The following is an 84,663-nucleotide window of genomic DNA, read 5'->3' on the forward strand; positions in this document are numbered from 1 at the left end:
CCTGCAGGCCCGCCCACACGGTGCCGTCCTTGGCCATCGCGGCGTAGTACGGCATCAGCGTGTGGAAGCCGTCGTTGTCGCCGAGACCCCAGTGCGAGTTGTCGAGCTCGCCGTCCGGGTCGGTGTCGAAGCGGTAGCGGTAGGCGCCGCCGTCGTTGCCGACCACGAGCTGCACACCTCCCTTGACGGTGGGGTCCTCGACCCAGATCCCGTCCTGCTGGTCGGGGTGCGTCGTCAGGTTGTCGTCGGTCGGCTCCCGGTCGGTCGGGCACGCCGGAAGTCCGGTGGACAGCAGCTGGCACGACTGGCCGGCGAAGTACTTCGCCACGACGCGGAACTTGACCGGGACCGAACCGTCCAGCGGCAGGCCGAGGTTCGACACCTCGTTGGACCAGATCTCCTCCAGCCCGAACGCCATCCGGGTCGGCACCCCGGACGCCGTCTGCCGGGTCGGGTCGGGCTGGACCCAGAGGTTGTACCAGCCCTGCACGCCGGGCTGGTAGCCCGTCGCGGTGCCGTAGCCCGCCAGCGCGGAGCTGGTGGTCGGGTCGGCAGCGAGCTGCGTCCCGCTCGCGAGCATCGTCCAGGTGGAGCCGAAGTCCCTGGAGACGTAGAGCCCGTTGAGCACGGTCGTGCCGATCGGCGGCTTGGTGCCCTCCGGTACGTCGATGCCGGCCACGCCACCGTTGTTCAGGAGCTTGGCATCCTGGACGATGGCGTACAGCAGGTCGTGGTCCTGCGCGCTGCCCACGGCGTTGCCGAGCTCGACCCGGCCGATGTGGTCCTGGGCCGCGAACCCGGACGCTCCGAGCTTCGTGAAGGTGTTCGCGCCGCCTGACGGGGACCGGTAGACCCCGTTGTTCGGGGACTGCACCGTCCCGTTGGGGTTGGTCTTCGCCCCGCCGCGCCAGCCCACCGTGGCCACGACCGTGCTCGCCCTGGTGGTCGTGCCCACGCCACCGCCCTTGGACACGACGACGTCGGTGACGACGTTGGCGAGGGCGCACTCCGGACGGGTCTGGGTGTCGGTGACGCCCGAGCACTCCCCGGTCGGGAGGTTCGTGTTGGTGTAGGTCCTACCCCCGTCCACGGAGGAGAACAGACCCAGCTGGGTCGCCGCATACACCTTCAGCGGGTTCCCCGGGTCCACGGCGAGGGCGAAGCCGAGCCCGCCGTCCGGCACGCCCGCCGACTTGGTCCAGGTCCTCCCGAGATCGTTCGAGTAGTACGCCCCCAGGCCGGTGAAGGCAGAGGACCCGAACGTCGGCTCACCGGTCAGGGCCAGGAGGGTGCCCTTGTTCGCCGGGGACCACGCGACCGCCCCCGTGATCGAGGTCGGCAGGTTGCCGTTGGCGCTGGTCCAGCTCTTGGCCTTGTCGTCCGAACGCCAGATCCCGCCGTTGCCCACGGCGGCGAACAGCCGCCCGGCGGCCGGATCCCACGCGAAGGAGTCGATCCGCCCGGAGTTGTGCACCAGTCCGAGGCCGTTGACCTCGGGGTAGCGGGGGTCGTTGACGATGAGCGGCCCCGTGCCGTACGCCGCGCCGGCCCCGTCACTTCCAGGGACCGTGGCGGAGGCCATCGCCTGGCGCTGGGTGGCCGCTGAGGACGCTGCCCCGTCGGCCCACGCGCCGTACGGCGCCATGCGGGGGATGGCGCGGGCGCCGAACAGGGCGACGAGCTCCTTGAGCGACTCCGGCCGCTTGCTTCGAAGGCAGTAGCTGGACCACTGGTCCTGGTCGAGCCCGGCGAGCGGCGGCACCTCCGCGACCGCCTCCCGGGCGAGCTCCCTCCTCTCCTCCCCCGTCAGCTCGCGCACGGCCTGGCGGACCCAGCCCCCGTCCTTGTCGGCCTCCTCGGCCGCCATCTCGGCGCGGACCTCCTTGAGCACAGAGGTCACCGGGCTGAAGCCTGGGGCGCAGTCGGCCGCGACGGCCGCCCGCTCCTGACCCAGCTCGTGAACCGCTCCGGCTCCTGCGAGGGCCACCGCAAGGGCCGCCGTGACGACCATGGCCTTGGTGCGTGCTCGCATCTGTGCCTTCTCCTTCGAGCAGCGGCCGAGGTCCTCGGTCGCGAACAGCGCCGGCGTCGTCGCCGGCGTCGTGAGAACGACTGAATCTAGGTCGCGTTACGGCAAAGTGCGGGTAAAGGTTCGTGGCGGAGAACCGTCATTGTCGGGTATTCGCCGAGGTCAGGGGCGCACGGACCCGCGACGCATGGACCCGGGGACGCACGGAACCGGCCCACGACCGCCCCCAGCAGCGACCCTGCCCGACGAGCCTTAGGTTGCTGTCATGCGCGCCCTCCGCTCCCTGTCTCTTCCCGTGTCTCCCAGCCTGTCTCTCGGCGTCTCTCTCAGCGTGTCTCTCAAGGGCACCGTGTCGTGACCGCTGCGGTGCTGTTCGGGGCCGCCGCGGTGATCGTCGGCTTCTCGAAGACGTCCGTGGGTGGGCTCGGCAGCATCGCGATCGCGATCTTCGCCAGCCTCATGCCGGCGCGCGAGTCGACCGCCGCCATCCTCCTGCTCCTCATCACCGGCGATGTCGTGGCCGTCTGGCACTACCGGCACGACTGCGACTGGGGTCTGCTTCGCCGGCTCATCCCCGCGGTCCTGCCAGGGCTGGCCCTGGGGGCGATGTTCCTGGCGGTCATCGACGACGCGGTCCTGCGTCGCACCATCGGTGTCCTGCTCTTGGCCATGGCCGTCCTCCAGCTGGTGATGCGACGGGGCGCCGGGGACCGCCCTGCGACCCCGGTCGCGGCCGGCGACGGAGCACCGGAGGAGCGGCCCCCCGCGTCCCACCGGGTCGCGCTGCTCACCGGGCTGATGTCCGGGTTCGCCACGATGACGGCCAACGCGGCGGGCGGCGTGATGACGCTCTACCTGGTGGCCCAGGGCGTGGAGAAGCGACGGTTCCTCGGCACCAGCGCGTGCTTCTTCTTCGGCGTGAACCTGTGCAAGCTGCCGTTCAGCGCAGGCCTGAGGCTCTTCGGACCTGGCACCATGCAGCGGACTGCGCTGTTGGCTCCCCTGGTCCTGGCCGGCGCCTGGGCGGGTCTGCACACCGCTCGCCGACTCAGCCAGGCGCGGTTCGACCAGTCCGTGCTGGCGGCGACGGTGCTGGCGGCCGTCGCGCTGGTCGTGCGCTGACCCTCACGCGCTGACGCTCTATGCGCTGACGCTCGATCTGCTGCGCCTGGTAAGCGAGCTACGGCCTCGCCACGGCGCCGACGGGAACGGCCCGGCCGCCATGAGGCGAACCGGGCCGTGCCCGAACTGCAAGCGTCAGGTCAGCCCGCGACGACGTCGAGCGTCACCTTGGCCTGGACGTCGGGGTGCAGGCGCACGAGAGCCTCGTGGCTGCCCACCGACTTGATGGGGGTCGTGATCTCGATCTTGCGCTTGTCGAGCTCCGGGCCACCGGCAGCCTTGACGGCTGCAGCCACGTCCGCGGTCGACACGGCACCGAACAGCCGACCGGAGGAACCGGCGTGCGCCGGGACCGTCACGGTCTTGTTCTCGAGGTTGCCCTTGATCGACTTGGCCTCCTCCAAGGAGTTGATCGCCCGGACCTCACGGCCCTTCGCGATCGCGTCGACCTGCTTCTGGCCGCCCTTGGTCCACGCCGTGGCCAGGCCACGACGGAACAGGAAGTTGCGGGCGTAGCCGTCCTTGACGTCGACGACGTCGCCGGCTGTCCCGAGGCTGGAGACCTCGTGGGTCAGAATCACCTTCATGCTTCAGATCCTCCTAGCGTCCGAGCTCAGCGGGACGAGCTCGAGTAGGGCAGCAGCGCCATCTCGCGGGCGTTCTTGACCGCGGTGGCGATGAGCCGCTGCTCCTGGACGGACACCCCGGTCACCCGACGAGCGCGGATCTTGCCGCGGTCGGAGATGAACTTGCGCAACAGCGCGGTGTCCTTGTAGTCGATGTTCTCGACCTTCGCCGCCTTCAGCGGGTTGGCCTTCTTCTTGGGCTTGCGCACAACGGGCTTGGCCATCGTGGTGCTCTCCTTCTGCTGACGTGTCAGCGGATGAGCCCTGGTCTCCCAGGGATGGTGTTCTTACGTGGTTTCGGTATGCCCGGGGCTCGCCGCTCGCGGCGACGCCCGGACCCACCGGATGCTGCTAGAAGGGCGGCTCGTCGTAGGACGGCGCGCCGCCGCCCCAGCCGCCACCCTGCTGGCCGCCCTGCGGCGCTGACTGCGCGCCGCCCTGGCCGCCAGAGGGACCGGTCGCCCAGGGGTCGTCCTGCTGGCCGCCGCCGAAGCCGCCGCCCTGCTGGCCGCCCTGGCCACCCTGACCGCCGAAGCCACCACCGCCGGCCCGCTGGGTCCTGTTGACCTTGGCCGTGGCATACCGCAGCGACGGGCCGACCTCGTCGACCTCCATCTCCACGACGGTCCGCTTCTCGCCTTCCTTGGTCTCGTAGGAACGAGACTTGAGCCGGCCGGAGACGATGACCCGAGTGCCCCGCTGGAGCGACTCGGCCACGTTCTCCGCGGCGTCACGCCAGACCGAGCAGCGCATGAACAGCGTCTCGCCGTCCTTCCACTCGTTCGACTGCCGGTCGAACTGCCGCGGCGTCGACGCCACGGTGAAGTTCGCGACGGCAGCGCCCGAGGGAGTGAAACGCAGCTCGGGATCGCCGGTGATGTTGCCGATGACGGTGATGACGGTGTCGCCAGCCATGAAGCGTGTCCCCTGTTCGCAGTGGGTGAGGTAGGAGGGTCGGGCCCGGAGGAGGGCTCAGGCGCCGGGGCGCAGGAGCTTGGTGCGCATGACCGACTCGTTGAGACCGAGCTGGCGGTCCAGCTCCTTGGCCGTGGCCGGCTCAGCGGTGAAGTTGACGACGGCGTAGATGCCCTCGGACTTCTTCTTGATGTCGAAGGCCAGGCGACGACGGCCCCAGATGTCGACCTTGTCGACGGTGCCCTTGTCCTTGGTCACGACGGTGAGGAACTTGTCGAGCGACGGCTGAACCGTACGGTCGTCGAGCTCGGGGTCGAGGATGACCATGAGTTCGTACTGACGCATGCTGATAACCCGCCTCCTTTGGTCTATGGCGGTCACGGTCTCTCCGTGACAGGAGGGTTGCAGTGCGATCCGCCTCGGCCTGGCACTGGTGCAGGCTTCAGCGGAACTCGACAAGGGTACCGGGCCGAGCCTTCATCACCGAATTGTTCTCCACAGGGGCTCGGCGACGGCAGGGATCACGCCAGGCGGACCAGCAGGCGGTCGGGAGCGTCGCTGAAGTCGCCCGCCAGCTCGTCGCCGACGACGTCACTGTCCGGATCGCCGTCCGCCTCGCTTCCGGTGTCGCCGTCCGTGGCCTGACCCGTGACCTGACCCGTGACCTGGCCTGTCTCCCACTGCGGCCCCACCTCGTCCTCGGAAAGCCGCCCGCGCGCCTCCTCACGAGCCGACGCGGTCTGCCAGACGCGCCAGACCAGATAGCCCACGGCAACCAGCCGCAGCATGAGCGCCACGGCATACCAGCCGGCCGGCAGGCCACGGTCGGGCTTGGACAGGCCTGCGACGTAGAGCCAGACGCAGACGAAGTGCAGCGCCTCCGCGCCTGCCCACACCAGGTGGTCCCGCCATCGCGTTCCGGCCAGCGCCACGAGCGGCACCAGCCAGAGCGACGACTGCACGGGGAACGCCTTGCCGGTGAGCAGCGCCACCGCCACCACCACCAGCGCGACCTCGGCCACCGTGGGGCGGCGCGGGGTCCCGAGGGTGAAGAGCGCGCCGAGCCCCACCGCAGCCACGAGCCCGGCGGTCGCCAGCAGCGTGGTCGCGCCGGGCGGCAGTGGGTGTCCCAGCAGGGCAGGGAGCATCCATGGCGAGCCGAGGTTGGCAGGGCTGTCCCACCAGACGTGGTACGTCCGCAGGATGGCGCCCGGGTTGCCCACGAGGAACGGCACGAGCACCACAGCCACAGCCACAGCTGCCGCACCGACGGTACGACCGACCGACGCCAGCCGGCCGGTCCGCAGCCCCAGGAGCACCAGCGCGAGGAGCACGAGCACCGGGTACGTGCGCGCGGTGACGGCAAGGCCCAGCAGGGCCCCGGCCAGGACGGGCCGCCGTCGGGACCAGGCCCATACGCCCCCGCTGACCAGGGCCACACCGAACAGGTCGCTGGACAGCATCGCCGTCATCAGGAGGACCGGGCTCAGGGCCACCTGTGCCGCGTCCACGACGTGCCGCGGCCGGGAGGCCGCGGTCGCGTAGGCGGTGAACCCTGCCAGCGCGGTGCCGAGCAGGGCCCACAGCGCGAAGTACCAGCGCGTCTGGTCCAGGAACGCGCCGTCGGGCACGAGCCCGCCCACCAGTGCCATGACGGCGCCGGTCAGCACGGGGTGGTCGCTGCGGGCCCCACCGCCGCCGACGTACGCGGCGAGCCCGGCGTGCAGGTTCCCCAGCTGGTACAACGCCGGCAGGTCCGAGAAGCAGGCGTGCCAGAACTGGTCGGAGCCGACCCAGCCCTTGGCGACGCAGTGGGTTCGCTCTGCCACCGAGAGGGCCATCGTGGCCGACGTCGCGACGAGGAGCGGCACGACGGTGGCGGCCCATGACAGCGCCCGGGCGGAGGCGTGGCGACCGAGCGGCCCGCCGACCGCGGCCAGCGGCCCACCCGACAGCTCCTGCGGCGCCGGACGGCTCACTGCGTGGTGGGCGAGCTGGTCCGCGGCCTGTTCCCGAGCAGGGTGACCGTTGTGCTCGGCGGCTTCGGGCCTGGCTGCTTGGTCTTCGTCGCCGTGGTCGGTACGGGTGCGGTGGTGGTCGTCGGGACGGGTGCGGTCGTGGTGGTCGTCGTGGTGGTCGTGGTCGTCGACGTGGTGGACGACGTGCTGCTGGACGACGTCGTCGACGGTGGCGGGGGCGTGTAGACCTGGTCGTCGCCCACGCCGGCCCGCTGCGGGAAGTCCAGGACCTTCTGACCCTTGAGGGCCGCGCTCATGAAGTCCGTCCAGATGCGCACCGGTACGGTCCCACCGGTCAGCTCGCCGACGCCGTTGACGTTGTCCATGGAGAGCTCGGCGCCGTTCTTACCGCTGCTGTAGATCCCGACAGCGGTCTCCAGCTGCGGGGTGAAGCCGTTGAACCAGGCCGCCTTGTTGCCGGTCGTCGTACCCGTCTTGCCCGCGGCCGGGCGGCCCAGGTTCTGTGCGTACTGGGCGGTGCCGTCCTTGATCGGCCGCTGCATGGCATCGATCGTGTCCGCCATGACGTCCTTGTCGAAGACCGCCTTCTTCGCAACCTTGGCCTTGTAGCTCAGCCCGCCGGGGCCGCCCTTGACGGACTGGATGAAGTACGGCGTGACCCGCTGCCCCTGGGCGGCGATGGTGGCGTAGGCGTTGGCCATGTCCGTGACCGTGACATGGTCGGTGCCGAACACGTTCGAGTAGTTGCTGCCGAGCTTGCCCAGCTTGCGCGCGGCGGCCTGCTTGTCGTCGGGGAGGCCGGCGGCGATGGCTGCCGCCTTGGTCTTGTCCGGACCGACCTTGATATTGAGCTGCGCGAAGACCGTGTTCACCGAGTGGCCCGTGGCCGTCCGGAGGTCGATGTCGCCGAACTGCTCGTCCCCGAAGTTGCGCACGCCGCCCTGGCGCAGGAAGTCGGACTTGGCCGCCGAGTCCTTGAACTCCGGGAAGTACTGGGGCGACCGCCCGTTGAACCTCGTCTTGGTGCTGATGTCCTCGCGCAGGCCGGCGACCAGGGCGAAGATCTTGAAGGTCGAGCCACCCTGCATGGTGGCCTGCGTCGCCGTGTTGAACTGTTCCTTCTGGTAGTCCGCACCGCCGTACATCGCCACGACCGCCCCGTCGCCGGGCTTGATCGACGTCAGGCCGACGTGGAGGGTGCTCGCGTTCTTCCCGGTGGGCATCCGCGCCTTCACGGCGGCCACCGCCGCCTGCTGCGCCCGGGCGTCGATGGTCGTGACGACCCGGTAACCGCCCCTGTCGATGTCGGCGTCCGTGAGCTTGAGCTTCGTGCGCAGCTCGCGCTTGACCGCGTCGGTGATGTATCCGTTCGGCCCGGCGGCGCCACGCTTCGGCTTGTACGTCGTGACCGTGGGGAACTTCGCGGCCTCTCGCTGCGCCTGGGTGATCCAGCGCTTGGTCACCATCCCGTCCATCACGTAGCTCCAGCGCTGCTCCGCGTTGGCCTTCTGCTGCGCGCCCAGACCCGGGTCGTAGAAGGACGGCCCACGGATCACCGAGGCCAGCAGCGCGCCTTCGGAGACATCCAGCTGGGAGATGTCCTTGCCGAAGTACGCCTTGGCCGCGGTCTGGATGCCGTACGCCCCGCGGCCGTAGTAGATCGTGTTGAGGTAGTTCTCGAGGATCGTGTCCTTGGACTCCTGCTTGGCGATCTTGATGGAGATGATGATCTCGCGACCCTTGCGGGAGAGGGTCTGGTCCTGGGTCAGGAAGTAGTTCTTGACGTACTGCTGCGTGATGGTCGACCCGCCCTGCGTGGCGCCGCCCTTGAGGCCGACCCATACGGCACGCGCGATACCCGTCGGACTGATGCCGGAGTTCTGGTAGAAGTTGCGGTCCTCGGCGGCCAGGTGCGCCTCCTGCACCTTCTTGGGCACCTTCGACAAGGGCACTGACTCGCGGTTCACCTCGCTGATCCGGTCCAGCTCCGTCTTGCCGTCGCGGTAGTAGATGATCGAGGCCTGAGCGTTGGCGAGGTCGTTGGGCTCCGGCGTCTTGATCGTCGCGTAGGCGACGAAGAAGGCCGCCACCGCGAGGACGAAGCCGACCAGAGCGGCGATGCCGAGCCGCTTGGCCCAGCGCCTTCCGGCACCGCCGGAGCGCGCCGCACGCTGGGACGCCCGAGGCTTTCCCGGCTTAGCCTGGCCTCGCGTACTGGGACGTGGGGTGCTCATCTGACCTTCCCGATCGGCATACGACATGCCTGCAGGAGCCACCGGACGTGGCGGTGCAGGCACCGTGAACTACCCCTCAGTATGACGTCCGAAGCGTGCCGTCCACGAACGGACCACCGCTGCGGCCGGCCGCCGCACGGTGAACCGATGTATCGCAGCGATATATCTAGCTGTAGGCTGAGGTGACATTGTCAGGCTTTGTCACCTCGCACGTGTGCCCGGTGTCTGGGCTCAGCAGGTCCGCCCCGCACGGAAGGAGTCCCGAATGGCCACCCGCCGCAGTGAGCTGCTCGAGTTCGCCGTGCTGGGCCTCCTCCATGAGAGCCCCATGCACGGCTACGAGCTGCGCAAACGGCTCAATGCGGCCCTGGGCGCCTTCCGCGCACTGTCCTACGGCACGCTCTACCCCTGCCTCCGGGGGCTGCTGGACCGGCGGCTCGTCACGGAGTCCACCGGACCGCAGGCCGCCGCCCTGCTCGCGTCGGGCTCCAGGCGAGCCCGGATCGTCTACGAGCTGACTGCCGACGGCAAGGAGCTGTTCCAGCAGCTGCTGAAGGAGGCCGGTCCCACGGCCTGGGAGGACGACACCTTCGACGTCCACTTCGCCTTCTTCGCCCGGACCGAGGCAGAGGTGCGGCTGCGCATTCTCGAGGGCCGACGCAGCCGCCTCGAGGAGCGCCTCGACCACATCCGCGCGGTCGCCGCGAAGAACCGCGAGCGCGTCGACAGCTACACCCTGGCCCTGCAGCGGCATGGAGAGGACGCAGCGGAGCGCGAGGTCCGCTGGCTGAACGAGCTCATCACCGCCGAACGCAACCCTTCCGCCCCCGCGGCTCCGCCGCCTACCGCGGCCACCGAGGCGGGGCAGTCCGCATCACCCCAGTCCACCCCACCGCAGTAACACCACCGCAGTAACACCACAACTCAAGGAGAGTTCCATGGGATCCGTGCGCGTCGCCATCGTCGGCGTCGGCAACTGCGCCAGCTCGCTGGTGCAGGGAGTCGAGTACTACAAGGACGCTGACCCGTCGGGCACCGTCCCCGGCCTGATGCACGTCATGTTCGGCGACTACCACGTCAAGGACGTGGAGTTCGTCGCAGCGTTCGACGTCGACGACAAGAAGGTCGGCAAGGACCTCGCCGAGGCGATCAACTCCTCGGAGAACAACACCATCAAGATCGCCGACGTCCCGACCACCGGGGTAGAGGTCCTGCGCGGCCACACCCTCGACGGGCTCGGCAAGTACTACCGGCTGACCATCGAGGAGTCCGGCGCCGCCCCTGTCGACGTGGTGCAGGTGCTCAAGGACGCCAAGGTCGACGTCCTCGTCTCCTACCTGCCGGTCGGCTCGGAGGAAGCTGACAAGTTCTACGCCCAGTGCGCGATCGACGCCGGCGTGGCGTTCGTGAACGCCCTTCCGGTGTTCATCGCCTCAGACCCGGAGTGGGCCGCGAAGTTCGAGGCGGCTGGCGTGCCGATCATCGGCGACGACATCAAGTCGCAGGTCGGTGCGACGATCACCCACCGAGTCATGGCCAGGCTGTTCGAGGACCGAGGCGTGGTGCTGGACCGCACCTACCAGCTGAACGTCGGCGGCAACATGGACTTCAAGAACATGCTGGAGCGCGACCGCCTCGAGTCCAAGAAGATCTCCAAGACCCAGGCGGTGACCTCCAACCTGGGCCACGACCTCGGCGCCAAGAACGTTCACATCGGGCCTTCCGACTACGTCCAGTGGCTCGACGACCGCAAGTGGGCTTACGTCCGCCTCGAGGGTCGCGCGTTCGGCGACGTCCCGCTGAACCTCGAGTACAAGCTCGAGGTCTGGGACTCGCCGAACTCCGCCGGCATCATCATCGACGCCATCCGCGCCGCCAAGATCGCCAAGGACCGCGGCATCGGCGGAGCGCTCCTCAGCGCGTCGTCGTACCTCATGAAGTCCCCACCGGTGCAGCGCGAGGACACCGAGGGGCGTGCGAAGCTCGAGGCCTTCATCGCCGGTACCGAAGAGCGCTGACACCCCTCACCACTCTCGACCGAACTACAGAAGTTGTGCGTGTCGCGGCCCTGGAGGCCGCGACACGCACAACTTTGTGAGTTCGGTCGGGAAAGACGGGGGTTGGGCTGGTCGGTAGGGGTCGTCGCTAGGGCTGGACGTCGACTACGACGACGCTGACGTTGTCGCGGCCGCCCACGTCCACCGCCGCCTGCACCAGTGCCGCTGCTGCAGCGTCCGGGTCGTCGTGCCGGCGGAGCAGCTCGGCCAGCTCGTCGTCGCTGAGCTCTCCGTTCAGGCCGTCGGAGCACACCACGAACCGTTCCCCCGGCTCGGGGACTCGCAGCTCCACGTCGACCTCCGGCATGGTGTCCAGACCCAGGGAGCGGGTGACGACGTTGCGCAGCGGGTGCCGCAAGGCCTCCTGCGGCGTGATGAGGCCCGCGTCGACGAGGTGCTGGACCTCCGAGTGGTCGACCGTGAGGAGCGACAGGCGGTCGTCGGCGAACCGGTAGACCCGTGAGTCGCCCAGGTTGAACACGGCCCAGTGTTCCGAGCCGCTCTCGTCGACCACGGCGACGCCCGTGACGGTGGTGCCCATGCCCGCCTGCTCCGGATGCCGCCGCACCGACTCCAGGATGCGCCGGTTCGCAAGCGTGAGACCCTCGACGAGGTCCTGGCGCCGGAGTCGGGGCACGTGGGCCAGCTCGGCCAAGGTCTGGACCGCGATGTTGCTGGCCACCTCTCCCGCCGCGTGGCCGCCCATGCCGTCGGCGACGGCGAACACCCTGCGGTCGGCAAGGAGGCTGTCCTCGTTGTGGTCGCGAACACGGCCGACGTCTGTCGCCGCCCCGGCCCGTACGGTGAGACTTCCGGTACGTCCTGGTGCTTCGCCGCCGCTCATACGCGATCTCTCACCGTCTTCCCTTGCCCGCTCGCCTCGCCCACGGCCTGCTCGCCCCCGGCTCAGCCGAGGACGCGCGTCCGGCGAGACGTGCACTCCGGTAGGTCAAGGTCGTCATCAGCGCCCTCTCGCCGTTCTCTCCATCAGGTGCTCCGTCCATGGCTGAGCCCGCGACAGCCGCTCCTGCGCAACACTCCCACAAACGACCTCATGGAGAGGAACGAAGGCACACCGGCACCAGGTGGGGATGGACGACGTGCGGATGGCGCCCCGACCTATCTGAGAACCTAGGGTCCACACCCGGCGGCGGGACGTGCGATGCTCGCCACCCGCGAAGCTTGCTGGCAACGACCGGCACCGAGGAAAGGATCCACCGCATGGGTGTGCGCCGTGCCGTCGGGCAGCGCCTGGAAGGAACCATCGGGAAGCAGCGAACTGACCGGCTGCGACGTGCGGAGCGAACCGTGCGGCGCCGGCTCAGCCCACCACCGCCGCCGAAGCGCCCATCGCTCACCGACCTCGCGAAGGTCCACAAGACCGACAAGTGGGGCCTGCACCGATACACCCCACACTACGAGGAGCGCCTCAAGCATCTGCGCGACAAGGAGTTCACCCTGCTCGAGATCGGCATCGGCGGGTTCAAGAAGGAACGCTCCGGAGGCAAGTCCCTGCGGATGTGGCGTGACTACTTTCCGCGGGCGACCATCGTGGGCCTCGACATCATCGACAAGTCCTATGTCGCGAGTGAGCGCATCGAGGTCTACACCGGGAGCCAGACCGACCCTGAGCTCCTGCAGCGCATCGCCGACGAGCACCCCGACCTCAAGGTGGTCGTCGACGACGGCAGCCACGTGCCAGAGCACGTTCGCACCACCTTCGCTGTGCTGTTCCCCCTACTGCCCCCCGGCGGCATCTACGCCATCGAGGACACCCAGACCTCATACTGGCCGGACTGGGGCGGACAGGTCGACCCCAAAGCCCGAGGCACGAGCATGGACCTGGTCAAGGACCTCGTCGACGGCCTCAACTACGAAGAGTTCCTCCTCGAGGGCTACGAACCGACCTACACGGACCGCACCGTCCGCGCCGTTCACTGCTGGCACAACCTCGTCATCATCGAGAAGGGCCAGAACGCCGAGGGCAGCAACCGGGACCGCGTGCACGACCGGCCCTACCGAGTGTGAGCCCGAGCCGGCGAACCGGTCTTTGACGCAGGGCTCCTGGGTCAGCGCGGCGACTCCGGCTGCTCGCTCCACCACTGACGCAACGCCTCAGCCGCCGCCTCGCGGCCGATCGGGCCACGGTCGAGCCGGAGCTCCAGAAGGTAGGAGTACGCCCGTCCCAGGACCGGCCCCGGCGAGATCCCCAGCACCTCGGCGATCTCGTTGCCGTTGAGCTCCGGGCGCACCTTGGCGAGCTCCTCGGCCTCCATGAGCGCCTCGATGCGGCGTTCCAGCTCGTCGTAGCTGCGCGAGAGGCGCGCCGCCTTCCGCGCGTTGCGGGTGGTGGAGTCGGACCGCGTCAGCCGGTGCAGCCGCGGCAGCAGCGGCCCGGCGTCGGTGACATACCGGCGTACCGCCGAGTCGGTCCACTGTCCGTCCCCGTACCCGTGGAAGCGCAGGTGCAGCTCGGTCAGCCGGGCCACCGCCTTCACCGTGTCCTTGTCGAACCGCAGAGCCTTGAGCCGCCTGCTCACGAGCTTGGCGCCCACCACCTCGTGGTGGTGGAAGGAGACGCCGCCACCGGACTCGAAGCGCCTGGTCCCGGGCTTGCCGATGTCGTGCAGAAGTGCGGCAAGGCGAAGGACGAGGTCCGGTCCGGGTACGGAGGACTCCGGGCCGCCGGGCGGGCCTTCGAGCGCGATGGCCTGGTCCAGCACGGTGAGCGAGTGCTCGTACACGTCCTTGTGGCGGTGGTGCTCGTCGATCTCCAGGCGCAGTGCAGGCAGCTCGGGCAGCACGTGGGCAGCCAGCCCCGACTCCACCAGGAGCCGCAGGCCGGGGCGCGGGCGTGCGGACAGGAGCAGCTTCACCAGCTCGTCGCGCACGCGCTCGGCCGACACGATCTCGATCGACCCGGCCATGGCGGCCATCGCCTCGCGCACCTCGGGTCCGACCTCCAGACCGAGCTGCGCCACGAACCGGCAGGCACGCATCATCCGCAGCGGGTCGTCGCCGAAGGAGACCTCGGGAGGCCCGGGCGTGCGAACGAGCCTGGCGGCCAGGTCCGCCAACCCGCCGTAGGGGTCGACGAACTCCATGCTGGGCAGCCGCAGAGCCATGGCGTTGACGGTGAAGTCCCGCCGTACGAGGTCGTCCTCCAGGTTGTCGCCGAAGGCGACGACCGGCTTGCGGGTGAGACCGTCGTAGGCGTCGGCGCGGTAGCTCGTCACCTCCACCGTCGTCGCGCCGCGGCGCGCGCCGATGGTGCCGAAGTCGCGCCCCACGTCCCAGTGGGCATCCGCCCAGGGGCGCAGGATCCGCAGTGTGTCGTCCGGCGTGGCGCTCGTGGTGAAGTCCAGGTCAGGCGACACCCGGCCCAGGAACGCGTCCCGCACCGGCCCGCCGACGAGCGCCAGCTCGTGTCCCGCAGCGGCGAACAACCCCCCGAGCTCTGTCAGCAGTGGCACCACCGGCGCGAGATGGGCGGTCGCCCTGCGTAGCAGCTCCAGCTGCGGCTCGCGGGGATCGGCGGTGGACACGAGGGACAAGGGTAGGCGCTCGTTAGAGTGGCGTGGTGACCTCCCCTGCCCGCGACTCGGACCGGATGGTCCGCCGTCTGCCCGCAGTGGAAGAGCGGTCGGCCGGCGGCATCGTGGTCGACGTGCACGACGGCGAGGCACGCATCGCGGTCATCGCCCGCCGGAACCGCGCCGGTCGCATCGAGTGGTGCCTGCCCAAGGGCCACCTCGAGAACGACGAGACCCTTGCCGAGGCTGCCGCGCGCGAGGTCGCGGAGGAGACCGGGATCGAGGGCCGGGTGCTGACCGAGCTCGGCACCATCGACTACTGGTTCGCGACGAGCGACCGCCGGGTGCACAAGTTCGTGCACCACTACCTCCTGGAGGCGACCGGCGGGCAGCTGACCATCGAGAACGACCCCGACCATGAAGCGATCGACGTCGCCTGGCTGCCGCTGCGCGAGGCCCACGAGCACCTCACCTTCCCCAACGAGCGACGCATCGCGAGGCAGGCCTGGCAACGTCTGGCCGGCGAGGGCTGATGGTCCCCGCTGCTGTACGCCGCGTGCTCGCCGCGGCCTCGCTCGTGCTGCCCCTGGCCACGGTTGCTCCGCTGGCGGTCCCCGCCGCATCGGCGACAACGTCGGCGGGCTTCCGGACCACAGCCACGACGACAGCAGTATCGCGGCGCAGCCTGGCCGCCACCGCGACCGTGACAGCCGGGGAGGCGGCGGTCCCGGCGGCCCAGGCGCCGGTCGTGGAGCTGTCCTCGGTCAGTCCGGCGGTGCTGGCCTCAGGACAGGACCTCGTCATCTCGGGCCTTCTGCGCAACGAGGGGACGGCGGCGCTCGTCCGGCCCACCATCAGCGTCGTGGTGGGACGGGGGGCCAGGGACCGCGCGGCGGTGCGAGCCTGGGCCGCGGCGCGCGGGCCGGCCGCGGGGTCGGTGGTGGCCCAGCTCGTGGTGCCCGCCACGGTGCGCCCAGGGTCCTCGTCGCCGTTCCGGATCGCGGTGAAGGGCCTGGCCGACCGCGAGCAGAGCACGTATGGAGCCCTTCCGCTGAGCATCGAGTCCGGGGCCGCCAGCGTCCGCACCTTCGCGGGGTACCAGCGGCTGAAGCAGTACCAGCCCATGACGGTCGCCTGGGCGGTGCCGGTGACCCTCGACCCGGACCCCGACCTCTTCGGTGCCGCCGGCAACGCCCGCGAGGCTGCCTGGACGCGCGCGTTGGGCCCGGACTCACGCGTGACGAGAGTGCTCGACGCGACGCAGGCCACTCCCGTCACCTGGGCGGTCGACCCGACCCTCGCCCCCGGGCTCCTGGCGTCGCCGGTCGACGTCGGGACCAAGTCGTCCCCGGAGAACGCCCTGCGGACCGAGGTCCAGAACCGCATCCAGACCGAGGCGCCGGCCCATATCCCCTGGGTGCTGCCGGACACGGACGCCGACCTCGGAGCCGTGGCGGGGCTCGGCACCGGCCGCGGCCTCATGCAGACGCTCGTCGGGCGCGCAGGGCCCGTCGCCCAGAAGCTCGGTGGTCGCGGCGACCTGGCCTGGCCGGCCGACGGCGCCTACACCGCCAGCGGCGAGACCACTCTTCGCCAGGCGTTCCGCCGACCCTCGCTGGCCGGCCAGGTCGCCTCCGCCGGAGCGCTCGGCCTCGGTTCGGGGACGACTCCCTCGGCCGCCCAGCGGAGCACGACCGGTTTGGCGCTGCTCGCCTACGACGACTCTCTGAGCGGCCTGCTGGCCCGGACCACGTCCCCCTCGGAGGGCGTGCTGAGCACCCAGCAGTTCATGGCCGACTCGGCGGCCCTCCTCAACGAGCTGCCCGGGACGTCGGGGCGGACGGTGTTCGTCGCCGCCCCGCGCTCGTTCAACCCCGACCCGGAGACCGCCCGCCGGTTCCTGGCGGCGGCAGCCTCGCTGCCCTGGCTCACCCCGTCGAGCACCGAAGACCTGCTCGCGTCGGCCCGTCACGCCGCCCCGACCCCTGCCGCCCCGGTGACGCGGCCGTCTGACGCCTCCCCCAACGTCGCGAAGCCCGTGCTCACCCGAGGCCGGATCGCCCAGCTCGAGAGGACCGTCCGCACCGTGCGGGGCGTGGCGCTCATCCGGGACGACGGTGACGAGTTCGCCCGCACCTGGACCCGGGCCGCCGAACAGCTCGCGTCGGTGCGGTGGCGGGCGGCCCCCACGGCGTGGAACACCCTGAGCGGCAGGGTGCAGGCCGCCGCACGACAGACCACGACCGCGGTGAAGGTCTCCGCGGGCACGGTGAACTTTCTCGCCGACTCCGGTCGGCTGCAGATCACCGTGACCAACGACCTGGACGTGCCCGTGGAGGACGTGAAGCTCCGGGTCGAGGCCTCGAACCCGCGGTTGCGCATCGACAGCCAGCCACCGGTCCTGCGCATCGGTCCGAAGAGCCGCGCCACCGTCAACGTCAGTGTCACGGCGCTGGCGGCCGGCCTCGTCCCGCTGCGCACGACGCTGACCACCCCCGACGGCACCGTCGTCGGCCAGGGCGCGGACGTCCTCGTCCGGGTGACGCCCACCGGCGACTGGGTCTACTGGGGCCTTGGTGGGGTCGCCGGTGCGATCCTGCTCCTCGGCGTCGTGCGCTCGGTGCGCCGACGCCCCGCTCCAGCGGTCTCGGAGCCGTCCACACCGACCCGGGAGACCATCGGATGAACGAGACGTCGCAGAGCAGCGACCACAGCAGCGACGCCGGCGCCGACCACGGCATGGACGAGAGGATGGGTCCTGGGGTGACCCCGGCCGCAGACCGTGACCTGGACCAGGGGACGGATGCAGGCGCGGACAGCAGCCTGGCCCGCTCCAGCGCCGTCATGGCCGCTGGCACGGTCGTATCCCGGCTGCTGGGCTTCGCGCGTGCCTCGATGTTGGCCGCCGTCATCGGCATCGGCCTGTCCGGCGACGCCTTCCAGGTCGCGAACACCCTCCCGAACCAGTTCTACCTGCTGCTGGCCGGGGGGGTGCTCAACGCCGTCCTCGTCCCCCAGATCACGAAGGCGGCGAGCCACGACGACGGTGGGCACGAGTTCGTCAACCGCCTGCTGACCCTCTCGCTCGCGATCCTGTTCGGCGCAACGCTCGTCGTGACGGCGGCGGCCCCGCTCCTCGTACGCCTCTTCTCCCAGCACTGGGACGCCCACACCCTCGGGCTCGCCACGGCGTTCGCCTTCCTGTGCCTGCCGCAGGTGTTCTTCTACGGTCTCTACACCGTGCTCGGCCAGGTGCTCAACGCCCGCGGCAGGTTCGCGGCGTACATGTGGGCACCCGCCCTGGCCAACGTGGTGGGCATCGCCGGCCTGCTGTGGTTCAAGCTGAGGTACGACGCGAAGCCGCAGGTGTCGCAGTGGTCCACGGGCATGATCCTCGTGGTGGCGGGGACGGCCACGCTGGGAATCGTCCTGCAGGCGCTCGTGCTCTGGTTCCCGCTGCGCAGCAGCGGCTTTCGGTACCGCCCGTTCTGGGGATGGCGCGGCGTCGGGCTCGGCTCGGCCAGCCGGGTGGCCGGGTGGACCTTCGCTGCGGTCGCCGTCAGCCAGCTCGGCTTCGTGCTCACCTCGAAGGTGATGACGCGAGCCGGCGACCTGATCGACAGCCGCGGCTCGGTGGGTGCCGGTGTCGTCGCCTACGGGCTGGCGTTCCTGCTGTTCATGCTGCCCCACTCCCTCATCACGGTGTCCCTCGTGACCGCACTGTTCACGCGCATCTCGCAGGCCGCGCACCGGGGTGCGACGCGGCAGGTCGCCGACGACTTCTCCCGCGGCGTGCGGATGCCGGCCGTCCTGCTCGTCCCGTGCACCGCGGCCGCGCTCGTGCTCGGGACGCAGGCGGTGCGCGTGGCGTTCCCCGGGAACAGCCACGAGCAGGCACAGGCGATCGCCCACGTGATGATCGCGATGATGGTCGGCCTCGTCCCCTTCGGCTGGCTGTACCTGATCCAGCGGGTGTTCTACGCCTTCGAGGACGCCAAGACGCCGTTCCTGTTGCAGGTGGTGGTGACCGCCGCCGCGACGGCGGCGAACCTCATCGCTCTGCTGGTCCCCCCGGAGCGGGCCGGTGTCGTCGTCGGGATCGGCCAGACCCTGAGCAACCTCGTAGCGGCCCTGGTCGGGTTCGCCCTCCTGGGCCGGCGCCTCGGCCGGCTGCACCTCTCCGCCACGATTCGCGTCTACGTACGGCTCGTCTGCGCGGCGGTCGCCGCGGCCATCCCCGCAGCCCTCGCCCTGCTGCTCGTCGAACGGCTCGGAGTGGACGCCGGGCGGTGGAGCGGCTCGCTGGTGGAGCTCGTCCTGGGGGGCGTGGTGTTCCTCGCGGTGTTCTTCGCCACCGCCCGGCTGATGCGGGTCGAGGAGGTCGGCCAGCTCCTGGACCCGGTGCTGCGCCGGGTTCGGCGGCGACGTCCGACGACGGCCACGCCCTAGGATGACCAAGAACTGACCAGGCCATTGAGCGGCATCCGCCGTGACTCAGGGAGGCAGCGTGCACGGGGTGGGCCCTTCGACGGTACTGGGCGGGCGGTATGCCGTTCAGCGCCGGCTGGAGCAGATGCCGGGGGCCGAGCGCTGGTCGGCCCACGACACCACCCTGGAACGCGACGTCGTCGTCGTGTGTCTCCCCGAGGAGCATCCCCAGGCGGCGGCCACCCTCGACGCCGCACGGCGTGCCGCCGGGATCGACAACCACCGCCTCGTCCGGGTGCTGGACGTGGGCCGGTCCGACGGGCTCGCCTTCGTCGTGGAGGAGTCGATCCACGACGCCCACACCCTTGCCCAGCTTCTCGCTCAGGGCGGCGGGCTCCCAGCGGAGGAGGTCCGCCGCGTCGCAGGGGAGACCGCGACCGCGCTCGAGGCTGCCCGAGCGCGAGGCCTGCACCATCTGCGGCTGACCCCACACTGGGTGCTGCGGGGGCCCGACGGCACGGTCAAGGTGCGCGGCGTGGCCACCGCCGCCGCCCTCGCCGGCCTCGAGGACATCGACGCCGCAGACGCCGCCCGCCACGACGCCGTGGGCGTGGTCGCCCTGGCGTATGCCGCCCTCACCAGCAGGTGGCCGCTGGCCGAGCCGGTCCCTGGGCTGGAGCCGGCACCACATCTGGCCGCCGGCGTGCCGGCCCCCTCGGAGATCGCCGCGGGAGTGCCGGGCGATCTCGACGCCCTGTGCCGGCTGACCCTGAACGACGACGAGGGCCCGCTGACGCCGGGGGACTTCGCCACGCAGATCGCTCCCTGGGCCGGCGCCCAGGTGGTCGGCCTCGGCGGGGCACCTCGCGCGACGCAGGACCGGAAGAGCCGCACCGTGGTGCTGCCGGTGCCGCAGGACGCTCGACCGGGCGAGGACCCGCAGCCGACCGGACCCCGATCCCCGTCCGAGGAGCTCGAGCGGACAGCGAAGCTGCCCCGGTTCGACCCGACAGTGCCGCTGGAGACGCCGGCCCCCTGGTCGGCCGAGCCAACGGCCCCCCTGCCTGCTTCGCCCGCCGGGAGGGTCGAGGACGAGAGCGCCAGGCCCTCGGCCCCGCCGCGCGACGACGACGCGCCGCGCCCGGGAGTGCGGAGTACGGCTGCCGCGACCGCCTCGGCGAGCACCGCCGCCGGCGCAGTGGGGTCGGCGCTCGGTTCGGCCGGGCAGGCCGCCGGCCAGGCGGCCGGGGTGGCCGCTCAACGGGTGGGCACGTTCGCCCGTGCCACCGCCGACAAGGCCGCGGCGCGACGGGCTGAGCGCCAGGCCGCGCAGGAGCGTGCGGAACAGCGACGGATCAGCCTCGACCAGGCACTCGTCGAGGACCGTGACCTGCTGGACCCGCCCCTGCCGATGCTGCCGCCTGAGACCGGGGCTGCACCCACCAAGAACCAGTCGAAGCTCGTTCTCCTGATCATCGCGGCCTTCCTTGCCGTAGCGACTGTTCTCGGGTTCTGGGGCGCCTCGAGGATCGGGTCGAACAGCCATCTGGGGCTCGGCGCCGAGCCGACCCCGCGGCGTACCGTCGTCGTCACCGCGCCACCCAGCACGGCCAGCGGCACACCGTCCACCGCGCCGACCGGCTCGACGAGCGCGGCGGAGACCTTCCCCATCCTGAGCGCCACCGGTTACGACCCGGAGGGCGACGGCAGCGAGCGCAACGGAGAGGCGGCCCGCGTCTTCGACGGCAACGACTCCACGTTCTGGAGCTCGGAGGGCTACGCCAGCGCCAGCCTCGGGGGGCTCAAGAAGGGCGTCGGCGTCCGCCTGGACCTCGGGCAGCCGCGCAAGGTCTCTCAGGTCACGCTGGTCCTGCCCGACCAGGCTGACGTCACCGTGTCCGTGGGCAAGGACCGCACGCGGGACGGCAGCAAGCGCATCGGCTCCGCCACTGGCAAGAACGGCACGGTGACCCTCAAGGCCCCGACGGCGGTGGACGGACAGTACGTGTTCGTCTGGTTCACCAAGGTGTCGCAGGTCAGCGACGGCCGGTTCCGCGCCACCCTGGCCGAAGTCAGCGTCAGCTGACCGGCCCGGCGGCGGGACGACCGATGGACCAGCCCCTGCTCGCCGGACGGGATGACCGTGACCTGGTCCGGATGCACGTCGAGGGCGACCCGGACGCCTTCGGTGAGCTCTTCCGGCGTCACCGGGACCGGATGTGGGCGGTCGCCCTGCGCACGACCGGCAACCGGGAGCTGGCGGCGGACTGCGTCCAGGACGCCTTCATCTCGGCCTTCCGCCGGGCGGAGTCCTACCGCGGCGACGCCGCCGTCACGACGTGGCTCCACAGGATCGTGGTGAACGCCTGCCTGGACCGGCTGCGCAGGGACAAGCCGACCCGCGAGCTGCCAGAGCTGGAGCTGGCCGACAAGCACGACGCGCATGCGGCCGTCGACGTCCGCCTCGACGTACGGGAGGCCCTGGCCCGGCTCCCCGAGGGCCAGCGGCTCGCGCTGGTCCTCGTCGACATGCACGGGCTCTCCGTCGCGGAGGCGGCGGCAGTCCTCGGCGTGGCCGAAGGGACGGTCAAGTCGAGGTGCAGCCGGGGTCGCGAAGCCCTGGCCGCGCTCCTTCGGGAACCTTCGGGGCAGCCGTGACGTCGTACCCATGTCGCCTCAGCCGTGTCCTGACCGGCCGCGGCGCGCCCTGTCCTCCGTCCCGCCCACTCTGGAGGTTGTCGTCGTGAGCACCCCACCGTCGCCGCGTCGCGGCATCGGCGGGTCCCCCGAGGAACCGGATCCGACCGGCATCCGGGCCCTGTTGTCGAGCCTGCCCGACCCTGGCCCGATGCCGCCCGACCTGGTGGAGCGCATCACGGCGTCCATTGCCGCAGAGCAGTCAGCACGCCAGGCACAAGGAACGGTGACCCCCCTGCGCTCCCGACGACGCTGGGGCTGGCAGCAGGTGGCAGCCGTCGCTGCGGCGGCTGCGGCGGTCGCGATCGGCCTCCCGGCAGTACTTCGTGGCACCGGCGTCGACGTGGTGGCGGCGTTCAGCAGCGACCGGGCCGAGTCGGCCGCCGGTGGCGGCTCGGCGACGGGGCAGGCGCTCGTGCCCAGCTCAGGTGCCTCGGCGACGGCCTCGCTCGACAGCCGTGCCTCGGCGCCTCATGGACGTGTGGTGCTGCAGGACAGCGGGACGGCGTACTCCGCCGGCACGCTGGCCAGCCAGGTGCGGGACGTGCTGACCGGGCCGCCCTCCCCGGGCCGTACGCAGACCGGAGCCTCGGCTTGGCCCGCGGAGCAGGAGCAGGGGCTGCGAAGCTGCCTGGATGCCTTGGGGGTCGCGGCCTGGATGCCGGTGTCGGCCGACCGGGCGACGTACCGGGGCCGCCGGGCTGTCGTCGCGCTCGTCCAGGGCGACACGGGGCAGTCCATCTGGGTCGTCGACCCCGGCTGCACCGCCCAACATCCTGCTGCGCTGGCGGGCCCCGTACCCCTGGGGTGACGCGCCGGGTGTCGCACCACCGGCGGAACAACGAGGGCCTACCATCGGTTGCAGAGATCAGGACAGATCAGCACCGTATGTTGCGGTGCACCGCCTTCCCGACCACAAGGGGCTGTAGCCGCGTGACCACCACCGCACCCTCGGACCTCCGCAGTCTCATCATCATCGGCTCGGGCCCGGCCGGGTACACAGCCGCCGTCTACGCGGCTCGGGCCAACCTCTCCCCGCTGCTGTTCGAGGGAGCCGTCACCGCTGGTGGCGCCCTGATGAACACGACAGAGGTCGAGAACTTCCCCGGGTTCCGCGACGGCATCATGGGTCCGGACCTCATGGAGAACATGCGGGCCCAGGCAGAGCGGTTCGGTGCCCAGATCATCACGGACGACGTGGCGTCGGTCGACCTCGACGGCGAGACCAAGACGGTTGTCGACGCGGAGGGCAACACGTACATGGCCCGTGCCGTGATCCTCGCCATGGGTTCTTCCTACCGCGAGCTCGGCCTACCCGACGAGAAGCGGTTGTCCGGCCACGGTGTCTCCTGGTGTGCGACCTGCGACGGCTTCTTCTTCCGCGACCAGGACATCGCCGTCGTCGGCGGCGGCGACTCCGCGGTCGAGGAGGCGACCTTCCTCACCAAGTTCGCCCGGTCCGTCACGATCGTTCACCGCCGTGACGAGCTGCGTGCCTCGAAGATCATGGCGGAGCGCGCCATGTCCAACGAGAAGATCAGGTTCGCCTGGAACTCGACCGTCGAGGCCATCCACGGCGACGCGAAGCTGACCGGCATCACCCTGCGCGACACCGTCACCGACGAGACCCGCGAGCTGCCGGTCACCGGGCTGTTCGTGGCCATCGGCCATGACCCGCGCAACGAGCTCCTCACCACCGGCGAGGGAGCGAAGGTCGCGCTGGACGACGAGGGCTATGTCCTCGTCGAGGGCCGGTCCACCCGGACGACAGTGCCCGGGGTCTTCGCCGCGGGTGACCTCGTCGACCACACGTACCGCCAGGCCATCACGGCTGCGGGATCCGGGTGCTCGGCGGCGCTCGATGCCGAGCGCTACCTGGCCGACCAGGACCACGCGGGCCTCCCGGCCGCCGACGCCGCTCTCATCGACGAGCCTGCCCTCGCTCGCTGAACTGTCACCCCCGGCTGGGACGCTTCTATCCTCGTCGTCACACGGTCCATCTGCACCAGGTACCGCCTCCAACGAACCGCCTCGAACCCATCACCGCAGCACCACCGAAAGGAGTCCCCGAGTGGGAGCTATCAAGGAGACCACGGACGCGACCTTCGAGGTCGACGTCCTCAAGAACGACAAGCCGGTCCTGGTGGACTTCTGGGCGCCGTGGTGCGGCCCGTGCCGGGCGGTTGCCCCTGTTCTGGAGGAGCTGGCCGTGGCGCATGCCGACAAGATCGACATCGTCAAGCTCAACACCGACGAGAACCTTCAGGTCAGCTCCCGCTACGGCATCACGGGCATCCCGACGCTCAACGTCTATGTCGGTGGTGAGGTCGTGAAGACCCTGGTGGGCGCCATGCCCAAACCGAAGCTGGTCCGCGAGCTCGCCGACTACCTGAGCTGAGTCACCACGACGGATGCCGGCCGGGCCCCCAGGGTCCGGCCGGCATCGTCGTGGGGCCGGCATCGTCGTGGGGCCGGGGCTCGCGCCTCCTATCGTCGCTGGGCGCGGATGGCAGCCCGCACGGTTGGCCGATCGGCGCACGTGACCTAGGCTCAAGCCCGCAGCGGGGCAGGTCCCACCGGGGCCTCACCCCGCTGAAGTGTATGAAAGCCCGAAATGTCCCAATCGTCCGGCCGCGAGGCCGACAGGAGGCCGAGTGTCCGACAGCAAGAACGGCCTGCTCGGGCTCGGTAGCCACGGACCGGCGGTGGCCGACGTGCGCACGCGGCTTGTCGCTCTGCGGGGCAGCGGTCTACCCGAGCTCGAGCACCTGGCCGAGGACGGCGTCGACGCGCAGCAGTTCGACGCGGGTCTCGAGCGGGCGGTTCGCGCCTTCCAGCAGCACAAGGGCCTCATCGTCGACGGTGTCGTGGGCGTGGAGACGTTCGCCGCGATCGACGGGGCGCGGTGGTCGCTCGGCGACCGGATCCTCCTCCACACCCCGGGGCACCTCCAGCGGGGCGAGGACGTCGTTGCCCTCCAGGAGCGGCTCAACACGCTCGGGTTCGGAGCGGGGAGAGTGGATGGGCGGTTCGGCGCCGCGACCGAGCGCGCAGTGCGGGCCTTCCAGCGGGCCTACGGCCTCTCGGGGGATGGCTCGGTCGGGCCGGAGACGCTCCGAGCGTTCGACGACCTCAAGCGCTCCGTCTCAGGCGGTTCGGCCACCGTGCTGCGCGAGCGCGAGCGCGTCCGCCGCTCCGGTCACAACCTGAGCGGTCGCACGGTGGTCCTCGACCCGGGTCACGGCGCCGCGAACCCCGGTGCGACGGCTCACGGGCTGGTCGAGGCGGAGGTCGTGATGGACCTCGCCCGCCGGATCGAAGGTCGGCTGACGGCCATCGGAGTGTCGGTCGTCTACACCAGGACGGAGCACACCTCACCCAGTGAGGAGGAGCGCGCCGCACTGGCCAACGCGGCCGGCGCTGACGTGGTCCTCTCCCTGCACTGCGACTCCCATGATGCCGCGGACGCGAGCGGGGTGGCCACCTTCTTCTTCGGGCGTGACCGGAAGACCTCCTGGTCAGCGGTGGGCGAGCATCTCGCCGACCTTGTCCAGCGCGAGATCGTCGCACGCACAGACTTGGCAAACTGTAGGTCGCACGGTCGCTCCTGGACCCTCCTGCAGCAGACGACCATGCCGGCGGTGCGGATCGAGGCCGGCTACCTCTCCCACCCGGCCGACGCGTCCAGGCTGGCGAGCCCGGCCTTCCGCGACACCTTGGCCGAAGCGGTGCTGGTCAGCCTGCAGAGGCTGTACCTGGGGGACGACGATACCGCGACCACCGGAGTACTCCGGCTCGGTGACCTGCGGGCGTACCTCGCGGCACACGGCTGATCCCGCCTCCACCCGGCGTCAGCCGGGCTGTACCCCGAGCAGGTCCACGATCCGGTTCAGGTCCTCCACGGAGGCGAACTCGACCGTCAGCTTCCCCTTCCGCTGGCCCAGCGCGATGTTGACCCGAGTGTCGAACCGGTCCGACAGGCGAGCAGCCAGGTCGTCCAGCTGTGGGTGGCGGTTTCCGGCCCTGGGACGGCGGTGGGCCACCTTCTCCTGGTCCCCGCCGAGCGCGACGATCTCCTCGACGCTCCGCACCGAGAGGCCCTCCGCGACGATCCGCTGCGCCAGCCGCTCCATGGCTGCACCGTCGTCGAGAGAGAGCAGCGCGCGGGCGTGACCGGCTGACAGCACACCGGCCGCCACCCGACGGGCCACCAAGGGCGGCAGCTTCAGCAGCCGGACGGTGTTGGAGATCTGCGGTCGTGACCGGCCGAGCCGGGTAGCGAGCTCGTCGTGCGTGCAACCGAAGTCCTCCAACAGCTGCTGGTACGCAGCCGCCTCCTCCAGAGCGTTGAGCTGGCTGCGGTGCAGGTTCTCCAGGAGCGCGTCGCGCAGGAGGTCGTCGTCGTCCGTCTCCTTGACGATGGCGGGAATGGTGCTCTTGCCCGCCTCCTGGGAGGCACGCCAGCGACGCTCGCCCATGATGAGCTCGTACTGCACCCCCGTCGCGGGGGCGGGGTCGCTGGCGCCCTGGCCTGCGGCGACGGGCCGGACCACGACCGGTTGAAGGACCCCGATCTCGCGGATGGAGTGCGCCAGCTCGGCGAGCTCGTCCTCGTCGAACACGGTCCTGGGCTGGCGCGGGTTCGGTCGGATGGCGTCGATGGGGATCTCCCCGTACGAGGCGCCGGGCACGGGTGCCAGCTGTACGCCGTTGCCCGCCCCGACGGGCCGGTCCGGAGCGGAGGCGCTGTCCTCCCAGGCTCCAGCAGCCGCCTCGCCAGAACTGGGATCCGCGTCGCCGGAACGGTCGCCGGTCGCCGATTCGAACCCAGCGTCGTGCGCCTGAGAGTCCGACGAGGATGGCGTGCCGGTCGGCTGAGGGTCGTGGTCCAAGCCTTGGTCCGCCCCCTCGTCCGCACCATGGTCCGCACCATGGTCCATCGTGACCTCGCGCGACCTCACGGCCACGACCCCGCCGTCCGGGCGCTGGTCGTGGAAGAACACGTCCACCGGGCGGCCAGTGGGCGAGCCGGGGGCGTTGGGGATGAGGGCACCGAGGCCCCGGCCGAGGGCGCGACGCTTCTCGCTCATGTGGTGAGTCCTCTGTCGTTCTGTGCGGTCACGGTGGTGGACGGGATGGGGGCGACGCCCCGGTCAGCGAGCTCGGAGGCTGCCCCGAGATAGGACAACGCGCCGCTGGAGTTCGGGTCGTACGTCATGACGGTCTGGCCGTGGCTCGGCGCCTCTGAGATCCGCACGGACCGCGGCACGGTGTTCCGAAGTACCTGGTCGGGGAAGTGCGCCCGGACCTCCTCGGCGACCTGCGCGGACAGCCTGGTTCGGCCGTCGTACATGGTGAGCAGGATGGTGGACACGTGGAGCGCGGGATTCAGGTGGTTGCGGATCAGCTCGATGTTCTTGAGCAGCTGCGACAGCCCCTCAAGGGCGTAGTACTCGCACTGGATCGGGATGAACACCTCGTGGGCCGCCACGAACGCATTCACCGTCAGCAGGCCCAGGCTGGGGGGGCAGTCGATCAGCACGTAGTCGGGGACGGTGGTACCGGCCACCTGGGCGTCGCGCAGGTAGGCAGCCAGCGCCTTCTGGAGCCGGGTCTCGCGCGCGACCAGAGGCACGAGCTCGATCTCGGCTCCCGCGAGGTCGATGGTGGCCGGAGCGCACCAAAGGCCCGGAATGTCCGGGCACTCCTGTATGACGTCAGCGATTGGGACGCCTTCGACCAGGACGTCATAGACGCTGGTCACGTCCGCGTGGTGCTCGATGCCAAGCGCGGTACTGGCATTGCCCTGAGGGTCGATGTCGATCACCAGCACTGTGAGGCCGGCGTGGGCCAGGGCCGCCGCGATGTTCACGGTCGTGGTGGTCTTGCCCACGCCACCCTTCTGGTTGGCGACCGTGAGGACGCGGGGCTCCGCCGGCTTGGGGAACCTGCGACCGGTGAGGGCGATCCGCTTCCGAGCGTCATCCGCTACCGCCTTCGCCAGGGGCGTGCTGTCGTCCATAGCGGGCACCACGGAGGCGACTTCTGCCCGCTCGTCCGTTTCACGTGAAACAGCCCGCTTTACCGGCTGCGGGGCCGGTGCGAGCGCGGAGCCGTTGACCTGCGTACCGCCGTTCGTTTCACGTGAAACAGCGGGCGAGGCCGCGTGGCTCCCTGGTGTTGGCCACCCGACTGGGGCCGTCTCCCCACCTACCACGTGCGGCCATCCGAGGCCCCGTTCCAACTGAACCGTTCCTGCCTTCACACAGTCACCTCGTCTGCCATGGCCACCATCCAACCGTACGGCGAGGGGACCGTCTGACCCGGGAGGCGCGTCTGTGGAAGGCTGACGGGCGGGTGCAGTCGGCGTGCCTCGGCGGCTTTCACGGCACCCCCGACGCCTGCTCTCAGCAAGACTGCGGGTTCAGCGGGACCTAGCGCGGCCCGGATGCTTGCGTGATGCCTTGACGCGGGGCGCTTTGCCGGCAGTGGCGGTCCCGACCCGTAGCTGGAGCGTGACCGTGGGGGTCTCCAGGACCCCTGCTCCATACTCGACCACGGAAGAATGCACCATGCCGAGCTTGCGCAGGGTCTTCTCGTCAGCGGCGAGCTCCTCTGCCGCCCTGCTGCCCTTGAGCGCCACGAGAGTGCCGCCCTGGCTCAGCAGTGGGAAGCTCCATCGAGCCAGCTTGTCGATGCGCGCCACTGCTCGGGCAGTGGCGTACGGCACGGAAAGGACGCCGTCGAACTCCTCGGCGCGACCGCGGTGGACCGTGCAGTTGGGGAGCTGCAAGGCGGCGATCGTCGTGGACAACCAAGTGGTCCGGCGCAGCATCGGCTCGATGAGGTGCAGGTGCAGGTCCGGCCGCGCGATGGCCAGCGCCAAACCCGGTAGGCCGGCGCCCGACCCCACGTCAGCCACCTCCACTCCCTCGGGGAAGGCCTCGTGAACGACGGCACAGTTCAGCAGGTGGCGTTCCCAGAGGATCGGCACCTCTCGGGGTCCCACCAACCCGTGTGCGACGCCGGTGTCGGCCAGGATGTCCGCGAAGTGTTGAGCCTTGGCCAAGGCGTCTCCGAAGACAGCGCGGGCGGCAGGCTGGGGCGCTGTGGGTCGAAGAGCCGGGGACGGAGCATCACCGGACAAGCCGACGGGCGGGGCCCCGGCCCGCTGGCCAGGTCCCCGCCCGCTGGACGCAGGACTGTCGGTCATCGACGCGGTTTCACGTGAAACAACGGTCAGGAGGGCAGGACCACGACGAAGCGACGCGGTTCTACGCCGTCCGACTCGGAGGTGAGCCCAGCAGCGAGGACCTCGTCGTGGATGACCTTGCGTTCGAACGCCGACATGGGCTCCAGGGAAGCCTTCTCGCCGCTCGCCTTCACCTCAGCGATGGCTCGCTGAGCGAGCTCGACCAGCGAGGAGCGTCGTTCGGCGCGGTGTCCGGCGACATCGAGCATCAGGCGGCTCCGCTCACCGGTTGCCGACTGAACGGCAAGCCTCGTCAGCTCCTGCAGAGCCTCCAGCACCTTCCCGTCCGGTCCGACCAGTCGACGGGGCACTCGGCCCTCCTCAGAGTCGACGATCGAGACAGCCGCACGGTCGCCGTCGACGTCCACGTCGATGTCGCCATCGAGGTCCGCAATGTCGAGCAGCGTCTCGAGGAAGTCTGCGGCGACCTCGCCCTCCCGCTCGAGGTCCGCCACCTTGGCGGCGCGGCGCCGGCCCGAAGAGCCCTCCTCGTCCGGCAGGGTGCTGGACTCGCCGGAACCCACCAGGGGCGCCGTCTCCTCGAAAGCCTGCCCCTCGCCCTGCGGGTCGAGTCCGTCGTCCTCCGCGATGTGGTCCACGACGGGGTGGTTCTGCTCGGTCATCGTCGTCACTCTCAGTTGTCGGTCTGCGGCTTGTTCTCGTGCACCGCGGTCGCCGGTGCGGCGTTGGGCTTTCCCTGTGCCGGCTTTCCCTGTGCGGCCTTCTTCTTCTTGTTACGGGTCGGCTGCACGCGCTGTCCACCGATGGGCTTGGCCACGTCGTCCTGCACGTCCCCCGGCTTGTCGAGACCCTTGACGGTGAACTCCTGGACCGGCTTCCCCTTCTTGGCCCGCCGCTCCTGCATGGCACGCTCCGCCGGCGAGCCAGGGGCCGGCATACGGCGGATCACGTAGAACTGCTGGCACATCGACCAGACGTTGGTCGTCAGCCAGTAGAGCAGCACACCGATGGGGAAGTTGACACCCGAGATGGCGAAGAAGAGCGGCATCAGGTAGAGCAGCATCTTCTGCTGCTTGGCGAAGGGGTTGTCCAGCGCGGACGCCGGCATGTTCTTCATCATGAGCTGGCGCTGCGTGGTGAACGTGCTTGCCGACATGAGGACGATGAGGAGGATCGTCACGATCTGCACGGTGAGCGTGTGAGCGCCGACGAACCTGTCGGACAGCTGCGCACCGAGGAACGTCGAGCCCTCTGCCTCCGCCGCGAGCTTGCGGGAGATCGGGCCGATCGGCGCGATCTGCCCCTCGGAGATCTTCTTCAGCCCGTTGAGCACCCGGAACAGCCCGAAGAAGAACGGCGACTGGACCAGGATCGGCAGGCAGGAGCTGAACGGGTTGGTACCGGTCCGCTTGTAGAGGTCCATGGTCTCCTGCGTCATGGCCTGACGGGAGTCCGGGTCCTTCTTGTCCTTGTACTTGGCCTGGATCTTCTGCATCTCGGGCTGGATCAGCTGCATCCGCCGAGAGGCATGGATCTGCTTGACGAACAGGGGGATCATCGCAGCGCGCATGACGACCACGAGGCCGATGATCGAGAGGACCCAGGCGACGCCTGACGCGGACGGGATGCCGATCGCCGTGAACAGGGAGTGCCAGCCCCACAGGATCCAGGCGACGAGCCACTCGAACGGGTAGACCAGCGAACTGAAACTCATGACGTCCTCAATCTGGGGTGGTGTCCCGTCGGGATGACGGTCCACCGGTGGTTCCGGCCCGCCGGCGGGTATGCCGTGGGACCAGTAGGTCGGATGCCCTACCGCTGGCGGGCGGGGCGGGCGGGTCGAGCGGTCGACGGGGAGTCAGCCGCGGAGTCAGCCGCGGAGTCAGGCGCGGCCGGCACATGGTCCACGCCGCCCGGAGACCAGGGGTGACACCTGCCCAACCGCCTGAGCGCGAGCCAGGTTCCCTTGAACGGTCCGAAGCGCCGGATGGCCGTGAGCGCGTAGGCCGAGCAGGACGGGTAGTACCGGCAGGTCGGTGGCGTCAGGGGCGAGACGAACCGCTGGTAGACGACGATGAGCCCGACCAGAGGTGCGGCCAGGACGCGCTGGACAGCCCTCATCGACGCCGCCCGCCCAGCCGCGGCAGCACCCGGGCGAGCAGCCGGTCCAGCTCGGCGCCGAGCTGAGCAGAGCTGGCCTGCGCCGCGGCCGGGTTCGCGCGCACGACCAGGTCGGCCCCTGCAGGGATCCGCTCGAGCCGTGTCGCGGCGATCGCGCGGAGTCTTCTCTTGGTGCGGTTGCGGACCACGGCGCCGCCGACGGCCTTGGACACAACAAAACCGACCCGCGGCGGGTGTCCCGCTCGCGCGTCGGTCTGTGCTGCATGCACCACGATCAGCGTGGAGCCGGCTCGGGCTCCCCCCGGCCCCCGTAGCACCGCCGCGAAGTCCGAGCTCGTCCGGAGCCGGTGCCCCGCGGGCAGCACGGGAGGGGCCTCAGGCGGAGAGCTCGGAGCGACCCTTTGCGCGGCGAGCCGACAGGATGGCGCGACCGGCGCGGGTCCGCATACGCAGACGGAAGCCGTGGGTCTTGGCCCGACGGCGGTTGTTCGGCTGGAACGTACGCTTGCTCACGAGGTTTCTCCGTTGTTGGTCAGGCGCGGTGGCCTGCTGAGTCGATCTGGTGGCGGTGCCGGCCGTCCTCGGCCGCAATCGGAAGCCCGCGCGAGGTCAGGGGAGATCTCTCGAGGAGATCGCACCGGGGTCACGGGCATGCGAAAACGGCCGACAGGCCGGTCCCCAAGGTACGCGAGCGGTCACCACAGGGTCAAACCAGCGGCCTTGCAGGCGGCCCTCGTTCCATTAGCAGCCAACGGTGGTGGACGGATGCGGACACGCCGGGGTCGACGCGCTATTTTGGTCCGACACGAGGGAAATTCGACCGTTCGGGTTGCCGGTCGAGGCGTGACCTTGTTAGCGTCCGTCCTCGTCCCATTCTTCACCCACAGGTTGTGGATAACTGTGTGGACAAGGCACCATGACCTGCGACCGGCAGCGACCTCGGACACCGTCGAAAGGGATGTGGGACACGTGAGTGACACAGATCTGGACTTCTCACAGATCTGGCACAACACCATCACGACCCTCGATGCGGACGGACTCCCTCCACGCGAGCGGGCTTTCCTCACGCTCGCAAGGCTGTCCGGGCTCCTCGACGGCACGGCTCTGGTGAAGGTGCCGAACGACTACACCAAGGACGTCGTCGAGCAGCGGGTCCGCGATGCGGTGACCCGTGCGCTGTCCTCGCAGTTGGGCGCCGAGGTGCAGCTCGCCGTCACGGTTGACGCGTCCCTGGACGAGTCGCAGCAGATCGAGGACACGGTCGGCCTCGTGGACGACGTTCCCTCCCCGTTCGACCAGCAGCGCGAGCCCTCGTTCGACCAGCGCCTGGACGCCCGCCGCGCCGGCGAGGGGCTGTACGCGCTGCCGCCCCTCGGCGAGCCGCAGCGAAGGCCCCGCGACGAGGTTCCGAGCACCACCGAGGAGCCGGCCACCCGGCTGAACCCGAAGTACACCTTCGACACGTTCGTCATCGGGGCGAGCAACCGGTTCGCACACGCAGCGGCTGTCGCCGTGGCAGAGGCTCCCGCCAAGGCCTACAACCCGCTCTTCGTCTATGGCGAGTCAGGGCTGGGCAAGACGCACCTGCTCCATGCGATCGGCCACTACGCGCGCAACCTGTACCCCAACGTCAAAGTGCGCTACGTGAACTCCGAGGAGTTCACCAACGACTTCATCAACAGCATCCGGGACGACAAGGCGTCGAACTTCCAGCGGCGCTACCGCGACGTCGACGTACTGCTCATCGACGACATCCAGTTCCTGCAGGGCAAGGTGCAGACCCAGGAGGAGTTCTTCCACACCTTCAACACCCTGCACAACGCCAACAAGCAGGTCGTCATCACCTCCGACCTGCCGCCGAAGCTCCTCAGCGGCTTCGAGGAGCGGATGCGGAGCCGGTTCGAGTGGGGGTTGCTCACCGACGTCCAGCCCCCGGACCTCGAGACGCGCATCGCCATCCTCCGCAAGAAGGCCATCCAGGAGCGCATGAGCGCTCCCGACGAGGTGCTCGAGTTCATCGCGAGCCGCATCTCCACCAACATCCGGGAGCTCGAGGGCGCCCTCATCCGGGTCACCGCCTTCGCCAGTCTGAACCGGCAGAGCGTCGACATGAGCCTGGCCGAGATCGTGCTGAAGGACCTCATCCCCAACGAGCAGGGCTCACAGATCACGAGCGCCACGATCATGGCTCAGACTGCCGCGTACTTCGGGCTCTCGATCGAGGACCTCTGCGGGACGTCACGCTCGCGCGTCCTGGTCACCGCGCGGCAGATCGCCATGTACCTGTGCCGCGAGCTGACCGACCTGTCGCTGCCGAAGATCGGCCAGCAGTTCGGTGGCCGGGACCACACCACCGTCATGCACGCGGACAAGAAGATCCGCCAGCTCATGGCTGAGCGCCGTGCCATCTACAACCAGGTCACAGAGCTGACCAACCGGATCAAGCAGCAGTCTCGCTGAACCTCCGGTCGCAGCTCGCGTCTTCCCGGGTTGTCCACAGGGTTACCCACATATTGTGGTCACGCCTCGAGACTCTGACAGCGGCCCAGGCCACCCGCGCGCAGCTCGTTTGTCCGTTCCTGGCCACAGATATCCGGACGAACCGCCCCAAGCCGGGATCAACCGCGCATGGTCCACACCTGTGGACAACCCTGTGGGTACCGGGACGGTCGGGCTGCGCACACCGCTCGGGAAGGTCGTTCTACACATCTGTGGAAAACGGGTGGATAACCCGTGTACGACGCCGGTATCGCTGGGGACGCCATAGGTCGCCGGTGTGGAGGCCCTGTGGGCACCTCAAGAGCGTCCACACCTGGTATCGCTGTGTCCTCCGCCCCGTCCACGCGCCGTCCACACGGCCTCCGCGCCCTCTGACCTGCAACGCCTCCTCGTCGTCCACAGCGTCCACACCCCCTATGACCACGACGAGATCCCTGACCTGAGCCATCCAGCCCCGAGTACCCTCCCTGGCCCCACCCCCTGTCAACCGCTGGTGAACCACACGCCAAGAAGGGCTGGCCGAATCCCCGAACCGGGTTGGCCGCATGAACCCTGAGCACTAGGGTCAGTCCGCAATCACATTCTTGAGGTTCCGCGGCGATGCCGCATGCGAAGGGCGGGCAGTGACGGTGAAGTTTCGGGTGGAACGTGAGGTGCTAGCCGAGGCCGTGACGTGGGTGGCCCGTGGACTCCCCGCCCGGCCGCCGGTCCCCGTTCTCGCCGGCGTACTCCTGCACGCGGAGGAGGAGGGCACCCTGACGCTCTCGGCGTTCGACTACGAGGTCTCCGCCAAGATCACGGTCGCCGCGGACGTCGCCGAGGGCGGCACCGTGCTCGTGCTCGGCCGGCTGCTGGCGGACATCTCGCGCAACCTTCCCCAGAAGCCGGTGGACGTAGCGACGGACGGCAACAAGGTCTCGGTCACCTGTGGCTCCTCGCGCTTCAGCCTCATGCAGATGCCCGCGGACGACTACCCCACACTTCCCACCGCCCCCAACCCGAGCGGCACCATCGCCGGCGACGTCTTCACCCAGGCCGTCGCCCAGGTGTCCATCGCGGCGGACCGCGGCGACACGCTGCCGATCCTGACCGGCGTCCGCGTCGAGATCGACGGCGAGAAGATGACGCTCCTCGCGACGGACCGGTATCGGCTGGCCATGCGCGAGCTGACCTGGAACCCCGAGGCGACCGACGCCTCCCACCTCGCCCTCGTCCCGGCCCGGACCCTGGCGGACACGGCCAAGGCCCTCGGCGCGGCCGGCTCGGTCGAGCTCGCGCTGGGTTCGTCGGCCGGCGGTGACGGGCTGGTGGGCTTCGAGGCAGGCCAGCGGCGGACCACCACTCGCCTGCTCGACGGCGAGTACCCGAAGGTGACGTCGATCTTCCCGACGACGGTGGACACCGAAGCCGTCATCCGGACGGCCGAGCTGGTGGAGGCGGTCAAGCGGGTGGCGCTCGTCGCCGAGCGGAACACGCCGGTGCGCCTGCGGTTCACCGACGGACAGGTCGCGATCGAGGCTGGCACCGGAGACGACGCCCAGGCCTCGGAGGCGGTCGAGTCGACGCTCACCGGGCCCGAGATCGAGATCGCCTTCAACCCGGGCTTCCTCCTCGACGGACTGGGGGCCGTGGGGACCGAGTGGTCCCGGCTGTCGTTCACGCAGCCGTCGCGGCCCGCAGTGCTGTCGGGCCAGGCGGAGCAGGAGGGTGACGCCGACACCTCGTACCGGTACGTCCTCATGCCTGTTCGCTTCGCGAGCTGACCGCGCCCGGGCGTAGCCTGAGCACGCGCCGCGCGGTACTGCGCGCGGGAGCACCGGCCACGGCGCACGACCATACGAAAGGGTTCCCCATGCAGCTCGGTCTGATCGGACTCGGAAAGATGGGCGGCAATATGCGCGAGCGGATCCGCCGCGCCGGCCACGAGGTCGTGGGGTTCGACCGCAACCCTGACGTGTCCGACGTCAAGAGCATGCCTGCCCTGGTCAAGGCGCTGGACGCCCCTCGGACGGTATGGGTCATGGTCCCGTCCGGGGCGGCCACCCGGGAGACGATCGAGAAGCTGTCCGGCCTGCTCGAGAAGGGCGACCTGGTGATCGACGGTGGCAACAGCCGGTTCACCGACGACTTCGAGAACGAGAAGCTGTTGAAGGCCAAGGGGATCGGCTACGTCGACTGTGGCGTCTCCGGCGGCATCTGGGGGCTGGAGAACGGCTACGGCCTGATGGTGGGCGGCTCCGCGGCCAACGTCAAGAAGGCCATGCCGATCTTCGACGCGCTGCGACCGGAGGGCCCCCGCGAAGAAGGGTTCGTGCACGCCGGCAAGGTCGGCGCCGGCCACTACGCGAAGATGGTGCACAACGGCATCGAGTACGGCCTCATGGCCGCGTACGCCGAGGGCTACGAGCTCCTCGAGGCCAAGGACATCGTCACCGACGTGCCGGGCGCCTTCAAGGCCTGGACCCGCGGGACCGTCGTGCGCTCCTGGCTGCTGGACCTGCTGGTCGACGCGCTGGAGGAGAACCCGCACCTGGACGACGTGTCGGGCTACACGGTGGACTCCGGCGAGGGCCGGTGGACGGTGGAGGAGGCGATCGCCATGTCGGTGCCCATGCCGGTGATCTCGGCGTCCCTCTTCGCCCGGTTCGCCTCACGGCAGAAGGAGTCCCCGACCATGCAGGCCGTCGCCGCGTTGCGCGGCGGGTTCGGTGGACACCAGGTGATGACGGTCGCGGAGGGCGAGGAGCTGCGCGAGCAGGGCGCTCCCAAGCACCCCAAGCGCGTCCAGGCCAAGGTCGAGGCCAAGGAGCAGCCGCCGAAGACGCCGCAGGAGGCCAGCTCCAAGGGCCGCAAGGCCGCCGAGGCCGGTCCGTCGTCCGGCACCGGAGCGACCAACGGGTCGGGACGGTCCTCGGCGAGGCAGACGCGCGCCGGCGCCACCTCCGGGACCGGTTCCACGGACAAGAGCAGCAAGGGCTGATCGGAGGCCCTTGCACGTCCGACATCTGACCGTCGCGGACTTCCGCAGCTACGCGAGCGCCGACCTGCCGCTCGAGACCGGCGTCACGACGCTGGTCGGCCTCAACGGTCAGGGCAAGACGAACCTCGTCGAGGCGGTCGGGTACCTCGCCACGCTCTCGAGCCATCGGGTGGCGACCGACCAGCCCCTGGTGCGCTTCGGCGCCGAGCAGGCAGTGATCCGGGCGGCCGTCGTGCGGGACGGCCGCGAGACCCTCGTCGAGCTCGAGCTCAACCCCGGCCGGGCGAACCGGGCGCGCCTCAACCGCTCACCGGTCCCGCGGCCGCGAGAGGTGCTCGGCACGCTGCGAACCGTCCTCTTCGCGCCGGAGGACCTCGCGCTGGTCAAGGGAGACCCTTCGGAGCGTCGCCGCTTCGTGGACGACCTGCTCGTGGCGCGCCAACCGCGGTGGGCCGGAGTCCGCAGCGACTACGACCGGATCCTCAAGCAGCGCAACGCCCTGCTCAAGTCGGCCGCACCCGTGCTGCGACGGGGCCGTCGTCCCCCGCCACGGCCAGGCACGGAGCCGCCGGAGGAGGCACAGGCTTCGGCGCTGCACACCCTGGACGTCTGGAACGACCACCTCTCTACGGTGGGAGCCCAGCTGCTCTACGCCCGGCTGCGCCTGCTGCGCGACCTCGGGCCCTACCTGGCCAAGGCGTATGACGAGGTCAGTGCCGGCCAGTCCGATGCCCGGGTGTCGTACAGGAGCTCGCTCCGCGAGGAGGCGGCAGCCCAGCTCGCCGCCGGTGAGGTGCCTGACGTGGAGGTGCTGCGGGCGGAGCTTCTGGCGACCCTGGAGGAGGTGCGTGGCCGGGAGGTGGAGCGCGGGGTCTCGCTGGTCGGGCCACACCGTGACGACCTGGTGCTGACCTTGGGAGACCTGCCTGCGAAGGGCTATGCCAGCCATGGTGAGAGCTGGTCGTTCGCCCTCGGACTCAAGCTCGCTGCGTACCAGCTGTTGCGTCACGACCTCGGCGAGGACCCGGTCCTCGTGCTGGACGACGTGTTCGCCGAGCTCGACGTAGGCCGGCGCGAGCGGCTCGCCGCCATGGTGGCGGACTGCGAGCAGGTGCTCATCACGGCTGCCGTGGACGCGGACGTGCCGGCCTCGCTCCTGGGCAGGACGTATGCCGTGAGCCTGGGGGAGGTGGTCCTGCGTGAGTGAGCGCCCCGAGCCCACCGAACCGCTGCTTCCGACCGACCTGCCAGGCCCGCTGCTGCCGACCGAACTCACGACACGCCGAGGTGGGGCGCCCGACGCGACGCGACACGCACAAGACTCTGAGTCCGGTCGGCAGGAGGAGGACGGGGCTGACGTCGTCCAGGATGCCGCGGCGGCAGCCCTGCTCCGGGCCCGAGCCGCAGCCCGCGAGAAGGGACTGCGCCCCGGGTTGCGACCCATGCGGGCTCGTCGACCCCTGGGTCAGGGCAACAAGGCGCCGCGCGACGGGCGTGACCCGCTCCTGCTCGGGGACCAGCTGGACCGGTTGCTTTCCGACCGCGGCTGGAAGGTCGACGTCGCCGTCGGCTCGGTGATGGGCCGCTGGGCCGAGATCGTCGGTCCCGAAGTGGCGCAGCACTGCACGCCGGTGACATTCGAGCTCGGGGTGCTGACGGTGAGGGCGGACTCGACGGCGTGGGCCACTCAGCTGAGGCTGCTCGAGTCGGCCATTATGGGGCGGCTCGAGGGGGAGGTCGGCAAGGGGACGGTGTCGGCGCTGAAGGTGGTGGGACCGAGCGCTCCGTCCTGGTCCAAGGGTCCAAGGCGCTCGACCGGACCCGGCCCACGGGACACCTATGGCTGAGCCGGCCGAGCCGCTGACCAGGGGCGACTTCGACCGGCTCGTGACTGCGACGACCCGCTGGTCCGACAACGACATGTACGGACACCTCAACAACGCCGTGTACTACGAGCTGTTCGACTCTGCCATCAACGGTTGGCTCATCGAGGCGGCCGGTATCGAGGTTCTCGCTCTCGACCAGGTCGGCGTGGTGGCCGAGTCGGGGTGCCGGTACCTGCGCGAGCTCAGCTACCCACGGCCTCTGGAGGTGGGGGTCCGGGTCGAGCGGCTCGGCCGGACGAGCATCACGTATGCCCTGGGCCTGTTCGCCATGGACGAGGAGCCGCCTGCGGCGCTGGGCCGGTGGGTGCATGTGTACGTCGACCGGCGAGACCGCAGGCCGGCTCCGATCCCGGCGGCGGTTCGGCGCCTGCTGGAGTCCGCGGTGGAGGCGCGCGGGTGAGGAGCAGGACGCACGAGCCGCAGCGAGGCTGTGGATAAGCGGGCACGCGCTGTCGGCGGAGAGGCGCAGGATGGCCTCATGGCCTCCTTCCCGTCCGTGCGCTGCTCCATCGTCCCGCCATACCTGCTGCGTGCTCTGTCCGAGCACTCGGACGAGGCGGTGAGGGAGCTGGCCCGCCGCTCGCTGGAGCACGACCATGCCCTGCGTCAGCGGCGGACTGGGCATACACCGCGAAGTGCCTCCACGCCTGAACGCGCGGGGCGCCAGGGGATGCAGGGCCCTCGTACGGACGCTGGCACGGGACCGCAGCGGACGATCGGGGACGCCCGAGGGTTCGAGACCACACCAGGCACGCCCGTCCGTCGTGAAGGCCAGGGCCCGGTGGGGGACGCGGCTGCTGACGAGGCCTACGACGGGTTCGGGAAGACCTGGGAGCTCTTCGACCGCGTCTACGGCCGAGACTCGCTCGACGGCAAGGGGCTGGCCCTCCTGGGCACCGTGCACTACGGCAAGGACTACGACAACGCCTTCTGGGACGGTAGCCAGATGGTCTTCGGCGACGGCGACGGCACCGTGTTCACCCGGTTCACCATCGCGGTCGACGTGATCGGCCACGAGCTGACCCACGGGGTGACGGAGTACACGGCCGGTCTGCAGTACCAGGGCCAGTCGGGAGCGCTCAACGAGTCCCTCTCCGACGTCTTCGGTTCGCTCGTGAAGCAGCGGGCGCTCGGTCAGAGCGCCGACCACGCTGACTGGCTCATCGGTGAAGGGCTCTTCACCCCCTCGGTGCACGGGGTGGCTCTGCGCTCGATGAAGGCTCCGGGGACGGCGTACGACGACCCGCAGCTGGGCAGGGACCCGCAACCCGCCACGATGGACGGCTACGTCGACACCACCGACGACAACGGCGGAGTCCACTTGAACTCCGGGATCCCCAACCACGCGTTCTACCTCGCGGCCACGGCCATCGGCGGCCACGCCTGGGAAGGCGCGGGACACGTGTGGTTCGACGTCCTCACGGGAGGGCGCCTGCCCTCGACCTGCGACTTCGCCACGTTTGCCGCGGCCACCGTCTCCGCGGCGCAGGCGCGCTATGGCGACGGCTCAGCGCAGGCCGAGGCCGTCCAGCATGCGTGGGACACGGTGGGTGTGGCGGCGCGACCCTCCACGGCGTCGACGCCTGACTCGAGCGGGTCGGCGCCTGACTCACGTGGGTCAGCGGACGACTCCGCCGCGCCGGCTCCCGACTCGCCCGGCGGCGACGAGACCGGGGGCATGGAGTCTGGCAGCGCGACCGCAGCGGAGTTCCGGCTGAGGCGTACGGGCGGCTTCGCCGGCCAGCGTCAGGAGCGCAGGGTCGTGATCGACGAGCTGTCCGACGACGATGCGCGTGACTGGCGCTCGCTGCTCCAGGGCGACCGCCTGCAGTCGCTGGTGGAGCCGGTGCGCGAGGTGCCGGACTCCTTCGTCTACCACCTGGCGTTCCCCCCGGAGGCGGACGAGGTCGACCTGCCGGAGCACGGCATACCGCGGACGGTGCGGGAGCTGTTCTCGCGGACCTTGGGGACCTGAGAGGCCGTCGCGAAACTCCGAAATGGGCCGCTGAGAGGCCAGGGGACGTACCCCGACCCGGGAGAGGGCCGTTTTTGTGCCCAAATCCCGGCTCACGGGCCTCCTGACATGAGGCCTGACCCCTCCGACCGGTAGACTGTGGAGTGATTTCGCGGCCAGCTGGTCTCCAGTCTGGTCGCGAGCCATGAGCAGGGTGCAGCAGGGCCGAGGGGTGACCCCCCGGGCGGCTGCCCCATCGGAGAAGGAGCACTGTGTCCGAGGCTGACAACACCATGTCCCCGTCCAGCGAGGTCCCTGCCGGGGACGCCTCGAACACCGGCCTCTCGAACACCGGCCTCTCGAACACCGGCCTCTCGAACACCGGTCGCACTGAAGTCACCGAGCACCTCACGGCCGCCGAGGCGGAGGCTGCCCGGGAGGCGGTGGAGGCGCGGCTCGCGGGGGCGCCGGCCGGTTCGGCGTACGACGCGAGCGCCATCACCGTGCTCGAGGGCCTCGAGGCGGTGCGCAAGCGGCCCGGGATGTACATCGGCTCGACCGGTGAGCGCGGCCTGCACCACCTGGTGTGGGAGATCGTCGACAACTCCGTCGACGAGGCGCTGGCCGGCTATGCGGACAGGATCGACGTGACCCTGCTGGCCGACGGCGGCGTACGGGTCGCCGACAACGGGCGCGGGATCCCCACAGACATCCACCCCGCGGAGGGGAAGTCGGCTGTCGAGCTCGTGCTGACGCAGCTGCACGCCGGCGGCAAGTTCGGCGGCGGCGGCTACAAGGTGTCCGGCGGGCTGCACGGGGTGGGCTCGTCGGTGGTCAACGCGCTGTCGACCCGCCTGGACGCCGAGGTCTTCCAGAAGGGGCATGCGTTCCGAGTCACGTTCGACCACGGCGAGGCCGTGGCGCCGCTCGCCAGGATGGAGGAGTCCGACCGCACCGGGACGACCATCACGTTCTGGCCCGACGGCGACATCTTCGAGACCACGACGTTCGACTTCGAGACGATCCGCGCCCGCTTCCAGCAGATGGCGTTCCTCAACAAGGGTCTGACGATCAACCTGGTCGACGAGCGGGTGCCGCAGACGGACGATGCGGAGGTCGACGCCGTCGACGAGTCCGAGCGGAAGCCACGCACGGTGTCCTACAAGTACGACAACGGACTCGTCGACTACGTCACCCACCTGGTGTCGTCCAAGAAGGCCGAACCGGTGCACGCGGAGATCATCTCCATCGAGTCGGAGGACGCGGAGCGGCAGCTGTCGCTCGAGCTCGCCATGCAGTGGACGACGGCGTACTCGGAGTCGGTGCACACGTACGCCAACACGATCAACACCCACGAGGGCGGCACTCACGAGGAGGGCTTCCGTGCGGCGATGACCAAGCTCGTCAACGACTTCGCCCGCAAGCAGAACCTCCTGAAGGACAAGGACGACAACCTCACCGGCGACGACATCCGAGAGGGTCTGACCGCGGTCCTCTCCGTCAAGCTCGGCGAGCCGCAGTTCGAGGGGCAGACGAAGACCAAGCTGGGCAACTCCGAGGTCAAAGGCTTCGTGCAGCGGGCGATGACCGACGAGTTCGGGCACTGGCTGGAGACGCACCCGAGTGAGGGCAAGGACATCGTCCGCAAGTCGGTCCAGGCCGCAGCCGCTCGGATGGCAGCCCGCAAGGCGCGGGAGGCCACCCGCCGCAAGGGCCTGCTGGAGTCCGGCGGCCTCCCCGGCAAGCTGCGCGACTGCCAGAGCAAGGACCCCAGCATCTCCGAGGTGTTCATCGTCGAGGGCGACTCGGCCGGCGGCTCGGCGGTCCGTGGACGGAACCCGCACAACCAGGCGATCCTGCCGATCCGCGGCAAGATCCTCAACGTCGAGAAGGCGCGCATCGACAAGGTGCTGGCCAACACGGAGGTGCAGGCGCTGATCTCGGCTTTCGGGACGGGCATCGGCGAGGACTTCGACAAGACCAAGGCGCGGTACCACAAGATCGTGCTGATGGCCGACGCCGACGTCGACGGGCTGCACATCCGGACGCTGCTGCTCACGCTGCTCTTCAGGTTCATGCGGCCGCTCATCGAGGAGGGCTACGTGTATCTCGCGCAGCCGCCGCTGTACCGCCTCAAGTGGAGCAACCACCCGCACGAGTTCGCCTACTCCGACCGCGAGCGCGACGCCATGGTCCAGGCCGGGCAGTCCCAGGGCTGGCGCCTGCCGAAGGACGCCGGCATCCAGCGGTACAAGGGCCTCGGCGAGATGGACTACCAGGAGCTGTGGGAGACCACCATGGACCCGGACCACCGCGTCCTGCTCCAGGTGACACTCGACGACGCGGCCGCGGCCGACGAGATCTTCGCCATCCTCATGGGCGAGGACGTCGAGAGCCGGCGCGGGTTCATCCAGCGGAACGCGCGCGACGTGCGTTTCCTGGATATCTGACGGTATGTGGGGTGTCCACGAGTGCCCGGGTGACAGCGCCTTCGCGGCAGTGCGCGCTCGGGCCTACCCTCCGCCCTCCGCTTCCCTCCGGGCTCCCGCCAGGCCCTCCACGGCCCTTCGGGCGCACAGCCGCTTCTGTCGGTCTCCGTGGGCGCTTCGAGCTATGACTCTGTCGAACAGCAAGGATCTTCATGACTGACGTGACACCGCCGATCGAGTTCGACCGGACGGAGGCCATCGACCTCAACACCGAGATGCAGCGCAGCTACATCGACTACGCGATGACGGTCATCGTGAGCCGCGCTCTGCCGGATGTGCGCGACGGGCTGAAGCCGGTGCACCGCCGGGTGGTCTACGCGATGTTCGACGGCGGGTACCGGCCGGACCGCGGCTACAACAAGTGCAGCCGCGTCGTCGGCGAGGTGATGGGCCAGTACCACCCGCACGGTGACTCCTCGATCTACGACGCGTTGGTCCGCCTCGTCCAGGACTGGTCGATGCGCTACCCGCTGGTCGACGGCCAGGGCAACTTCGGCAGCCCGGGCGACGACCCTGCCGCCGCCCCGCGGTACACCGAGTGCCGGATGGCGCCGCTGGCCATGGAGATGGTCCGCGACATCGACCAAGACACCGTCGACTTCCGCGACAACTACGACGGCAAGACGCAGGAGCCGGTCGTCCTGCCCAGCCGGTTCCCGAACCTGCTCGTGAACGGCTCGTCCGGGATCGCGGTCGGGATGGCGACGAACATCCCGCCGCACAACCTGCGCGAGGTGTCGGCCGCCGCCCAGTGGCTCCTGGCCAACCCCGAGGCCTCGCGGGAGGAGACGCTCGACGCCGTGCTGTCCCGGATCACCGGACCGGACTTCCCGACGGGCGCACTGATCCTCGGGCGCAAGGGGATCGAGGAGGCCTACCGGACCGGACGCGGCTCGGTCATCATGCGGGCCGTCGTGGAGGTGGAGGAGATCCAGGGGCGCCAGTGCCTCGTCGTCTCCCAGCTCCCGTACCAGGTCAACCCCGACACGCTCGCCCAGAAGATCGCCGAGCTGACCAAGGAGGGCCGGCTGTCCGGGATCGCGGACATCCGCGACGAGACGTCCGGCCGCACCGGGCAGCGGCTCGTCATCGTCCTCAAGCGGGACGCAGTTGCGAAGGTCGTGCTCAACAACCTCTACAAGCACACCCAGCTCCAGACCAACTTCGGCGCTAACATGCTGGCGCTGGTCGACGGGGTGCCGCGCACGCTGCCGATCGACGCGTTCATCCGGTACTGGGTTGACCACCAGATCGAGGTCATCGTCCGCCGGACGCAGTTCCGCCTCCGCAAGGCCGAGGCCGACATCCACATCCTGCGTGGGCTCCTCAAGGCGCTGGACGCCCTCGACGAGGTCATCGCCCTGATCCGGCGCTCCTCGACGGTGGAGATCGCGCGCGACGGCCTGATCGAGCTGCTCGGTATCGACGAGGTCCAGGCCCGCGCGATCCTCGACATGCAGCTGCGCCGGCTGGCCGCCCTGGAGCGGCAGAAGATCATCGACGACCACAACCGGCTCGAGGCGATGATCACGGACTTCCAGGACATCCTGGCCAGGCCGGACCGCCAGCGCACCATCGTCTCCGACGAGCTCGCCGACATCGTCGGCAAGTACGGCGACGAGCGTCGCACCCGGATCGAGTTCTTCGACGGCGACATGTCGATGGAGGACCTGATCCCGGAGGAGGACGTCGTCGTCACCATCACGCGCGGCGGGTATGCCAAGCGGACCCGGGTCGATGCATACCGCTCGCAGGGGCGTGGCGGCAAGGGTGTCCGCGGAGCCCAGCTCCGCGGCGACGACATGGTGGAGCACTTCTTCACCACGACGTCGCACCACTGGCTCCTGTTCTTCACCAACCTCGGCCGCGTCTATCGCGCCAAGGCGTACGAGCTGCCGGACTCAGGCCGTGACGCCAAGGGCCAGCATGTGGCGAACCTGCTGGCCTTCCAGCCTGACGAGCGGATCGCGCAGGTTCTCGATATCCGCGACTACGCCGAGCAGCCCTACCTCGTGCTCGCCACGAAGAACGGCCTCGTCAAGAAGACCCGCCTGGCCGACTACGACTCACCGCGCAGCGGGGGCCTCATCGCCGTGAACCTCAGGGAGGGTGACGAGCTGGTGGCGGTCGACCTCGCGTCGCAGACCGACGACCTGCTGCTGGTGTCGCGCAAGGCGCAGTCCGTACGGTTCCACGCGACTGACGAGCAGCTCCGCCCGATGGGCCGCGCCACCAGCGGCGTGACCGGTATGCGGTTCCGGGGGAACGACTCGCTGCTGTCACTGAGCGTCATCCACGAGGGCGAGGACCCGGACGTGTTCGTGGTCTTCGAGAACGGCATGGCCAAGCGCAGCCCCGCCTCGGACTGGACCCCGAAGGGACGAGGTGGCCTCGGAGTCACCGTCGCGAAGATCACCGAGCGCAACGGTGACCTCGTCGGGGCCCTGACCGTCGGCGAGGACGACGAGGTCCTGGTCATCATGGGCAAGGGCAACATCGTGCGGATGCCGGTGCACCCGGTGACGCGCACAGGGCGGAACACGCAGGGGATGAAGTTCGCCAACCCGGGTAATGCAGACTCCGTGGTGGCCGTCGCTCGGAACCCGGAACGCACTCCTGAGGAGGTCGCAGCCGAGGCTGCACAGGTGGAGCCCGTCACCGCGGCCGAGGCCGCCGTCGACGGGAGCGGGGTCACCGGTGCGGCTGACCCGGGCGCCGAGGTGGGCGCCGACGAGGTCGCGTTCGCCGCGGACCCGGCCGAGGTCGTCCTTCCGGTGTCCGATGGGAGTGCCGCGGACGACTCGGGGGCCTCGGATGCCGTACCGTCGTCTGAGAACGAAATGGGCGTGGATGGTGCTGCGGAGGCGCCGGAGGTGCCCGGTGACGACGGCAGTGGAGGTACCGAGTGAGCACGCCAGGCCCGACGAGCACTTCGTCCCGCCCCATGGGTGGGGCGCAGTCCGGCGTGAGCAGCCCCTCCCAGGTCGGCGGACCGAGGACCAACGGCTCGCCCACGCGTCCGGCGGGCGGGCCCGCGGGAACGGCGCCGGCGCGCGCCAGGCGGGTCAAGCTGACCGTCTCCCGTGTGGACCCCTGGTCGGCGATGAAGATGTCCTTCCTCATCTCGGTGGCTCTGGGCATCGCCGGAGTCGTCATGGTGGCGGTCCTGTGGATGATCCTCTCCGGGATGGGCGTCTTCTCCGAGGTCAACCGCCTGGTGGGGACCATCTTCAACGACTCCCAGAACCCGTTCGACATCATGGACTACCTCGGCTTCGGCCGGGTGCTGTCCCTGTCGATCGTCATCGGAGTCATCGACGTCATCCTCATGACCGCCCTGTCGACCCTCGGTGCGTTCCTCTACAACATCTGCTCCGCGCTGGTCGGCGGCCTCCAGCTGACCCTCACCGACGACTGATCTCCCATGCTGGCCAGCGCCCTCGGGAGGGCGCGGTAGCGAGCCTGGGGGCTCCGTCCGGGGCTGCCTCGACGGTGCTCGAGCGGGTCCCCTGGGCGGTGCTGACCGTTTTGGTGGAGGGTATGCCGGTGCTGTAACCTCGTGCCTCGCGTCACCTCCGGTGGCGCAGCGGAGATTGGGCTCACGGGCCTATAGCTCAGACGGTTAGAGCGCTTCCCTGATAAGGAAGAGGCCACAGGTTCAAGTCCTGTTAGGCCCACCAATCCCGATCCCCGCGGGTTCCTCTGCGAGGGAAGGCGGACGGCCATGAAGAAGATCCTTATCCTCATCGCGACTGCTGTCGGGGCTGCGGCGATCCAGAAGAAGCTCAAGGCCCAGCAGGCCGAGAAGGACCTCTGGTCCCAGGCGACCGACTCCCCCAAGTAGAGGTCCGCAACACCGGCGGCCCGGCTAGACCGGGTCGCTACCCTTCGGGGCCATGGCGCAATTGGTAGCGCACCTGCTTTGCAAGCAGGGGGTTAGGGGTTCGAGTCCCCTTGGCTCCACCACAGGTCAGAGGCCTTCTCCGCTTTGCGGGGAGGGCCTCTTTCGCGCCCGTACTGCTGCAAAGTACTGCAGTGGTGGTCATCCGAAGGCCTCCCCCAGCCGCTTGAGGGCCTCCCGTGTCGTGGCGGACGAGACCTGCGAGTAGATGTCCATCGTCACCGCGATCTTGCTGTGACGGAGGATCGCCATGGCCACTCGAGGGTGGACGTCGAGCGCGACCAGCAGGCTCGCGCAGGTGCGGCGGGTGGCGTGAACGGGGATGACGGGAACGCCAGCCTTGCTCGCTCGGGTCTTGAAGGCGCGGTGGAAGTTCCGAGGATCCAGGGCATCGCCGAATCGCGTCGTGAGGACAAGGCCGGTGCCCGCCCATGCCTCGCCTGAGGCCAGCCGCAGGCGCGCCTCGGTCCGACGACGGTCCTCGAGGGCCCGGACGCAGAGGTCCGGCAGCGGAAGTGGCGCGTCGGACGATGGTGTCTTGGTCTGTCGCCGGACCAGCTCGCCCTTGACCCGCTGGACCTGCCACGCGATGCGCGCCTCCCCGTGCTCGAGGTCAAGGTCCTCCCACGCCAGTCCGAGGAGCTCGCCGCGACGCAGGCCGAGGATGAGCAGCAGGACGTAACCGGCGTACATCGGGTCGCCGTCGGTGCGTGCGGACTCGAGGAACTGCCTCGCCTCCTCGACGGTCCACATGACGCGCTTCCCGGCTCGTGGCACCGGCACGCGGACCAGCCCGGCTACGTTCCTCGACACCAGCTCTTCGCGCATGGCCTCGCTGAGCATGCTCCGGAGCACTGTCCAGGCTTGGTGGACAGTCCACTCCGAGGCGATCTGGTGGCAGCACTGGCCAACCGCGCAGCACCGCGGACTCTCGCGCGCCGCATCCTTACCTTGGGCGCAGCACTGGCACCGTTGCTTGAGATCGTTGAGCCAGAGCCGCACGTCACGGACGCTCAGCCGGTCGAGACGCTTCACGCCCAGGTCGGGGACGATGTACAGGCGGGTGAACAGCTCGTAGTTGGCGGCCGTGGTCGGTGCCAAGTTGGGCGCGACGACGTCACGCAACCAGCCGACGGCGAACTCCTCGAGCCGCGGGACCTTGGTGGTCACCGGCCCGCGGCGTGCCTGCTCCTGGAGCTGGACCCACTTGTCGTGGACCACTTCGCGCGTCTTGCCGTACACAGTCTTGCGCTGGCGTCGTCCCTGCGGCGTCGTCACCCACACCTGCGCGGCATAGCCATTGCGGTAGGGGTAGATCGTCCCCTCGCCGTTGTGCCGCCTGGTCATCAGCGGTCTGCCTCTGACTCCGCGACCTTGAGCGCGACGTACTCGTCCACCCACTCGGGCAGGATCCGGCGGAGTTTGCCGTCCTTCACGGACTTGAGGTCGCCAGACAGGATCGCCATGCGGACCTTCGTCTCTCCGTACCCCAGCATCTCGGCGACCTCCGCGACCGTGTGCCAGCGCCTCGTCAACACCAAGTCAGACATGATCGGCTCCTTTCGTCCGTGGTGACCGCGTCCACTGTCATGGAACGCTTGGTTTCGCCAATAGCTAGACAACGGCTTTCAGGGGGCACCATCTGAGTTCGCCATCGGTCCACCCGGTGATCAAGGTCCTCGCCGGCGACTGTGGACAAGGCGGAACGCCGACGGCTCTGCTGTCACAGGTCTGGGGCCGGACGTGCAAGACGATCCGCACGTCGCGACTCCAACCCCGGTTCACCGCTCGCATCCCCCGGGCCACCTCGACCACCCCACTCCCTGGCGCAGTCCCTCATCGTCGGGCCGCTCTGCTCGGCCCGCCCCATCCACCACACGACCCCAGCGATCCACCGACACCTTGTCCACGGCCCATCTCGTTTCACACGTCTGGCACCAGTGGTGAGCCGTGGGGATCAGGTGGTGCCCCCGACAGCCCGTTGTCCTGTCATGACCATGTCGATCCGCCGGATGACCCTGGGTGCCGGGTACCGGTACCTAATGTCCTCGGTGGCCCGCATGGACGAGGCCGGTCCGGCACGGGGACTGACGGACTACTACGCCGCGAAGGGGACGCCGCCAGGCACGTTCCTGGGTGCTGGTCTCGCCGGGTTGGACGATGGACGGGGTGTGGTCGGGGGATCCCCGGTGTCGGAAGAGGCGCTGTGGCGAATGCTCGGCATGCTCCGGGACCCAGTCACCGGACAGGCGCTCGGACGCCTGCCGCGCGGCCGAGGGACGGTGTTCGTCGACCACGTCGGTAGGGTGCGCAAGGCCCCGGCGAGCGTGGCCGGGTTCGACCTGACGTTCTCCGCCCCCAAGTCCGTGTCGGTGGCGTGGGCGCTGGCGGACGAGCCGACCCGTGGGCGGATCCACGCCGCGCACCGGCGCGCGCTGGAGCAGGTGATCGCGTACGGGGAAGCGCAGGTATTCGCCACGCGCAGCGGCCATGCCGGCGCCGTGTCTGAGGACGTTCGCGGCATCGTCGCCACCGCGTTCGACCACTGGGACTCGCGGGCCGGGGACCCTCAGCTGCATACCCATGTTGTGGTGCTCAACCGGGCACAGTCCGTTGTCGGCGGGGCGTGGAAGACGTTGGACTCCAAGGCCCTGTTCGCCGCGTCGGTCGGGATGTCGGAGTTGTACAACGGGCTGCTCGCGGACGAGTTGACCCGTGATCTCGGGTGGGCGTGGGTGCCCGAAACACGGCGTCGGTCGCAGGTGCCGAAGTGGGAAGTCGACGGGGTCACTGCCGAACTGCGGGACGAGTTTTCGCAACGGTCGACCGCGATCGAGACCGCCAAGGACCAGCTCGTCAAAGAGTTCGTGGCCGCTCGCGGGCGGCCGCCGTCCGCCCCAGAGGTGATCAAGCTGCGCCAACAAGCCACCCTCGCCACCCGCCCTGAAAAGGACGTCAAACCGCTGAACGACCTCATCAGCCGGTGGCGTGGTCGGGCGGATCCGTTCCTCGACGCTGGCCGCCAGGAGCGGTGGGTGGCCGCCTTGGGCGGTCGCCATACCCAGCGACTCCTGATCGCGGGCGACCTCGAAGAAGGCATGCTGCGCGACCTGGCGGGCGTCGTGGTCCAGACGGTGGCGGACAAGCGGCCCACGTTCACTCGGGCCAACCTGCTCGCCGAGACCAGCCGCCAGCTGGCCGGAGTCCGGTTTGTCACTGCCACTCACCGGGTTGCCGTGACGGAGCACGTGGCGACGCTCGCGACGGAGAGATCGGTGATGCTCACGCCGGCTGAGCCGGACCTGTTGCCCGAGCATTTGCGTCGCCCGGACGGCACCTCGCGTTTGCGGGCCCGCAACAGCGAGGTCTACGCCACCGCCGAGATCCTCGACGCCGAAGCCCGTCTTCTCGAGGCGGGCCGTGCGACCGACGGCCCTGTCGTTGGGTCTGCTGTGGCCGCGCGGCTCGGGCAGTTGGTCGCACCCGGAAAGAACCATCTGCTGTCTGCGGAGCAGGCCATCGCGGTTGCCGCCATCGTCACCTCCGGCCGGGCCCTGGACGTGCTGGTCGGACCAGCCGGGTCCGGGAAGTCGAGCGCGATGGCTGTGGTCAGGGCTGCGTGGGAGGCCCATTACGGCCGTGGGGCTGTGGTCGGGCTTGCACCGTCCGCCGCCGCCGCCGAGGTGCTCGCCGACGCGGTCGGGGTGCCTACGGAGAACACCGCCAAGTGGATCACCGAGAACCGACGCACCCCAGAACGGGCGAAGGTGGTCCAGGACTACGCCGCCAGGCTGGCGCGTGCCTACCCATCGGTGGCCACCCGGCAACTGCAGCTGCGTGCGCGAGCGGCATACGAGGAGTACGCATGCTGGTCCCTCCAGCAAGGGCAGCTGGTCATCATCGACGAAGCCTCCATGGCCGCCACCAAGCACCTCGACCACATCACCACCCACGCCCGCCAAGTCGGCGCGAAAGTCCTGCTCGTCGGCGACTGGGCCCAGCTGTCACCCGTCCAAGCTGGGGGCGCGTTCAAGCTCCTAGCCGACGACCGCGGCGCCGACGCCCCGACCTTGCGCGAAGTGCACCGGTTCAACCACGAATGGGAACGCGACGCCTCGATGCAACTGCGCCTCGGGAACGCAGACATCGCCCATACCTACGTCGCGAACGGTCGCATCGAGTATGGGTCGCGCGAGGACATGCTCGATCTGCTCTTCGACGCCTGGCTCACCGACACCCAGGCCGGGCGAACGTCGCTGATGCTGGCAGTCGACACGCAGACCGTGACTGACCTGAACCAACGCGCCCGCGGCCACCTCGTCCGCGCCGGCCACGTCATCGCCGAGGGAGTGCGCCTCGCAGACGGGTCGACTGTCGGTGTCGGCGACCTCATCGTCACCCGTCGCAACCAGCGCTCCCTGGCGACCGACCGCGGGTGGGTGAAGAACGGCAACGACTGGATGGTCACGGAGGTCCACGAGGATGGGTCCATGGCCGTGACTCGCGCCGCGACAGGAACGTCTGCAATCTTGCCCGCCGAATACGTCCGTGAGCATGTCGAGCTCGGCTACGCCTCCACCGCTCACCGAGCCCAAGGCCGCACCGTCGATGCCGCCCACGCCTACCTCAACGCCGCGACGACTTTGGAGCCGTTGTACGTGATGGCGACCAGAGGCAGGGACATCAACCAGCTGTATATCGACATCGCTGATGACCCTGACAATGCCATCCAGCACGGCGGCCTGGATCATGCCGACTCGGCCGATGTGCTCCGACGCATCGTCGAGACCAGCAGCGTAGAGCTTTCGGCCACCCAAGTCAGACACGATGAACACGCCGCAACAAGGAGCCGCGAGCGCGAATGGCGCTCCCTGCACGTGGCTCTCGATCGGGTGGGCCCCCATCGATGACCTGTCTTGGCAGTAGGCGTGTGTTGAAGGGCAATACCATTCCGCCCGGACATGAGACCAGCTGACGCAGCCGACTACCTCATGCCGATGTGGGGACGTTCGGTAACGTCAGATGCGCGTCTTACCGCCCACTATGCAGCGGGTCACCTAGTGCGAACCGCGCATCTGAGGGACGCCCTGTTCTCGTCGCGAGCTCAGAGCTCTCCCGTCACGGGTAGGGCCCGCCCAAGAACCGCCGCAGGGCATCCATCTTCGACGCGTTCCTGGCCGGCGAAGGGGCGTGTCGAACGAGTGAACCGCCTGCATCCTGGACAGTTCCTCACTAGGTTGCCTCTTCAAGGACCCGGAGTGCAGGAGCTCAGGATGGAACAGAACGCGACCGATGGCACTGCGCCGTCGACCGCTGCTGCCATCCCCGCGTTCGCCGCACTCACCAGCGACCCCACCGGCATCGACACCTTCGAGCGGTTCCTTTGGCAGACAAAGCTTGCTGTCCTGACTTGGCTCTCCTCGCTTGGCCCCACCGGCCCCATCGCGATCGTCGCCGAGCACGTCGAGGACCTCGCCATCGTCGAGGCCGACTGCTTCCGGTTCGCCCAGCTCAAGACGAAGGACCGCGGCTCCTGGGGAGCGATGAAGCTCTGCGGCAAGGAACATGCGATCAGCAGGCTCATCGTCTCCTACCAGGAGGCCAAGGCCGCCGGCATCCTCGACCTGTCGAGGTTCGAGGTGTGGCTCGAAGGCCCGCCTGCCAGCGACGCCAAGACGAAGACGTTCTTCGCAGACCCCACTAAGGCACACGCCGACATCAAGGCGAAGATCCGCGCGCTGGGCTTGAATGGGCCTGCTCTCATCGACTTCTTGAAGCGGCTGAGCGTCCACTGCCACCGGCCGTCGCGGGGTACGATCGACGCCGTCGCCATCAAGGCCATCGGTGCCGCATGGCCGCACATGCCATACCAGCAGTGCCACGACCTATACGACAAGCTCCTGGGCCTCGCCCAGGCAGCACAGGCTGCCAGCGAGCCGCCGGCCGTCGTCCGGGCCGCTATTGCAGCGGGCCGGATCCAACCCCTCGACCCAACCCTGTGGGCACCGATCCAGAAGCAGGTCCTGCTCGGCCAACATCTTGCCGCGGTCTGCCCGCCCCTGCCGTCGGCCACCAACGCCGAACTCCTCCAGCGCGCAGCGGCAAGCCAAACGACGCTGCTCGAGCTGAAGCTCGTCCGTGCCGGCGCCGCCCCCGACACCGTCGCCAAGGCCATCATGGTCCGCGCCGCCGCCGACGTCGCCGGCGCGCTAGCGACATCCGGAGGCCGCATCGACGACGCCGGCATGGCCGACCTGGATGACCGCATCCTGACGCTCGGCGAGGCGGTCGCCAACCTTGCCAAGCTCGACGCGGCGGGCGCACCTGCGCCGGCGGAGTTCGTCTTCAACAATCTGATGAGCCGCCCCGACATCGCCGCGGCCGACATCACGAAGGTCTACAAGGGTGACTACAGGCTCGTCATCGGGCGGCTGTGCGGCCTCTCCGACGAGTGCAAGTTCGGATGGGGGCACCTATGACCGAGCAGAACCTACCGGCGGGCGCCAGGCGCTCGGACCGTGGCCGCTACCGATCCTCCCGTGAGGCCGAGGCACGCCTCCTGCTGCTCATCGACGCGTTCAGCAGATCAAGCCGGGGTCCGCGGACCCTCGAAGGGCGGGTCAAGCTCGCCAAGCTCGACTTCCTCCTGCGCTACCCCCGGCACTTGGCGACCGTCCTTGCCGGGCGCGGCAACAGCACCCCCGCGGCCCGTGCAGACCTAATCGACCAAGACAGCCCGCTGGAGTCACGCATGATGCGCTACCGCTACGGACCCTGGGACCCCAGCCACTTCGCCATCCTAGGAGCACTCGTCGGCCGACGCCTCATCGAGGTCGTTCCGGCCGCCACCTCGCAGGCACTCGGCTACCGGACGACTGCCATTGGAGCGGCACTCGTCGAGGACCTTCTCAGCGATGGCGCCTTCGAGGAGCTTCAGGAACGAATCGTGCTGTTGCGCCGGCACCTCGACCTGACCGGGGAGAACCTAAAGAAGATCTTGTACGAGCTGCCCGAAGTCGCGGACGCCACGTGGCACCAGGAGCTCTCATGACCGAACAGAAGGAGCCGACGCAGCAAGCACCCACGTTCGATTCGCACGTCCTGCGGGTCAACCAGGTTGAGCTCGTCGGCGGCTTTCGCAAGGTCGACCTCCACCCGGGCCTGAACATCGTCCGTGGCGACATCACCACCGGCAAGACCACCTTCATCAAGCTTTTGCGGGCGTTGCTCGGCTCCATCCCCAAGCACCTCATTCCCGAAGTAGCCAGCGTCCGCGGCATCAGCGCTGACCTGGTCCTTGGCGCCAAGGAGTGGCAGGTCCTTAAGCCGATGGTCACCACCAAGGACACGCCAGTCGAGATCGCCGAACGGCCCGCCGAGGGCGAGGACACCTCTATGGACATCGCCATCAGACTGCCCGCCGCCGGAAGCGGCGGCTACGGTGAGTTCCTGCTTGACCAGCTCTCCGTCCCGGTCGTCTACGTTCCCAAGGCCCGCACCGACCCGACCTCGGACCTGTCTCCAGTCACCATCAACGACTGGCTCAATTACTGCATCGTCACCGGTGACGAGCTCGACGCCCAGGTCTTCGGGCACCGCGACGTGTTCCGCAACCACAAGCGCCGCTGGGTCTTCGAGATCCTGTTCAACCTGTATGACAAGGAGCTCGCCGCCCTCAACGCCGAAGCTCGGCTCCTCGACCGGCAGATCGCCGCCACCAGCGCCGAACGGGAGGTCATCGGCAAGTTCCTGGCTACCTCGCCCGTTGGCGGACGCCTAGGGCTGGAAACCGCTCTCGACGGAGAACGAAGACAGCTCGAGCTCATCGCAGAACGCAAGGCTCAGCTCGGCCTGGAAGCCGCCCAGAACCCCGCCGCCGAGATTGCCGACCTCCGCGTCACCGTTCTGCGCCTGCGTGAGGAGCAGGACGAGCGAACCGCTGAAGTCCGCAACATCGACGCGCAGATCCGGGACTTGGTCGACCTGGAAAAGGAACTGACCAGTCTCTCGAAGCGGCTGACCCGGTCGATCGTCGCCGACGAGTGGATGGTCGACTTCGACTTCATCGTGTGCCCCAGGTGCGGACAGGACGTCGACCAGCATCGCACCGAGCACCCGATCTGCTATCTCTGCGAGCAACCCGAACCGGTAGCCACCCCGAGTCTGGAAATGCTCCTCAAGGAACAGGACCGGGTCACGTTCCAGATCACCGAGACCGAGCAGCTGCTCGCTGAACGACGCATAGCACGTTCCACCCTCCAGGCAAGGACCAATGAGGTCGCCGTCGAACTTCAGCGCACCTCAGCGCGTCTCGATGAAGCGACAGCGGAGTTTGTCTCTGCCCACGCCGCCGAACTCCAGGGCGTTGCCGCTGACGAGGCAGCAGCCGACGCGAACATCGAGTGGCTCCAGCGGACCTTGTCGCTGTTCGAGAAGCATGAGGACCAAGACGCGCGTCTCGCCGAACTGGAGCAGCGCCTTGCCACTCTGCGGGAGGAGATCGAGCAGCACGAGAGCAGCATCGCCGTCGGTGAGGAGAACATCGTCGCGCTGGAGACGCGGATGCTGCAGTACCTCGAGCGGCTCAACGTCCCTACGCTGAGCGACACCCTGAGCGTCCGAATCAACCGGCGCGACTACCTGCCCGAGGTCAGCACTCGTACGTTCGACGAACTTTCCTCGCAAGGCCTGAAGACCCTCGTCAACGTCGCCCACGCCCTCGCGCAACACACCGTCGCGATCGACCGCGGACTATGCCTTCCGGGCCTGCTCATCCTCGACGGCGTATCCGCGAACTCCGGCAAAGAGGGCCTCGACGGGAATCGGGTTCTCGACATGTACCGGCTCTTCGCAGAGGTCTCGGCCGACTACGCAGACTGGCTCCAGCTCATCATCGTCGACAATGAGGTGCCCGACGAGATTCTGCACGACTTCGCGGACAGGGTCGTCCTGACGCTCACCCAAGCGGACCGACTCATCCGCACCAAATTGCCTGCCGCGGACGACAACCCCGACGGCTAACCTCACGTCATGTGCCGTCCGCCCGATGAGCTCGACCTCGCAAGCTGACGTTCCGAGCGTGGCCATCCATCGTTCGGGCCCAGTATGGATCAACACTGTTCAAGGTCGACGCGAGACGCCGCGCTTTGCGCAGCGACGAGGCCCGTTCATGTGAGTCATTCCCCGCGTGCCAGCCCCCGACAAGGTTGGACCATGCAGGGACTCAAGGTGCCGAGGGGGACACCTCGCGACTCGGGGGCGGAGCTCTGATCGGCTTGCTATAGCGATCCCCACAACCTGCTGGCGCGCCGGCGTGCCTCGTTCCTGGCCACATCATCCGCTACGTCACGACGGAGTGTCAGGAAGTCGTAGTGCTCGTCTATCAAAGTCCCGTCCTGGCTGACCTCGACCAGCGACGGGTAAGGTCCACCCTCGCGGAAGAGCAGTGGGACGTACTCGATGACTAAGCCGAGCTCCGCCTTGTCAGGCGGTGATGGAAGCGATTCGCGGCTCAATGCGTCGAGGTTTCCAGAGACCAACCCGACGAGCGCATGATCGCAGCCGGCAAGGCGTCGATTGCGCCGCATCTGAACGAGCATGTCGTCCAGCTCCGCCTCTTCATAGGTGCCGAACCCCGGGCGCCCGAGGATGACATCCGCCGCAACCACCCCACGGCCCGGCACGGACGGCATCCACAGATCCATGCCGTGAAAATCACGAGGGATCTGCAGTTCGTTGTTCCACGAGTAGGTGAACATAGTGGACTCGACCAACCACACGCGAAATAGCTGACGTACCAGATCAATCCGTTGGAAGCCTTCAGCGATCTTTTCCAGCCGCCATCGGGATCGCTCATCGAGACGTTGATCGCGAGGGACGTCAATCACGTTGACGCCGTCTACGATCGTGAGATTTTCGGCAGAGACGTGCTGCCAGTAGCAGATCTCCGTCACCTCATCGACAAGAACCAAGAGCACCGGCGATGTGTAGGAGAGCCAGTAGTTGAGGTGCTGCGGCTTCGGTCGGTACCTAAAGCCGCGCTCGTTCTCGGCTCTCAGGTACGACGAACCGCACTTGATCTGTATCGACAGAACGCGTCCGGTTGACGTGCCGTCATGCCCCCGAACTTCTAGCTCACCGTCGATCCCGAGATCGATGGTTGGCTTATTTCGGAAAGCCCAACGCAGGTCGCGAGCGGCTGCTGTCTGAACCAGCGCGACGCCCAAGTCGCCTGTCAGAGAGCTATCGTCATAGGTTGGCCACCGATCGAGAGACCCCATTCCTGTCACGAACACGGTCTATCACTGGCGCGCAAGGTAAGGAAATCAACCACGCTGACCTTTGCTGCGTGGCCCACCGGCGGCCCAGGTGCAACGACGCGCGTCATTCCGTCGCGAGCCGGCGAAGGTCGTGACATCACTGTCATGCCGGTGAGCGGACCTTCCACACATCGCCCATGATGGGTGACCCACACCGCCCATGAGGACGCGCGGCTACCTACTCCAAACGTCCTGGTCAGGCAGAAGTCCGGCGCAGCGCCATGGAGGGACCTCGACTCCACAGCGGACGTTCGATCAGGGAGCAGTTTCGGGTAGCGGCACCAACGAAGTGGGGTTGACGACAGGCGGCCGGTCCTTGAGCCAGGCTGTGAGCTCCTCTGGACGCTTCGGCATGAAGGTCGGGATCCTCCGCAGGTCACGATCGTCCACCAACGCTGCACGAGCCTCCTTATCGGTGAGCACGGCGTCGCAGTATGGGTACGCGATCGACATGGCGTCGATGTCGCAGATGTCGTTGGTTCTCCAGTTCCGGGTCGCGTTCCGGTGATACCGAGTCTTGATGCTGATCGCGGCCTGGACCTGAGGCATCGCTGCCCAGTAGCCGGGGGTGTCTTCGGTCGACGGCATCTCATGCGGGCGTCCGTCCTCCTCTCGCTCCTGAAGGAGCTTCAAGAAGAGGTCGATCCACTCGTGCTTCACGTCTCTCCCGGAGATGACGTCACGTAACCGGCCGGAGCGCCACTCGGGGTTGTCCGCGAGGACCTGCTGCGTCTCGAGCTCGAAGTCGAGACGACGCTCCAGACCACGCTTGAAGACAGACGGGTCCCAGCCACCGCCGCGCAACTGAGCCGCCTCGGCGTCGCTCGGTCCACGCAGCATCGCTCGCTCCATCTCAAGGTTCATCTCCTTGAACAGGTCGGTGAACGCCTCAGTGGCGATTAGCTCCCGGACCTTCTCCGAGGTATCCGTGCCCTCCGCATCCTCGACTCTGAGGTTGACCATGCGCCCGAAGCCGTGGGCAAAGGAAGGCGCGACGAGCGGCAGATAGTGGTCGACGCTCATCTCCACGCCGTGGAGGCGGTCCAGACCCGCGTCCATTTCAAGCTGGCCGAGCGTCACCCGTTCCAGGATGTAGTTGAAGTCCGACAGGTCCTCCATGGCACCGGCGACGTCCGCTCGCTGGCGCGGGTCGGTGACCTTTGACAGCTCCATAAGGTGGACGTTCGAGAGCGGGAACATCACACGGCCCTCGGTCTTCGCTTTCCGCGCTGCTTCGGCCAACTCCCCGTAGGGCACCAACTTGGCCGACATTTCTGCAGTGTTCGCAACCTGCGAGGCCCGCGCAAGATTGATGTAGTGGTTGAGGTCCAGGTAGACCATCGGGATGGCCGGGCGAAGCACCCGGGCCCACACCAACTGCTCGGCGAGCGGCACGCGCAACGGGCCGCCGGGCCGCAGCGCTCGTGCCTCGGCCGCCTCCCGCTCCCGCCGCTGAGCCCGCACGTAGGATGAAGGCTCGGCCGCTGCGCGTGCACGAGCAGCCTTCTTTTGGGCATTGTTCTTGGTCATTCGTCATCTCCAACCAGCATGTCGTCGTCCCGCGCCCGCCGACCCTGGTGAGTAGACGAAGCCCTTCGCGAGATCCGGAGGACCTTGGCTCGATCGCGACGACACGTGGCGCGGGCCAGGAAGTCACATCGCTGCAGGCAGTCGCGAGGCTGCCCTGCTGAAGACGATACTCGTCGCCGGCAGATGTGTCCCCTCGGTTTCCGAGCGCTGCTCAGCGCTGGCATCGGGCCGGCATCGGGGAGTTACGTCGCTGTCAAAATCTGCGCCGGCGTCGAAGATGGAGCCAGTCACTTGCGTTGCGTCACTTCGTCGCGACTGCGACCACCTCGTCGTGAAGATCGTCGGGGCCCAACCCTGCCCCCCACTCGAATCCTCCATCGGTCCTGCCGTGCTGGGTAGCGTGGGCGCCGGGGACCCAATCACGCTGCAAGCGGTCTTGCCTGAGAGTGTCGATCCTGCACGCTGCAAGCTCCATTGCGCCGTATGGAACGACATATCCGTCCTGCCGGCCGACTATGTGACCGAACACGTCGAGCTCGGCTACGCCTCTACCGCCCACCGCGCGCAAGCCAGAACCGTCGACACCGCCCACGCCGACCTGTCAGCCGGCACCACCCGCGAAGGCCTCTACGTCATGGCAAGTCGAGGGCGAGAGACCAACCGGCTCTACATTGACACCTCGCACGACCCCGACCCCGCGACCGGCCACGAGGAGCCCGTACATGCCGATCGGCTCGAGGTGGTGCAGCTAGGCATCGCCAACACTGGCGCGGACACGTCCGCCACGCAGGCCGGCTCCGACCAGCGGGCTGCCGCCTCGACACCATGGCGCCTGGTGGCACATGGAGCGCATCTCGCAACGTCAGCGACGCAGCGCGGCAGGGCAATCGCGGACTGATCTAGGGAATGATGACTGGCGACGGGCCGTCCACGACGGGGCGGCGACGAGTTCAGTCCTGGATGAGCGGGCTGGGCGAGCCGGACCACGTGACGGCCAGGACATCTCGCGCGCGAGTCGCCGCCACGTACAAGAGGGACCTTTCGCGGAGCAACGCATCGGCCTTGGCGGCCTCGTCGTAATTCTGGTCGCGGAGCGCTGCGGGAATGGAGCCTTCCCGCACCCCAAAGAGCACCACCTTGGCAAACTCGGTGCCCTTGGAACGGTGCATCGTCATCACGACTGGCTGCCCGGGACGGATTGCCTCGTTGTCGACGCTGCGCACCGTCACTCCTCGCTCTGCGAGCCCGTTGACAACGCGCTCCTGCTGCGACCTGTCGCGGACGAGCACGGCCACGTTCTCCGGGGCGACGGCGCCCTCCTTGAGCCATTCCTTCAGGGTCGCCGCCACAGCATCCAGCTCGTCACCCAGCGAGCCACACCGAATCAGCTGAGGCGGTGGACCCTTGCGGGCCGAGCGGTACCCGTGGTCCTCGTCTTCGCCCTCAAGGTCGCTAAACGACCCACCGTCGAGAACAGACATCGCCCATCGAAGGTTCTCCGCCGTCGTTCTGTAGTTCAACCTCAGCTTGCGCGATCGCCCGACAACGCGAATTCCATATTGCGACAGCGTAATGCGGTGCCCGTAGATCCGCTGGTGCGAGTCCTCCGAAATGAAGATGTCGTCCGGTCCCTCCCCCACCGCTGCTCGCAGCAACTGCCATCGGGTGGGGGAGAGGTCTTGTCCCTCGTCCACGAGAACGTGGTCGAAGGGCTGGTTGTGACCAGCTGCGGCGCGCTGGTTGAGCCATTCGGCGGCAAGCGCGGCCACCTCGTCAAAGTCCAGGCGCCCGTAGATGCGTCCGGTGGCTCGATAGCTGGCGATCACGTCCCACACCGCGGTGCGCTTGGCCCGATCAAGGGCGACACCCCGGCCCTGACGACGCACCTTGAGGTACTGCGCCTTGTCGACGATCCGGTTGGGCAGAACGATCGCCGAGTACTCCTCCTCGAAGAATGCAGAGCTCTTGAGTTGTGTGGGGAGTGACTGGCCCGCTACTGCGATCGCCTCTGTCCACGCGCCATGGGGTGTCCGCTCACTGACCTCCGTGGTCGCCACGCCAAGGATGCTTTCGGCTGCCGTGGCAATCGACAGTCCCGCCTCCTTGACGATGCGCGCCGCCAGCGCGTCGATGCCGACCACGAACGCGCCGTGCTGGCCGAGGGTCGTGGCCATGGGGAGGTCCGGGTCAAGGCGCCGCAGGTCGCGGGCCAACATCTTGGCCAGGTTGGTTGTGTAGGTAGTGACGAGCACCCGAGGGGTGGGCTGGCGTCGGACGAGCGCCCGGGCCCGGTGTAGTACGACCACGGTCTTGCCCGTGCCTGCACCACCTGACAGGCGCGCGGGGCCGTTGTAGTTCTTGTCCACGTACGCCCGCTGCTCAGGGTGCAGGAACACTCGCCAGGCGCCGAAGTCGCCCTCGGTGATGACCCGCTCGAGCTCCTCGTTCGACTCGATCCATGCGAACGACATCTGGCCTGCCGGGCCCTTGAGACCCCTGACGATGGCCTCATCCGAGTCGGTGTCCTCGTTCGGCTTCTCAGACAGTCCGAGGCTCGCCTTGATGTCGTCGATGGAGCTTCCTGAGGCCAGTTCGACCAACGCCAAACCCTGCCAATCAGCTGCGGCTGAGCCAGCAACGGAGAGCAGCCCGTCCTCGTCGGGAGCGGCAAGCGCGCGATCGGCGAGGCGAACGTCGAGGCCAAGATCATCGACCAGGTTCTTGGCAGTGAACCCGTACGACCCGAGCAGACTGGGGGCGGTGTCACTCTCGGTCACGACAGTCGGACTGGGAGTGGCCTCCGCGGCGGTCCCAGCGGGGACGGTGGTCGCCGCGGTGATTTCAGGCACGCCGGATATGGGGTTCAGGGCCAGGACAGCCGACTTAGCCACCTCGATCGCCTCGTCGTGTGGCCATATCCCGTGGAACACATAGTCGACGCTGCCCGACGTGGTCAGCTTGAAGAGAACCGCGCGATAGCCCTGGTCGACTCGCCCGGTTCGTGCTCGGCTGTCGGCGCTGTTGTTGATGGGCTCGATGTGCAGGCCCGGGAGCGCGTCGTTCTCCGAGAGCTTCTCGAGAAAGGCGAAGGCCTTCTTCTTGATGGCCGGCTCGAGCTTGTTCACCATCTTGGTGATGATGACCGACATCAGCGGAGTCCCTTCGTGGCAACTGCAGCGAGAATCTTTGCGGTGTCGGCTTCGACTACGGTCCAGCCGTCAGAGGTCAGGTCCGACACCGACTTGTCATCCGGCTCTATCAGGACGGCCACTTTCGCCGCGGGCCAAGCGAGATCGACAGGTATGCCGTTGGCGAACTCTTCGCCAAAGGCCGGCACGGGAAGCCCATCAGCGGAAGCGAGCTCGCGAATCAGACCGGCCTCGAGCGGGCTTGACGCCAGTGCGACGAGTTCCGCCCACTCTGGAGCCATCGCGGCTTCGTCGCTCGCAGTCACGGCACCCGCAGCTCCCCACTGTGAACCGCTGCCGCTGACTGCCATCAGTGCTGACGTGAGGACGACCGGGTGCTCGGCACCGGCGAACGCGTTCGACAGTTGCAGCCAGCGTCGCCAGGCGTCGATGTGGGCACTGTCCTGGAGGGCCTCCGGGGAGTCATCGAGCGCTACGGCTGTCTCGACGGGGTATCCGGTCGTCGGGTCAATGCGGGTCAGCACCCCAACAGATCCCTGTCGCCACCACAGCGCCGGTGGGCCATCGTCTGGGACGGTCGACGCTGGCGGAGTCGTCAGCAGTCTGCTTGCCAGGTCGGCCAGCGGGGCATCCGAATCGGGGCTCATGGTGGACGCACCATCGGAGGCCAAGAGCAGCCACACTGAGTTGGCCAAGGCTGTCCGGGGCTGGTGATGCGGCTGCTGGATCCATGACATCAGGAAGTCGAGCGGTCCGGCGGTCAGCACGGCCACTGCATCCCGGTTGAAGCCCGCTCCGGGCTGACCCGCCGGCTGACCCAGGAGTGCTGTGACCACCTCCGGCCGCACCCAGTCGTATTTCAACCGTTGTTGGCCGCCGTCGTCAAGATCGGACTGTGTCAGACCAAGAACGGCGAAGCCATTCTGCCGCAGTGCATTTCGCTTCATCGCATCGTCAGCGATGCGGTTGTGCTGTGGGCTGGCGTGGAAAGTCCACCCGTCGGTGAAGATGGCGACTGGGTCGATGCTGGGGTCGTTGCTACGCAGAACGAAGTCAGGCTTGGATCCGTGCGCCAGCTGTTGTGGGGTGAGCGTCCAAACCCGGTGGTCCCCGAGTGTGATGGTCAAGATATTCCCCGTCGGTCCGGGCTTCTCCTTGACCGTCGCATTGAGCGCCTTCAGGCGATCTTTGAACACCTTCCTGAAGGTCAGCTCCAGATGGGACTCGTTGCTGACCGTGCCGACGGGCCCCTCGGCGACTGTCCACCGCATTCCGGCCAAGCCAGGCCCTATCTCGCCAGGAGACGTCGCGAGGCCCAAGACGGTGCGCAGGTGCCGCTCGGCGGCGAGCCGCGAAAGCCGCTCAATCCCCAAGCCCCGGGAGAAGGGCAAAAGGCAGCGGTGGCAGGCAAGCCGGTTCTCGTCCTTGCAGGGACAGGTCGCAACGACCCCAAGGGCAGTGACAAGCAGGCCCCACATCTCCTCGGGCTCGGCGAGGTCGGTGAGATAGCCAGTGCCCCCGGGCACGATGTCGTGGAGCAGCAGGGCATCGCGGAGTTCGCCTGGCGCTCCGCCGACCACCGGGGCCGGCACCAAGGCGATGTCGAGGTGGTCGGGGTTGCCGCCCATGCGTTCCCGCAGTCCGAGGAGCACAGCTGCTGCGAGGCTCGGCACGGCAAAGCTGTCGCCGAGGGTGACTTCGAGCGGCAGCGACAACACCACGGCCTGGGTGGACAGGCTCCGCGTCAGAGCGACGGTGCGCGTGTCCTCGGAGGAGACATTGCGGTGGCGGCACCACGGTCGATGCTCGTCCCTACTGTTCGAGTTGGCGGCGCTGTCTGCCTTGCCGCACGCGGCACAGACCCGGAACATCACGTTGGGCAGCTGCTGGCCCGCGACGCTCCTCGCTGACATCCCGCTGGCGGACTTCCGGCCGGCGTTGAGCCACCTGATGTCCAAGGCCCGGTACTGCGCCACTCCGAAGGTGCCCCCGCCGACCGACCATTGGCGAGTCACCTTCCGCGGATCGAGATCGGCTGCCGTCGCGATAATAAAGGGGGTTGCCCTCCGCTCGTCCCGGTCGTCACTGATGCGGCTCTCGTCCCGTCGCACGTCGCTGAGCACCCTGGTCAGCTCGACCACGTCGAACCGTTGCGACGCGTCGGCGATCTGCGCACCGCCACAGCGGGGGCAGGCCGTCAGTGTTGTCACCGTGCCATCGGCGGAGAGGCTGGTGGCGTAGCCGCACAGGTCACACCACGCCCAGCGCTGGATGAGGTTGTTCTGGGAGCCGAGGTCGAGTCCGTCGATGTCCATCTCGAGGCCTCGGGCGTAGAACGTCGCTCCAGGGGCGAATTCGCGCAACGCCAAGGCGGCCGCCCGGTTGAACGTCCGTGGCTCTGACATGAACTCGTTGGTCTCCGGGTCACGCCAGGTGACCGACACGTCCAGCGTCACCGTGTCGTCGAGCAACGTGAAGTTGGGCAGGAGTCCGTACTCCTCCATGGCCGCGACCCAGAAGGCCTTGCGATGGTTGGAGTGATGCCGCTCGACGAGCCGGAGCGCGGCCACGGCCGAGCGGTAGTCGTGGCGGTCGTCGTCGGTTGCCGCGGGTCCCTCCGCGGCAGCCTTCAGCCCTGGGATGGTCTCGAGGATCTCCTGGCGTCGGAACACCAGGTCGGCGTTGAGCTGTGCCCAGCGCTGCGAGGCCGAGAAGACCATCGCTGCCAGGCCGCTCGAGCCCCGCGTCACGCTCTCGTCGTCGCGGGCAGGGGTGGCCCACGCCCGGAGCAGCTCGACCGACGATGCTCGCAGCGAGTCGAAGGTCCCGAGGAAGGCGTCCAGGTGGCGGCCCGCGTTGTCCTCCGCCTCTGCTATTAAGTCACCCAGGAAGGAGCCTTCCATCGCGGACTCCAAGGCCCCAGCTGCCCATATCGGCATGGGCCGCGAGGCGTCGCGGGCCATGTGGTCGACAACCGATGCGATGAACTGACGCTGAAGAATCTCCTCCGCGTCGAGGTACGTGGCGGGCGGCCGCACCTCGCCATTGATGACCGACAGCGGTTCGTAGACCTGGGGAAGATGCTCGCCGCGTCCAGTGACGAAGGCGACGTTGAGTGCGTTGCCGGTGAGGCGACCGGCGCGGCCCACACGCTGGAGGTATGAGGCGACCGTCCGCGGGAGCGAGGCCAGCATGACCGTGGACAGGTCGCCGATGTCGATGCCCATCTCTAGGGTAGGCGTGGCCACGAGGACATTCGGAGACCCTGCGTCAGCCGTGCTGGCCTTGAATGCCCGCTCGTACTGCAGTCGCACCTCGTCCTCGAGCAGGCTCGAGTGCTCGCGCGAGACGATGCGTCGCATGTCCGCCGACGCATACAGCCTGCGGTAGAAGTTGTCGCTCCGCCGGGTGGCGCGGAGATGACCAGGGCACCGCACGCCGGTGCAGCGGTACCCGTCGAGCTGCGCGACGACCTGCGGGGTTCCATTCTCCTGGGCACGGCAGACATCGCAGACCAACAACGTAAAACTGCTGGCGAGGGCGTCGTCGGTGAGCGGCACCAGGGAGATGGCCGTGGCCGGGATGGCGTAGACCGTGCCGCCTGACTCCGTGGGACTGGCAGTCAGGACATCGTCCTTGGCCAGTCGCTCGAAGAGGGCGCGCGCCAGCTTGGCTCCGTGAGCAGCACTCACCTTGAGCGTTCGGGCAGTCCAGAGGGCGTACCAGCTCTGCGTCGAGGTCACCGAGTCGAGAAGGGGGTCCTTGATCAAGGCACCACCGACCCGGGGGTATGCCGGTGCGGCCCGTCCCGAAGGAAACGCGGGCATTCCTTGTTGTTGGGGTCGTCCACCCCAGATGAAGAACCGCCGGCCGTCCGACGCGATGTATCGCCTGAGCCAGTCGTGGTCGATGCCGCCGTGCTTGCGCATCCGCTCGAGAACCCCACGCACCCACGCGACCACATCGGCATCGGGGGTGGCCGCCAGAGGCGAGTCGAGGGTCTCGTCCATGCCGTGGAGGTCGAAGGTGGACCGGCCGATGGCGTTGAGCCGGACTGGGCTGCCGGCATCAACCTCGACCGCGACCGCGCCAGTGCGCTCGAGGGTGCGGCCGAAGGTCGACTGAAGGCCGAACTCGAGCGTGGCGTCGAAGAGTAGTCGCCGTTTGACTCGCGTCCGGGCCTTGCTCGCGGCGTGGGGCTTCTGCCACCACAGGTCGAACTCTTCTCGCCCTACACAGTCGGGCGGGACCATCCGGTACCTGCGGAACTGGTCGTCGCCGGCGAGCACGAAGACACGCTCGACGAGCTCGTCGAGCGTGCAGCGCTGGGCACTGAGGGCCTCGCGGAACATGGCACGGGCGGTGAGCGTGTGGGACCGGGCCTCGACGAATCCGGCGCGATGTGCAGCGTCCTGGACGCTGTCGGTGAAGACAAGTGACTTCTTCTCCGCCGCGTTGAGATCGGCATCGCCGAACAGCGTCGACAGGGCAACGGAGAGGAGGGTGGCGATGGAGCTGCCGAGGAAGCGAATTCCGTCGTCCTGCAGACAGGACGGACACATATCGGAGCTGGACCGGGCATCGGCCTCGGCGCCGAGGTGGGTGAGAACCGGAAGCACCCGTCCCTCGCGTAGGTGTTCGTCCTCGGGGTCGGGCATGGTGGTGAGCAGGCTCCGGTCGATGGTCGAGAGCCACGCCAGACCCGGGATCTCTTCCGGCTGGCTGGTCGGCCCCAGGGCGATGCTGCGATCGGCTTCCGCAGGCGCTGCGATGAGGGGACGGAACCGGCCTTCCTTCATGGCATGGCGCCGACGGATCTCCAGGTCCTCGGCCCGCAGGTTCGTGCCGACGGACTCGAGCTCCACGCCCCAGCCCGACCGACCACAGTGTCGGCAGTAGATGGCGGGGAAGACCGGGGCGACGACCTCACCGTCAACGGCGCCGACCCGCTCCCCGTCATCAGTCCAGCGGTACGCCGTGGTCATCGACGCGTCGCGGTCGATGCGGGTGAGCTCGCGGATCCACAAATTGAGCTCGACCGTGAGTGCGGACCGTCCGGCTTCGGCACGAATGTGACTCAGTGCGGCGACGAGATGGTCGAGTACCGCCAGGTGTCCCGGCGGCGGCGTCTCGTCCTCGAGGACCGACGGGAAGACCTCGCGGACCAAGGAGTCGCGTGGCACCGCCGCAGCCGTGGCGACTGCCAGCGTCTGGACGTCGGGCAGGGCTGCTGCGAGTGTCAGCAGGGCGGTCGCGGCCGCGGCTTCGACCTGCGCGGTGATGTTGCTTCGCGCCGATGTGTCGGCTCCAGCGTTGAACAGCGTCGTGAGGACCTCTAGCGTGAGGGCTTCGGGTTGGCCCGTCAGCGCGTCGCAGCGGCGGACCAGCTCAGCCAGCTCGTCGGCCGCCAGGTCCGACATGCGTCGGGGCTCAAGGCTCCAGGTCTTGACGGTGGTCTCCGCGTCTCCCACCCACTCAGCGAGGGTGAGGCGTGACTCGGTCACGACGCTGTCGGGCGGGAAGTCCTCCCCGAACACGGTGCGGGCGAAGTCGAGCATCGTGGAGGGGTCGCCCTTGTCGCCGAGCGTTGCCGAGGTGGCGACCGGCGTGATCTTGCCCAGCGGGCGGGCGCGGTCCTCTGGACTGATCGCCTCGTCCGACTCGGGCCAGTGGCTCTTGAGCGCGAGACCGAGGCGGCGCAGGAGCATCGCGACGTCGGTGCCTTGCGCGCCGTCGTAGGTGTGGAACTCGTCGAGGACGAGGTACGTGAGTGAGGTGGCGCTCTGCGCCCACAGTCCCTGATCGTCCTGTCGGAGGAGGACCTGGTCGAGCATCTTGTAGTTCGTGAGCAGGATGTCAGGCGGCGCGCTGCGCATCACCGCGCGGTCGTTGATCAGGCCCGCCTCGGAAACTGTCGTGCGCTTGGTGCCTTGGTCCTCGCCGGTGTAGATACCGGCAGTCACCGAAGACAGCTCGGGATGGGTAGTGAGGAGTGCGGTGAGGCGCCCGGCCTGGTCGTTCGCGAGGGCGTTCATCGGGTAGAGAATGAGCGCCTTCATGCCGGTGACGCCGGCCCGGTTGGCCCGCACGACGTGGTCGAGGATGGGGTGCAGGAACGCCTCGGTCTTGCCGGAACCCGTGCCCGTGGTGACCAGGGTGGGGAGGGGGCGTGCCTTGCCCGGGCCAAGGTCCACGGTGGTCAATCGGGCGTATGCCGCAGCTTGGTGGCCGTACGGCGTGAGCCCGGGGTCCCAGTCCAGGTGTTTGCGCCAATCGTCCTCGGCGGGCTGGTACGGCAGTCGCAGCCTGACGTACGGCCCCTTGAACATGCCGTCGTCGGGCTCGGCGAGGAACTCGTCGAGGGCTTGGCGCGCCTCCGGGTCAGCGAGGGCGAAGGTGGTCGTCAGGTAGTCGACAACCCCCTGCTTGAGGTCGCTCGCCTGGATGCTGGGAAGCAGGACACCCATCAGCTTTGGTCCGCCTCAGCGGCCTCGAGCCGTCGCTGGAACTCCGCGTATGCGGTCCGCATGTCGGCCTCGCGGTCAAGAGTGCCGAACGGCAGCTCGTAGGTGTACTCAACGCCGCTACCGGGATGGACTGCTTTGCGTTCGTCCTCCGTGATTCGGTCACCCCTTTGCCGCCATACCGTCAGCACCGAGTTCGGGACAAGCCGTCCGTTGGCGTCGTACGTATAGGCACCGTGGTCATAGCCGTAGAGGACCGCGAACTGCGTGCGATAGACCGTGCACAGGTCGTCGACGTCGACGTCGAGCATGAGCGCGACGAGGGCGTCGATCTCGACAAGCGCGTTGCGCCGGTCAACCGCTCGCCGTAGTGGCGTGTCCGATGTCCACGTCGGTCCGATAGGTCCGGCCGCTTGTCTAGCAAGGACCGGCTCGTCGTGTTCGAAGGCTTCGTCCCAACAGCTGGCCCACAAATCGGCGTAGGCATCGGTCACGCAGTTGAGTCGTACGACTCGAAGTCCCAGGCTCTTGGCCAAGGGATGGTCTGTCGACACCATGGGTAGGCGGTTTGCTGTGCCTGCCCGGATCGTCGACTTCGGCGCTGTGCGAACGGCGAAGTCGGCCAATGGCGATGAGAGGACTCCAGTAGCGAGTGACAGGTGGTCCTCACGACCATTCGGCAGGCCCGCAGAGAAGAGTCCATCGACGTGCGCCGCGCCGGGCGGAATTATGGCTGGGATGAGAGTGCGCTCACCGGTGTTGGCGGCCATGCACCGCCATGCAATGCGGTAGTAATCGCGTGCGGCGTACGGGCGGTCCTCGTCAACCGGGTCCTGCCAGTGGGTGTATGCCGCGTCGTAGGTCGCCCTGTCGCCGACGGGCTTGTAGGCCGTAACAGGCAGGGCATCGGCAGGCAGGGCCTCGATGTCCGTGCTGGTCCAGTCCTGCTGATGCCTCATGCTTGGATTCGGCGACTTGGCGAGCGGTGTCGTTACGGATAGGTGTGGCCCCTGCAATATCGCGCTCGACCAGTCAGCCTCACCCCAGCGGGAGCGGAATCGACCTTTGGCGCGGTCGCCTCTCTCATGCCATCCGGGCGAAAAGTGCAGGGCAAGGCCTGAGACGCGTGTGGACATCGACAGGCGACGAAGAGTCTTAGAGGCCGCCGAATTCACCGAGTACAGCATCCGCGTCGTATGCGACGGCGTGTCGGGCTCCTCGAGAACATCGCGCCACGATGACAACTCATCATCATTCACCCATTGAATGCGGTTCCTGTGAGGACGCAGGTCCCATCCTCCCTGCGGGTCCTTGAATCCGGGCTCCATTCCCGTGCCATCATGGGCGAAGGATCTTAGAACGGTCTCGGGTTGGTAGAGGGCCGTTGCCTGCCAGAAGCCGACTTCAGTAGATCGGCCATAGATGTTCACGCCGAACGTCTTCTGGTCTTGGATCTCGAAGAGCTTGAGTTCGTTTATGAACTGCCAGTGTCGCCGCAGCCGCGCGTACGTATTTGCCCTGAGGAGCCCGGCTCGCTGATCCGTGAAGTGGGACTCCAGGTGGATGAGTCCCGAAATGCCGCCAGCAGAGCTCAACCGCCATACGCCCGCCATGAAGCACCGATACAGGTCAGGCTGAAGCCCCCGCAGGACCGGATAAACAGTTGGGTCACCGAGGAACTCCCTAGTGCCAATGGCATCCAGGGTGCCGTCAAGGAGCAGTTCCTTCATGCCCTCGAGGGAGACGGTGACGGCGAACCTCGCTTCGCGCTCGTCCTCGCTCGGCTTGACAGCAAGCTGCCACCACGGGTCGCCCTCGGCCAGGAGGGCGTCCACGTCAGCCGCGGGCCGGACCCAGGGTGGGTTGCCGACCTGTAGGTCGAAGCCTCCGCGCGCGAAGACCGTCGCGAAGTCGAGCTCCCAGTGGAAGAAGCCTTGCCGGGCCGCCACTTGCTCGCACACGGCGACCCACTGGTGTTTGGCGCGAACCTGTTCGATGGGCTGTGCCACCGCCCAGTTGAGGTTGTCCTCCTCCTCGGCGTTGAGGCCTTCCCACGTCGAGGAGGCGCCGCCGAAGGTGTCCATCCACCGGTGCTTTGACGGCTGCGAGATGCCGAGGATCTGTTGGGCGGCGTCGGTCCACTGGTCGAGCGTCGGCGGCTTCACGCCGGTCTCGGCGAGTGGCCAGAACCAGAGAGCGCACCACAGGTCCATCACGAGTCGGAGCCGTCGGTAGGCGCCGTTCTCGTCAGAAAGCGACGCCTCGATCTGCTCGCGGCTCACCGCCGGTGCGTGATGGGCGGTCTCGCGTCCCCAGAGCTCGATGGTGCGACTCGACTCCAGCTCGGCGATGCGGAGCCGTCGGAGGGCGAACTGCCACAGCTTCTCGACCCGTTCGGAGAGCGAGGTGAACTGCTGGAGCTGCTTCGTCGTTGGCTTGGCCCTCATGGACCTGCGCCAGGTCCTGAGTGCGGCGACCTCGTCGGCTGCGAGCGCCGCGACGTCTCTTGGCACCTCTGTGGCCGAGCCCCAGCCCTGGGCGGGGAGGAGGAACTGGTGGACCCGGCTCGACGTGGCGCTGACGTTGAGGCCCTTGGCGATGTTGTCGGCGAGCTCTGTCAGCGGTATGTCTACCGGGGTGGACATCAGCCAGGACCTGTCCTTGACCTGGGACTGCGAGTAGACCGCTCGGCGGGCGCCGATGAGCGAGTTCCCGCGCCGCAGTCGGAGGCCGAACCACGGCGCCTGGAGCCCGGCGACCATGGTGTCGAGCCAGAGAGAGACTTCGGCCAGCTCCGCGGCGGTGGCGTTGAGGTCGACGCCGTGCACCTGGTGCAGGGCGATGTGCGCCTTGACCTTCTGGAGCTCCTCCGGGTAGCGGTCGGGGTCGATGCGCTCGCCGAGCTCGACCTGGCGCCGTTTGAGGTACTCGGCGGCCAGCTGCCGCACGGCTTCGATCGCGAATGCGCCGGACCCGAGTGCCGGCTCGCAGACGGTGAGCTCGAGAATCTCTTCAGCTGTAGTCGTGTGCCCGTCCTGGTCGAGCAGCTCCTCCAAGGCCTGCGAGACGGTGAACCGAGTGAGGACCTCGGGGGTGTAGTACGAGGCGGACTGCTGCCGCTCGCGGCCCGCGAGCCGGAACACGAACGTCCGCTGGGCATGGCGCACCGGTCGCCGCTCCCCGGTGACCTCGTCCTCAGTCGTCACGAAGTCGTCAGGGTCGAGGTGGTCGGCCCCGTTCACAGGGACGACCCAGGAGCCCTTCGAAGAGTCCCCGCCCTTGGCCACCTCGAACAGCTCTTCCTCGGCGAAGAAGCCGGTGTACGACATCAGGCCCTCGTAGACGGCTCCGAGCTGGTTGATGCCGAGCTCGACGTAGGAGATGAAGCCGCGGTCCCGTCCCCTGGACTCCTTGCTCAGCAGTAGGTGCCGGAGCACCCGTTGGAGCGCCTCGTTGCCGAGCCTGACCTCGTCGATGTGGCTCGTCGCCTTCGGCAGGAAGAGGTCGGCGCGCAGCGGACTGAACACCAGGCCGGACTGCTCGCCCACCTCGGGAGTGGGCTCGGCGACGGACGGTGAGCCCGCGACATACCCATGCCCCTTGTCAATTAGCCGGAAGAGGAGCTGGAGGGAGTCGTAGAGGTGCGTACCCGTCTTGCTCTGCTCACTGGTCAGGGTGACCAGGGTGAGGTCCCGCAGGCGGTCGAGGCTGTACCCCTGGTCGTACTCGCCCGCACCTGCAGGTAGGACACCGAGCTCGGGTGACGCCTCGGCATACAGTAGGAAGAGAATGCGGTAGAGGAAGCGGAGCGACTGTACCGCGAGGGGCTGGGCCTCCTCGGGGGGCAGCGGGTCGAGGCCCTGAGCAGCCCGACGGCGAACGACCTCGTTCGCGATGATCTCGATCGAGAGGCGGACGCCTTCGCGGAGATCCTTGGAGACGCCGACCGTGTGCTTGATCGACTCGTCGAGGATCGCGGACCACCAGATGTCGCCATCCGCATCGGGACCGAGCGAGGTGGCTTCAAGGCAGGTCAGGGCACGGTCGATCTCGCCTCCGCGCTTGGCGTCGTTGCGCTCGCACACGAGCTGCAGATCGATGGCGAGGTAGCGCCCTTCCGCCCAGCGCTCCTGCTGAGCCACCACCGCCCAGCGGCCCGCCAGGACGAGGGCGAAGCGCGGCGCCTCGTCCTGCACGAACAGGCTGGACAGCAGCCTCGCGACCGACGTGATCTCGGTGCCGTCTTCGGTGACGACCTCCTCGGCCAGCGTCCGCGCGTCCTTGGCGAGGACATCGTCAATGGAGTCGGCCGCAGACCCGGCCACGATCACCAGCGGAGCCGGGCCCGTGATCCCCGGCGTGGCGACGGCCGTCACCGGGCCGGTGGTGTCGAGCACAAACTCGCCGGTGTGGAACCCCAGTACCGTGACGAGCTCCTTGTGCAGCGCCGCGGACTCGGCCACTGACTGCTCGTCGTCGCCCAAGAGCGCCGTGAACTGCTTCTCGAGGGCGCCCCGGACCGCGGTGAAGCGACTCCGGGAGGTCTCGGACTCTTCGGCCTCCCAGCGCCTGCGGCGTTCGAGGACCTTGCTGTGGAACGACTGGGACGTGGCCTCGGTGGTGAAGTAGTGCTCACTGATCCAGTCCTCACCGACGAGGAACGCGTCGCTCACTGCCATCTCAGCGTCCCTCCGCGTCGTCGGCTGGTGCGGACACGGCACGTCCCACGGGGTGGTCGGCCGGGACGACGACCAGTAGGGGTCGGACCAGCTGGCGGTCGGGCGAGCGCCCCGCCGCCATGCGCTTCTCGTCCTCCACGCTCATGCGTCGGGTCCGTATCTCGGTGCGCTGGATCAGGGCATCCGCCTCGTGGCTCCACTGGTTGACCCGGTTGGTCCACGCTTCCACCTTGGCGTCGGCGTCACGGCGGACCGCGTCGAACTGGTCTGTCATCCGCTTGCGGGCCTCGTCGACGGCGTGGGGGATCAGCAAGCTGAGTCGATCGGCGTCCGAGACCGGACCTGGGTTGGTGAGCTTTCCTGTCGCGCCGACCTCGGTGAGCATGTCGAGTGCAGTGTCGTGGACCTCGACGATGGTCTGGTCTGGGCGGTCCGGGTTGAGGAAGATGACGGACAGCCACACCGACGAGACGGTGAGCCCGCGCTTGTTGGTGAGCGTCCCGAGCAGCAGCACCGTCGGCCGCTCGACGTCGGCCCGGATCGCGAAGACCTCGTTGCGGGACAGAGAAGCGAGTGCCCGGTCGCTGGCCCAGTCGATGACGGGGTGGATGGGGCCGAGAAAATGCGCGTCCGGCCACGAGGACCCACCCCCGTCGGCCAGTGCTGCTGCCAGGAGCGCCTTGCCCTTGGCCTTCGTCGTGGCCAGGCGCAGGTGCTTGGTGACCTCGCGCTCCGCGAGGTAGGTCTGCGGCAGCACGTCCAGGCGGGCGACAAGGTCACGCGGGGGCTGGAACTCGACGATCTGCTCCTGGTCATGCCGGCGGTAGCCGACCCCGCCAGCGGACGGGCTGGCATCCGGGGTCGTGTACGCCTGCACGAGGGCTTCCTCCAGGAAGTCCACCTCGGCGGCATACAGCGAACTCACGCTGACCGGCGCGGTGGTGAGGGAGGATGGGTTGGTCGCGCTCGAGTTCGCTTGGAGGCGGGCAAGGAGGGCCATGACGTCGCTGCCCTTCGCGACCTCCTCAGGCGTCGCAACGACATCATCGAGCGTTGTCTGGCCCGCGAGGACCTTGCGGATCTCTTTCTCCTCGGCTTCGACGTCGTACTTCCCCATGAGGGAGGCGGAGTCACCCAGCGCGGCGTGCGCCTCCTGCTCCTTTTCCAGAAGCCTGGTGAGCACGCGCAGGTCGCCAGAGAAGGTGGCGTGAGAGGGCTCGAGCAGCAGAGTGGTGATCTGCGGGCGGTGCTTCTGGCCGTACCGGTCGATGCGGCCGTTGCGCTGCTCGATCCTGATGAGAGACCACGGGATGTCGAAATGGACGAGCTGGTGACACTGGAGGTGCAGGTTGACGCCCTCGGAGGCGACGTCGCCGGTGACCAGGATGCGTACGGCTGCGCCATGCTGCTTGAACTCCTCAACGATCGCCTGCTGCTCCTGGTCGGTGAGGCCGCCGTGCAGGATCCTGACCGCGTCGGTCGGCAGATCGAGGTCCTCGCGCAGCTGGTCGGCGAGCCAGTCGAGGGTGGCTATGCGTTCGGCGAACACGACCGCGCGGGTCGGCTTGCCCTTCCCAACGCCGATGCTGGTGAGGTGCTCCAGTAGAGCCCCGTACTTTCCGCCCTCGGCTGTCGCCGCCTTGTCGGCCAGCGACCAGAGCCGTTGGAGGGCTTCTATCTCGATGGCCTCGTCGGGCAGGGTGTCGGACAGTTTGGCGATGCGTTGCCGGCAGGTCTCCAGGAGGGCAGGTGGGGAGGACAAGAACGCCTTGGCGAGGGTCCATGGGAAGAGGGATGCACCGCCGGAGTGGGGGCTGGACCCCTTGGAGTGCAGCCAGACGTCCGCGAGCTCATGAGCGACCGCGTCCTCCTCAGGTGAGGCCGGCACTAGCTTGTGGACGGGCTCGGCCCGCTCGGCCCAGTCAGAGCCGACCACGCTGGCCACCTCGGGGCTGTAGCGGTGACGGCGCACGATGAGGCGCTTGACCTCACCTTCGATGAGCTCGCCATCTGCGCGGACGGCGGTGGGCTCAAGCAGCCGGATGAGCTCAGCGAAGGACTCCGCCTTGCCGTTGTGGGGTGTCGCGCTGGCCAGGATCAGGGCGTCGGTGTTGGGAGCGAGGATGCGGGCGAGCCGGTTGTTCTGGGTCGACGAGTTGGTGACGCCGTGCGACTCGTCGATCACGACTGCGTCCCACCGGTGGTTGCGGAGGTGGGCTATGTAGCGGTCGTTCTTCAGCGTGTCGATGGAGATGATCGCCCGCTTGTACATGGTGAAGGGGTTGCGGGTGGCGGGCAGCTTCTGCTTGACCTGCTGGATGCCCACGGAGTCGAGGCGCACGAACGGCAGGGCAAAGCGCGTCCACATCTCGTGCTGCATCTGTTCGAGGACGTGGCGGGGACTGACGATGAGGATGCGCTCACCACGGCCTCGCCGCACCAGCTCGCTGAGGATCATGCCGATTTCGAGGGTCTTACCGAGGCCGACCGCGTCGGCCAGCAGAATGCGGGGGCGGAGGTTGTCGGGGTCGAGGGCTCGTCGGACGGCGTCGTCCTGGTAGGCGAGGGGGTCCGCGAGGATCTGTGACGACACGGTCAGGCTGGGGTCGTCGACCGGGAGCGACGTCTTGCGGAGGGTGGCTTCCAGCCAGAGCTTGCTCTTTCGGTAGCCGGGAGAGTCGTCGGCCACGACGCGTGTCTTGGCCGGGTCGACGACCTCGATCGAGTCCAGCGACTCGTAGAACGTCGCGGTGGTATCGCGGACCAGTTCGCTCAGCCCTTGGACGGTCAGGAGCCAGCCGTCATGTGTGGAGTCGACGCCAGTGACCAGCCACTCCTCGTCGCGCACCAGGACGACGGACCCCGGCGCCACCTCCAGCTGCTTGTGGCCCTCTTGATCCAGCGCCGGTGCTGCTGTGGTCACTCTCCCCGCCCTGCCCAACCTCGTTGCCGCCTCTAGTCCATCCGACTACGCACCTTATCCAAGGGAGTGATGCGGGTGGTCGGTTTCTGTTGATTTGCCCCGCGGGTCCTGTCGGCTTGGGGTTGAATGCCATGAGTTGTGTTTCGGCGAAGGATGCGCAGGGAAGGTTCCAGCCTGATGGCTGAGGTGTTGACCCCTCGACAGGCGCTGAGCAGGTTCGAGCCCGAGTGGCGCGACCAGCTCGGCTCGGTGAACCTCGTGGGTGAGTTCGAGGTTCCTGCTAAGGAGGCCACGCTTCTCCTGCAGGCAGTCGGGATGACCGCCCGGAAGCCTGATGGCCCCGCGGCTCTGCGCAGGTTCCCAGCATGTGTCGCAACAAGCTTGGCGACATTCGCGGGCGCCCACTATGCCGGAGGCGGGCTGTGGGAGTCCTTGTTCAGCCATATCGGCATTCAGGACTCCCCGCATCTGCGGTCCGTGATGGGGTCAGCCTTCCGTGATGCTCTCGAGGCACTCGACCTCCCGACGGTGGATGACGGTCTTGTGAACCTCGGCCCTATCACCTTCCATGCGGTAATCCCGGACTACTGCCTTCGCGACGTCTTAGTCCTGCTCGCCGAGCGCCAGCGCCTCAACCCTCTGCTTGACGGTCATTCCTTCCTCGCCTGGGCCGAGGGCCATCCCTCGCGGCTCGCGAGCCTCGACAAGCCAGCAGCGAGATTCCTGACTCACGGCGGGGAGTTCGCCGCTGACTTGGTGGACCGCCTGCTCGACCTCCTCGCAAGTCTTTCCGCCGGCGAGCGCGAGGTCGACCAGCTGGTGGCCGCCTCGGGCGCGCCTGCACGGATGGTCGCCGCTGCCACCGCCCTGGTCGACGCGGGACTGCTCGATGTCTCGCGAGCCCGGCGGGCCGTGTCATCGCGGGGGCGCTCGGGCCAGCTGGACGCGCCCCAGCTCCTGCTCGATTTTGAGCACACCAGTCTCCTGTTCCGGCTTCCTCAGTGGGACGGTTTCAGCGACGAGCCCGTCCGCTGGAAGGTCATGCTGGACGGTGCGCTGACGGAGCTGCACGACGGCAGGCATGACACAGGCGCCGGAAGGGCTGCGTTCGAGGCAGCAGTCGTCGCCCGCCCGGTGCGCACTCTGACGGCGGTGTTGGGCGAGGCCTTCGCATTCGACCTGACGGTCGTGAATGCGGAATTCCCGGTGCTGGCCTTCGACCGGCTCGGTCGGTTCATGCCGGGTGGAAACCCCCTGCCAGATGAGGATGTCTGGCTGTTGTACCCGGAAGGCGAGGGCCAGCCGAACACCGATGGCGGCGCCATCGATCGGTTGATCCAGCTCATGGGACCAGTGGGATGGGTGGGCTGGACTCTGGCCCTGGTGTCCCTCAAGACTGCACGCACGTTGGGCTGGAGTGATCAGACACGCCCTGTGCATCATCGCGGACGCCCGCAGATGGAGATGGCGGAGCCGACTCTCGGAATGCACACGAGAACAGGTCAGCCACTGTTCACCGACCGTCCGTCAGTACGGCTCCCGAGACTGTCGACGGCCACTGACTGGCGCATCGAGGTCCGCGATGTCGTCACGGGCGATGTGCTCGCTGATGACCTTTGGAGCAACGACGCGCGCAGCGCCGAAGGCGGCGTGGAAGGGTATGCCGACCCGTTCGACGGGTGGGACGCCCCTGTTGTCGGCGAGTTCGACCTTCTGGTGCGGGGACCACTCGGGACCCGCGCCAGCTGGCGGGTCGCACTCGCCGAAGGGCTACTGCAGCGCTCGTCTGTCTACTGCCGCACATTTGTCGCCGATGGGCTGACCCCAGTGACCGTCGACTGGGGAAGCTCGACAGGCCTTGCGATCGAGCCCGCACGTCACGACTTCAGGGCTGATGAGCGTTCGCGACCACTCCACGTGTCGGGTCCGCGTGGGGCCCTGGACCTCGCCTGCACGCCCAACCACCTCGAAGTTTGTCGGGTCAGCGGGGGCGAGGCCTCCGCATGGTCAGCCGCGGCACTGTCGCTGCCATCTGACGGTTCTGACGACCTCGGCTTCCTTGAGGTTCGAATGGCTGCGGACCAGTCACTGCCGCCGCTGAGCCTCGTGACGGCCTCCGGACTGACCCAGACCGTGCCATCCACGGGGGGAGCCGGCGCCAGACAGCGGTTCGACCTCGCTCGGCTGGCCGACACGTTGGCGGCGGAGAAGTCTGCCACCTTGCAGTGGCAGATCGGCGATGAGGCGGCCACCATCCTGGCGAGGTTCCGGCCCAACCGCTTGGCAGCCGGCGCTTCGCTCCAGGACAGCGAGCTGGTCCTGGATGACTTCGCGGGCCTGCCTGACGTGGCCGCTGCGGTATATCAAATCCTCGCACCATGGCGAGCCCCCGTTGTCTGCCCAGTCTCGGCGGACGGCCGGGCCACTCTGACTGACGACCTGCTCTCCGCTGGCCCCCTCGCGGTCTACGTCCGGTCCGACGATCCTTGGGCGCCCGCGCCGTGGCCCAGATGGCCTGAGAAGCCATATCGACTGGCAAGCAGCGGTTCGCCTGCGCCACTGACCGCGGACGAGGGGCTGGCCATTCATTACCTGGCCGGCTTGACGCGAGCACCCCAGGATGCGCGTTCCTTCCCGTACCTGTGGGTTGCGTGGGAGCGAGGCAACGCCATCGTCGACTCCGGTGCGGCGCCGTTGCTTCGGACGGAAATCCCCGCAGTGCTGAGTCATTGGCCGACCGACGCGGTTTCCGCCCTGATGAAGACCGATATCCCGCGGGAGTCTGCCCTGCTCATGGCCATGAGCGCTGGTTTGCTGTGGGCCCACCCTGAGATGCCAGCCGATGTACAGCGCACCGCCTGGAACCGCTATCCCGCCCTCGCCAGTACCTCCTCAGGCCGGACACAGGACCTGCCGTGGGACGAGATCGTCGGTGTGTGCGGACCTATGGCGGAAATGATCTCAGCCGGCGAGGCGGGTTGGGTACCGTCGGCCGGCCGCTTCGAGCATGCGTCCTTCCTCAACGCCATGAGTTCGCATCAGTTCGAGGCACTGTGGAGCGCCGCCGGAATCGTGCCGCGCGGATGGCTCGACGTTGACTCGAGGGCCGCAGCGAGTCGCACCCTGTTCCAGCATCGAAGGCGACCCGACATCGACGCTCTCGCGCGCACCGGCTCGGCATTCGTGAAGCACGTCGATGGCCTGCTCAAGGATTCCGGCAACGAGGGCTTGCGCCAGTGGCTGGCCCACCGCGGCAGTCCCACGCCGTCGTGGTCCTGGGAAACCCTGCCGCAGGTGTCCGCCGCATTCGCCGCACTGGCGCGCACCGCCGCCCGGGACGGAGGTCCGGCGCGCGAGACCTGCGAACGGCTCGTCGCCAACTGGCAGACCTTGGCGCGACTGGCACCGGACATGGTCACCATCGACGTCCTCTTGGCGGAGATGCTCATTCGGGCCCAGACCGACCCATATCATCGACCCGAGATCGCGGAGGACGAAGGATGAAGGACGTTGTCGACCCCCTCGCCACCAGTACCCGGGTCACGGACACCTACAACCGATACCTGACATCACTCCTCTCGTTGCGCGATCCACGGCTGGCACAAAGCCTGGCGGAAAGGATTAGCGCTTCTGGCTCCATGACGCGCGGGCCGTTCCTGGACGTGACCCCTCCGTACGTGAAGGGTGCTTCCATCCGGGAGCTCGTCGAGGCAGGCGTGCTGAGTGCGGAACTCCTCAACGTGTGCTCCGACGCGCTCCCAGCGGAGCGGCCCCTCTACCTTCACCAGGAGCGAGCCATTCGCAAGGCGGCGGCGGGACGCAGTCTGGTGGTCGCCACCGGGACTGGCTCGGGGAAGACCGAGAGCTTCATCGTCCCCATCCTCGACGCCCTATGCAGGGAGCAACAGGCGGGGACGCTCGGGCCAGGCGTCCGGGCACTCCTGTTGTACCCGATGAACGCATTGGCCAACGACCAGATCAAGCGACTCCGCGAAGTCTTGCGTCACCACCCGGCCATCACGTTTGGGCGCTATACGGGTGAGACAGTGGAGGACCCCGCCAAGGCAGCGGAACTCTTCTCCGAGCTGAATCCGGGTGTTGAGCGGGCACCTAACGAGCTCTTGTCGCGGGCGGAGATGAAGGAAAGCCCGCCACACATCCTCCTCACGAATTATGCGATGCTCGAGTACCTGCTCCTGCGGCCACACGACACGACTCTCTTTGACGGGAGCATGGCGCAGTCATGGCGGTGGCTCGCCGTCGACGAGGCCCATGTCTATGGCGGCTCGCAGGGCGCGGAGATTGCCATGCTGCTCCGCCGGCTACAGCAGCGGGTGTCCCCAGACCGGCCACTGCAGAGCATCCTCACTAGTGCAACCGTCGGGGATGACCCGGCTCTGGTGGCCGAGTTCGCTTCACGACTCACCAACGCATCCGTGGAGTGGGTGGCGGGACACGAGGACCGGTGCGACGTGGTTCCTGCCGTTCGTCGCCCGATTCCCGAACGGGGATCGTGGGGCCCGCTCGACCCTGCCGCCTACCTGGAGCTCGCCGGCGCGGACGACCCATCGTCACGAATTCTCCAGATGGCCGAGGGCCTCGGTTGGGCGGGCAGAGACGCCGGCGAGGCGCTGGCGCATGAGGCGCGCCTGGTGGAGTTGAAGCAGCACCTGTCTTCTGGCCCGCTGACCCTGAACCAGATCGTTGACGGACTGCCGGCAGCCGGTTGGACTCGCGAGAGTCTGGCGGACTGCGTACGAGTTGCAAGCAGTTACTTCGACACGTCGGGGGAACCCGTTCTTTCGGCCCGCTACCACCTGTTCGCCAAAGCCACCGAAGGAGCCTTCGCGTGCCTGGGCAAGCGGGGTCCTCATGTCGCCCTGACGCGACACGAGGACTGTCCTGACTGCGGCGACCCGATGTTTGAATTCGGTTCCTGCCAGCGCTGCGGTCACATCTATCTCGTCGGCGTGCGTGACGAGCGGGACGGCAAGACTTGGTTCCGCCCGAGCAGCCGACCTGGGACCAAGGCGGTGTGGTTGCTGCTCGACCCTCCCGCTGAAGGCAGCTCAGAGGCGGGCAGCGATGAGGATGAGGAGGTATTTGACGAGACAAGAGCCGCCTCGCATGAGGACCTCTGGATCTGCTCGGCGTGTGCCTGCCTCAGCACGTCACCGGCCGATTGCCCTGCGTGCTCGGCAGACGGTATGCGGCCCGTCCGTGCCATCCAGGGCTTGCGTACCGAGATCAAGGAATGCCTGCACTGCGGGAGCCGCAACCCCGACATCCGCACGTTCTCGACTGGGAACGACGCCGCGGCAGCAGTCCTGTCGACGGCGCTTTACCAAGAAATCCCGGCCGCCGACGATGCGACCATGCTCAAGCCGGGGAATGGTAGAAAGCTGCTGCTGTTCAGCGACTCTCGACAGTCCGCCGCCTTCTTCGCGAGCTATCTAGAGGACACGTATGCGCGCATCCGTCGGCGCGCCCTCATCCTCAGCGCGCTGGAGTCCGCCGCAGAACCCGTCAACGTAGAGGATCTTGCCAGTGCCGTGGCGAAGCACGCCGGTGCGCTGGGCCTGTTCGAGCGCCGGGAGTCGCGCCAGAAGCGTGAGCGCACGGCTGCCTTGTGGGTGATGCAGGAGCTCCTGAGCCTTGACGAGCGGCAGTCCCTGCAGGGGCTCGGCCAGATGCGCGTAAGCCTCGACAGGAGTGCCGGGTGGCGGGTGCCTCAACCGCTGCTTGACCTTGGTCTGAGCGAGGGCGAGGCCTGGAACCTGCTCGAGGTCCTCGCTGCCAGTTTGATCAGCCAAGGTGCAGTGACCATGCCCGAGGACGTCGAAGCCAACGACAAGGCCTTTGCACCCCGCCTCGGTCCGGTGTTCGTGCGAGGCACGGGATCCGAGGCCAAACGCAAGGTTCTCAGTTGGGAACCGAGCAGGGCTGCGGTGACCAACCGCCGCATCGACTTCCTCAGCCGTGTCCTCGTCGCCCTCGGACAACCACCAGATCGGGCCCCACAGGTGCTGGGTGGGATCTGGAAGTTCCTTAGCAGCGGAATGCCGGACGGCTGGCTGGCCGAGGCCAGCATTGTCACTGCAGGACGGCTCTGGAGGGCCGATCACACCTGGCTCCTGCTTCAGGCAGCACGGGCCGGAGATGTTGCCTTTAGGTGCTCTGCTTGCCAGCGAGTCACATCCATCGCCATCCGCAACGTCTGCCCGACGATGGGCTGCGACGGGCACCTGGCTCCGTGGAGCCTCCCCGCCCCAGAAGCGGAGCCTGACCATTACCGCGCGCTGCACAGGACCGTCCTCCCGGTCGGGATGTCGGTAATGGAGCACACGGCGCAGTGGCAGCCTCGGGCAGCCGCCAAGATCCAACAGGACTTCATCAACGGGGACGTCAACGTCCTGTCATGCTCCACGACATTCGAGCTCGGCGTGGATGTTGGAGAGCTCGAGGCGGTCATGCTTCGGAACATGCCACCTAGCACCGCGAACTATGTCCAGCGTGCGGGGCGCGCCGGTAGGCGAACATCGTCCGCCGCAGTGATTCTCACGTTTGCCCAGCGGCGACCGCACGACCTTGCCCGGTACCAGCGCCCAACCGACATGATCGCCGGAAGAGTCCAGGCGCCCTACGTCTACCTGGACAATGACCGCATCGGTCGTCGCCATGCTCACTCTGTGGCGTTGTCGATGTTTCTCAGGCACGCCCACGAGACCACCGGCACGGCCTGGCGGCGAGCGGGTGAGTTCTTCAGTGTGGAGGGCGCGACCACGTCCGGGGCGGAAAGGTTGCTGAATTACCTCCGCGACTATCGGCAGGACGTCGACGCGGAAGTCGCCCAAGTCCTCCCGCGATCTGTCTTCAAGGCGATCGGTGCAGATACGGCCGAATGGACAGAAGCGCTTGGCGATCTGGTCACGTCAGTGCGGGACGAGTTCCGTCAAGACATCAGCGAGTTCGAGGCGCTGCGAGTGGAGGCTTTCGACGCGCGCCAGGACCGGCTCGCCGCTCGTTATGGGAAGACAGTGAGCACCCTGGAGTCCCAAGAGCTTCTGGGCTTCCTGGGGCAGCACAACATTCTTCCGAAGTATGGCTTCCCCGTTGACACGGTCGATTTGCGCACAGTGCAGGCGGACCCAGAGAGGGGCGCAGACATCCGCCTGAGTCGAGACCTCAGCACGGCCATCTACGAGTACGCGCCAGGGGCACAGGTTGTCGCTGGCGGACGATTGTGGACATCGGGCGGGGTCTACCGGATGCCCGGACGCGAGCTAGTGCAGCGGCACTACGCCGCGTGTCTTGCCTGCGGGCATTTCCAAGACGATGTCGCGGCGCTGGAGCCGACATGCCGAGCATGCGGGCATCCGTTGCCACAACGTCCCCCGTATGCGGAGCCGGTCTACGGGTTCGTCGCAGCGCCAAGCCCGAAGCGACCTGGCACCATCCCACCCGTGCGCGCTTGGAACGGTGCCACGTACGTCCGACGGCAGTCACCGCAGCTCCAGTCGAACAGCATCATGCTGGGGAGTGCCCAAATTGACGTCCAGTACGGGCCCCGCGCCCAACTTGTCGCTGTTAGCGAGGGCAAGGTCGGCCGAGGGTTCCTCATCTGCGAGTCCTGCGGCTGGGGCACGTCACTGGTGGCCGAGTTCCCCAAGTCACACGCACGTCTGATCGGTCCCGGCACCTGCAAGGGATCGCTGAAGCAGCTGTCCCTTGCGCACTCCTTTGAGACCGACATGCTCACCCTGAGAGGCTCGGGAGACACGGCAGAACTCCTGCAGTCGCCCTCAGTTCTATACGCCATTCTCGAGGGAGCTTCGCGCGATCTGGACATCGCCCGGGATGACGTCGACGGGGCGCTGTACCGCACGGAGGATGGGGCGCCATCATTGGCCTTCTTCGACACCGTTCCGGGTGGGGCTGGGAACGTCCTGCGTATGGGGCTGCATCTCACGGATGTGCTGCGTCGAGCTCAAAAGGTTGTCTCGTCGTGCGACTGCGGGCCTGAGACCAGTTGCTACGCCTGTCTACGGACCTTCCGCAACGAACGCTTCCACGACCAACTCCACCGGGGCGAGGCCGCCGAGCTGCTGAGTGACGTTCTTCAAGGCCCGAAGGTTCCTTTTCAGCATCACTCGGATCCGGGGCTGCCTGCGGAGTGGTCTGCGGTCATGGCCTTGGCGGAGACGAGGGAAGAGCGGGAGTTGCTCGCGGCGCTCGCGGCCGAGGCCGACATACCCGTTCCCAACCTTGGCGTCGAAGTGGCGGACGGCATCCCGGTATCGCTCGCTTGGCCAGCACACCGCGTTGCAGTCCTCGTCGACGGTGAACCTGGGGACGCGGATGACCTGCAGCGCTCAGGATGGCGCCTGGCTGAGCCCTCTCCCCAGAGTGTTCGCGCGCTCTTAGCCTGGATCCACCGATGAGCCGGGGCCGGTCGAGGGCGCTTGGCATTTCGAGCAGGGGACCGGAGGAGGGCGCGGTGTGTCGCCTGACCTTGCTGTCAGGGGTGTTCCACGGTTCTTTGGGTGCGCGCGGGTGGGCTGGGTCGTCAGGCCGTCGTGAGCGGTGGTGGTGAGCCGCCGGTGTGGTCGAGCAGGCGTTGCCATTCGCGTCGCCAGGGCCAGCCGGCCGGGAGGTGCAGGACCAACCGTCGGGCGCGTCGGGCGGCTCGGGCCGGGACATGGACGAGCCGGCGACGGATGGTCGCGGTGGTCGCCTTCGCCAACTGTGGCCCGGTCAGGGTCGCGGCGGCGCGGGTGAGGTTGAACGCGATGACGGCCAGGACCAGCCAGGCGGCGTTAGCGGTGAAGTTGCCCGACGGCAGGTGCGCCAGCGCGGCGTTCTTCAGGTCGGCGTGGACCTGTTCGATGACCGCGTGGCCGCGGTGGGTCTTGTCCGCGGCCACGGCGTCCAGCACG

The 84,663-nt window shown here is 68.3% G+C and carries 57 protein-coding genes and 2 tRNA genes (1 of these 59 cut by a window edge); 33 read left to right on the forward strand and 26 right to left on the reverse strand.

Annotated elements, in window-relative coordinates:
• On the reverse strand, positions 1-2,032 hold the 5' portion of the coding sequence (locus PHA84_RS05345; protein ID WP_270887059.1) for a WD40/YVTN/BNR-like repeat-containing protein. Its footprint begins 1,592 nt before the window's first position; the window shows 2,032 of its 3,624 coding nt (coding positions 1-2,032); it begins with the start codon at positions 2,030-2,032; the stop codon falls past the left edge of the window.
• Positions 2,033-2,383: 351 nt separating this feature from the next.
• Between PHA84_RS05345 and PHA84_RS05350 the strand changes: the two genes are divergently transcribed.
• The gene (locus tag PHA84_RS05350; RefSeq protein WP_270887060.1) at positions 2,384-3,151 is read left to right on the forward strand and encodes a sulfite exporter TauE/SafE family protein; all 768 of its coding nucleotides are present in this window, start codon (positions 2,384-2,386) and stop codon (positions 3,149-3,151) included.
• A gap of 140 nt (positions 3,152-3,291) precedes the next feature.
• Here PHA84_RS05350 and rplI read toward each other — a convergent pair whose 3' ends face one another.
• From rplI to PHA84_RS05380, 6 genes are all read right to left on the reverse strand, one after another.
• Positions 3,292-3,738, reverse strand: coding sequence for a 50S ribosomal protein L9 (rplI, locus tag PHA84_RS05355; RefSeq protein WP_270887061.1), 447 nt, complete (start codon positions 3,736-3,738; stop codon positions 3,292-3,294).
• A gap of 26 nt (positions 3,739-3,764) precedes the next feature.
• Positions 3,765-4,001 (reverse strand): 30S ribosomal protein S18, encoded by a 237-nt coding sequence (rpsR, locus tag PHA84_RS05360; RefSeq protein ID WP_056884210.1) that lies wholly within the window; start codon positions 3,999-4,001, stop codon positions 3,765-3,767.
• A gap of 127 nt (positions 4,002-4,128) precedes the next feature.
• Entirely contained in the window at positions 4,129-4,692 is a 564-nt protein-coding gene (locus PHA84_RS05365; protein ID WP_270887062.1) for a single-stranded DNA-binding protein, read from the reverse strand.
• 57 nt (positions 4,693-4,749) lie between these two features.
• Entirely contained in the window at positions 4,750-5,037 is a 288-nt protein-coding gene (gene rpsF, locus PHA84_RS05370; protein ID WP_270887063.1) for a 30S ribosomal protein S6, read from the reverse strand.
• Positions 5,038-5,213: 176 nt separating this feature from the next.
• On the reverse strand, positions 5,214-6,671 hold the full coding sequence (locus PHA84_RS05375; RefSeq protein WP_270887064.1) for a glycosyltransferase 87 family protein: 1,458 nt from the start codon (positions 6,669-6,671) through the stop codon (positions 5,214-5,216).
• Positions 6,668-8,905, reverse strand: a complete 2,238-nt coding sequence (locus tag PHA84_RS05380; protein ID WP_270887065.1) for a transglycosylase domain-containing protein — start codon at positions 8,903-8,905, stop codon at positions 6,668-6,670. The genes PHA84_RS05375 and PHA84_RS05380 overlap by 4 nt, the downstream gene beginning before the upstream one ends.
• Before the next feature lie 265 nt (positions 8,906-9,170).
• Between PHA84_RS05380 and PHA84_RS05385 the strand changes: the two genes are divergently transcribed.
• Together PHA84_RS05385 and PHA84_RS05390 are read left to right on the forward strand one after the other, a co-directional pair.
• Positions 9,171-9,806, forward strand: a complete 636-nt coding sequence (locus PHA84_RS05385) for a PadR family transcriptional regulator (RefSeq protein WP_270887066.1) — start codon at positions 9,171-9,173, stop codon at positions 9,804-9,806.
• Positions 9,807-9,843: 37 nt separating this feature from the next.
• The gene (locus PHA84_RS05390; protein ID WP_270887067.1) at positions 9,844-10,923 is read left to right on the forward strand and encodes an inositol-3-phosphate synthase; all 1,080 of its coding nucleotides are present in this window, start codon (positions 9,844-9,846) and stop codon (positions 10,921-10,923) included.
• A gap of 127 nt (positions 10,924-11,050) precedes the next feature.
• On the opposite strand, the gene PHA84_RS05395 is transcribed toward PHA84_RS05390, so the two are convergent.
• On the reverse strand, positions 11,051-11,806 hold the full coding sequence (locus tag PHA84_RS05395; RefSeq protein ID WP_270887068.1) for a PP2C family protein-serine/threonine phosphatase: 756 nt from the start codon (positions 11,804-11,806) through the stop codon (positions 11,051-11,053).
• A gap of 377 nt (positions 11,807-12,183) precedes the next feature.
• Here PHA84_RS05395 and PHA84_RS05400 point away from each other — a divergent pair, with 377 nt between their 5' ends.
• Positions 12,184-12,990, forward strand: a complete 807-nt coding sequence (locus tag PHA84_RS05400; protein WP_270887069.1) for a class I SAM-dependent methyltransferase — start codon at positions 12,184-12,186, stop codon at positions 12,988-12,990.
• Between the two features lie 41 nt (positions 12,991-13,031).
• On the opposite strand, the gene PHA84_RS05405 is transcribed toward PHA84_RS05400, so the two are convergent.
• Complete coding sequence (locus PHA84_RS05405; protein WP_442952827.1) at positions 13,032-14,516, reverse strand: CCA tRNA nucleotidyltransferase; 1,485 nt, start codon at positions 14,514-14,516, stop codon at positions 13,032-13,034.
• Positions 14,517-14,572: 56 nt separating this feature from the next.
• Here PHA84_RS05405 and PHA84_RS05410 point away from each other — a divergent pair, with 56 nt between their 5' ends.
• From PHA84_RS05410 to PHA84_RS05450, 9 genes are all read left to right on the forward strand, one after another.
• Entirely contained in the window at positions 14,573-15,028 is a 456-nt protein-coding gene (locus tag PHA84_RS05410; RefSeq protein WP_270887122.1) for an NUDIX hydrolase, read from the forward strand.
• Positions 15,028-17,181 carry a DUF6049 family protein gene (locus PHA84_RS05415; RefSeq protein ID WP_270887071.1) on the forward strand — a complete coding sequence of 718 codons (2,154 nt, stop codon included), beginning with the start codon at positions 15,028-15,030 and terminating at the stop codon, positions 17,179-17,181. The genes PHA84_RS05410 and PHA84_RS05415 overlap by 1 nt, the downstream gene beginning before the upstream one ends.
• Entirely contained in the window at positions 17,178-18,944 is a 1,767-nt protein-coding gene (murJ, locus tag PHA84_RS05420; RefSeq protein WP_270887072.1) for a murein biosynthesis integral membrane protein MurJ, read from the forward strand. Before PHA84_RS05415 ends, murJ begins: the two co-directional genes overlap by 4 nt.
• A 67-nt stretch (positions 18,945-19,011) precedes the next feature.
• Positions 19,012-21,009, forward strand: a complete 1,998-nt coding sequence (locus PHA84_RS05425; protein WP_270887073.1) for a hypothetical protein — start codon at positions 19,012-19,014, stop codon at positions 21,007-21,009.
• A gap of 23 nt (positions 21,010-21,032) precedes the next feature.
• Positions 21,033-21,581 carry an RNA polymerase sigma factor SigM gene (gene sigM, locus PHA84_RS05430; protein ID WP_270887074.1) on the forward strand — a complete coding sequence of 183 codons (549 nt, stop codon included), beginning with the start codon at positions 21,033-21,035 and terminating at the stop codon, positions 21,579-21,581.
• Between the two features lie 85 nt (positions 21,582-21,666).
• Positions 21,667-22,431, forward strand: coding sequence for a hypothetical protein (locus tag PHA84_RS05435; protein ID WP_270887075.1), 765 nt, complete (start codon positions 21,667-21,669; stop codon positions 22,429-22,431).
• Positions 22,432-22,508: 77 nt separating this feature from the next.
• Positions 22,509-23,570, forward strand: coding sequence for a thioredoxin-disulfide reductase (gene trxB, locus PHA84_RS05440; protein ID WP_442952828.1), 1,062 nt, complete (start codon positions 22,509-22,511; stop codon positions 23,568-23,570).
• A gap of 121 nt (positions 23,571-23,691) precedes the next feature.
• Positions 23,692-24,018 (forward strand): thioredoxin, encoded by a 327-nt coding sequence (gene trxA / locus PHA84_RS05445; protein ID WP_270887077.1) that lies wholly within the window; start codon positions 23,692-23,694, stop codon positions 24,016-24,018.
• Between the two features lie 256 nt (positions 24,019-24,274).
• Complete coding sequence (locus PHA84_RS05450; RefSeq protein WP_270887078.1) at positions 24,275-25,453, forward strand: N-acetylmuramoyl-L-alanine amidase; 1,179 nt, start codon at positions 24,275-24,277, stop codon at positions 25,451-25,453.
• Positions 25,454-25,471: 18 nt separating this feature from the next.
• Here the strand turns inward: PHA84_RS05450 and PHA84_RS05455 are convergent, their stop codons facing one another.
• The 8 genes from PHA84_RS05455 to rpmH all read right to left on the reverse strand — a co-directional run bounded on the left by PHA84_RS05455 (position 25,472) and on the right by rpmH (position 31,467).
• Positions 25,472-26,710, reverse strand: coding sequence for a ParB/RepB/Spo0J family partition protein (locus tag PHA84_RS05455; protein ID WP_270887079.1), 1,239 nt, complete (start codon positions 26,708-26,710; stop codon positions 25,472-25,474).
• A complete protein-coding gene (locus PHA84_RS05460) occupies positions 26,707-27,837 on the reverse strand; it encodes a ParA family protein (protein WP_442952831.1) in 1,131 nt (376 codons plus the stop codon). The genes PHA84_RS05455 and PHA84_RS05460 overlap by 4 nt, the downstream gene beginning before the upstream one ends.
• Positions 27,838-28,044: 207 nt before the next feature.
• Positions 28,045-28,689: a 16S rRNA (guanine(527)-N(7))-methyltransferase RsmG gene (gene rsmG, locus PHA84_RS05465; RefSeq protein WP_270887080.1), complete on the reverse strand. Its 645-nt coding sequence runs from the start codon at positions 28,687-28,689 to the stop codon at positions 28,045-28,047.
• 170 nt (positions 28,690-28,859) lie between these two features.
• Entirely contained in the window at positions 28,860-29,495 is a 636-nt protein-coding gene (locus PHA84_RS05470; protein WP_270887081.1) for a Jag family protein, read from the reverse strand.
• An 11-nt stretch (positions 29,496-29,506) separates the two neighbouring features.
• The gene (gene yidC / locus PHA84_RS05475) at positions 29,507-30,547 is read right to left on the reverse strand and encodes a membrane protein insertase YidC (RefSeq protein ID WP_270887082.1); all 1,041 of its coding nucleotides are present in this window, start codon (positions 30,545-30,547) and stop codon (positions 29,507-29,509) included.
• Positions 30,548-30,645: 98 nt separating this feature from the next.
• Positions 30,646-30,954, reverse strand: a complete 309-nt coding sequence (gene yidD, locus PHA84_RS05480) for a membrane protein insertion efficiency factor YidD (RefSeq protein ID WP_270887083.1) — start codon at positions 30,952-30,954, stop codon at positions 30,646-30,648.
• Entirely contained in the window at positions 30,951-31,319 is a 369-nt protein-coding gene (gene rnpA, locus PHA84_RS05485) for a ribonuclease P protein component (RefSeq protein ID WP_270887084.1), read from the reverse strand. Before rnpA ends, yidD begins: the two co-directional genes overlap by 4 nt.
• A gap of 10 nt (positions 31,320-31,329) precedes the next feature.
• The gene (gene rpmH / locus PHA84_RS05490; protein ID WP_056882794.1) at positions 31,330-31,467 is read right to left on the reverse strand and encodes a 50S ribosomal protein L34; all 138 of its coding nucleotides are present in this window, start codon (positions 31,465-31,467) and stop codon (positions 31,330-31,332) included.
• A 456-nt stretch (positions 31,468-31,923) separates the two neighbouring features.
• Between rpmH and dnaA the strand changes: the two genes are divergently transcribed.
• The 13 genes from dnaA to PHA84_RS05555 all read left to right on the forward strand — a co-directional run bounded on the left by dnaA (position 31,924) and on the right by PHA84_RS05555 (position 46,728).
• Positions 31,924-33,414, forward strand: coding sequence for a chromosomal replication initiator protein DnaA (gene dnaA / locus PHA84_RS05495; RefSeq protein WP_270887085.1), 1,491 nt, complete (start codon positions 31,924-31,926; stop codon positions 33,412-33,414).
• 668 nt (positions 33,415-34,082) lie between these two features.
• A complete protein-coding gene (dnaN, locus tag PHA84_RS05500; protein ID WP_270887123.1) occupies positions 34,083-35,216 on the forward strand; it encodes a DNA polymerase III subunit beta in 1,134 nt (377 codons plus the stop codon).
• A gap of 89 nt (positions 35,217-35,305) precedes the next feature.
• Positions 35,306-36,433 carry a phosphogluconate dehydrogenase (NAD(+)-dependent, decarboxylating) gene (gene gnd, locus PHA84_RS05505; RefSeq protein WP_270887086.1) on the forward strand — a complete coding sequence of 376 codons (1,128 nt, stop codon included), beginning with the start codon at positions 35,306-35,308 and terminating at the stop codon, positions 36,431-36,433.
• Positions 36,434-36,443: 10 nt separating this feature from the next.
• Complete coding sequence (gene recF / locus PHA84_RS05510) at positions 36,444-37,640, forward strand: DNA replication/repair protein RecF (RefSeq protein WP_270887087.1); 1,197 nt, start codon at positions 36,444-36,446, stop codon at positions 37,638-37,640.
• Positions 37,633-38,280, forward strand: a complete 648-nt coding sequence (locus tag PHA84_RS05515) for a DUF721 domain-containing protein (protein WP_333742221.1) — start codon at positions 37,633-37,635, stop codon at positions 38,278-38,280. The genes recF and PHA84_RS05515 overlap by 8 nt, the downstream gene beginning before the upstream one ends.
• Positions 38,273-38,719, forward strand: coding sequence for an acyl-CoA thioesterase (locus PHA84_RS05520; protein ID WP_270887088.1), 447 nt, complete (start codon positions 38,273-38,275; stop codon positions 38,717-38,719). The genes PHA84_RS05515 and PHA84_RS05520 overlap by 8 nt, the downstream gene beginning before the upstream one ends.
• A gap of 78 nt (positions 38,720-38,797) precedes the next feature.
• Positions 38,798-40,294 carry a protealysin inhibitor emfourin gene (locus PHA84_RS05525; protein ID WP_270887089.1) on the forward strand — a complete coding sequence of 499 codons (1,497 nt, stop codon included), beginning with the start codon at positions 38,798-38,800 and terminating at the stop codon, positions 40,292-40,294.
• Positions 40,295-40,566: 272 nt separating this feature from the next.
• Positions 40,567-42,723 carry a DNA topoisomerase (ATP-hydrolyzing) subunit B gene (gene gyrB / locus PHA84_RS05530; protein ID WP_442952832.1) on the forward strand — a complete coding sequence of 719 codons (2,157 nt, stop codon included), beginning with the start codon at positions 40,567-40,569 and terminating at the stop codon, positions 42,721-42,723.
• A 191-nt stretch (positions 42,724-42,914) separates the two neighbouring features.
• Positions 42,915-45,671, forward strand: a complete 2,757-nt coding sequence (gene gyrA, locus PHA84_RS05535; RefSeq protein ID WP_270887091.1) for a DNA gyrase subunit A — start codon at positions 42,915-42,917, stop codon at positions 45,669-45,671.
• A 56-nt stretch (positions 45,672-45,727) separates the two neighbouring features.
• Positions 45,728-46,180, forward strand: a complete 453-nt coding sequence (locus tag PHA84_RS05540) for a DUF3566 domain-containing protein (RefSeq protein WP_270887092.1) — start codon at positions 45,728-45,730, stop codon at positions 46,178-46,180.
• 185 nt (positions 46,181-46,365) lie between these two features.
• Positions 46,366-46,442: transfer RNA gene (locus PHA84_RS05545), tRNA-Ile, on the forward strand.
• Between the two features lie 44 nt (positions 46,443-46,486).
• Entirely contained in the window at positions 46,487-46,606 is a 120-nt protein-coding gene (locus PHA84_RS05550) for a DLW-39 family protein (RefSeq protein WP_270887093.1), read from the forward strand.
• Between the two features lie 46 nt (positions 46,607-46,652).
• Positions 46,653-46,728 (forward strand) — tRNA-Ala (locus PHA84_RS05555).
• A gap of 76 nt (positions 46,729-46,804) precedes the next feature.
• Here the strand turns inward: PHA84_RS05555 and PHA84_RS05560 are convergent.
• Positions 46,805-48,010, reverse strand: a complete 1,206-nt coding sequence (locus PHA84_RS05560) for a tyrosine-type recombinase/integrase (protein ID WP_270887094.1) — start codon at positions 48,008-48,010, stop codon at positions 46,805-46,807.
• The gene (locus tag PHA84_RS05565) at positions 48,010-48,213 is read right to left on the reverse strand and encodes a helix-turn-helix domain-containing protein (protein WP_270887095.1); all 204 of its coding nucleotides are present in this window, start codon (positions 48,211-48,213) and stop codon (positions 48,010-48,012) included. The genes PHA84_RS05560 and PHA84_RS05565 overlap by 1 nt, the downstream gene beginning before the upstream one ends.
• A 441-nt stretch (positions 48,214-48,654) precedes the next feature.
• Between PHA84_RS05565 and mobF the strand changes: the two genes are divergently transcribed.
• From mobF to PHA84_RS05585, 4 genes are all read left to right on the forward strand, one after another.
• Complete coding sequence (gene mobF / locus PHA84_RS05570) at positions 48,655-51,573, forward strand: MobF family relaxase (protein WP_270887096.1); 2,919 nt, start codon at positions 48,655-48,657, stop codon at positions 51,571-51,573.
• Between the two features lie 363 nt (positions 51,574-51,936).
• Positions 51,937-53,142, forward strand: coding sequence for a dsDNA nuclease domain-containing protein (locus PHA84_RS05575; RefSeq protein WP_270887097.1), 1,206 nt, complete (start codon positions 51,937-51,939; stop codon positions 53,140-53,142).
• The gene (locus PHA84_RS05580) at positions 53,139-53,714 is read left to right on the forward strand and encodes a hypothetical protein (protein ID WP_270887098.1); all 576 of its coding nucleotides are present in this window, start codon (positions 53,139-53,141) and stop codon (positions 53,712-53,714) included. Before PHA84_RS05575 ends, PHA84_RS05580 begins: the two co-directional genes overlap by 4 nt.
• Complete coding sequence (locus tag PHA84_RS05585) at positions 53,711-55,684, forward strand: hypothetical protein (protein ID WP_270887099.1); 1,974 nt, start codon at positions 53,711-53,713, stop codon at positions 55,682-55,684. Before PHA84_RS05580 ends, PHA84_RS05585 begins: the two co-directional genes overlap by 4 nt.
• Positions 55,685-55,941: 257 nt before the next feature.
• Here the strand turns inward: PHA84_RS05585 and PHA84_RS05590 are convergent, their stop codons facing one another.
• Together PHA84_RS05590 and PHA84_RS05595 are read right to left on the reverse strand one after the other, a co-directional pair.
• Positions 55,942-56,943, reverse strand: a complete 1,002-nt coding sequence (locus PHA84_RS05590; RefSeq protein WP_270887125.1) for a DUF4365 domain-containing protein — start codon at positions 56,941-56,943, stop codon at positions 55,942-55,944.
• Between the two features lie 294 nt (positions 56,944-57,237).
• Positions 57,238-58,377 (reverse strand): hypothetical protein, encoded by a 1,140-nt coding sequence (locus tag PHA84_RS05595; protein WP_270887100.1) that lies wholly within the window; start codon positions 58,375-58,377, stop codon positions 57,238-57,240.
• 466 nt (positions 58,378-58,843) lie between these two features.
• On the opposite strand from PHA84_RS05595, the gene PHA84_RS05600 reads away from it, so the two are divergent.
• On the forward strand, positions 58,844-59,410 hold the full coding sequence (locus tag PHA84_RS05600) for a helicase C-terminal domain-containing protein (protein WP_270887101.1): 567 nt from the start codon (positions 58,844-58,846) through the stop codon (positions 59,408-59,410).
• A gap of 52 nt (positions 59,411-59,462) precedes the next feature.
• Here the strand turns inward: PHA84_RS05600 and PHA84_RS05605 are convergent, their stop codons facing one another.
• The 4 genes from PHA84_RS05605 to PHA84_RS05620 are packed head-to-tail and all read right to left on the reverse strand — an operon-like array spanning position 59,463 to position 75,727.
• On the reverse strand, positions 59,463-61,661 hold the full coding sequence (locus tag PHA84_RS05605) for a UvrD-helicase domain-containing protein (protein ID WP_270887102.1): 2,199 nt from the start codon (positions 61,659-61,661) through the stop codon (positions 59,463-59,465).
• Positions 61,661-68,128: a DEAD/DEAH box helicase gene (locus tag PHA84_RS05610; protein ID WP_270887103.1), complete on the reverse strand. Its 6,468-nt coding sequence runs from the start codon at positions 68,126-68,128 to the stop codon at positions 61,661-61,663. Before PHA84_RS05610 ends, PHA84_RS05605 begins: the two co-directional genes overlap by 1 nt.
• Positions 68,128-72,804: an Eco57I restriction-modification methylase domain-containing protein gene (locus PHA84_RS05615; RefSeq protein WP_270887104.1), complete on the reverse strand. Its 4,677-nt coding sequence runs from the start codon at positions 72,802-72,804 to the stop codon at positions 68,128-68,130. Before PHA84_RS05615 ends, PHA84_RS05610 begins: the two co-directional genes overlap by 1 nt.
• A gap of 1 nt (position 72,805) precedes the next feature.
• A complete protein-coding gene (locus tag PHA84_RS05620) occupies positions 72,806-75,727 on the reverse strand; it encodes a helicase-related protein (protein ID WP_270887105.1) in 2,922 nt (973 codons plus the stop codon).
• Positions 75,728-75,904: 177 nt separating this feature from the next.
• On the opposite strand from PHA84_RS05620, the gene PHA84_RS05625 reads away from it, so the two are divergent.
• Together PHA84_RS05625 and PHA84_RS05630 are read left to right on the forward strand one after the other, a co-directional pair.
• Positions 75,905-79,231 (forward strand): hypothetical protein, encoded by a 3,327-nt coding sequence (locus PHA84_RS05625; protein WP_270887106.1) that lies wholly within the window; start codon positions 75,905-75,907, stop codon positions 79,229-79,231.
• A complete protein-coding gene (locus PHA84_RS05630; RefSeq protein ID WP_270887107.1) occupies positions 79,228-84,168 on the forward strand; it encodes a DEAD/DEAH box helicase in 4,941 nt (1,646 codons plus the stop codon). Before PHA84_RS05625 ends, PHA84_RS05630 begins: the two co-directional genes overlap by 4 nt.
• Positions 84,169-84,293: 125 nt before the next feature.
• Here the strand turns inward: PHA84_RS05630 and PHA84_RS05635 are convergent.
• The coding region (locus tag PHA84_RS05635) for a transposase (protein WP_270887108.1) at positions 84,294-84,663 on the reverse strand (370 nt) is incomplete at its 5' end.

It is taken from the genome of Pedococcus sp. 5OH_020, from assembly GCF_027812955.1.
Taxonomy (GTDB): domain Bacteria; phylum Actinomycetota; class Actinomycetes; order Actinomycetales; family Dermatophilaceae; genus Pedococcus.

Bases quoted from the DNA above. Each gene is read 5' to 3' on its own strand.
- PHA84_RS05400 (WP_270887069.1), top strand. From the start codon at position 12,184: ATGGGTGTGCGCCGTGCCGTCGGGCAGCGCCTGGAAGGAACCATCGGG.
- gyrA (WP_270887091.1), top strand. From the start codon at position 42,915: ATGACTGACGTGACACCGCCGATCGAGTTCGACCGGACGGAGGCCATC.
- PHA84_RS05390 (WP_270887067.1), top strand. From the start codon at position 9,844: ATGGGATCCGTGCGCGTCGCCATCGTCGGCGTCGGCAACTGCGCCAGC.
- yidC (WP_270887082.1), bottom strand. From the start codon at position 30,547: ATGAGTTTCAGTTCGCTGGTCTACCCGTTCGAGTGGCTCGTCGCCTGG.
- PHA84_RS05470 (WP_270887081.1), bottom strand. From the start codon at position 29,495: ATGACCGAGCAGAACCACCCCGTCGTGGACCACATCGCGGAGGACGAC.
- PHA84_RS05520 (WP_270887088.1), top strand. From the start codon at position 38,273: ATGGCTGAGCCGGCCGAGCCGCTGACCAGGGGCGACTTCGACCGGCTC.
- murJ (WP_270887072.1), top strand. From the start codon at position 17,178: ATGAACGAGACGTCGCAGAGCAGCGACCACAGCAGCGACGCCGGCGCC.
- PHA84_RS05605 (WP_270887102.1), bottom strand. From the start codon at position 61,661: ATGTCGGTCATCATCACCAAGATGGTGAACAAGCTCGAGCCGGCCATC.
- gnd (WP_270887086.1), top strand. From the start codon at position 35,306: ATGCAGCTCGGTCTGATCGGACTCGGAAAGATGGGCGGCAATATGCGC.
- gyrB (WP_442952832.1), top strand. From the start codon at position 40,567: ATGTCCCCGTCCAGCGAGGTCCCTGCCGGGGACGCCTCGAACACCGGC.
- PHA84_RS05380 (WP_270887065.1), bottom strand. From the start codon at position 8,905: ATGAGCACCCCACGTCCCAGTACGCGAGGCCAGGCTAAGCCGGGAAAG.
- PHA84_RS05410 (WP_270887122.1), top strand. From the start codon at position 14,573: ATGGTCCGCCGTCTGCCCGCAGTGGAAGAGCGGTCGGCCGGCGGCATC.
- rpsR (WP_056884210.1), bottom strand. From the start codon at position 4,001: ATGGCCAAGCCCGTTGTGCGCAAGCCCAAGAAGAAGGCCAACCCGCTG.
- yidD (WP_270887083.1), bottom strand. From the start codon at position 30,954: ATGAGGGCTGTCCAGCGCGTCCTGGCCGCACCTCTGGTCGGGCTCATC.
- PHA84_RS05560 (WP_270887094.1), bottom strand. From the start codon at position 48,010: ATGACCAGGCGGCACAACGGCGAGGGGACGATCTACCCCTACCGCAAT.
- PHA84_RS05615 (WP_270887104.1), bottom strand. From the start codon at position 72,804: ATGGCAGTGAGCGACGCGTTCCTCGTCGGTGAGGACTGGATCAGTGAG.
- PHA84_RS05630 (WP_270887107.1), top strand. From the start codon at position 79,228: ATGAAGGACGTTGTCGACCCCCTCGCCACCAGTACCCGGGTCACGGAC.
- PHA84_RS05590 (WP_270887125.1), bottom strand. From the start codon at position 56,943: ATGGGGTCTCTCGATCGGTGGCCAACCTATGACGATAGCTCTCTGACA.
- PHA84_RS05455 (WP_270887079.1), bottom strand. From the start codon at position 26,710: ATGAGCGAGAAGCGTCGCGCCCTCGGCCGGGGCCTCGGTGCCCTCATC.
- PHA84_RS05395 (WP_270887068.1), bottom strand. From the start codon at position 11,806: ATGAGCGGCGGCGAAGCACCAGGACGTACCGGAAGTCTCACCGTACGG.
- PHA84_RS05565 (WP_270887095.1), bottom strand. From the start codon at position 48,213: ATGTCTGACTTGGTGTTGACGAGGCGCTGGCACACGGTCGCGGAGGTC.
- PHA84_RS05415 (WP_270887071.1), top strand. From the start codon at position 15,028: ATGGTCCCCGCTGCTGTACGCCGCGTGCTCGCCGCGGCCTCGCTCGTG.
- PHA84_RS05550 (WP_270887093.1), top strand. From the start codon at position 46,487: ATGAAGAAGATCCTTATCCTCATCGCGACTGCTGTCGGGGCTGCGGCG.
- PHA84_RS05365 (WP_270887062.1), bottom strand. From the start codon at position 4,692: ATGGCTGGCGACACCGTCATCACCGTCATCGGCAACATCACCGGCGAT.
- PHA84_RS05585 (WP_270887099.1), top strand. From the start codon at position 53,711: ATGACCGAACAGAAGGAGCCGACGCAGCAAGCACCCACGTTCGATTCG.
- trxB (WP_442952828.1), top strand. From the start codon at position 22,509: ATGTTGCGGTGCACCGCCTTCCCGACCACAAGGGGCTGTAGCCGCGTG.
- PHA84_RS05625 (WP_270887106.1), top strand. From the start codon at position 75,905: ATGGCTGAGGTGTTGACCCCTCGACAGGCGCTGAGCAGGTTCGAGCCC.
- mobF (WP_270887096.1), top strand. From the start codon at position 48,655: ATGACCATGTCGATCCGCCGGATGACCCTGGGTGCCGGGTACCGGTAC.
- PHA84_RS05575 (WP_270887097.1), top strand. From the start codon at position 51,937: ATGGAACAGAACGCGACCGATGGCACTGCGCCGTCGACCGCTGCTGCC.
- sigM (WP_270887074.1), top strand. From the start codon at position 21,033: ATGGACCAGCCCCTGCTCGCCGGACGGGATGACCGTGACCTGGTCCGG.
- PHA84_RS05525 (WP_270887089.1), top strand. From the start codon at position 38,798: ATGGCCTCCTTCCCGTCCGTGCGCTGCTCCATCGTCCCGCCATACCTG.
- rpsF (WP_270887063.1), bottom strand. From the start codon at position 5,037: ATGCGTCAGTACGAACTCATGGTCATCCTCGACCCCGAGCTCGACGAC.
- rplI (WP_270887061.1), bottom strand. From the start codon at position 3,738: ATGAAGGTGATTCTGACCCACGAGGTCTCCAGCCTCGGGACAGCCGGC.
- PHA84_RS05580 (WP_270887098.1), top strand. From the start codon at position 53,139: ATGACCGAGCAGAACCTACCGGCGGGCGCCAGGCGCTCGGACCGTGGC.
- PHA84_RS05610 (WP_270887103.1), bottom strand. From the start codon at position 68,128: ATGGGTGTCCTGCTTCCCAGCATCCAGGCGAGCGACCTCAAGCAGGGG.
- PHA84_RS05385 (WP_270887066.1), top strand. From the start codon at position 9,171: ATGGCCACCCGCCGCAGTGAGCTGCTCGAGTTCGCCGTGCTGGGCCTC.